The 109,013-nt window shown below is 64.2% G+C and carries 96 protein-coding genes, 1 tRNA gene and 1 pseudogene; 47 read left to right on the top strand and 51 right to left on the bottom strand.

Annotated elements, in window-relative coordinates; genetic code table 11:
• Positions 1-26: 26 nt before the first annotated feature.
• Positions 27-1,964, bottom strand: a complete 1,938-nt coding sequence (locus WCE05_RS10135; RefSeq protein WP_253080210.1) for a DUF294 nucleotidyltransferase-like domain-containing protein — start codon at positions 1,962-1,964, stop codon at positions 27-29.
• A 216-nt stretch (positions 1,965-2,180) separates the two neighbouring features.
• On the opposite strand from WCE05_RS10135, the gene WCE05_RS10130 reads away from it, so the two are divergent.
• Positions 2,181-2,630: a response regulator gene (locus tag WCE05_RS10130; RefSeq protein WP_225786491.1), complete on the top strand. Its 450-nt coding sequence runs from the start codon at positions 2,181-2,183 to the stop codon at positions 2,628-2,630.
• 48 nt (positions 2,631-2,678) lie between these two features.
• On the opposite strand, the gene WCE05_RS10125 is transcribed toward WCE05_RS10130, so the two are convergent.
• The gene (locus tag WCE05_RS10125) at positions 2,679-4,856 is read right to left on the bottom strand and encodes a malate synthase G (protein WP_225786490.1); all 2,178 of its coding nucleotides are present in this window, start codon (positions 4,854-4,856) and stop codon (positions 2,679-2,681) included.
• Positions 4,857-5,321: 465 nt separating this feature from the next.
• On the opposite strand from WCE05_RS10125, the gene WCE05_RS10120 reads away from it, so the two are divergent.
• Positions 5,322-5,840: a glycine cleavage system protein R gene (locus WCE05_RS10120; RefSeq protein ID WP_225786489.1), complete on the top strand. Its 519-nt coding sequence runs from the start codon at positions 5,322-5,324 to the stop codon at positions 5,838-5,840.
• A 265-nt stretch (positions 5,841-6,105) separates the two neighbouring features.
• Here the strand turns inward: WCE05_RS10120 and rarD are convergent, their stop codons facing one another.
• From rarD to WCE05_RS10100, 4 genes are all read right to left on the bottom strand, one after another.
• Positions 6,106-6,993: an EamA family transporter RarD gene (rarD, locus tag WCE05_RS10115; protein WP_225786488.1), complete on the bottom strand. Its 888-nt coding sequence runs from the start codon at positions 6,991-6,993 to the stop codon at positions 6,106-6,108.
• Positions 6,994-7,056: 63 nt separating this feature from the next.
• Positions 7,057-8,031, bottom strand: coding sequence for a serine/threonine protein kinase (locus tag WCE05_RS10110; protein ID WP_225786487.1), 975 nt, complete (start codon positions 8,029-8,031; stop codon positions 7,057-7,059).
• A 146-nt stretch (positions 8,032-8,177) separates the two neighbouring features.
• Entirely contained in the window at positions 8,178-8,942 is a 765-nt protein-coding gene (locus tag WCE05_RS10105; protein WP_225786486.1) for a TOBE domain-containing protein, read from the bottom strand.
• A gap of 85 nt (positions 8,943-9,027) precedes the next feature.
• Positions 9,028-9,765, bottom strand: coding sequence for a ComF family protein (locus WCE05_RS10100; protein ID WP_253080208.1), 738 nt, complete (start codon positions 9,763-9,765; stop codon positions 9,028-9,030).
• 77 nt (positions 9,766-9,842) lie between these two features.
• Here WCE05_RS10100 and bioB point away from each other — a divergent pair, with 77 nt between their 5' ends.
• The 9 genes from bioB to WCE05_RS10055 all read left to right on the top strand — a co-directional run bounded on the left by bioB (position 9,843) and on the right by WCE05_RS10055 (position 20,302).
• The gene (bioB, locus tag WCE05_RS10095) at positions 9,843-10,901 is read left to right on the top strand and encodes a biotin synthase BioB (protein ID WP_225786484.1); all 1,059 of its coding nucleotides are present in this window, start codon (positions 9,843-9,845) and stop codon (positions 10,899-10,901) included.
• Between the two features lie 2 nt (positions 10,902-10,903).
• Positions 10,904-12,076 carry an 8-amino-7-oxononanoate synthase gene (gene bioF / locus WCE05_RS10090; RefSeq protein WP_253090715.1) on the top strand — a complete coding sequence of 391 codons (1,173 nt, stop codon included), beginning with the start codon at positions 10,904-10,906 and terminating at the stop codon, positions 12,074-12,076.
• Positions 12,069-12,800, top strand: a complete 732-nt coding sequence (locus tag WCE05_RS10085) for an alpha/beta fold hydrolase (protein ID WP_368815839.1) — start codon at positions 12,069-12,071, stop codon at positions 12,798-12,800. Before bioF ends, WCE05_RS10085 begins: the two co-directional genes overlap by 8 nt.
• A complete protein-coding gene (bioC, locus tag WCE05_RS10080) occupies positions 12,793-13,617 on the top strand; it encodes a malonyl-ACP O-methyltransferase BioC (RefSeq protein ID WP_368815838.1) in 825 nt (274 codons plus the stop codon). Before WCE05_RS10085 ends, bioC begins: the two co-directional genes overlap by 8 nt.
• Before the next feature lies 1 nt (position 13,618).
• Complete coding sequence (bioD, locus tag WCE05_RS10075; protein ID WP_368815837.1) at positions 13,619-14,299, top strand: dethiobiotin synthase; 681 nt, start codon at positions 13,619-13,621, stop codon at positions 14,297-14,299.
• Positions 14,300-14,470: 171 nt separating this feature from the next.
• Positions 14,471-14,767 (top strand): pyrroloquinoline quinone biosynthesis protein PqqE, encoded by a 297-nt coding sequence (locus WCE05_RS10070; RefSeq protein ID WP_225786479.1) that lies wholly within the window; start codon positions 14,471-14,473, stop codon positions 14,765-14,767.
• Positions 14,768-15,108: 341 nt separating this feature from the next.
• The gene (locus tag WCE05_RS10065; RefSeq protein WP_225786478.1) at positions 15,109-16,914 is read left to right on the top strand and encodes a phenylacyl-CoA dehydrogenase; all 1,806 of its coding nucleotides are present in this window, start codon (positions 15,109-15,111) and stop codon (positions 16,912-16,914) included.
• Positions 16,915-17,116: 202 nt separating this feature from the next.
• Positions 17,117-18,400 (top strand): diguanylate cyclase, encoded by a 1,284-nt coding sequence (locus tag WCE05_RS10060; protein ID WP_368815836.1) that lies wholly within the window; start codon positions 17,117-17,119, stop codon positions 18,398-18,400.
• A 123-nt stretch (positions 18,401-18,523) separates the two neighbouring features.
• A complete protein-coding gene (locus WCE05_RS10055) occupies positions 18,524-20,302 on the top strand; it encodes an acyl-CoA dehydrogenase C-terminal domain-containing protein (RefSeq protein ID WP_368815835.1) in 1,779 nt (592 codons plus the stop codon).
• Between the two features lie 260 nt (positions 20,303-20,562).
• Here the strand turns inward: WCE05_RS10055 and WCE05_RS10050 are convergent, their stop codons facing one another.
• Positions 20,563-21,486 (bottom strand): LysR family transcriptional regulator, encoded by a 924-nt coding sequence (locus WCE05_RS10050; RefSeq protein ID WP_253090719.1) that lies wholly within the window; start codon positions 21,484-21,486, stop codon positions 20,563-20,565.
• A gap of 211 nt (positions 21,487-21,697) precedes the next feature.
• Between WCE05_RS10050 and WCE05_RS10045 the strand changes: the two genes are divergently transcribed.
• Both WCE05_RS10045 and WCE05_RS10040 read left to right on the top strand, forming a co-directional pair.
• Complete coding sequence (locus WCE05_RS10045; RefSeq protein WP_368815834.1) at positions 21,698-22,975, top strand: aspartate aminotransferase family protein; 1,278 nt, start codon at positions 21,698-21,700, stop codon at positions 22,973-22,975.
• 166 nt (positions 22,976-23,141) lie between these two features.
• Complete coding sequence (locus WCE05_RS10040) at positions 23,142-23,300, top strand: YqaE/Pmp3 family membrane protein (protein WP_009681539.1); 159 nt, start codon at positions 23,142-23,144, stop codon at positions 23,298-23,300.
• 97 nt (positions 23,301-23,397) lie between these two features.
• On the opposite strand, the gene WCE05_RS10035 is transcribed toward WCE05_RS10040, so the two are convergent.
• The 12 genes from WCE05_RS10035 to WCE05_RS09980 all read right to left on the bottom strand — a co-directional run bounded on the left by WCE05_RS10035 (position 23,398) and on the right by WCE05_RS09980 (position 35,267).
• The gene (locus WCE05_RS10035; protein ID WP_368815833.1) at positions 23,398-25,233 is read right to left on the bottom strand and encodes an alpha/beta hydrolase family protein; all 1,836 of its coding nucleotides are present in this window, start codon (positions 25,231-25,233) and stop codon (positions 23,398-23,400) included.
• A complete protein-coding gene (pqqE, locus tag WCE05_RS10030) occupies positions 25,199-26,329 on the bottom strand; it encodes a pyrroloquinoline quinone biosynthesis protein PqqE (RefSeq protein ID WP_368815840.1) in 1,131 nt (376 codons plus the stop codon). Before pqqE ends, WCE05_RS10035 begins: the two co-directional genes overlap by 35 nt.
• A gap of 1 nt (position 26,330) precedes the next feature.
• Entirely contained in the window at positions 26,331-26,606 is a 276-nt protein-coding gene (gene pqqD / locus WCE05_RS10025; RefSeq protein WP_225786472.1) for a pyrroloquinoline quinone biosynthesis peptide chaperone PqqD, read from the bottom strand.
• Positions 26,603-27,358, bottom strand: coding sequence for a pyrroloquinoline-quinone synthase PqqC (gene pqqC / locus WCE05_RS10020; protein WP_253102115.1), 756 nt, complete (start codon positions 27,356-27,358; stop codon positions 26,603-26,605). Before pqqC ends, pqqD begins: the two co-directional genes overlap by 4 nt.
• Positions 27,359-27,366: 8 nt before the next feature.
• A complete protein-coding gene (gene pqqB, locus WCE05_RS10015; RefSeq protein WP_225786470.1) occupies positions 27,367-28,278 on the bottom strand; it encodes a pyrroloquinoline quinone biosynthesis protein PqqB in 912 nt (303 codons plus the stop codon).
• 78 nt (positions 28,279-28,356) lie between these two features.
• A complete protein-coding gene (pqqA, locus tag WCE05_RS10010; RefSeq protein WP_003243383.1) occupies positions 28,357-28,428 on the bottom strand; it encodes a pyrroloquinoline quinone precursor peptide PqqA in 72 nt (23 codons plus the stop codon).
• Positions 28,429-28,598: 170 nt separating this feature from the next.
• Complete coding sequence (gene pqqF / locus WCE05_RS10005) at positions 28,599-30,920, bottom strand: pyrroloquinoline quinone biosynthesis protein PqqF (protein ID WP_368815832.1); 2,322 nt, start codon at positions 30,918-30,920, stop codon at positions 28,599-28,601.
• 88 nt (positions 30,921-31,008) lie between these two features.
• Entirely contained in the window at positions 31,009-31,806 is a 798-nt protein-coding gene (locus WCE05_RS10000) for a carbon-nitrogen hydrolase family protein (RefSeq protein ID WP_225786468.1), read from the bottom strand.
• Between the two features lie 14 nt (positions 31,807-31,820).
• Complete coding sequence (locus WCE05_RS09995; protein ID WP_225786467.1) at positions 31,821-33,503, bottom strand: NAD(P)/FAD-dependent oxidoreductase; 1,683 nt, start codon at positions 33,501-33,503, stop codon at positions 31,821-31,823.
• 163 nt (positions 33,504-33,666) lie between these two features.
• Entirely contained in the window at positions 33,667-33,981 is a 315-nt protein-coding gene (locus tag WCE05_RS09990; protein WP_368815831.1) for a helix-turn-helix domain-containing protein, read from the bottom strand.
• Positions 33,959-34,321 carry a toxin gene (locus tag WCE05_RS09985; protein WP_368815830.1) on the bottom strand — a complete coding sequence of 121 codons (363 nt, stop codon included), beginning with the start codon at positions 34,319-34,321 and terminating at the stop codon, positions 33,959-33,961. The genes WCE05_RS09990 and WCE05_RS09985 overlap by 23 nt, the downstream gene beginning before the upstream one ends.
• 484 nt (positions 34,322-34,805) lie before the next feature.
• Entirely contained in the window at positions 34,806-35,267 is a 462-nt protein-coding gene (locus WCE05_RS09980; RefSeq protein WP_253090726.1) for an Lrp/AsnC family transcriptional regulator, read from the bottom strand.
• A gap of 179 nt (positions 35,268-35,446) precedes the next feature.
• Here WCE05_RS09980 and WCE05_RS09975 point away from each other — a divergent pair, with 179 nt between their 5' ends.
• A complete protein-coding gene (locus WCE05_RS09975) occupies positions 35,447-35,995 on the top strand; it encodes a serine acetyltransferase (protein ID WP_253090744.1) in 549 nt (182 codons plus the stop codon).
• A gap of 7 nt (positions 35,996-36,002) precedes the next feature.
• Here the strand turns inward: WCE05_RS09975 and WCE05_RS09970 are convergent, their stop codons facing one another.
• The gene (locus WCE05_RS09970) at positions 36,003-36,785 is read right to left on the bottom strand and encodes a lipopolysaccharide biosynthesis protein (protein WP_253102121.1); all 783 of its coding nucleotides are present in this window, start codon (positions 36,783-36,785) and stop codon (positions 36,003-36,005) included.
• A 330-nt stretch (positions 36,786-37,115) separates the two neighbouring features.
• On the opposite strand from WCE05_RS09970, the gene WCE05_RS09965 reads away from it, so the two are divergent.
• The 9 genes from WCE05_RS09965 to WCE05_RS09925 all read left to right on the top strand — a co-directional run bounded on the left by WCE05_RS09965 (position 37,116) and on the right by WCE05_RS09925 (position 46,999).
• Entirely contained in the window at positions 37,116-37,997 is an 882-nt protein-coding gene (locus WCE05_RS09965; protein ID WP_368815829.1) for an amidohydrolase, read from the top strand.
• 25 nt (positions 37,998-38,022) lie between these two features.
• The gene (locus tag WCE05_RS09960) at positions 38,023-38,988 is read left to right on the top strand and encodes an alpha/beta hydrolase (protein ID WP_225786461.1); all 966 of its coding nucleotides are present in this window, start codon (positions 38,023-38,025) and stop codon (positions 38,986-38,988) included.
• Between the two features lie 254 nt (positions 38,989-39,242).
• The gene (locus WCE05_RS09955) at positions 39,243-40,232 is read left to right on the top strand and encodes a GlxA family transcriptional regulator (protein ID WP_368815828.1); all 990 of its coding nucleotides are present in this window, start codon (positions 39,243-39,245) and stop codon (positions 40,230-40,232) included.
• A 369-nt stretch (positions 40,233-40,601) separates the two neighbouring features.
• Positions 40,602-41,285 (top strand): ABC transporter permease, encoded by a 684-nt coding sequence (locus WCE05_RS09950; RefSeq protein ID WP_225786459.1) that lies wholly within the window; start codon positions 40,602-40,604, stop codon positions 41,283-41,285.
• Positions 41,282-42,277 carry an ABC transporter ATP-binding protein gene (locus WCE05_RS09945; protein WP_253080198.1) on the top strand — a complete coding sequence of 332 codons (996 nt, stop codon included), beginning with the start codon at positions 41,282-41,284 and terminating at the stop codon, positions 42,275-42,277. The genes WCE05_RS09950 and WCE05_RS09945 overlap by 4 nt, the downstream gene beginning before the upstream one ends.
• The gene (locus WCE05_RS09940; RefSeq protein WP_225786457.1) at positions 42,277-42,939 is read left to right on the top strand and encodes an ABC transporter permease; all 663 of its coding nucleotides are present in this window, start codon (positions 42,277-42,279) and stop codon (positions 42,937-42,939) included. The genes WCE05_RS09945 and WCE05_RS09940 overlap by 1 nt, the downstream gene beginning before the upstream one ends.
• A gap of 33 nt (positions 42,940-42,972) precedes the next feature.
• On the top strand, positions 42,973-43,881 hold the full coding sequence (locus tag WCE05_RS09935; RefSeq protein WP_225786456.1) for a glycine betaine ABC transporter substrate-binding protein: 909 nt from the start codon (positions 42,973-42,975) through the stop codon (positions 43,879-43,881).
• A gap of 64 nt (positions 43,882-43,945) precedes the next feature.
• Positions 43,946-45,493, top strand: a complete 1,548-nt coding sequence (locus WCE05_RS09930; protein WP_368815827.1) for an amidase — start codon at positions 43,946-43,948, stop codon at positions 45,491-45,493.
• A 252-nt stretch (positions 45,494-45,745) separates the two neighbouring features.
• Positions 45,746-46,999 carry an OprD family porin gene (locus WCE05_RS09925; protein ID WP_368815826.1) on the top strand — a complete coding sequence of 418 codons (1,254 nt, stop codon included), beginning with the start codon at positions 45,746-45,748 and terminating at the stop codon, positions 46,997-46,999.
• Positions 47,000-47,143: 144 nt separating this feature from the next.
• Here the strand turns inward: WCE05_RS09925 and gudD are convergent, their stop codons facing one another.
• The 3 genes and pseudogenes from gudD to WCE05_RS09910 form a co-directional block, all read right to left on the bottom strand.
• On the bottom strand, positions 47,144-48,523 hold the full coding sequence (gene gudD, locus WCE05_RS09920) for a glucarate dehydratase (RefSeq protein ID WP_225786453.1): 1,380 nt from the start codon (positions 48,521-48,523) through the stop codon (positions 47,144-47,146).
• 22 nt (positions 48,524-48,545) lie between these two features.
• Complete coding sequence (locus WCE05_RS09915) at positions 48,546-49,892, bottom strand: MFS transporter (RefSeq protein ID WP_225786452.1); 1,347 nt, start codon at positions 49,890-49,892, stop codon at positions 48,546-48,548.
• Positions 49,893-50,029: 137 nt separating this feature from the next.
• Positions 50,030-50,122, bottom strand: a pseudogene (locus WCE05_RS09910) (5-dehydro-4-deoxyglucarate dehydratase); the annotation flags it as partial.
• Between the two features lie 313 nt (positions 50,123-50,435).
• Between WCE05_RS09910 and WCE05_RS09905 the strand changes: the two are divergent.
• The gene (locus tag WCE05_RS09905) at positions 50,436-51,170 is read left to right on the top strand and encodes a FadR/GntR family transcriptional regulator (protein ID WP_225786451.1); all 735 of its coding nucleotides are present in this window, start codon (positions 50,436-50,438) and stop codon (positions 51,168-51,170) included.
• A gap of 184 nt (positions 51,171-51,354) precedes the next feature.
• On the opposite strand, the gene WCE05_RS09900 is transcribed toward WCE05_RS09905, so the two are convergent.
• From WCE05_RS09900 to rpsU, 5 genes are all read right to left on the bottom strand, one after another.
• A tRNA-Ile gene (locus WCE05_RS09900) sits at positions 51,355-51,431 on the bottom strand.
• 15 nt (positions 51,432-51,446) lie between these two features.
• Positions 51,447-55,190 carry a bifunctional diguanylate cyclase/phosphodiesterase gene (locus WCE05_RS09895; RefSeq protein ID WP_253102130.1) on the bottom strand — a complete coding sequence of 1,248 codons (3,744 nt, stop codon included), beginning with the start codon at positions 55,188-55,190 and terminating at the stop codon, positions 51,447-51,449.
• A 193-nt stretch (positions 55,191-55,383) separates the two neighbouring features.
• Complete coding sequence (gene rpoD / locus WCE05_RS09890) at positions 55,384-57,237, bottom strand: RNA polymerase sigma factor RpoD (RefSeq protein ID WP_253091236.1); 1,854 nt, start codon at positions 57,235-57,237, stop codon at positions 55,384-55,386.
• Positions 57,238-57,304: 67 nt separating this feature from the next.
• The gene (gene dnaG, locus WCE05_RS09885; protein WP_253167858.1) at positions 57,305-59,290 is read right to left on the bottom strand and encodes a DNA primase; all 1,986 of its coding nucleotides are present in this window, start codon (positions 59,288-59,290) and stop codon (positions 57,305-57,307) included.
• Between the two features lie 286 nt (positions 59,291-59,576).
• Positions 59,577-59,792, bottom strand: coding sequence for a 30S ribosomal protein S21 (gene rpsU / locus WCE05_RS09880; protein WP_003255575.1), 216 nt, complete (start codon positions 59,790-59,792; stop codon positions 59,577-59,579).
• Between the two features lie 204 nt (positions 59,793-59,996).
• Between rpsU and tsaD the strand changes: the two genes are divergently transcribed.
• Positions 59,997-61,022, top strand: coding sequence for a tRNA (adenosine(37)-N6)-threonylcarbamoyltransferase complex transferase subunit TsaD (gene tsaD, locus WCE05_RS09875; RefSeq protein ID WP_225786447.1), 1,026 nt, complete (start codon positions 59,997-59,999; stop codon positions 61,020-61,022).
• Between the two features lie 26 nt (positions 61,023-61,048).
• Here the strand turns inward: tsaD and plsY are convergent, their stop codons facing one another.
• Positions 61,049-61,618, bottom strand: a complete 570-nt coding sequence (gene plsY / locus WCE05_RS09870) for a glycerol-3-phosphate 1-O-acyltransferase PlsY (protein WP_225786446.1) — start codon at positions 61,616-61,618, stop codon at positions 61,049-61,051.
• A gap of 74 nt (positions 61,619-61,692) precedes the next feature.
• Between plsY and folB the strand changes: the two genes are divergently transcribed.
• Positions 61,693-62,049, top strand: a complete 357-nt coding sequence (folB, locus tag WCE05_RS09865; protein WP_225786445.1) for a dihydroneopterin aldolase — start codon at positions 61,693-61,695, stop codon at positions 62,047-62,049.
• Positions 62,040-62,549 carry a 2-amino-4-hydroxy-6-hydroxymethyldihydropteridine diphosphokinase gene (folK, locus tag WCE05_RS09860; RefSeq protein ID WP_225786444.1) on the top strand — a complete coding sequence of 170 codons (510 nt, stop codon included), beginning with the start codon at positions 62,040-62,042 and terminating at the stop codon, positions 62,547-62,549. The genes folB and folK overlap by 10 nt, the downstream gene beginning before the upstream one ends.
• A 141-nt stretch (positions 62,550-62,690) precedes the next feature.
• Here folK and WCE05_RS09855 read toward each other — a convergent pair whose 3' ends face one another.
• The 11 genes from WCE05_RS09855 to WCE05_RS09805 form a co-directional block, all read right to left on the bottom strand.
• Positions 62,691-63,845, bottom strand: coding sequence for a multifunctional CCA addition/repair protein (locus WCE05_RS09855; protein ID WP_368815825.1), 1,155 nt, complete (start codon positions 63,843-63,845; stop codon positions 62,691-62,693).
• 58 nt (positions 63,846-63,903) lie between these two features.
• Positions 63,904-65,472 (bottom strand): SpoVR family protein, encoded by a 1,569-nt coding sequence (locus WCE05_RS09850; RefSeq protein WP_368815824.1) that lies wholly within the window; start codon positions 65,470-65,472, stop codon positions 63,904-63,906.
• Positions 65,469-66,740, bottom strand: coding sequence for a YeaH/YhbH family protein (locus WCE05_RS09845; protein WP_225786441.1), 1,272 nt, complete (start codon positions 66,738-66,740; stop codon positions 65,469-65,471). Before WCE05_RS09845 ends, WCE05_RS09850 begins: the two co-directional genes overlap by 4 nt.
• A 141-nt stretch (positions 66,741-66,881) precedes the next feature.
• On the bottom strand, positions 66,882-68,804 hold the full coding sequence (locus tag WCE05_RS09840; RefSeq protein WP_225786440.1) for a PrkA family serine protein kinase: 1,923 nt from the start codon (positions 68,802-68,804) through the stop codon (positions 66,882-66,884).
• Between the two features lie 284 nt (positions 68,805-69,088).
• Positions 69,089-69,418 (bottom strand): thiosulfate sulfurtransferase GlpE, encoded by a 330-nt coding sequence (gene glpE / locus WCE05_RS09835; RefSeq protein ID WP_225786439.1) that lies wholly within the window; start codon positions 69,416-69,418, stop codon positions 69,089-69,091.
• Between the two features lie 13 nt (positions 69,419-69,431).
• The gene (locus WCE05_RS09830; RefSeq protein ID WP_368815823.1) at positions 69,432-70,298 is read right to left on the bottom strand and encodes a symmetrical bis(5'-nucleosyl)-tetraphosphatase; all 867 of its coding nucleotides are present in this window, start codon (positions 70,296-70,298) and stop codon (positions 69,432-69,434) included.
• On the bottom strand, positions 70,298-70,678 hold the full coding sequence (apaG, locus tag WCE05_RS09825; RefSeq protein ID WP_225786437.1) for a Co2+/Mg2+ efflux protein ApaG: 381 nt from the start codon (positions 70,676-70,678) through the stop codon (positions 70,298-70,300). The genes WCE05_RS09830 and apaG overlap by 1 nt, the downstream gene beginning before the upstream one ends.
• 213 nt (positions 70,679-70,891) lie before the next feature.
• A complete protein-coding gene (rsmA, locus tag WCE05_RS09820) occupies positions 70,892-71,701 on the bottom strand; it encodes a 16S rRNA (adenine(1518)-N(6)/adenine(1519)-N(6))-dimethyltransferase RsmA (protein WP_253080182.1) in 810 nt (269 codons plus the stop codon).
• Positions 71,698-72,687 carry a 4-hydroxythreonine-4-phosphate dehydrogenase PdxA gene (pdxA, locus tag WCE05_RS09815; RefSeq protein WP_225786435.1) on the bottom strand — a complete coding sequence of 330 codons (990 nt, stop codon included), beginning with the start codon at positions 72,685-72,687 and terminating at the stop codon, positions 71,698-71,700. Before pdxA ends, rsmA begins: the two co-directional genes overlap by 4 nt.
• The gene (surA, locus tag WCE05_RS09810; protein WP_225786434.1) at positions 72,684-74,000 is read right to left on the bottom strand and encodes a peptidylprolyl isomerase SurA; all 1,317 of its coding nucleotides are present in this window, start codon (positions 73,998-74,000) and stop codon (positions 72,684-72,686) included. The genes pdxA and surA overlap by 4 nt, the downstream gene beginning before the upstream one ends.
• Entirely contained in the window at positions 73,981-76,800 is a 2,820-nt protein-coding gene (locus WCE05_RS09805) for an LPS-assembly protein LptD (RefSeq protein ID WP_368815822.1), read from the bottom strand. The genes surA and WCE05_RS09805 overlap by 20 nt, the downstream gene beginning before the upstream one ends.
• Positions 76,801-76,930: 130 nt before the next feature.
• On the opposite strand from WCE05_RS09805, the gene WCE05_RS09800 reads away from it, so the two are divergent.
• The 3 genes from WCE05_RS09800 to WCE05_RS09790 are packed head-to-tail and all read left to right on the top strand — an operon-like array spanning position 76,931 to position 79,384.
• Positions 76,931-77,950: an aminoglycoside phosphotransferase family protein gene (locus WCE05_RS09800; RefSeq protein ID WP_253102138.1), complete on the top strand. Its 1,020-nt coding sequence runs from the start codon at positions 76,931-76,933 to the stop codon at positions 77,948-77,950.
• Positions 77,947-78,618, top strand: coding sequence for an N-acetylmuramate alpha-1-phosphate uridylyltransferase MurU (murU, locus tag WCE05_RS09795; RefSeq protein WP_225786431.1), 672 nt, complete (start codon positions 77,947-77,949; stop codon positions 78,616-78,618). Before WCE05_RS09800 ends, murU begins: the two co-directional genes overlap by 4 nt.
• 1 nt (position 78,619) lies before the next feature.
• The gene (locus WCE05_RS09790) at positions 78,620-79,384 is read left to right on the top strand and encodes a TerB family tellurite resistance protein (RefSeq protein WP_368815821.1); all 765 of its coding nucleotides are present in this window, start codon (positions 78,620-78,622) and stop codon (positions 79,382-79,384) included.
• A 173-nt stretch (positions 79,385-79,557) separates the two neighbouring features.
• Here WCE05_RS09790 and WCE05_RS09785 read toward each other — a convergent pair whose 3' ends face one another.
• Entirely contained in the window at positions 79,558-80,556 is a 999-nt protein-coding gene (locus WCE05_RS09785) for an alpha/beta hydrolase family protein (RefSeq protein WP_368815820.1), read from the bottom strand.
• A gap of 94 nt (positions 80,557-80,650) precedes the next feature.
• On the opposite strand from WCE05_RS09785, the gene WCE05_RS09780 reads away from it, so the two are divergent.
• From WCE05_RS09780 to trpE, 9 genes are all read left to right on the top strand, one after another.
• Positions 80,651-83,038: a transporter substrate-binding domain-containing protein gene (locus WCE05_RS09780; protein WP_368815819.1), complete on the top strand. Its 2,388-nt coding sequence runs from the start codon at positions 80,651-80,653 to the stop codon at positions 83,036-83,038.
• 10 nt (positions 83,039-83,048) lie between these two features.
• The gene (locus tag WCE05_RS09775) at positions 83,049-83,678 is read left to right on the top strand and encodes a response regulator transcription factor (RefSeq protein WP_225786427.1); all 630 of its coding nucleotides are present in this window, start codon (positions 83,049-83,051) and stop codon (positions 83,676-83,678) included.
• 281 nt (positions 83,679-83,959) lie between these two features.
• Positions 83,960-85,084 carry an ABC transporter ATP-binding protein gene (locus tag WCE05_RS09770; protein ID WP_225786426.1) on the top strand — a complete coding sequence of 375 codons (1,125 nt, stop codon included), beginning with the start codon at positions 83,960-83,962 and terminating at the stop codon, positions 85,082-85,084.
• A gap of 40 nt (positions 85,085-85,124) precedes the next feature.
• Positions 85,125-86,159 carry an ABC transporter substrate-binding protein gene (locus WCE05_RS09765; protein ID WP_225786425.1) on the top strand — a complete coding sequence of 345 codons (1,035 nt, stop codon included), beginning with the start codon at positions 85,125-85,127 and terminating at the stop codon, positions 86,157-86,159.
• A 67-nt stretch (positions 86,160-86,226) separates the two neighbouring features.
• Positions 86,227-87,474, top strand: a complete 1,248-nt coding sequence (locus WCE05_RS09760) for an ABC transporter permease (protein ID WP_253080175.1) — start codon at positions 86,227-86,229, stop codon at positions 87,472-87,474.
• Between the two features lie 11 nt (positions 87,475-87,485).
• Positions 87,486-88,313, top strand: coding sequence for an ABC transporter permease (locus tag WCE05_RS09755; RefSeq protein ID WP_225786423.1), 828 nt, complete (start codon positions 87,486-87,488; stop codon positions 88,311-88,313).
• Positions 88,314-88,494: 181 nt separating this feature from the next.
• A complete protein-coding gene (gene rpe, locus WCE05_RS09750; protein WP_225786422.1) occupies positions 88,495-89,169 on the top strand; it encodes a ribulose-phosphate 3-epimerase in 675 nt (224 codons plus the stop codon).
• Complete coding sequence (locus WCE05_RS09745) at positions 89,166-89,984, top strand: phosphoglycolate phosphatase (RefSeq protein WP_225786421.1); 819 nt, start codon at positions 89,166-89,168, stop codon at positions 89,982-89,984. Before rpe ends, WCE05_RS09745 begins: the two co-directional genes overlap by 4 nt.
• A gap of 70 nt (positions 89,985-90,054) precedes the next feature.
• Positions 90,055-91,536, top strand: coding sequence for an anthranilate synthase component I (gene trpE, locus WCE05_RS09740; RefSeq protein WP_225786420.1), 1,482 nt, complete (start codon positions 90,055-90,057; stop codon positions 91,534-91,536).
• A 78-nt stretch (positions 91,537-91,614) separates the two neighbouring features.
• On the opposite strand, the gene estP is transcribed toward trpE, so the two are convergent.
• Complete coding sequence (gene estP / locus WCE05_RS09735) at positions 91,615-93,504, bottom strand: esterase EstP (RefSeq protein WP_368815818.1); 1,890 nt, start codon at positions 93,502-93,504, stop codon at positions 91,615-91,617.
• Positions 93,505-93,878: 374 nt separating this feature from the next.
• Between estP and WCE05_RS09730 the strand changes: the two genes are divergently transcribed.
• The 4 genes from WCE05_RS09730 to WCE05_RS09715 are packed head-to-tail and all read left to right on the top strand — an operon-like array spanning position 93,879 to position 97,124.
• Positions 93,879-94,472: an aminodeoxychorismate/anthranilate synthase component II gene (locus WCE05_RS09730; RefSeq protein WP_225786418.1), complete on the top strand. Its 594-nt coding sequence runs from the start codon at positions 93,879-93,881 to the stop codon at positions 94,470-94,472.
• 9 nt (positions 94,473-94,481) lie between these two features.
• Positions 94,482-95,531 (top strand): anthranilate phosphoribosyltransferase, encoded by a 1,050-nt coding sequence (trpD, locus tag WCE05_RS09725; RefSeq protein WP_225786417.1) that lies wholly within the window; start codon positions 94,482-94,484, stop codon positions 95,529-95,531.
• Positions 95,528-96,364 (top strand): indole-3-glycerol phosphate synthase TrpC, encoded by an 837-nt coding sequence (trpC, locus tag WCE05_RS09720; protein WP_225786416.1) that lies wholly within the window; start codon positions 95,528-95,530, stop codon positions 96,362-96,364. Before trpD ends, trpC begins: the two co-directional genes overlap by 4 nt.
• 55 nt (positions 96,365-96,419) lie before the next feature.
• Complete coding sequence (locus WCE05_RS09715) at positions 96,420-97,124, top strand: lipoate--protein ligase family protein (protein WP_225786415.1); 705 nt, start codon at positions 96,420-96,422, stop codon at positions 97,122-97,124.
• On the opposite strand, the gene crp is transcribed toward WCE05_RS09715, so the two are convergent.
• Positions 97,121-97,765: a cAMP-activated global transcriptional regulator CRP gene (gene crp, locus WCE05_RS09710; protein ID WP_225786414.1), complete on the bottom strand. Its 645-nt coding sequence runs from the start codon at positions 97,763-97,765 to the stop codon at positions 97,121-97,123. The genes WCE05_RS09715 and crp overlap by 4 nt on opposite strands.
• 189 nt (positions 97,766-97,954) lie before the next feature.
• Between crp and WCE05_RS09705 the strand changes: the two genes are divergently transcribed.
• Complete coding sequence (locus WCE05_RS09705) at positions 97,955-98,377, top strand: OsmC family protein (protein WP_253080172.1); 423 nt, start codon at positions 97,955-97,957, stop codon at positions 98,375-98,377.
• A gap of 40 nt (positions 98,378-98,417) precedes the next feature.
• Here WCE05_RS09705 and WCE05_RS09700 read toward each other — a convergent pair whose 3' ends face one another.
• The 6 genes from WCE05_RS09700 to hemJ all read right to left on the bottom strand — a co-directional run bounded on the left by WCE05_RS09700 (position 98,418) and on the right by hemJ (position 102,848).
• Positions 98,418-99,458, bottom strand: coding sequence for a DUF2157 domain-containing protein (locus WCE05_RS09700; protein WP_368815817.1), 1,041 nt, complete (start codon positions 99,456-99,458; stop codon positions 98,418-98,420).
• Positions 99,459-99,468: 10 nt separating this feature from the next.
• A complete protein-coding gene (gene coq7 / locus WCE05_RS09695) occupies positions 99,469-100,116 on the bottom strand; it encodes a 2-polyprenyl-3-methyl-6-methoxy-1,4-benzoquinone monooxygenase (RefSeq protein ID WP_225786411.1) in 648 nt (215 codons plus the stop codon).
• A 65-nt stretch (positions 100,117-100,181) separates the two neighbouring features.
• Entirely contained in the window at positions 100,182-100,520 is a 339-nt protein-coding gene (locus WCE05_RS09690) for a histidine triad nucleotide-binding protein (protein WP_045180357.1), read from the bottom strand.
• A 64-nt stretch (positions 100,521-100,584) separates the two neighbouring features.
• Positions 100,585-101,367 carry an SDR family oxidoreductase gene (locus tag WCE05_RS09685; RefSeq protein WP_253080170.1) on the bottom strand — a complete coding sequence of 261 codons (783 nt, stop codon included), beginning with the start codon at positions 101,365-101,367 and terminating at the stop codon, positions 100,585-100,587.
• 68 nt (positions 101,368-101,435) lie between these two features.
• Positions 101,436-102,392 (bottom strand): NAD(P)H-dependent flavin oxidoreductase, encoded by a 957-nt coding sequence (locus tag WCE05_RS09680; RefSeq protein WP_368815816.1) that lies wholly within the window; start codon positions 102,390-102,392, stop codon positions 101,436-101,438.
• Between the two features lie 30 nt (positions 102,393-102,422).
• Positions 102,423-102,848 carry a protoporphyrinogen oxidase HemJ gene (hemJ, locus tag WCE05_RS09675; RefSeq protein WP_368815815.1) on the bottom strand — a complete coding sequence of 142 codons (426 nt, stop codon included), beginning with the start codon at positions 102,846-102,848 and terminating at the stop codon, positions 102,423-102,425.
• A 142-nt stretch (positions 102,849-102,990) separates the two neighbouring features.
• On the opposite strand from hemJ, the gene argC reads away from it, so the two are divergent.
• Together argC and erpA are read left to right on the top strand one after the other, a co-directional pair.
• Complete coding sequence (gene argC, locus WCE05_RS09670) at positions 102,991-104,025, top strand: N-acetyl-gamma-glutamyl-phosphate reductase (protein ID WP_225786407.1); 1,035 nt, start codon at positions 102,991-102,993, stop codon at positions 104,023-104,025.
• Between the two features lie 138 nt (positions 104,026-104,163).
• On the top strand, positions 104,164-104,514 hold the full coding sequence (erpA, locus tag WCE05_RS09665; protein ID WP_225786406.1) for an iron-sulfur cluster insertion protein ErpA: 351 nt from the start codon (positions 104,164-104,166) through the stop codon (positions 104,512-104,514).
• Between the two features lie 60 nt (positions 104,515-104,574).
• Here the strand turns inward: erpA and WCE05_RS09660 are convergent, their stop codons facing one another.
• Entirely contained in the window at positions 104,575-105,666 is a 1,092-nt protein-coding gene (locus WCE05_RS09660; RefSeq protein ID WP_368815814.1) for an anhydro-N-acetylmuramic acid kinase, read from the bottom strand.
• A gap of 4 nt (positions 105,667-105,670) precedes the next feature.
• On the bottom strand, positions 105,671-107,077 hold the full coding sequence (locus WCE05_RS09655; RefSeq protein ID WP_368815813.1) for a peptidoglycan DD-metalloendopeptidase family protein: 1,407 nt from the start codon (positions 107,075-107,077) through the stop codon (positions 105,671-105,673).
• A gap of 214 nt (positions 107,078-107,291) precedes the next feature.
• Here WCE05_RS09655 and tyrS point away from each other — a divergent pair, with 214 nt between their 5' ends.
• Positions 107,292-108,491: a tyrosine--tRNA ligase gene (gene tyrS, locus WCE05_RS09650; protein WP_253080165.1), complete on the top strand. Its 1,200-nt coding sequence runs from the start codon at positions 107,292-107,294 to the stop codon at positions 108,489-108,491.
• The last annotated feature ends 522 nt before the right edge of the window (positions 108,492-109,013 follow it).

Below are 109,013 nucleotides of genomic sequence, written 5' to 3'. Positions count from 1 at the left end.
GGGCGGGCGCAGCCAGGCGAACAGGTTCATAGCTGGTACCGCAGGGCCAGGCTGCTCTGCAGGCGCTGGGCCTGGCGCAGGGACTCGCGCAGGATGCGCCGGTCCAGGTGGTTGAGGCTGTCCGGGTCGAGCCGGTTGGAGTAGGGCAGGTTGTCGCGGGTCTGGCGCTGGTGCTGTTGCATGCGGGTCTGCTGGATGAAGTGGTAGGCCTCCTCGTAGGCGGCGCCATCGAGCGGGTCGATGACACCCCGGGCCACCAGCTGGCGCAGGCGCTCCAGGGTGTTGCAAGCCTCGATGCCGTTGGCCAGGGCCAGCAGCCGCGCGCTATCGACGAAGGGCGTCAGGCCCTGGACCTTGAGGTCGAGGGTGGCGGTCTTGTCGTTGCCCTGGCGGGTCAGCACGAATTCGCGCAGGCGCCCCACGGGCGGGCGCTGGCGCAGGGCGTTGTCGGCCATCATGCGCTGGAAGAGGCGGTTGCCCTGGACCTGCTCGAGGATCCCCTGGCGCAACTGCGCGCAGCCCTGTTCGTCGCCCCAGACCACCCGCAGGTCGAAGTAGATGCTCGAGCCGAGCAGGTTCTCGGGGCTGGCCTCGCGGATGAAGCCGGCGAAGCGCCGCGCCCATTCGCTGCGAGACAGGCACAGCTCGGGGTTGCCGGCCATGACGTTGCCCTTGCACAGGCTGAACCCGCACTGGGCCAGGCACTGGTTGATGTATTGGGCCAACGGCAGCAGGCGTGCGCGGATCGCGTCGGCCTCGGCGCTGTCGCGGGCGTCGAAGAGAATGCCGTTGTCCTGGTCGGTGTGCAGGGTCTGCTCGCGCCGCCCTTCGCTGCCGAAGCACAACCAGCTGAACGGCACGCCAGGGTCGCCGCGCTCGGCCAGGGCCAGCTCGATCACCCGGCACACGGTGTGGTCGTTGAGCAGGGTGATGATCTGGGTGATCTGGGTCGAGGAGGCGCCGTGGGCCAGCATGCGCTCGACCAGTTGGCCGATCTCGCCGCGCAGCGACACCAGGGTGTCCAGGCGTGGTGCGTGGCGGATGGTGCGGGCCAGGTGAACCAGATCGACCCGCTGCAGGGAGAACAGGTCGCGCTCGGAAATCACGCCGCACAGGCGCAGGTTTTCCACCAGGCAGACGTGGGCGATGTGCCGCTCGGTCATGGCCATGGCGGCATCGAAGGCGCTGGCCTGGGGGCTCAGGTAGAACGGCTTGGCCGTCATGTAGCGATCGATCGGCGCGGACAGCTCGGCGCTGGCATCGGCCACCACCTGGCGCAGGTCGCGCAGGGTGAAGATGCCGATCGGGAAACGCTGCGGATCGACGATGACGATGCTGCCGACCTGCTGTTCATGCATCAGGTGCACGGCCTCGCGCAGGGGCATGTCCGGGGCGCAGACCACCGGGTGGCGCATGGCCAGTTCGCCCAAAGGCGTGTTCAGCGAATACTGGTTGCCCAGGGTTTCCACGGCGCGCTGGCGAACCTGCTGGTTGACCTGGTCGAGCAGGCTGCTGACGCCGCGCAGGGCGAAGTCGCGAAAGGCCTCCGAGAGGGAGAACACGCGGATGAAGGCGGCCTTGTCCAGTTGCAGGCAGAAGGTGTCCTCGCCGGCCAGGTGTTCGGTGCGGGTGGCCCGCTCGCCGAGCAGGGCGGCCAGGGGGAAGCATTCGCCACTGGCGATCTCGAAGGTGGTCTCCACACCAGGCTTGGTGACGTGCTGGCGTTCGCCGATCACACGGCCCTGCTTGACGATGTAGAAGTGCTCCACCGGGCCGTCGGCGGGCTTGATGATGCTTTCGCCGCTGGCGTAGAAGCGCAGTTGGCATTGCTCCACCAGGTAGGCCAGGTGGCTGTGCTCCATCTGGTTGAAGGGCGGAAAACGCTGGAGGAACTGCAGGGTACCTTGAATGTTCTGCAGCACCGCCGTTCTGCCGGCCTGGCTGTAGGCGTCCTTTTTGCTCATGGAACTACCGCATAGGTGTGTCGGCGTAAGTAACGCCGACCTTGTTGTTCTAAGGCTCCATGGTCGGCCGGCAGCCCTGTGGTGCCCATTGGACGTAAGTCTATAGGACGCGGTGCGACCTGCCGGAATGTGTCGGGTGTCAAATAGCCGACAAAAGGCAGCTTGCATAGCGTTGTTTTGCGGTCTGAACTGGGTAAGTGGGATTTTTTTGACGAGATGGACATGGTCGAGCATGAAGACATCCTGAGTGACGCCGAGCGCGAAGCATTGGCCGTGGTGACTGCCCCTCCTGCACCGGCCCAGCAGGTGCTGGTGGTGGACGACAACGCGCTCAGTCGCGAGGCATTGTGCCTTTACCTGAAGAGCAAGGGGATCGAGTGTGTCGACGCCGAGGGTGTCGCGGCGGCGCTCCGGCAACTCAAGCGCAACCCCCGTATCGGCCTGGTGATCACCGATTTGCGCATGGCGCCCACGGATGGCCTGGAACTGATCCGGCGAATTCGTGAGTCGGAGCGAGCGGCGCTGTCGATCATCGTGGTGTCGGGCGACACCGATGTGAAGGAGGCGGTGGACGTGATGCACCTGGGAGTGGTGGATTTTTTGCTCAAGCCGGTGGACTTGGGGAGGGTGCTGGAACTGGTGAGGAAGGAGCTGGGGATCGAGTAGATTCATCCAAGTGGGGCCGCAACGCGGCCCCCGGTACGAAGATGTTGCTTACAGCCCATTACGCGCCTTGAACTCGCGGCGACGACGGTGCAGCACCGGCTCGGTATAGCCATTCGGCTGCTTGGCACCCTCGACCACCAGCTCGACTGCCGCCTGGAACGCGACGTTGTCGTCGAAGTTCGGCGCCATCGGGCGGTACTGGGCGTCACCGGCGTTCTGCTTGTCCACCACCGCGGCCATGCGCTTGAGGCTTTCCATGACCTGCTCCTGGCTGACGATGCCATGGCGCAGCCAGTTGGCCAGCAACTGGGCGGAAATCCGCAGGGTGGCGCGGTCTTCCATCAGGCCGACGTCGTTGATGTCCGGCACCTTGGAGCAACCCACGCCCTGGTCGATCCAGCGCACCACGTAGCCGAGGATGCCCTGGGCATTGTTGTCCAGCTCGTTGCGGATCTCCTCGGCCGACCAGTTGGTGTCGGCGGCCAGCGGGATGGTCAGGATATCGTCCACCGATGCCGGGGTACGCTTGGCCAGTTCCGCCTGGCGCGCCTGCACGTCGACCTTGTGATAGTGCAGGGCATGCAGGGTGGCGGCGGTTGGCGATGGTACCCAGGCGGTGTTGGCTCCGGCCAGCGGGTGAGCGATCTTCTGCTCGAGCATGGCGGCCATCAGGTCGGGCATGGCCCACATGCCCTTGCCGATCTGCGCGCGACCTTGCAGGCCGGTGGCCAGGCCGATGTCGACGTTGTTGTTCTCGTAGGCGCCGATCCACTTCTCGTTCTTCATGGCGCCCTTGCGCACCACGGCGCCGGCTTCCATGGAGGTGTGGATCTCGTCGCCGGTGCGGTCGAGGAAGCCGGTGTTGATGAACACCACGCGCTCGGCGGCGGCCTTGATACAGGCCTTGAGGTTGACCGTGGTGCGGCGCTCCTCGTCCATGATGCCGACCTTCAGGGTGTTGCGTGGCATGCCCAGCAGGTCTTCGACACGGCTGAAGATCTCGGCGGCGAAGGCCACTTCCTCGGGGCCGTGCATCTTCGGTTTGACGATGTAGACACTGCCGGTGCGGCTGTTCTTGCGGCTGGTGTTGCCCTTGAGGTTGTGCAGGGCGATCAGGCTGGTGAACAGGCCGTCCTGGATGCCTTCGGGGATCTCGTTGCCCTGGGCGTCGAGGATCGCCGGGTTGGTCATCAGGTGGCCAACGTTACGCACGAACAGCAGCGAGCGGCCGTGCAGGGTGACGCTGCCGCCGTTTGGCGCGGTGTATTCGCGGTCCGGGTTCATGGTACGGGTGAAGGTCTTGCCACCCTTGGTCACGTTCTCGGCCAGGTCGCCCTTCATCAGGCCCAGCCAGTTGCGATAGACCAGGACCTTGTCGTCGGCATCGACGGCGGCGACCGAGTCTTCGCAGTCCATGATGGTGGTCAGCGCCGATTCCATCAGGATGTCCTTGACGCCCGCGGCATCGGTGCTGCCGACCGGCGTGCTGGCATCGACCTGGATCTCGAAGTGCAGGCCGTTGTGCTTGAGCAGGATGGCGGTCGGAGCCGCGGCGTCGCCGTGGTAGCCGATCAGTTGGGCGTCGTCGCGCAGGCCGCTGTTGCTGCCGCCCTTGAGGGCGACGACCAGCTTGCCGCCTTCGATGCGGTAGCCGGTGGAGTCGACGTGGGAGCCGGCGGCCAGGGGCGCGGCTTCGTCGAGGAAGGCGCGGCCGAAGGCGATGACCTTGTCGCCACGGACCTTGTTGTAGCCCGGGCCTTTCTCGGCGCCGCCTTCTTCGCTGATGGCATCGGTGCCGTACAGCGCGTCATACAGCGAACCCCAGCGGGCGTTGGCGGCGTTGAGGGCGAAGCGGGCGTTCATCACCGGCACCACCAGCTGTGGGCCGGCCATGCGGGCGATCTCTTCGTCCACGTTCTGGGTGGTGGCCTGGAAGTCGTCGACCGGGGGCAGCAGGTAGCCGATTTCCTGGAGGAAGCTCTTGTAGGCCGCGGCATCGTGGGCCTGGCCTTTGCGCGCTTGGTGCCAGGCGTCGATCTTGGCTTGCAGTTCGTCGCGCTTGGCGAGCAGGGCTTTGTTCTTTGCAGCGAGGTCGTTGATGATCTTTTCCGCACCGGCCCAGAACTGCTCGGCGACGATGCCGGTCCCTGGAATGGCTTCGTCGTTGACGAAGTCGTACAGGACCTTGGCGACCTGAAGGCCACCGACTTGAACGTGTTCAGTCATTGCTTGCCTCACTCTGCTCAGCTATTTCGCTCTTCTGTATTAAGCCTGTAGCGCTTCTCTAAACACGGCACCAGTACTTGCCCTCGTCGTATAACCCCGAGCGCGGCTGGGTGCGGCCTGCCAGACGGGCCGGCGGGCGGTTGCGTATTTTCACAGGCGCCTTGGCAGACATCCAAACGACGTTTTGTAGTCCGCGCCGGCGCATACTACATGAAGCAGCAGGCAGGTGAAAATCAGACTAAAAGCGTCGCTGTGCGACCAAGAGGCCGCATCGGGTCACGCTGGGAGGCATTATGTTCGCAAAAAACAGGTGGATTGTTCCAGATAAATCTTGAAACAGTACACGATTATCTGTGCGAACCGCCCTGCGGCAGGTTGCCGCGCCTTGCCTATACTGATTCGATCCCCCGTATTTCGCCGCGCGCGGCGGCGCCGGCGATTGAAAACAGCGTAGAGGAGCGGCCCGTGGACCATCTCGTACTGACAGTGATCGCCCCCGACAAGGCCGGGCAGGTCGAACGCATCGCTCAATGTATCGCCGAGCATAATGGCAACTGGCTGGAGAGTCGCATGTCGCGGATGGCCGGGCAGTTCGCCGGGATCCTGCGGGTGGCGGTGCCGGCTGAATCCTATGACGACCTGGTGGAAGCCCTGCATGGGCTGGCCAGCCATGATATCCGCGTGCTGATCGCCGAAAGTGGCATCGAGCCGTCCTGCACCTGGAAGCCGATCGCCATGGAGCTGGTGGGCAACGACCGGCCGGGCATCGTGCGCGATATTACCCGCTTGCTGGCCGAGCAGGGGGTCAACCTTGAGCGTTTCACCACCGAGGTACGGCCTGCGCCGATGAGCAGCGAGCCGTTGTTCCATGCCGATGCGCTGCTGGCGCTGCCCCTGACGCTGTCGCTGGATGAACTGCAGCAGCGGCTGGAGAGCCTGGCGGATGACCTGATGGTCGAACTGAAGCTGCGGCCGGAGGAATAGTGCATTGTCATCAGGGCCGCTTCGCGTCCCATCGCCGGAAAGCCGGGGAATGGGTTATCCCGGTTTCGCGGGGACGGCGCTGTGGATAACCTGGGGGCGTTCGCCTGCAGCCCAGAAGCGGCGCGGTCTCCCCGGTTTTGAGCAAAAAACGTCCAGAAATCATCCGCTTGTGCACAAAGCACGGGGACGAGGGTGTGGATAACCTTTGGAGACCTTGCTGCAGGCCAAGTATTCCGTGGCCTGCAGAGTTTTGATCGTTTCTTGATCAAGCCCGCTTGCGCAGGCTCAACCAGGCATCGACGCTGTAGATCGCCAGGCCCGCCCAGATGAACATGAAGGCCAGCAAGGTGCTGGACGACAGGTGCTCGCCGAACAGCAACACCGCCTGCAGCAGCACCAGGGTCGGTGCCAGGTATTGCAGGAAGCCCAGGGTGGTATAGGGCAGGTGACGGGCGGCGGCGTTGAAGCACACCAGCGGCACCAGGGTGACCGGGCCGGCAGCCATCAGCCAGAGGGCTTCGCTGCTGGTGTAGAAGTCGCCCTGGGCGCTGCTCGCGGCCGGGTGCAGGAGCAGCCAGCCGGCGGCCAGGGGCACCAGCATCCAGGTTTCCACCACCAGGCCGGGCAGGGCCGCCACCGGCGCCTGCTTGCGGATCAGGCCATAGAAGCCAAACGACAGCGCCAGCACCAGCGATACCCAGGGCAGGCTGCCGACCTGCCAGACCTGCTGGGCCACGCCTACCGCCGCCAGCCCCACCGCCAGCCATTGCAGGCGGCGCAGGCGTTCGCCGAGCAAGAGCATGCCCAGCAGCACGTTGACCAGCGGATTGATGTAGTAGCCCAGGCTGGCTTCGAGCATGCGGCCATTGTTCACGGCCCACACGTAGGTCAGCCAGTTGCCGGCGATCAAGGCGCCGCTCAGGGCCAGGACCGCCAGGCGACGTGGGTTGTCACGCAGTTCGCGCCACCAGCCGGGGTGCTTCCACACCAGCAGCAGGAGCGAGCCGAACAGCGCCGACCAGAGCACCCGATGGACGATGATTTCCACCGCCGGGACGTTCTGGATGGCTTTGAAGTACAAGGGGAACAAACCCCAGATGATATAGGCGCCAAGGCCCAGGATGTACCCGCGACGCGGGTTTGCAGCGTGCATGCAGATTCCTTGCTTAGGTAGCTAAATACAGCATGCCTATTGTAGACAGACCGGCTTGGGGTTCTAGAACAATTTCAGGGGTTCTTCATCCAGGGCGGCGATCTGCTCGCGCAGGGCGAGGATCTGGTCGCCCCAATAGCGTGGCTGGCCGAACCAGGGGAAGCTCGGCGGAAACGCCGGATCGTCCCAGCGCCGGGCCAGCCAGGCGCTGTAGTGCAACTGACGCAGGGCACGCAGCGGCTCGATCAGGGCCAGCTCGCGCGGGTCGAAGTCGTGGAACTCGTTGTAGCCGTCGATCAGCTCGGCCAACTGGCCCAGGCGCTCCTCGCGGCTGCCGGCGAGCATCATCCACAGGTCCTGCACGGCCGGGCCCATGCGGCAGTCGTCCAGGTCGACGATGTGGAAGGTTTCGTCGCGGTACATCAGGTTGCCGGGGTGGCAGTCGCCATGCAGGCGGATGACCTGGTGCGGGGTTCGCGCATAGAGGGCCTCGACCCGTTGCAGCAGGTCGCGGGCCACGGACTCGAAGGCCGGCAGCAGGTCTTTTGGGATGAAGTCGCCGGCCAGCAAGGTCTCGAGCGAGGCATGGCCGAAGTTGTCCACCGTCAGGCTTTCGCGGTGCTCGAACGGGCGTGCGGCGCCCACGGCATGCAGACGGCCGAGCAACTGGCCGAGCCGGTAGAGCTGGTCGAGGTTACCGGGCTCTGGCGCGTAGCCGCCCCGGCGTGGGAACAGGGCGAAACGAAAGCCTCGATGTTCGAACAGGCTGCGGCCCTGGTGTTGCAGCGGTGCGACCACGGGGACTTCGCACTCGGCCAGCTCGCTGCTGAAGCGGTGTTCCTCGAGGATCGCGGCATCATCCCAGCGGCCTGGGCGGTAGAACTTGGCGACCAGCGGTTGCTCCCCTTCGATGCCCACCTGGTAGACGCGGTTTTCGTAGCTGTTGAGCGCCAGGACCCGGGCATCGCTGAGAAAGCCCAGGCTTTCCACGGCATCCAGGACCAGGTCGGGGGTGAGGGTATCGAAGGGGTGGGACATGAAGGCTCCAGGGCGCGGACGGCATGGGCGCATGGTAGCGCATTCCAGGCAGGCCATTCGCGGGACAAGCCCAGTGATCTCGAGAGTGGTGCGGTCCCTGTGGGAGCGGGCTTGCCCGCGAACCGGGCGCGCAGCGCACGGCCAGGCTACACGGGCACCCCAAGCAGCACATGGGACGGATGGAACTGCACCCTCACTCCACAACCCTGGCCAACCTTCCTTTGTGCCAGCCAATCCACTTCGGCGAAGGCACACAAGGTCTGCCCATTGCCCAGCGCCAGGCGCACCTCGCTGGGCCCGCCTTGATCCGCCAGCACTTCCTCGACCGTGGCCTTCAGGCAATTGCTGCCAGCCTCGACCTCGTCGGCATCACCGAGCAACTGCACCCAACCGGCCTTGAGCAAGGCCACCACCGTGGTCCCCAGCCCAAGCTCCAGGCGTTCGGTGCTGCCCCGGGTGATCAACGCCTCGATTTCCAGGCCAGCGCCCAGGTCGAGGCTGACGCGGTCATGCCGCCCCTCGCGACGCAGGCCGCTGATCTTCCCCTGCAACTGGTTGCGCGCGCTGGTGCGCAGCATCAGGCGGCCGAGCAGGTCGAGGTCGCTGCTCTCCTCGGCGGCCTCGAGGATTTCCGCTTGCAGGGCCTGCAGGCGCTGGTACAGGCGCAGTACCCGCTCACCTTCGACCGACAGCCGCGCCCCACCGCCGCCGCGGCCCCCGGTGCTGCGCTCCACCAGGGGGCGGCTGGCCAGGTTGTTGAGTTCGTCGATGGCATCCCAGGCGGCCTTGTAGCTGATGCCGGCAGCCTTGGCGGCGCGGGTGATCGAGCCTTGCTCGGCAACGTGCTGCAACAGGGCGATGCGTTGTGGGCGGCGGGCGATGTGCTGGGTGAGCAGGGCGGGTAGGGACATGGGCAGTGCCGGGAACGGATGGCGATGCAGCGACGGTGCCTCCCGCTCCTGGGCAAGTCAAGTTCCGTGCTGCCGGGCAACCCGCTCATGCCTGCCCCGGCTTGGGCGTGCGCGCCAGGCAGTACACATCCACCCGCCGCGCACCGGCCTTGCGCAGCAGGCTCGCCAAGGCCTGGACGGTGGCGCCGGTGGTCAGCACATCGTCGACCAGGGCCAGGTGCTGGCCCTCCACAGCGGCATCTGGGGCGAGTGTGAAGGCTTGGCGCAAGTTGCGCTGGCGTGCCTTGGCGTCCAGGGTCTGCTGTGCAGGTGTCTCGCGCACCCTTCGCAGCAGCTGGTCATCGCTGGGGATGGCCAGTTGCGTGGACAGCCAGCGGGCCAGCATGCCGGCCTGGTTGAAGCCGCGTTGGCGCAGTCGACGCATGCCCAGGGGGACGGGCAACAGCTGGTCAGGCCTTGGCAGGCCCTGGGCGAAGCGGTGCTGCAAAGCATGGCCCAACAATTGGGCCATCAGCCGGCCCAGCGGCCATTGGCTGTGGTGCTTGAAGCGCGCGATCAGGGTGTCGACCGGGAAGCCATAATGCCAGGCCGCCACGGCCTGTTCGAACGCCGGGGGCCTGCGGCTGCATTGGCCGCAGGTCAGGTCGTCCATCGGCAAGGGCAGGGCGCACCGGGTGCAGTGCTCGTCCAGCCAGGGGAGTTCCAGCTCGCAAGCCATGCACAGGGGGTAGGCCTGTGCGGCGGGCTCGTCGCAGAGCAAGCAGTATTGGTTGATATTTGTACACTTGTAAACCAGTGTTTTGAGTGGTGGTTGACAGTCCATGGGCCTTCCGTGACTATGCGGGCTATCCGTGATGCGCCTGTCCCGGCGCCAGTCAGAGCCTAAACAAGGAAACGCCGATGAGCGCCAGCACAACTGCAACAACACGTCACGACTGGACCCTGGCCGAGGTCAAGGCGCTGTTCCAGCAACCGTTCAACGACCTGCTGTTCCAGGCGCAGACCGTGCACCGCGCGCACTTCGACCCCAACCGCGTGCAGGTTTCCACCCTGCTGTCGATCAAGACCGGCGCCTGCCCGGAAGATTGCAAATATTGTCCGCAGTCCGGCCACTACAACACCGGGCTGGAAAAACAGAAGCTGATGGAAGTGCAGAAAGTGCTGGAGGAGGCCGCCCGGGCCAAGGCCATCGGTTCGACCCGCTTCTGCATGGGCGCGGCCTGGAAGCACCCCTCGGCCAAGGACATGCCCTACGTGCTGGAGATGGTCAAAGGGGTCAAGGCCATGGGCCTGGAGACCTGCATGACCCTCGGCCGCCTCGACCGCGAGCAGACCCAGGCCCTGGCCGAGGCCGGGCTGGACTACTACAACCACAACCTCGACACCTCGCCGGAGTTCTACGGCAACATCATCACCACCCGCACCTACGGCGAGCGCCTGCAGACCCTGGCCTATGTGCGCGATGCCGGCATGAAAATCTGCTCCGGCGGCATCCTCGGCATGGGCGAGTCGCTCGATGACCGTGCCGGCCTGCTGATCCAGCTGGCCAACCTGCCCGAGCACCCCGAGTCGGTGCCGATCAACATGCTGGTCAAGGTCGCCGGCACGCCGTTGGCCGACGAGGAAGACGTGGACCCGTTCGACTTCATCCGCATGCTGGCGGTGGCGCGGATCCTCATGCCCAAGTCCCATGTGCGCCTGTCCGCCGGCCGCGAGCAGATGAACGAGCAGATGCAGGCCCTGGCCTTCATGGCCGGCGCCAATTCGATCTTCTACGGCGAGAAGCTGCTGACCACCGCCAACCCCCAGGCCGACAAGGACATGCAACTGTTCGCCCGCCTCGGTATCCAGCCGCAGGCGCGCGAAGAGCACGCCGACGAAGTGCACCAGGCGGCCATCGAGCAGGCGCTGGTCGAGCAGCGTAGCAGCGAGCTCTTCTACAACGCCGCGTCGGCCTGAACATGGCCTTCGACCTGGCGGCGCGCCTGGCCGAACGGCGCGCCGCGGACCTGTACCGGCAGCGGCCGCTACTGCAAAGCCCCCAGGGGCCGGAGGTGGTGGTCGATGGGCAGCGGCTGCTGGCCTTCTGCAGTAACGACTACCTGGGCCTGGCCAACCACCCGCAGGTTATCGCCGCCTGGCGCGCCGGAGCCGAGCGCTGGGGCGTCGGTGGCGGTGCCTCGCACCTGGTGATCGGCCACAGCGCGCCGCACCATGCGCTGGAAGAGGCGCTCGCCGAGTTGACCGGGCGTCCACGGGCGTTGCTGTTTTCCACAGGCTACATGGCCAACCTCGGCGCCATCACCGCGCTGGTGGGGCAGGGCGACAGCGTGCTGCAGGACCGCCTCAACCATGCCTCGCTGCTCGACGGTGGGCTGCTCAGTGGTGCGCGCTTCAGCCGTTACCTGCACAACGACCCGGCCAGCTTGGCCAGCCGCCTGGACAAGGCCAGCGGCGATACCCTGGTGGTCACCGACGGGGTCTTCAGCATGGATGGCGACCTGGCCGACCTGCCGGCCCTGGCCGCGGTCGCCCGGGCCCGTGGCGCCTGGCTGATGGTCGATGACGCCCATGGCCTGGGCACCCTTGGCGCCAACGGTGGCGGAGTCGTCGAGCATTTCGGCCTGGGGCTGGACGACGTGCCGGTATTGATCGGCACCCTCGGCAAGGCCTGCGGCACCGCAGGTGCCTTCGTGGCCGGCAGCGAGGCGCTGATCGAGGCCCTGGTGCAGTTCGCCAGACCGTACATCTACACCACCAGCCAGCCACCGGCGCTGGCCTGTGCCACGCTCAAGAGCCTGGAGCTGTTGCGCCGTGAAACCTGGCGGCGCGAGCACCTGGCTGCCCTGGTCAGCCAGTTCCGCCGGGGCGCCGAGCAGATCGGCCTCGAATTGATGGACAGCCAGACGCCGATCCAGCCCATCCTGGTTGGCGACAGTGCACGGGCCCTGCGCCTGTCGCAGATGTTGCGCGAGCGAGGGCTGTTGGTCACCGCGATCCGTCCGCCGACCGTGCCGGCCGGTGCCGCCCGTCTGCGCGTGACCCTGAGCGCGGCGCACAGTGAGGCTCAGGTCCAGCTATTGTTGAATGCATTGGCAGAATGCTATCCATCGTTGGAGTCCGCCGATGCGTAACCGACTGATCCTCCTGCCCGGCTGGGGGCTGGGCACTGCCTCGCTGGAACCGCTGGCCGCAAGCCTGCGGGCCCAGGACTCGCGCCTGCAGGTCGAGCTGATGCCGCTGCCGGAGCTGGCCGAGGCCAATGTCCAGGCCTGGGTCGAGTACCTCGACCGCAAGCTGCCCAACGACACCTGGCTGGGCGGCTGGTCGCTCGGCGGCATGCTCGCCAGCTTGCTTGCGCACAAGCGCGGCGACCACTGTTGCGGCCTGCTGACCTTGGCCAGCAACCCCAGCTTCGTCTGTCGGCCGGACTGGCCCCACGGCATGGCGGTGGACACCTTCGGTACCTTTCTCGACGGTTGCCGCAGCCATCCCCAGGTGACCCTCAAGCGCTTTCGTACCCTATGCAGCGAAGGCGCACAGATGCCGCGCACCCTGCTGCGCCAGTTGGGTGTCGGTGTGCCGGACACCGACCCGCTGTACCTGGCCACTGGCCTGGAGGTCTTGGCCAGCCTCGATACACGCGCTGCCCTGGAGCACTACGGCGGGCCCCAGTTGCACCTGTTCGCCGGCAGCGATGCGCTGGTCCCGGCGGAGGTGGCCAAGGCCCTGAGCGAACTGCTGCCGGACGTGGAAGTCGGCCTGGTCGAAGACAGTTCCCACGCCTTCCTGCTGGAATACCCACAGGAGCTGGCGACGGGCATCAAGAGTTTCCTGCATGAGAGTGGCGATGACTGACCTTTCCCGTCCGAACCTGCCCGGCACGCTGCCGGACAAGCGCCAGGTGGCGGCCTCGTTCTCCCGCGCGGCGGCCAGCTATGACAGCGTGGCGGCCCTGCAGCGGGCTGTGGGCCTGGCCCTGCTCGACCGGTTGCCGGACGACCTGGCACCGTCGCACTGGCTCGACCTGGGCAGTGGCACGGGCCACTTCAGCCGTGCCCTGGCCGAGCGCTTCGACACGGCGACCGGCGTGGCGGTGGACATTGCCGAAGGCATGTTGCGCCATGCCCGTGAGCAGGGCGGCGCCGGCTATCACGTGGCAGGCGACGCCGAGCGCCTGCCGTTGCGCGATGAAAGCGTCGACCTGGTGTTCTCCAGCCTGGCGGTGCAATGGTGCGGCCAGTTCGCCAGTGTGCTGGGTGAGGCGCGGCGGGTGCTGCGCCCGGGTGGCGTGCTGGCCTTCAGTAGCTTGTGCGTCGGTACCCTCGACGAGCTGCGCGCCAGTTGGCTGGCCGTGGATGGCCTGGTCCACGTCAATCGCTTCCGGCGTTTCGAGGACTACCAGCGGCTGTGTGACGAGAGCGGGTTGCGGGTGCTTGGCCTGGAGCGGCGCCCTCAGGTACTGCACTACCCGGACGTGCGCAGCCTGACCCACGAACTCAAGGCCCTGGGGGCGCACAACCTCAATCCCGGCCGGCCGTCCGGGCTGACCGGGCGGGCGCGGATGCAGGGCCTGCTGCAGGCCTATGAGCGCTTCCGCCAGCCCGAAGGCCTGCCAGCCACCTACCAGGTGGTCTATGGCGTGTTGCGCAAACCCATGGCAGACGAGGCGTGAGATGAGCCAGGCCTATTTCATCGCGGGCACCGACACCGATGTAGGCAAGACCACCATCGCCGCTGGATTGCTCCACGCGGCGCGGTCGCAGGGCCTGAGCACCCTGGGCGCCAAGCCGGTGGCCTCCGGCTGCACCTTGGGCGCCAAAGGCTTGCGCAATGCCGATGCCCTGGCGCTGATCGCGGAAAGTTCGGTGAAGCTGCCCTACGAGCAGGTCAATCCATTCGCCTTCGAGCCGGCGATCGCCCCGCACGTGGCGGCGCGGGAGGCCGGGGTGAGCCTGGACGTGTCGACGCTGCTGGCCGCCATGCAGCAGGTGTTGGCCCTGGGCGCCGACTTCACCTTGGTGGAAGGCGCGGGGGGCTGGCGGGTGCCCTTGTCGGGCCAGGCCAACCTGTCGGACCTGGCGATCGCCTTGAAGCTGCCGGTGATCCTGGTGGTGGGGGTGCGCCTGGGGTGCATCAACCATGCCCTGCTCAGCGCCGAGGCCATTGCGCGCGATGGGCTGCAGTTGGCCGGCTGGGTGGCCAACATCGTCGATCCGCGTACCTCGCGGCTGGAGGAGAACCTCGCCAGCTTGGCCGAGCGGCTGCCAGCACCTTGCCTGGGGCGGGTGCCGAGGCTGAAGGTGGCCAGTGCCGACGCAGTGGCGGCGCATCTGCAGCTGGATTTGCTGGATTAGCCCTATTGGGGCCGCGCAGCGGCCCCAGCGTGTGTCAACCCCACTGGAGGGCCAGAAATATTGCCGGTCTATTGGATGGCACTAGGCTATTAGTCATTTAAACGGGCCTTTTTACCCCTCAACTGCTTTAATGAGGCCTGTTTCATCATCCCGCGTCCTCGGAGTCCTGACATGGAAATCACCGGTAGCTCTGCCTATTACGCAGGCCTTGGCGCCATCCAGGCCGGCCAGCAGCGCATCGACCCGGCCGCCAGCCAGATCGCCAACGGCACCGTAGAGCGTGCCGCCACCAGTCAGACCAGCGACTACCAGGCCGAACGCCTGCGTGCGGTTGACCGCAGCCAGCAGATGGACCTGGCCACCAGCACCGTGCAACTGGCGCTGGGCAAGCATGAAGTCGAACTGGGCGTGAAAGTCGCCAAGGCTTCGGACGAAATGCTCGGTCGGTTCATCGACACCTACGCCTGACTTGCCTTTCCCTGGGCTGCCGCCCATCGCCGGCAAGCCGGCTCCCCAAAGCCTTGGCATGACACAGGATGCGTGCCCCTGTCGGGGCGCCGAACCGCCGCGAATGCGCCCGCCCAGACAACGCCGTTGCCAAGTCGCTCTCCCCGCAGCGGGAAACACAAGGCGCTCGTGCAGCCGCTTGGCGTGTATGCCATGTTTCGCGGCATGAATGGCACCATAGTCCATCCTTGACATTGCCCGGAGCTAAACGTAAGTTTCAAACAACTGTTTGACCGAAAGCCGGCAAGAGCTGGTCGGTACCAGCGGTCTCCCCACCGGACTCATCACAGAGGTTCATCGCTATGCCTGATTACAAAGCCCCCTTGCGTGATATTCGCTTCGTTCGCGACGAGCTGCTCGGCTTTGAAGCGCACTATCAGAGCCTGCCGGGCTGCCAGGACGCCACGCCCGACATGGTCGACGCGATCCTCGAGGAAGGCGCGAAGTTCTGTGAGCAGGTACTGGCTCCGCTGAACCGTGTCGGCGACCAGGAAGGCTGCACCTGGAGCGAGTCGGGCGTGAAGACCCCTACTGGCTTCAAGGAAGCCTACAAGCAGTTCGTCGAAGGCGGCTGGCCGAGCCTGGCCCATGACGTCGAGCACGGCGGCCAGGGCCTGCCGGAGTCCCTGGGCCTGGCCATCAGCGAGATGGTCGGCGAGGCGAACTGGTCCTGGGGCATGTACCCGGGCCTGTCCCACGGCGCCATGAACACCCTGTCGGCCCACGGCACCGCCGAGCAGCAGCACACCTACCTGAGCAAGCTGGTGACTGGCGAGTGGACCGGCACCATGTGCCTGACCGAGCCACACTGCGGCACCGACCTGGGCATGCTGCGCACCAAGGCCGAGCCCCAGGCCGATGGTTCCTACAAGGTTTCCGGCACCAAGATCTTCATCTCCGCCGGCGAGCACGACATGGCCGACAACATCGTCCATATCGTCCTGGCCCGCCTGCCCGATGCCCCGGCCGGCACCAAGGGCATCTCGCTGTTCATCGTGCCCAAGTTCCTGCCCAACGCCGAAGGTGGCGTGGGTGAGCGCAACGCCGTGTCCTGCGGCTCCATCGAGCACAAGATGGGCATCCACGGCAACGCCACCTGCGTGATGAACTTCGACGGCGCCACCGGCTTCTTGATCGGCCCTGCCAACAAGGGCCTGAACTGCATGTTCACCTTCATGAACACCGCCCGCCTGGGCACCGCGCTGCAGGGCCTGGCCCATGCCGAGGTGGCCTTCCAGGGTGGCCTGAAGTATGCCCGCGAGCGCCTGCAGATGCGTTCCCTGACCGGCCCGAAGGCGCCGGACAAGGCCGCCGACCCGATCATCGTGCACCCGGACGTGCGGCGCATGCTGCTGACCATGAAGGCCTTCGCCGAAGGCAACCGCGCCATGGTCTATTTCACCGCCAAGCAGGTGGACATCGTCAAGTACAGCCAGGACGAAGAGGCTCGTAAGAAGGCCGACGCCCTGCTGGCCTTCATGACCCCGATCGCCAAGGCCTTCATGACCGAGGTCGGCTTCGAGGCCGCCAACCATGGCGTGCAGATCTACGGCGGCCATGGCTTCATCGCCGAGTGGGGCATGGAGCAGAACGTGCGCGACAGCCGTATCTCCATGCTGTACGAAGGCACCACCGGCATCCAGGCCCTGGACCTGCTCGGCCGCAAGGTGCTGATGACCCAGGGCGAGGCGCTCAAGGGCTTCACCAAGATCGTCCACAAGTTCTGCCAGGCCCAGGAAGGCAACGAGGCCATCAAGGCGTTCGTCGAGCCGTTGGCTGCGCTGAACAAGGAGTGGGGCGAGCTGACCATGAAGATCGGCATGGCGGCGATGAAGGACCGCGAGGAAGTCGGTGCCGCCTCGGTGGACTACCTGATGTACTCCGGTTACGCCTGCCTGGCCTACTTCTGGGCCGACATCGCCCGCCTGGCCGCCGAGAAACTGGCCGCCGGCACCAGCGAGGAGGCGTTCTACACCGCCAAGCTGCAGACTGCACGCTTCTACTACCAGCGCATCCTGCCGCGCACCCGCGCCCATGTGGCGGCGATCCTGTCCGGTGCCGACAACCTGATGGCCATGAAGGAAGAAGACTTCGGTCTGTCCTGCTAAGCCAACCGGCTGTAGAGAAAAACCGCCTGCCTTCACCGGCAGGCGGTTTTTTTCGTCTGGAATTCGCCCGGTTGAGCCTTGGGCTGTCATTTGGGGCCGCTTCGCGCTCCAGCCGGCACTCAATGCATTCATCTATTCATGTGCGCTGCCGATGAACTAGAGGCACAATGCCATTATCGATCTGCCGGGTCGGAGATTTCTCTTGTTTCGTCTATCCGCTGTCCGCGCGAGCCACTTCCTGCCTTCACTGATCCTGTTGCTGTCGGGGCTCGCGGCGGCTTACGTAAGAGACCTCAACGTCTTCTTCACTTCGCTGTTCAATGTCCTGCCCACCCTGGTCCTGTTGCTGGGTGGCGCCTACTGCGCGGTGTATCGCCGTCAGCGCGAACTGTTCCTGATGGTCACGGTGTATATCGCTTATTTCCTGCTCGATACCCAGACCGACTTCTACCGCGACCATGGCCGGGTTCGTGAGGACGCGGCAGTGGTCTTTCACCTGGTCTGCCTGTTGCTGCCCGCCTTGTTCGGCCTGTTCGGCGCCTGGCAAGAGCGCACCCATCTGGCCCAGGACATGCTCGCCCGCTTCGCCGTGCTGTTCGCCGTCGGCAGCGTGGCGCTGGCGCTGGAGCAGCGTTACCCCGAGGCATTGCTGGCGTGGTTGGCGGAGATCCGCTGGCCGTCGCTGCACGGTCAGTGGATGAGCCTGATCCAGATGGCCTATCCGCTGTTCCTGGGCATTTTCATCCTCCTGGTGGTGCAGTACCTGCGCCAGCCCAGGCCCCTGCATGCGGCGCAGATCATCGGCCTGGTCGGCATCTTCTGGATGCTGCCCAAGACCTTCATCCTGCCTTTCACCCTGAACATCATGTGCAGCCAGGTGATGCTGATGATCGCCGCGGCGGTAGCCCACGAGGCCTACCAGATGGCGTTTCGCGACGAGCTGACCGGGCTGCCGGGCCGCCGTGCGCTGAACGAGCGGATGCAACGCCTGGGGCGCAACTACGTGATCGCCATGACCGACGTGGACCACTTCAAGAAATTCAACGACACCCATGGCCACGATGTCGGCGACCAAGTGCTGCGCCTGGTCGCCAGCCGGCTGGCGCGGGTGACGGGTGGTGGGCGGGCCTATCGCTACGGTGGCGAGGAATTCGCCCTGGTGTTCGCAGGCAAGAGTGCCGAGGAGTGCGTACCGCACCTGGAGGCGGTGCGGGAGGTGATCGCCAATTATGCGATCCAGTTGCGCGACCCGCAGAACCGGCCCCAGGATGACTCGGCGGGGCGCCAGCGCCGTGGCGCGGCTGCTGGCAGCACGGTCTCGGTGACCATCAGTATCGGCGTCGCCGAACGCCAGGCCGATCACCGTAATCCGGATGCCGTGCTCAAGTCGGCCGACCAGGCGCTCTACAGCGCCAAGGGCGCGGGGCGTAACTGCGTCATGGTTTGCGGCCAGCAGTCGAAGCGTGGGGCGGTGCGCATGGCGTGACTGAATGAGACCGTGTGGTCTGTTGATGACCCTATGTCTCGCAAAAGTTGTTCGGTTACACTCCTTCCAACCCCGTGCCGCGGTCCTCCAGGATCGCCCCGCCCCTGATAGCGAGAGGTTGTGATGGCTGACTATAAAGCGCCCCTGCGCGATATGCGCTTCGTCCTGAATGAAGTCTTCGAGGTGGCCAGGCTCTGGTCGCAACTGCCTGGCCTGGCCGAGGCGGTCGACGAAGAAACCGCCATGGCCGTGCTGGAGGAGGCGGGCAAGGTGACCGGCAAGACCATCGCTCCGCTGAGCCGTGCCGGCGACGAGGAAGGCTGCCATTGGGACAACGGTGCCGTGCGTACCCCAGCCGGTTTCATCGAGGCCTACAAGACCTACGCCGAAGGCGGCTGGGTCGGCGTGGGTGGCGACCCGCTGTTCGGCGGCATGGGCATGCCCAAGGCGATTTCCGCCCAGGTCGAGGAGATGGTCAACGCCTCCAGCCTGGCCTTCGGCCTGTACCCGATGCTGACCGCCGGGGCCTGCCTGTCGATCAACGCCCATGCCAGCGAGGCGCTGAAGGAAAAGTACCTGCCCAACCTGTACGCCGGCATCTGGGCTGGCTCCATGTGCCTGACCGAGCCCCACGCCGGCACCGACCTGGGCATCATCCGCACCAAGGCCGAGCCCCAGGCCGATGGCAGCTACAAGGTCAGCGGCACCAAGATCTTCATCACCGGCGGCGAACACGACCTGACCGAGAACATCATCCACCTGGTGCTGGCCAAGCTGCCGGACGCACCGGCAGGGCCCAAGGGCATCTCGCTGTTCCTGGTGCCGAAGTTCCTGGTCAACGAAGACGGCAGCCTGGGTGCGCGCAACCCGGCCACCTGCGGTTCGATCGAACACAAGATGGGCATCCAGGCCTCGGCCACCTGCGTGATGAACTTCGACGGCGCCACCGGTTACCTGGTGGGTGAGCCGAACAAGGGCCTGGCGGCCATGTTCACCATGATGAACTACGAGCGCCTGGGGGTTGGCATCCAGGGCCTGGCGTCGGCCGAGCGCTCCTACCAGAACGCCGTCGAGTACGCCCGCGAGCGCCTGCAGAGCCGCGCGCCCACGGGCCCGCAGGCCAAGGACAAGCAGGCCGACCCGATCATCGTCCACCCAGACGTGCGTCGTATGTTGCTGACCATGAAGGCGCTGATCGAAGGTGGTCGTGCGTTCTCCACCTATGTGGCCATGCAACTGGACAGCGCCAAGTACAGCGAAGATGCCACCACCCGCAAGCGCAGCGAGGAGATGGTGGCGCTGCTGACGCCAGTGGCCAAGGCGTTTCTCACCGACCTGGGCCTGGAGTGCGCGGTGCATGGCCAGCAGGTGTTCGGCGGCCACGGCTACATCCGCGAGTGGGGCCAGGAGCAACTAGTGCGTGACGTGCGCATCACCCAGATCTACGAGGGCACCAACGGTATCCAGGCCCTGGACCTGATGGGCCGCAAGGTGGTCGGCAGCGGTGGGGCGTTCTACCGCCTGTTTTCCGACGAGATCCGCCAGTTCATCGCCGGTGCCGGCAGTGACCTGGAAGCGTTCGCCAAGCCGCTGGCGGCTTCCCTGGACCAGCTCGATGAGCTGACCGCCTGGGTGCTGGAGCGGGCCAAGGGCAATCCCAACGAGATCGGTGCCGCCTCGGTGGAATACCTGCACGCCTTCGGCTACGTGGCCTATGCCTACATGTGGGCGCTGATGGCCCGGGCGGCGTTGGCTGGCGAAGGTGACGAGGCGTTCTATGCTGGCAAGCTGGGGACTGCGCGTTTCTACTTCGCTCGCCTGCTGCCGCGTGTGCATTCGCTGGTGGCCTCGGTGAAGGCGGGGAGCGAAACGCTGTACCTGCTGGATGCGGGGCAGTTCTGAGATAACGCGGGGCTGCAAGGCAGCCCTAATACCGGATGTTTTTTTGTAAGCTTTTTCCTACATCGCGTGGTGACTTTTCTCCCCTTTCCTAGGATTGGATCCACTGTTAATCTTTCTCACATGGACGTAGCGCAGGATGCGCAATGGACAGAACAGGGACAACGTAGGATTTCCTGCCAGGGTGGCGGGGCGATAAGGATGTCAAGGGAAACAGTCTGGAAAACCCCGCTTAGGCGGGGTTTTCTTCGTCTGCAGATTGTTCAACCGAGTACGTCCAGGGGCGAAACGCCCAACTGGCGGGCATCGGTCTCTTCCTCCAGCAGCGTGCGCAGCAACTCCACCGAGGCTTGCTGGCGCTGCACATCGCGAAACACCAGGCCGACCTTCAGCGGCACCCGCGGTTCACTCAGAGGCTTCCACAGCAAGGGCTGGTCGTCCTCGGCAGCATCTTTGGCGCGCCCAGGCAGGATGGTCGCCAGCGCCGTATGGGCGAGGCTGTCGAGAATCCCGCCCATGTTGTTCATCTCCGCTTGCACCTGCGGCCTGCGGCCGAGGTTGGCCAGTTGCGCCTGCCAGATCTGGCGGATCTGGAACTCCTCACCAAGCATCAGCATCGGCAGTTCGGCTGCCTGGCGGATCGAGACCTTCTTGAAGTCCTTCAGGGGGTGAGTGTCGGGGATGACAAGCTGCAGCTCATCTTCGTACAGCAGCAAGCCATGCAACCCCGGTTGGCGCGGCGGCAGGTAGCTGATGCCGATGTCCAGGCTGCCGTTGAGCAGGCGCCGCTCGATCTCCAGCCCCGACAACTCGTAGATCTGCACCACCAGGTGCGGCTGGGCTCGGCGCACGCGCTCCAGCAGTTGCGGTACCAGGCTCGGCCGTACCGTCTGCAGCACGCCGATGGCCAGGGTACGCAGGGACTGGCCCTTGAAGCTGCGCATGGCGTCGTGGGCCCGCTGCAGGCCGTCGAGCAGCGGCAGGGCGTGGTTGTACAGGGTATGGGCGGCAAGGGTCGGCAGCAGCCGCTTGTTGCTGCGTTCGAACAGGCTCAGGTCGAGGCTGTGCTCGAGCTGGCGGATCTGCTGCGACAGCGCCGGCTGGGACAGGGACAGGCGTTCGGCGGCACGGCCTACGTGGCCTTCTTCGTACACCGCGACGAAATAACGCAACTGACGAAAATCCATAAGCAATACTTATCGAAAAAGCTGAAAAAACGGAATGGTCGCAACGCGCCGTGACGCCTAGTCTATCCCCGTATTCCAGCGGCTTACAGCGATCATTACAGTGATTGTTACCCTGGATGAAAAAGACTTTTGATAGGCAAGGCAGAATATAAACCCTCCGGCACATCGACCGGGGCCTTGACCACCCTGACCGTGATTGGCTGGAGCCCCGATGAACCTGTTCAACCTGCGCCGCTCGCCCCCGGTGGCCGCCGAGCCCAAGCGTGCCCCAGTGGCCGAGCCGGCGGTGCCGCAACTGGCTCGCGAGCACCTGATGGCGAGCGCGCAACGGGCTGAGCAGGTCTTCGTGCGGGGGCAGGGCTCGTGGCTGTGGGACAGCGAAGGGCATGCCTACCTGGATTTCACCCAGGGTTGTGCGGTCAACAGCCTCGGTCACAGCCCAGGCGTGCTGGCCAAGGCGCTGGGTAACCAGGCCCAGGCGCTGATCAACCCGGGTGCGGGTTTTCACAGCCGGAGCCTGCTGGAGCTGGTCGAGCGGCTGTGCCAGAGCACCGGCAGCGACCAGGCGTACCTGCTCAACAGCGGCGCCGAAGCCTGCGAAGGGGCGATCAAGCTGGCCCGCAAGTGGGGCCAGCTGCATCGCAATGGTGCCTATCACATCATCACTGCCAGCCAGGGCTGCCATGGGCGGAGCCTGGGGGCGCTGTCGGCCTCCGACCCGTTGCCGTGCAACCGCTGCGAACCTGGCCTGCCGGGCTTCAGCAAGGTGCCGTTCAACGACCTGGCTGCCCTGCACGCGGCGGTGGACTCGCGCACCGTGGCGATCATGCTCGAACCGATCCAGGGGGAGGCGGGGGTGGTCCCGGCGACCCGCGAATACCTCAAGGGTGTCGAGCAACTGTGCCGTGAACTGGGCATCCTGCTGATTCTCGACGAAGTCCAGACCGGCATTGGCCGCTGCGGTGCCCTGTTGGCCGAGCGGACCTACGGTGTGCGCGCCGACATCGTCACCCTGGGCAAGGGCCTGGGCGGTGGCGTGCCATTGGCCGCCTTGCTGGCCCGTGGCAGCGCCTGCTGCGCCGAGCCCGGCGAGCTGGAGGGCAGCCACCACGGCAATGCCTTGATGAGCGCCGCTGGCCTGGCAGTGCTGGATACCGTGCTGGAGCCGGGTTTCTTCGAGCATGTGCAGGACAGCGGCCGCCACCTGCGCGATGGTCTCTGCCGCCTGGCTGGCCGCTATGGCCAGGGCGAGGTGCGTGGCCAGGGGCTGCTCTGGGCCTTGCAGTTGCGCGAAGACCTGGCCCGTGATCTGGTCGAGGCCGCGCTGCGCGAGGGGCTGCTGCTCAATGCCCCACAGGCGGACGTGGTGCGCTTCTCACCGGCGCTGACGGTGAGCAAGGGCAACATCGACGAGATGCTCCTGCGCCTGGCCCGCGCTTTCGCCCGCTTGCATGCCCAGCAGCACAGCCGCCGCGAGGTATCGGCCTGACCGGCCTGGCGGTCGCAAAAATTTCAACGAACCGTCTCGCGTTCCTGCGCATCGCCCTTGGCCTGTAGTCTTTGGCCCGGGGCGTTTTTTTTGCCTGGCGCCTGGCTGTGGAACCATAGGGCCATGCCGCTAGTCTCTCTTGTGAACCTTCCAAGGAGAGATCTGCATGGACTTCATTCGCATCATCATCGCCATCATTCTTCCGCCGCTGGGGGTGTTCCTGCAGGTCGGGTTCGGTGGCGCGTTCTGGCTGAACATCCTGTTGACGCTGCTGGGTTATATCCCGGGGATCGTGCATGCGGTGTACATCATCGCCAAGCGTTGAGGGTTGCTAGAGCTGGCCTGTCGCATAGGGCTGCCTTGCAGCCCATCGCCGGCAAGCTGACTTTCACAGGGCTCTGGAGAGTACAAAGCCCAGGAATCTACCTGCCTAGCACCCGGCAGTAGAATTTCCACTCTTCCTCCAGCGCATGGGCCAGGTTTTGTGCCTGGCGCAAACCATGCCGCTCCCCCGCATAGAAATGCCCCTCGGCCTCGATGCCGTTGGCCTTGAGCGCCTCGAGCATGGCCCGGGTCTGCGCCGGCACCACCACGGCATCCAGCTCGCCCTGGAAGAAGATCACGGGGGCCTTGATCCGCCCGGCATGCAGCAGCGGCGTGCGCTGGCGGTAGCGCTCGGCATCCCGCAGCGGGTCGCCGATCAGCCAGTCCAGATAGTCACCCTCGAACTTGTGCGTTGCCCGGCCCAACGCCACGGGGTCGCTAACGCCGTACAGGCTGGCGCCGGCACGGAACACGTCGTGGAAGGTGAGGGCGCACAGGGTGGTGTAGCCGCCTGCACTGCCGCCACGGATGAAAGCCTTGCGCGAGTCGACCAGGCCCAGCCCGGCGAGGTGGGCGACCGCGGCGCAGGCGTCCTCCACATCGATCTCGCCCCAACGCAGGTGCAGGGCCTGGCGGTAGGCACGGCCATAGCCGCTGCTGCCCCGGTAGTTGAGGTCGGCCACGGCGAAACCCCGTTGCGTCCAATACTGGATGCGTGGGTCGAATACCGGATAGCAGGCCGAGGTCGGGCCACCATGGATGAACACCACCAGCGGCGCAGGCGCTGCGCTGCCATCCATGGCCGGGTAGAAGAAACCATGGGCCGTGTCGCCGCCGCTGGGGTAGTGGATCGGCTGCGGGCGGCTGACCCGTTCGGCCGGCAAGGGCAGGCCGCCACCGGCCAGTACCTGTACCTGCCTGGTATGCCGGTCGATGGCGATGACCGCTGGCGGGTTCAGTGGCGAGCCAGCAATGGCGTAGATGTGCCCGGCATCCATGGCCAGGCTGCGAAAGCGCGTGTAGTCGCTGCCAAGGTGCTGCACCTGCCCGCCGTGGCTGCGCAGGCCCAGGTGCCCGAAACCTTCCTCGAACCAACTGGCCAGGTAGGTGTCGGGGCCGAGCGCCAGCCAGGTGCTGGCCCCCAGTTGCCAGGGGGCTGCGGCATGGTCGGCGGTCGCCGCAAGCAGTGCCTGCCACTGGCCGTCGACTTCCCCCCAGGGCTGCCAGAAGCCATTGCGATCGCTCAGGCAGTACAGCCGTCCGTCGGCGTCGAAGCGGGGTTGCTGCAGCGATTCTTCGTCTGCCGCGTCACCTGCCAGGCAACGGGCCGGCCCCCAATCACCTCGGCTGTCGCGTTCACGGCACATCAGGCGGGTGCGGGTCCAGGGTTGCTCCGGTCGGTCCCACTCGACCCAGGCCAGGCGCTGGCTGTCGTCGCTCAGGGTGGGCGAGGCATAGAAGTCGGCGCCTTCGGCCAGCACCACGCGGCCTTCGCCGGAGAGGGCCACCAGACGATGCTCGACCCGCTCGACATGCTGTTCTTCCACCGCCAGGACCTGGCCCGCCTGCCACAGCACATCGCCATAGCGGCAATGTTCGGCCTGGGTCAGGGCGCGTGGCGGGGAACCGTCGAGCGCCTGGGTGTAGACCTGCTGGTCGGCCTCGTTGACGAACACCAGGCCGTCACCGCCCAGGCAGAAGCTGCCACCGCCGTACTCGTAGACGCGGCTGCGCACGCTGTAGCCGTCCGGGGTCAGGCAATGGGCCTGGGCGTTGCGCCAGTGCCAGATGCGGCAGGCACCGTCGGCGGGGCGGAACTCGTTCCAGAACAGCCCGGCGGCGCCGACCTTGAGTTCGGCGAAATCGGTGCCGGCTGCCACTGCCTGGGCAGCGCTGAAGTCAGCCACGGGCGATGACACGGGAGTTGCGCTCATTGCGGAAGGTCATCTCTTCGATGCCCGGCTGGGCGGTTTCGGCTTCCTCGCGGGCCTTGAGGATGATGCCGTGGTCGGCGGACTTGGCGCACACCGGGTCGGCGTTGCTGGCATCGCCGGTGAGCATGAAGGCCTGGCAGCGGCAGCCGCCGAAGTCCTTTTCCTTCTCGTCGCACGAGCGGCAGGGCTCGGGCATCCAGTCGTAGCCGCGGAAACGGTTGAAGCCGAACGAGTCGTACCAGATGTGCCGCAGGTCGTGGTCGCGCACGTTGGGGAACTGCACCGGCAGTTGGCGCGCGCCATGGCAGGGCAAGGCGGTGCCATCCGGCGTGATGGTCAGGAACAGGCTGCCCCAGCCGTTCATGCAGGCCTTGGGGCGTTCCTCGTAGTAATCCGGGGTGACGAAGATCAGCTTGCAGGGGTTGCCGGCGGCCTTGAGTGTTTCCCGGTACGCGTTGGTGATGCGTTCGGCCCGCTCCAGCTGGGCGCGGGTCGGCAGCAGGCCCAGGCGGTTGAGGTGCGCCCAGCCGTAGAACTGGCAGGTGGCGAGTTCGACGAAGTCGGCTTCCAGGGCCAGGCACAGCTCGATGATGCGGTCGATCTTGTCGATATTGTGCCGATGGGTGACGAAATTGAGCACCATCGGATAGCCATGGGCCTTCACTGCCCGGGCCATCTCCAGCTTCTGCGCGAAGGCTTTCTTCGAGCCGGCCAGCAGGTTGTTGACCTGCTCGTCGCTGGCTTGGAAGCTGATCTGGATATGGTCCAGCCCAGCCTGGCGGAACGCCGCGATCTTTCGTTCGGTCAGGCCGATGCCGGAGGTGATCAGGTTGGTGTAGTAGCCCAAGCGCCGGGCTTCGCCGATCAGTTCGGCCAGGTCCTGGCGCACCAGCGGCTCGCCACCGGAGAAGCCCAGTTGCGCCGCGCCCAGCTCACGGGCCTCGGCCATCACCCGGAACCACTGCTCGGTGGAGAGCTCCTGGCCCTGCGCGGCGAAGTCCAGTGGGTTGGAGCAGTACGGGCACTGCAACGGGCAACGGTAGGTCAGCTCGGCCAGCAACCACAGCGGCAGGCCGACCTCCGGTTTGGCCGGCATTTCAGGCGAGGACGATCCAGTGTTCGGCACGGGCCACCTCCATGAACTGCTCGATGTCGTCGGCCACTTCCGGGACACCGGGGAACTGACGCTCGAGCTCGGCGATGATCGCCGCCACGTCGCGTTGGCCATCGATCAGGCCGCCGATCAGCGCGGCGCTTTCGTTGAGCTTGATCATGCCCTCGGGGTACAGCAGGACATGGCCCTTCTGCGCCGGTTCGTACTGGAAACGATAGCCCGGGCGCCACTGCGGGACTTGCTGACGATCGAAACTCATAGGGCGATCCCCTTGTGCCAGACCCGCTCGCCGGTGACGGTGTGGTAGGGCGGGCGGTCCAGTTCGTAGGCCATGCTCATGGCATCGAGCATGCTCCAGAGAATATCCAGTTTGAACTGCAGGATCTCCAGCATGCGCTCCTGGCCGGCGCGGGTGGTGTAGTGCTGCAGGGTGATCGCCAGGCCATGCTCGACATCGCGCCGGGCCTGGCCCAGGCGGGTGCGGAAGTACTCGTAGCCGGCCGGGTCGATCCACGGGTAGTGCTGCGGCCAACTGTCCAGGCGCGACTGGTGGATCTGTGGGGCGAACAGCTCGGTCAGCGAGCTGCTGGCGGCCTCCTGCCAACTGGCGCGGCGGGCGAAGTTGACATAGGCGTCCACGGCGAAGCGCACGCCGGGCAGGACCAGTTCCTGGGAACGCAACTGATCCGGATCCAGGCCCACCGCCTGGCCCAGGCGCAGCCAGGCCTCGATGCCACCGTCCTCGCCAGGGGCGCCGTCATGGTCGAGCAGGCGCTGGATCCACTCGCGGCGCACCTCGCGGTCCGGGCAGTTGGCCAGGATCGCGGCATCCTTCATCGGGATGTTGACCTGGTAGTAGAAGCGGTTGGCCACCCAGCCCTGGATCTGCTCGCGGGTGGCGCGGCCTTCGTACATCGCCACGTGGTAGGGGTGATGGATGTGGTAGTAGGCGCCCTTGGCGCGCAAGGCCTGCTCGAATTCGGCAGGGGACATCGGTGTTGCGTCGCTCATCAGGCCTCCTACAGCTCGATGCTCATGCCGTCGTAGGCGACTTCCACGCCCCGGCGTTGTACCTCGGCGCGTTCCGGGGAGTCTTCATCGAGAATCGGGTTGGTGTTGTTGATGTGGATAAGCACCTTGCGCTGGCGCGGGAAGCCCTCCAGCACCTCGAGCATGCCGCCCGGGCCGTTCTGCGCCAGGTGGCCCATCTCGCGGCCGGTGCGGGTACCGACACCGCGCCGTTGCATTTCATCATCCTCCCACAGGGTGCCGTCGACCAGCAGGCAGTCGGCGCCGTGCATCATCTCCAGCAACTGGCCGTCGACCTGGCCGAGGCCCGGGGCATAGAACAGCTTGCCGCCGGTGCGCAGGTCTTCGACCAGCAGGCCCAGGTTGTCGCCCGGGTGCGGGTCGAAGCGATGCGGCGAATAAGGCGGTGCGGCGCTGCGCAGGGGGAAGGGGGTGAACCTGAGGTTTGGGCAGGCTTCGATGACGAAGCTGCCGTCCAGCTCGATGCGGTTCCATTTCAGGCCGCCATTCCAGTGGCTGAGCATGTTGAACAGCGGAAAGCCGGTGGTCAGGTCCTGGTGGACCATGTCGGTGCACCAGACCTGGTGCGGGCAGCCTTCGCGCAGGCTGAGCAGGCCGGTGGTGTGGTCGATCTGGCTGTCGAGCAAAACGATCGCATCGATGCCGGTGTCACGCAGGGCGCGGGCCGGTTGCATCGGCGCGAAGGCCTGGAGTTGGGCGCGGATGTCCGGTGAGGCGTTGCACAGGATCCAGTGCTCGCCGTCGTCGGACAGGGCGATGGACGACTGGGTCCGCGCCGTGGCGCGCAGCGTGCCGTCGCGAAAGCCCTTGCAGTTGGCGCAGTTGCAGTTCCACTGGGGAAAACCGCCGCCAGCGGCGGAACCGAGAATCTGGATGTACATGGCTGCTCTCTATCCGAAGATGCGTATCCGAAAAACGAAAACGCCCCGGCGGACCGAGGCGTCGAACCGCAGGCTGGCTTAGCGGTTGGCGAAGTACATGGTCACTTCGAAGCCGATACGCAGGTCAGTGTATGCAGGTTTGGTCCACATGGGCTTGCTCCTTCCGGATAGGGGTTGGGGTTGTCAGTCACTTGTTTGGGTACCGCCTCGCGGAGGAGGTTCCATTGGCTGAGATTGCGCTATCTTACAAGAAAAATTTGTACCGAAAGGTTAATTATTCGAAAAGTGCCCTTGCACTTACCGTAACAATCGACCTTCGCTCATTGCCATCGCTCATCTGGCGCCGGTGCATTGGCCAAGCATAGCCAGCCATCTTCGGCCGCCAGCAGGCGCTGCATTAACAGATCCAGGTGCGTCTGGTCTGTATTCAGAATAGACCGCTGCATGTAGGAAAGGTCGCTGGCTTGTGTGGCCAGTTGTGTCTGCCATGCCCATTCCGCCACGTCGGTGTTGGCCATGGCGGACTCCGCGAACTGCTCGGCCAGGGCTTGGCGCACGCCGCTGTCGAGCTGCACACCTTCCTGGAGCAGGGCCAGCAGGTGGGTGAGGATTTGCGTGGGGCTGGCATGGGGCGATTGCACGCCGAAGAGCAGGCCGCCGACGCCCTCGACCTGACGAAAGGCGCTGAACACCGCATAGCCCAGTTGCAACTCCACTCGCATGCGCTGGTAGTACGGACCCTGCAGCAGTTGCGCCAGCAGCCGGCCTGCGGCTTGCTGTTCAGCCGGTAGCGGGCAGAACAGCAGCAGGGCGCTCTCGCTGCCCTCGGCCTGGGCGTGATGCCAGTGCAGCCCGTGGAAGGGCGCGGGCCGCTGCAGGTGGGCGGGTTGGCCCATCAGCTTGTCCAGGGTCACGCCCAGGGCTGCCTGCCCGGCCTGGTCGAAGCCCATGGCCAGGCCCTGCCAGCGCGCCGTTTGCCAGAGCCGGTCGAGCAAGGCCTGGTCCAACGGGGCGGCCGAAGTGGGTTGGGCTTCGCCGTTTCGCAGGACGTCGGGCAGTGCCTTGAGCAATGCCCGAAGTGGAATCAGCGCCGGCCCCTGGGTGGGCGGTGACTGCCAGTTATCCAGCGTGGGTGCACGTAGCAGGGCGAGCGACTCCTCGACCGCGCGCAACACCGCTTCTGGACGCCCCGTGCAACGCAGTTGCCAGTATTCGCCGACGGCATCGAAGGCCAGTTGTATCGAAGCGCGTTCGGCGCGCTCCATCAGCGGGCGCAGTGCCTGTTCGAGTAGCGGATGGAAACGTTGACGCAAGCAGGAGGTTATCTGCCAGCGCAGGTAGAGCGCGGCGAAGCGGCGTGTGTCCGGCAGGAGGTCGCTGATCGCCAGGCCTGCTGGAGGCGCGGCCGTGGAGTGCCGGGGAAGGCCGGCTTGCAGCAACGGATCGGGTGGCGCTAGCCGCCAGTGGTCGTGGGCACTGTCACTGCTGGGGAGGCTGCCCAGCAGTATTCGCAAGGCCTCCAGGCCTTGTGCATCGAGGGCCCGGAAAGGGTGGCCTGCGCTGTCTCGGCGGGCCAGGTCGAGGGCGCTGGCGGCTTGCTCGCGGCTGTGCTGCAGGCGGGCGAACGCCTCGTTCAAGGTCGCCCTATCGGCGTGGCGCATGAAGCCGAGCCAGCTGTGCAGCGACGTGCGAATGTCGGCTTGCGATGCCTCTTCGCTCAGTTGCAGGCGAACGCTCCAGAGCAGTTGCCCGGCGAAGGCGTGCAGTGGCTCGGCCTGGAAGCCTTGTAGCCATCCACGTTGGCGCAGGTGTGCCAGCCAGCCACCCTTTCGGCTGTCACCCAGGTAGGCGAGCAGCAGTTCCAGTGCCTGTTCGGCGCCTTGCGGCAGGTTTTCATGGGCGAACAGCAGGTCCAACCTTCGTCCGGCTGGGGGGAGGTGACGCAGGGCGCCTTGCAGCAGGGCCGGGGGCATCGCCTGGGGGATGCGCTGGCCGTCAGCGAACAGGCCGCCGAGGCGCTGGCCCACGGCTTGCAGCGCGTCCAATGGCTGTGGCCCGCACAGGGCCAGGGTCATCTGCCCGCCTTGGTAGAACTGTTGGTGAAACTGCCGCAGAGCCTGCTGGAACGCCGGATCGCGCAACACCAGGCTGTGCCGGTTGCCCGCCTGGAAACCGCTCAGCGGATGGCGGGCGGACACGCACTGGAGCAGGGCGAAGTGCCGCTGGGCCTCGGGGTTGCGCGACCAGGCGATGAATTCGGCATGGATCACTTCGCGCTCGCGGACCTGGCGTTCGATGCCCAGGTCCGGCTCGGCGAGCATCTGGCATAGGCGCTCCAGGCCGCCTGGCAGCGCAGTGGGCGGGACCTCGAAGAAGAAGTCGGTGGTGCGCTCGCGGGTGCTGGCGTTGACCTGGCCGCCCAGGCTTTGCACATAGCGCATCAGGCCGTCTTCCAGGGGAAAACGGTCGGTACCCAGGAAGAACAGGTGCTCGAGGAAATGGGCCAGGCCAGGCCATTTCGCTGGGGCGTCATGGCTGCCGGCATGCACCCGCAGCGCCGCGGCGGCGCGCTTGAGGTGTGGGGCGTGGCGCAGGACGAGCTGCAGGCCATTGGCGAGGGTGAGGTGGCGAGTGGCGTACATGCGCTCATGCTAGCGCATTTGTGGGGGCTGGCTGGGAGCAATTAGGGCCGCTTTGCGCCCCATCGCCGGCAAGCCAGCCCCCGGGGGCTCAGTCCTGGCGAGCCTGGTGCAGCTCGCGCCGCAGATCGGTCAGGTAGGGAAACGCCGCCCGCCCTTGCACCACGCATTCATGCTCCAGCTCGGCCAGCAACTGGCACTCGCTGCGCCCTGCCATGGCCAGCAAGCTCCCATCCGGACCGATGATGCTGCTCTGGCCGCAATACTGGATCTCGCCTTCCGCACCACAGTAGTTGGCATACACCAGGTAGCACTGGTTCTCCTGTGCCCGTGCGCGCACGGTGACCTGGCAGATGAAGTCGTAGGGCGTCATGTTCGCCGTCGGCACCAGGATCAGCTCGGCGCCGGCCAGGGCCAGGCGACGGGCGTTTTCCGGGAACTCGATGTCGTAGCAGATCAGCATGCCCAGCTTCCAGCCGTCCAGCTCGACCACCGGGAAGTGATCGGCGCCCGGGCTGAACATGGCGCGGTCCAGCTCGCCGAACAGATGAGTCTTGCGGTAGTTGCACAAGCTGCGACCATGGGCGTCGATCAACTGCACGCTGTTGTATACCGCGCCGTCTTCGGCGCGCTCCGGATAGCCATAGACGATGGCGATGCGGTGGGCCTGGGCGATTTCCACCACGCTCATGGCCGAAGGGCCGTCATCGGGCTCGGCGAGGCGCTGCACTGCCTCTGCACCGATGTTGTAGCCGCTCAGGTACATCTCCGGGCAGACCAGCAGTTGCGCGCCGCGGGCTGCCGCCAGTTGCGCCTGCTGTTGCAGGCGCTCGAGATTGCCGGGTACGTCCAGTGGCCTGGGCGTACCCTGGAACAGGGCGATGCGCATGGCGCCTCCTTGTTTCAGTCGGCCAGGGCGATCGGCCCGATCTCATGGAACACGTCGCCCGGGCCGGGATTGTCCGGGTGGGTCTTGCCACCGAAGTGATTCATGATACCCCACACCGCGTTCAGCGAGGTCTGCACCGCGCCTTCCACCCAGGCTGGCGTCCACGACACATCGTCGCCGGCGATGAAGATGCCGCGTTGCTCGGCCGGCATGTCATCCTGCATGAAGTGTGCGTACATGCGCTGGTTGTAGCGATAGTGGCCCGGCAGCGCACCCTTGAAGGCGCCGAGGAAGTGCGGATCGGCCTCCCACGACACGGTGATCGGGTCGCCGATGATATGGCCGGCGATGTCGGTCTTCGGGTAGATCTTCTTCAGTGCGTCGAGGGCCAGCTGCACGCGTTTTTCCACCGGGTGCGGCAGCATCTTCAGGGCGTCGCTCATCCAGGCGTAGGACAGGCAGATCACCCCCGGCTTGTCGTCGCCGTTGTCGAACAGGTAGGTACCACGGGTCAGGCGATCGGTGAGGGTCATGCTCATCAGGTCGCGGCCGGTTTCCGGGTCCTTGTCCTTCCAGAACGGCCGGTCGACCATGACGAAGGTCTTCGACGACTGCATGTAGCGCGTGCGGTCCAAGGCCATCCACATCTTCTGCGAGAACAGCGATTCTTCGCAGTCGATCTGGGTGGTCAGCAGCCAGCTCTGGCAGGTGGCGAGCACCGCGGCATAGTGGCGGGTATCGCCCCAGTTGTCGGTAACTGCCAGGCGACCATCGGCAGCGCGGGCGATGCGCTTGACGCCGGTGCGTGGCGCGCCGCCGTGCAGCGAGCTGAGGCTGGTGCCGGTCGGCCAGTGGGCGCAACGCTCCGGCACATGGCGCCAGATGCCCTGGGGCACCTGCTCGACGCCACCGACGACCAGGTGCTGGTGATCGTCGCAGTTGGTCATCACCACGCGGAAGATCTCCAGCATCGAGTTGGGGAAGTCCGAGTCCCAGCCGCCTGTGCCGAAGCCGACCTGGCCGAACACCTCGCGGTGCTGGAAGCTGAGCTTGGCGAAGGCGCGCGAGGTGGCGACGAAGTCATAGAAGGTGCGGTCGTCCCACAGTGGCACCAGGGTGTTCCACAGTTCCTTGAGGCGTGGCACGTCGCGATCGCGGATGGCCTGCTGGATCTCGCTGAAGCGGGCACCGCTCTCCAGGGCGTCGGCCCAGGCATCGGCCACCTCATGGAACAGCGCCGGCAGGTCGGCGGGTTTCTCGGCGTAGTAGGTCTGGCCTTCCAGGTCGATCACCGTGCTGCCCGAGGCTGGGGTCAGCGGGTTGGGGAAGGGCCGGGTCTCGAGGCCGAGCTTGTCGACATAGTGGTAGAAGGCTGTCGACGATACCGGGAAACGCATGCCGCCGAGCTCGGCGATGATCCCGTCGGTGCCGTTGAACGCTTGGGAGCGCAGGCGCCCACCCAGTTTGGAGGCCTCGTACACCACTGGCTTGAGCCCCAGCTTCATCAGTTCGTAGGCCGCCACCAGCCCGGCGATACCGGCACCGACGATCGCCACTTCCTCGCCATGTCGCTCGGCTGGAATGCTGCCCAGGCCAGCGGGGTGCTCCAGCCAATCGTCGAACGCGAAGGGGAAGTCCGGGCCGAAGATGGTGATGGGTTTCTTGCCGTCGGCGGGATGGCGGTTTTTCTTGTTCATGTGAGGACCTTGCCAGGGAGGCTGCGCAGGGGCGGAGCCTGAGTATAGGAAATGCCTGGTGGCCATTTTATGAAGCGGGGTGTTCGTAATTAAGATGCAGAGTGGCGTCGTTATGCTGTGTTAATCGTCTTAATGACATTCATTGATTGCATGATGACGACATTCAGTCCAGCGCGGCCAGGTGCTCGAGCGTTTCTGGGTACTTCTGCACCAGGCGGATCAGCGCCACCGCCTGGGCGTTGGGTCTGGAGCGGCCCTGCTCCCAGTTCTCCAGGGTGCGGGCATTGGTGCGCAGGTAGCTGGCGAATACGGCTCGGGACATATTCAGGCGTTGGCGCAGCTCGATCAGTTCGTTGGCGGCCAGTGGCGCCAGTTCCTGAAACGCCATTTTGTGGGTGCGCAGGGTCAGCTTCCCGGCGCGCTCCTCGGCGAGGGCGTCGAAGCCTTCGGTGAGTTCAGTGAAAATGTTGCGTGGCATGGGTTGTCCTCGTCAGGTATTCGCGTTCCAGCAGATGCTTGATTGCCTGCCGTTGGAGAGGGCTTAGGTCGTCCTGCAGGTCTTTTCCATAGAGCGTGAACAACCAGAACTGGTAATCCGCTTCCCACCCGTAGTAGATCACCCTGATACCCCCTCGCTTGCCCTTGTGGCGTTGGGGAGCGGCAAAGCGCATCTTGCGCAGCCCTCCGGTACCCGGGATGACATTGCCGACATAGGGATATGTCAGGAGTGTCTGCTGCAAGGTGCGAAAGCCCTCGTCATAGAGGTGTTCCGCGCGGTGCCGCTCGAAAGCCGGCAGTTCGATAAAGATCGCTTCCATGATCTGTACGCTACCTGCGTATAGCTTGGGGTGGTGTGGCCGCTCGTCAAGGGGCGACCTCTGGCAGCCTATCCGGGGGGAGGCACAGAAGTTGGGCTTGAGGTTTTCGAGGTGTTTCGGGGAACGTTTGCCTGGCGCTAGCCTCCGGCGAATGGCTCGCCAGTTGCCATGTTCGATGTAAAGGCAGCAATACCAAGCTTGGCGGCCGTGCTGGGAGAAGGACTTGTTGAAGTCTGGATCCGGAGCGGACGAGCCATTTCCTACAGACCTGCTTGTATTCAGGAACTATCCTACGAGCGTTGTCCACGCTAGCCTTCTGGCGCGCGGCATCGATGAAATCGCCAGTGACTGCGCCCAGCACCATGCCCGGAGAATGGGCGCGGGATGATTTGGTCGATCCAGCACTCGGCAGAAACGCTCAAGGCCCTGCTGGAGGGTGTGCTCGACGGCCAGGGCGCTTGATGCCCATCCAGGCAGCCGGCCCTCAGCCCGGCTGCCCCCGATCCACCTTGCTACTGAGGATGATGGAAGTGGTGGTCTTTTCCACGCCATCGAGGCTGCCGATCTGGTCGAGCAGTTGGTCCAGTTGCTCCGGTGAGTCGCTGTTCAGCCAGGCCACATAGTCGAATTCGCCGCTCACCGCGCACAGTTGCTGGACCTGGCCCATGGCGCTGAGGCGGCGCACGATGTCCTTGCCCGAGCGCGGCTGCACCTTGATCCCCACGTACGCTTGCAGGCCGCCACCGATCAGGCGCTGGCCCAGGCGTACGCCGTAACCGGTGATGACCTTGGCCTTTTCCAGCCGCGCCAGGCGCGAGTTCACCGTGGTCCGGGCGATACCCAGGTGGCGAGCGAGGGTGGCGACGCTTTCGCGGGCGTTGATCTGCAGCAGGGCGATCAGCTGGCGGTCGATTTCGTCGAGAGCGATGGGGCGGTAGTCGGACATGCAGGCTTCCTGTCTATATGGCCGCTTAGCCTAGATGGGACGTCAAGCGTGTACAAGAAAGCGGGCAACAGGGTTTCGTCTGTCACCATGGAAATACCGCGGTTATCATGCCTGGACGCGGCGATGTTGCCATCGCCAATCACACGAGTGACTTGGCCCAGGCCAGTGTGGGATGCATCTTGAATTTCGAACAGTTGCTTGAATGTTGGCGCATGGAGGTCTCCAACAAGAAAAAGCCCGGACGCAAAATCAGCTTGTTGCTCAACGTTCTCCGGCGGGCACGCAAGGACAACAAACTCCGCTACCTGTTCTGGTTTCGTATTGCGCAATACTTGTGCGCAAAGGGAGGTCTGCGTGCCGGCTATGCTCGGCGGCTCAACCAACGCCTGAATCTGCGGTACGCCGTCGACATAGACGTGGGGGCATCGATCGGGCCTGGGCTGCGCATCGCTCATCTCCCGGGCATTGTCATCAGTGGGCATGCGCGCATCGGCCGCAATCTGTTCATCCGCCAGAACAGTACGATTGGCATCAAGACGTTGGGGCGTGAAAGCTACAGCCTGGTAATCGGCGACAATGTGAGCGTGGGCGCGAACAGTTGCATCATCGCCGACCAAGTGCGAGTGGGGAACAATGTGACGATCGGGGCGATGTCTTTTGTCAACAAGAGCATTTCCGATAATTGTGTTTTCTATAACCAGCGCAATGCGGTGATCATCGAGAAATGAACAGCCGTCAGGGTTGCGGCGGCAACTCCACCATGGCGCGGAACCTGTCCAGCGTGATCTTGGGGATGACGTCGTCCGGAATCCTGGAGGTCGCGGACAGGTTATATATCCTGAAGCGATCCCCTACGACCTGGCGAGCCGTCAGTTCGAAGGATGGCAGGATCCTGCCTTGGAAGTGCTGGTCGAGTCCGCAAGGAGACTTGTCTGAACCCTCCTGCTCGTAGAAGCGGCCAGCCGACTGCTGCAGATCGACACCCACGAGAAACACTTGGGTGAAGCCGACATGGTAGGCGATCTGCAATGCCACGTAAGCGACCGTGCGAGCATCGAAGAAACCCTGTTGAAGGTCCTTGCTGAAGCCCAGCGAGCGGGCTCTCTTGTCGAAGCTATTGCGGCTGCGCACCAGAGCCTGTTCGTTGCTGAGCAGTCGCTGGAGGAATGAAAGATCCCTGACTTTCCTGAGCAGGAAAACCTCCCCCTTTGGTGGCGGCTGAAGGTTTTCGTACTGGTCCTTCCACAGCGCTATCCGTTGGCTCTTTTCCATGGCCAGCGAGAACAACTCGGGTTGTTGGCGGGCAAAATCCCTATCAGTGCAGGCATAGAAGAACGGCGCTATTCCTGCTTCCAGCAACAGTGAGATCGAGCCATTCATGGCAATCACCGGGACATGGGCGAACTCAGCGATCGGAAAGTTTTTCGCCGATGTGCCGGATGCCAGAAGGATGACGGGGCCATTTGTGATATCCCGACAATCCGCGAATGCCCGAGGAGACGGAAGGACTGAGGACATTGACGCGCTCCATAGTGGGGTTGTGTAGGATCAAGTGCCTAATAATGCTGGAAGTGGTGCTTTCTACAAAGTCTGGATCAGCTGCATCTTGTAGGAGAAATCTGGGTGGTTCGCAGCTTTAAAGGACGCAGCCCGTCTTGCCTGTGAAAAAGGTAGGAGCACTCTCGCAAAGACCTAACCACCGGCTGGCCCATCATCCACCATCAGAAAGCCGCCCCGATGGCGAAAAAATGATACGACACGTCGGGTTCGCGGGAGTGGTCGCCTGACATTTGCGTTTATCGTTTTGCCCAACACAGCGGGAAGTTGGCCATGCATAACGAAAGAGCAATGATCGATAGCCATGTTCATTTCTATACAGGAGCGGACCTTGAAAAAGTCGCCGGAAAACTTCCCTATACGCTGCCGAAGCCTCATTCGCTAACGGACTACTTGGCGCAGCTTTCAAAAAACAATGTGCTCCCGCGATTCTTGAACAATGTTCACCTGAGCATTCTTCCCGATTCGGAAAACGTCTTCGCTTCGTTCGAAGAACTCAAGGATTTACAGGCCCGTGACCCGGCCACGTATTCCGGCATACGCCTGGTCGGCACGATCAAGGCCGATCCTGCCTATGCGACGCAAGTCCGCCTGGCTCATCCGCAAGTGGCGGGAATCAGGATCGTGCTGCATGACGCGAAACCCGGCTCGGTTCGGGACGGTGCCTACAGCGATGCGGCCTGGAATGCATTGTACGACCGTCTGCGCGATCACCAGCACGTCCATGTCTATGCCCAGGAAGCCGAGACCAACCTTCGCGTCCTCAGGCAGATACCGCGGCATGTGCGGGTGATGATTGACCACCTCGGCAGTTGCCATGCTTCACGGGGCGCGGAAGAAGAAGCCTATGTTTCCCTGCTGCGAGAAGCGCGGGAAAGAGGAAATGTCTGGTTCAAGGGCCCCGGCTATCGAACGTCTACCGACGTTGAAAAAGTGCTGCCGTTTGCAAGTCGCCTGATTTCGGAACTGGGGGCAGGCAAGTTGATTCTCGAAGCCACGGATGCGCCGCATGTTGGTGCTGATAGCGATGGGATTGATTTTGCGCGCAGTTTCGATACCGCCGGGGCGTTCGGGTTTGTTCAGGATCTGGCCGAGCGGCTGTCGGTTAAATGCGCAATACCGGCCGGACAGATTCTCAGTGGTGCAGCAGCAGAAATATTCAACTTTGATTAAGCCAGAGTGCTAGGCAGGACGAAATATGAACAATAAAGTCTCGATGCAGGAAATTGAATTCGACGTTGACTACGCTGGCCACAGCGTGCGCCTGAAAGGGGCGGTATTCCAGCCCGAACAGGCAAGCGATCTTCCGCCCGTCGTCTTCAACTCTGGCTTCACCGGCGGTGTCTCGATGTACGGCCAGCTGTTCGGCCGCGCATTGGCTGCCCGTGGCTACCGTGTCATGACCTACGATGTTGCCGGATTCTTCTCCAACAAGCAGGTCCGTAACACCCATCAGGTCGGCGACATCACCGTGACCAACGTGAGCCTGGAAGACCAGAAGGACGAGGTGCTGGGCGCCGTGGCCTGGGCGCGTGAGGCCTTCGGCGAGATGCCGGTGGTCGCTTCCTGGGCAATGGGCTCGGTGGCCAGCCTTGCCGCGGTGGCCGAGCTGGCCAAGGCTGGCAAGGAGCAGATCAAGTTCTGGGTGCCGATGAGCTACACCCGCATCCAGGACCTGCAATCGCTGCGCGCCGATGCCAAGGCCGCTGATGCCGCGATTCGCGAACTCGATGGCGACGCGCCCATCCCGCCGTTCGACACCGGCACCGAGGCGACCCGCCTGGGTTACTACCCGCTCGATCCGGCCACCCAGCAATACGTGGATGAACAACTGGGCGCCTACACCGAAGCCGGTGGCGCCGACCGTTGGCCGGGCTGCAGCCACGTAACCGCCAAGTCGTACACCTCCTATGTGGCGTTCGATCCAGAGCAGGCCATCGAAGGGGCAACGGGCTTCCCGCCGGCCTTGATCATCCACGGTGCCAAGAACAGCCTGCACATGCCGGCCGAGTCCGAGCGTCTGTTCCGCCTGTACCCGGGGGACGCCGGTGAAGGCGTGTTCTTGCTGGCTGACATGCAACATGGCCAGCAGAACCAGGCGGACCACCCGGTGTTCCAGGCCATCATCGAGAAGATCGACGAGGCGGTCCGTCGGTACGCCTGAGTCGCAGCATGCAAGCTGGCGGGCCCGCACGTCGGGCCTTCCAGTCGCAGACCTTGTCTCGCCACCCCCCTCGCTGTACCCTCCCGACGCGCTTGGCCACCGATGGCCGGGACGCCAGATCGGTCGCCGCTTGTGTCGCGCTGCGATCGTCGTCGCAGAGTCTGCGCGCGGGCCCCGCCTGCTCCGCCAGCATGTCGTAATGTGGTATGCCTATGACTCGTGTCTCTCGCCCCTGAGAAATATCGAGGAAAGGTATGCTCAGCTCATCCACCGCCAACGTGCAAGGTGAAGCCCCCAAGCGAATCGGGCTGCTCATCCTTCCCCAGTTCTCCATGATGGCCCTGGCTGGCGCCAGCGAGCCGCTGCGGGCTGCCAATCGCCTCGCCGGAAAAACGCTCTATCAATGGAGCTTGTTATCGGAGGCCGGCGGTACCGTCAGCTCCAGCAGTGGCGTGGAGATCAATACCCAGTCGCTCGAAGAGGCGCCTGAGCTCGATCGGGTATTCGTGCTGGCGAGCCTGGATATCGAGCATCAGCGCCCACCGAAGATAATCAGGTTCCTGCACCGCTCCGTCGCCAAGGGCAAGACCGTGGGAGCCTTCAGCACCGGCACGTTCATCCTTGCACGGGCGGGCTTGCTGGAAGGGAAGAAGTGCACGCTGCACTGGGAGTCGATCAACCAGTTCGCCGAAGAGTTTCCCACCATCGAGGTGACGCGCGAACTCTACGTCAACCATGACAATCGCTGGACCTGTGCCGGCGGCACGGCGGCCATCGACCTGATGCTGGCGCAGATCTCCGTCGACTATGGTGGCAAGCTTGCCGCCGCGGTGGCTGAGCAGTTCCTGCATGCCAGGATCCGAGGGCCGGAAGAACAACAGCGGATGTCCATCCAATGGCGATTCGGTGTGCACGATAGACGCATCACAGCGGCCATCGCGCAGATGGAGGACAACTTCGAGCACGTCATCAGCATCGAGCAAGTGGCGCAGGTGTGCAATCTCTCCCAGCGTCAGCTCGAACGCTTGTGGCACCAGCATTTCGGCATGACGCCCCAGCGATTCTACCTGGAGCTGCGCTTGGCCGAGGCGCGGCGGATGCTGAGGGAAAGCACCAAGTCCATTGCCTCGATCGCCTACTCGTGCGGGTTCGTCTCTGCCTCTCATTTGGGCAGTGCCTATCGCAAGGCGTGGGGCTGCAGCCCGGGTGAGGAGCGGCGAAAGTTTGATATGGGCCAGGCATAGGCGCCGGCAGGATGTACCGCGATGGGATATGTCCACGCCCGGCTTTTGGCGGCCTCGGGGACACGGCATGGCCCGACATAAATAGGTGGCTTAGTAACTAACCGACCTGGGCTTCGGGTGCTGTTTCCTTATATATGGCCGGCCTTTCGAAACGCGCTTTTAGAAGATTTGTACGGTGGCCTGCCGAGTATCAGCCCGTGGCTTTCGCAAGGGATATGCGCGGCATGGGTCATGTCGATTTTTTGATAAAGGTCGTCGAACCTGAAGCTCAGCCGGGAGAAGGGAGCGGGGTAAGGTCGTCATAAATCCGGCATCCGCTCCCGATGACCCGGAAATCACAAGAACCTTGCGGAGATAGGCATAACAAAAATGGAAACGCTAAGTTTCATTCTTTCCAATTCAGGGCTTGTCGCCCAGTTGTTGGGGCAACATCTCTTCATTGTGTTCGTCGCTGTCGGGCTGGCTATCTTGACGGGTGTGCCGGTGGGTATCTTCATCTCCCAGCATCCTCGTGCAAGCCGTTGGGTCTTGTCGTTTGCCGCCATGCTCATGACGATCCCCTCCGCCGCACTGTTTGGCCTCATGATCCCCGTCCTTTCCTTGATTGGCCAGGGGATCGGCGTCGTTCCGGCAATCATTGCGCTCTTTCTTTATTCGCAACTTCCGATCATCCGCAATACCCATACGGCGATCTCCAACGTCGACCCGGCCCTGCGCGAGGCGGCCCGGGGCATGGGCATGTCTTCCTGGCAGCGGCTCTGGAAAGTCGAACTGCCGTTGGCAACGCCCTTGATCATGGCCGGGGTGCGTGTGGCGACCGTGATCAATATCGGCATCGCGGCCATCGCCGCCTATATCGGCGCAGGCGGGTTGGGCAGCCTGATCGTGCGCGGCATCTCCCAGACCGATACGCGCCAACTGCTGGCCGGGGCCATCTTGATCAGCATCATCGCGGTGGCCGCTGATTATGCCCTGTCCGTCCTGCAGCGTGCGTTGACCCCAAAAGGGGTTATCAAGATGAATAACCCCAGCATGAAGGAAGCTACAACGTGATCCAGATTAATAATTTGAATAAAAAGTTCGGCTCTATCACGGCTGTGGAAGATGTTTCCTTTACCGTGGAAGAGGGCAAGATCTGCGTGCTTCTCGGTCCTTCGGGGTGTGGAAAGACCACCACGCTGAAGATGATCAACCGCTTGATCCCGCCGACTTCCGGGCGAATCCTCATTGGCGGGCGTGACACGGCAGAGCTGGATACCGTGACCCTGCGTCGATCGATCGGCTATGTGATCCAGCAAGTGGGCCTGTTCCCCAACATGACTGTCGAGGACAACATCTGCGTAGTGCCCGATCTGCTCGGCTGGGACAAGGCCAAGAGCCGCAAGCGTGCCGCGGAGTTGCTGGAGGTGGTGGCGCTGGAGCCTTCGAAGTTTTCCAAACGCTTCCCTTGCGAACTGTCCGGCGGGCAGCAGCAGCGTGTCGGTGTCGCCCGTGCGCTGGCCGCCGACCCACCCGTGATGCTGATGGACGAGCCTTTCGGTGCGATCGACCCGATCAACCGGGACATCATCCAGGACGAGTTCATGCGCATCCAGCGCCAGGTCGGCAAGACCGTCCTGTTCGTCAGCCATGACATCGACGAAGCGGTGAAGATGGCCGACTGCGTGGCGCTGTTCAATGCGGGCAAGGTGGAGCAGTTCGGCACGCCCGATGATCTGCTGGCCCGCCCCGCCAGCGAATTCGTCGCCAACTTCATGGGCGGCGATCGCATCATGAAACGCCTGAGGCTCTTGCGTGCCGGCGATATCGCGCGGCAGACGCCGCCCCAGGAGCAGATGCAGATCGTCGGGGGCAATGGCGCGGCCTCGTTCGCGCCCCTGGTCGTGCAGCACACGGACGATCTGCGCCAGGTGCTGTCGCAATTGCTGGGGCAGGGGCGTGACTGGGCTGTGTGCAACGACAAGAACGGCAAGCTGGTCGGGTTCGTGCACCAGCAAGACATCCTTGCCCGCCTGGTCGAGAACACGACGACGGTGGTGCACTGATGAACGGCGTGGCCAACCTCTGGGAATGGCTCCAGGGCTACTGGAGCGAAATCATCTACCTCTCCTTCCAGCACATGCACATCGTCGCAGTGAGCAGTGCACTGGCGTTGATCGTGGCGCTGCCGGTGGGCATCTGGATGAGTCGCACGGGCAACCAGAAGTATGCCCTGGCTGTCATGCAGGTGCTCAACGTCGGCCAGGCGATCCCGAAGCTCGCGCTGCTTGCCTTGGCCATGAGCTTCGTGGGGGTTGGCGGGCCTGCCGCCATCTTTGCGCTGTGGGTGGCGACGCTGCTGCCGATCACCGTGAACACCTACGAGGGCCTGCGCTCGGTGCCGCGTCACCTGGTCGAAGCCGCCGAAGCCATGGGCATGACGCCGCGCGAGACGTTGTTCAAGGTCGAGATCCCGAATGCGCTCAACGTGATCTTCGCCGGTATCCGCACCGCGCTGGCGATCAACGTCGGTACCGCGCCGCTTGCCTTTCTGGTCGGCGGGGGAGGCCTGGGCGAGCTGATCTTCACCGGCATCGACCTGAACGACTACCCCATGATGATCGCGGGTGCCGTGGCGACGGCGGGCCTGGCCATCGCAGTGGACCTGGCCTGCGGCTTCGTCCAGTACGCGACGGTCTCCCGTGGCTTGCGACTTGCGGCGCGATAGTCCTGATAACAACTCAAAACACATAGGTGCTGTATGTTCGCACGAGGCATTGTCGCACTGCTCACGATGGCGCTGCTGGGGGCCGCCCAGGCTGCCCAGCCGAGTGTCGTCGTCGGGGGCAAGAAATTCACCGAGCAACAGTTGATTGCCGAGATGACCGCCCAACTGCTGCGCAGCGAAGGGTACAAGGTGGACAAGCGTCCCGACCTGGGGTCGTCCGTGCTGCGTTCTGCACAGGAGAATGGCCAGGTCGACATTTACTGGGAATACACCGGTACGTCGCTGATCATCTACAACAAGGTCAAGGAGCGGCTCGATGCCCAGCAGACCTACGCGCGCGTCAAGCGTCTGGACGCTGCCAAGGGGCTGACCTGGCTGCAGCCGTCCGAGGCCAACAATACCTATGCCTTCGCCATGCGGGAGGAGGAGGCGAAGGCGAAAGGCATTGCCACGCTCAGCGACCTGGCCACCAAGGTCAACGATGGCGAACACCTGAAGTTCGCCTCCAACGCGGAGTTCTATTCGCGGCCTGATGGTCTGCGACCGCTTCAGGATCTCTATGCGTTCACGTTCGAGCGTGACGACATCATCCGCATGGACGGCGGGTTGACCTACCAGGCCCTGCGTGAGGGGCAGGCCGATGTGGCCTTGGTGTTGTCCACCGATGGTCGCGTTCCGGCGTTCGGCTTCGTGATCCTTGAGGACGACAAGGGATTCTTCCCAAGTTATGCCTTGACCCCGGTCGTCCGCACCCAATTCCTGGAAGCCCATCCTGGCGTCGCCGAGCTGCTCAACACGTTATCCGCGAGCCTCACCAGCGATACCATGGCGACGCTCAACTCGCGCGTCGATGTCGGCAGGGAGTCCATCGAGAAAGTGGCCAGCGAATATTTGTCGAAGAACAATATGCTCGCACCCGCTGTCGCAGGCCCTGCTGACTGATCATTCGACAGGTGCCCGCTGTTCGGGCGCTCCTAATCTATTCGCACCACCAGTAGGATTCGTCATGGTTTCCATAACAAGAACCGTGGGCGCGGTATTGCTGTTCGCCACGATAAGTTCACGCGTGATGGCGGCAGACATAGATTCAATGAATCTTCTCCAACTTCGTGAAGCGCTCGATAGGGGAGAGGTGACATCGGAACAGTTGGTACGCCATTTCCAGGCGAACATCCAGAAAGACAATCGCCAGGGCCGGCATATCAATGCGGTGATCGCGGTGAACGGCAAGGCGCTCGAACAGGCCCGTGCCTGGGATGTCGAGCGAGCCCGGCCCCCCCAGGACCACAGCGGCCCGCTTGCGGGGATACCGTTTTTGGCGAAGGACAACTTCGACACGCGCGACCAGGTGACCAGCGGTGGCGCCTATGTGCTGCGCGCTTCGATTCCTTCCCGGAACGCCTTCGCTGTCCAGCGCCTGCTGGACAGCGGGGCGATCCTGCTGGGCAAGGCGAACATGTCCGAACTGGCCGCCTCCTTCGGCTGGTTCGGCTACAGCTCGCTGGGCGGCCAGACGCTCAACCCGCTGAACACCAAGCGCGATGCCTCTGGCTCCAGCAGCGGCTCCGCTGCCGCGGTCGCGGCCCGGTTCGCCCCTTTTGCGCTGGGGTCGGATACCAGCGGGTCGATCCGTGGTCCGGCAAGCGTGACCGGCACCGTTGGGCTGCGGCCCTCCATGGGCCTGATCGGCCGCAGCGGCGTCATCCCCTTGTCCCTGACCTTCGACACCGTCGGGGTGGTCACCCGAAGCGTGGCTGACCAGGCGATCGTGCTCGATGTGCTCAAGGGCCAGGACGACAACGATGCGGCCACCCAGGGCATCGCAGCAGAGCGCATCGGGTTCGTCGAAGCGCTTCGCCCCAACGCGCTGGATGGCAAGACCATCGGTGTGGTGACCAACTTCGAAGGCGCGAATGCACAGGTCGACCAGGTTTTCCACCAGGCCCAGCAGCGGCTCGAAGGCAAAGGCGCGAACGTTGTGAGCATCACCTTGCCGAAAGCCTATGAAACCCTCTGGGCAGATGTACTGGGGCCTGTGGGGGATAGTGAGTTCAAGCCGCAGTTCGAGCGCTATCTCTCGACGCTTTCGGCCGATCAGCCGAAAACGCTGGAGCAATTCCTGGCGCGGGCAAAGCCTGAGCAGTCGAAGCGCGATGGGCATCCGATGAACCCCAAGCGTTTCGAGGCGCTGGAGGCGCTCGCTGGGCATTCGCAGGCTGACACGCCCCTGTACATCTCGATCCTGTCCAACCGGATCCCAGGCCTGCGTCGGGATCTTGAAAACCTGATGCAAGCCTCAGGCATCGATGGCCTGATGTTCGCGACCATCAACTGCCCGGCTTCGGTGGTGCATGGGCAGAAGGACGATAGCTTCGAGTGCCAGTCGGACGATACCTATGCGGCGGCCTATATCGCATCCGCCACCGGGTTTCCGGAGATCACGGTGCCGGCTGGAACCATCACGGGTGGGGTGTCGGTGGGGGTGTCCTTCCTCGGGCGCCATGGCGATGACGCGAAGCTCGTCGGCTACGGCTATTCATTCCTGGGTAGGTAAGTTTCTTTCAATATCTTGAATTGAACCCGGCTGGAACAATTGGTGGGCGGTGATTGTTTTTGTTCCAGCGCCTGGGGGCAAGTTCTCTCGGTATCGAATTCTCTTGGCGTAAGCGCTCCGGGTATTCCCTGCCTGGCGTTCAATAATAATTAAAGCGTGAAAGAGGTGGTCATGGTGTTGGCTAACAGGTTTGCACGTTCGCTTGCAGGCTCCAGGCAGTCTATTGGTTTATATATATCGCTGGGCGCGCTCATGCTCGCACCCTCCGTCAATGCGGCGGGGCAGGCAGGGGAAGTTGGGGAGAAGATGGGGCGCCTGAATGTCTTGGCAAAGAACTATTACTACAACACCAGCCGAGACGAGCAGCGTTCGGATCAGGTGGACTGGACCCAGGCATTCCTTGCCAACTTCCAGTCGGCATTCACGCCGGGGCCGGTAGGGTTCGGTGTCGACCTGTTCGGCTATTGGGGCCTCAAACTCGATGGCGGTAGTGGCCGAACCGGCACCGGCAATCTGCCGGTCGGCGATGATGGGCGGCCGGACGACGAATACGGACGAGCCGGCGGTGCCGTGAAAGCCCGCTTCAAATCAACGGTGCTTCGCTATGGCGAGATGAGCCCGTCGGCCCCTGTCTTCGCCCAGAGCACCAGCCGACTGTTCCCCCAGACCGCCACGGGCTTCCAGCTCACGAGTAACGATTTCGCTCCGTTGCTGGTCGATGCCGGGCACTTCACGGCGGGGACCGATCAGGTCAATACCAACAGCGACGGTGAGCTCTGGGCCACCTATGCCCTGGTCACCACACCTTCGGTCAGCTATGCCGGCGGCAAGTACAGGTTTGCCGAAGGCGTGGTGGCCAGCCTTTACGTCAGCCGTTTCAAGGATGTTTGGGACCAATACTACGGGAACGTCAACTACGCGCTACCTCTGGGGCAGAACCAAGGCCTGACCTTTGACTTCAATGTCTATCGAACCCTCGACAGTGGCCAGGCCAAGGCCGGCACCATCAACACGACAGCTGTCGGCATGCAGGTGGCCTACAAGTACTCAGGCCATACCCTGACGCTTGCGCGTCAGAGCATCCATGGCGACCAGCCTTTCGACTACGTGGGCTTCGGGGATACCGGGCGGGCTGGAGGGTCGATCTTCCTGCCGAACTCGGTGCAGTACTCGGACTTCAATGGCCCGGGCGAGAAATCGTGGCAACTGCGCTATGACCTCGACATGGTGGTCTATGGCGTGCCTGGGTTGTCGTTCATGGTCCGCTACCTCAACGGCCAGGACATAGACGGCACGAAGGTGTCTTCGGGGGCTTACTTCAACAAGTACGGCTCTGACGACAGCGAGTTCGAAACCGATGCCGAGGCCAGGTATGTGGTCCAGTCGGGGCCGGCGAAGGATCTTTCGGTGCGCCTGCGCCTGGCGTGGCACCGAGGGGATGCGAGTACGGGGGGCACCCAGGACCAGGTCAGGGTGATCACTGAGTATCCCATCGATGTGTTTTGAGAGGCCAAGGCGCTGCGGTTCGTCTCGAGCGAGTATCCCGGATCAAGCCCTGCGCCGGTCAGCCAAGACATGCAACCGCCATTGGGGCCGCTACGCAGCCCCAAAATGACAACTCAACGGCATTGAAGACAGGCCGCCAGACGCCTAGCGCACCAGGCACGGACGCTTGTTGTCGAACTGCCAGCCGGGAACCAGGAACTGCATGGCGATGCTGTCATCCCGCGCGCCCAGGCCCTTCTGGAAATAGAGTTCGTTCGCCTTGGCCAACTGGTCCTCGTCGATGTCGACACCCAGGCCTGGACGCTCCGGTACCTTGACGAAGCCGTCGACGATCCGCAGCGGGTCGCGTGTCAGGCGTTGGCCGTCCTGCCAGATCCAGTGGGTATCGATGGCCGTGATCTCGCCCGGCGCCGCGGCTGCCACCTGGGTGAACATGGCCAGGGAAATGTCGAAGTGGTTGTTGGAATGGGAGCCCCAGGTCAGGCCCCAGTCATGGCACATCTGGGCCACCCGGACCGAGCCCTGCAGTGTCCAGAAGTGCGGGTCGGCAAGCGGGATATCCACCGACTGCAACTGGATCGCATGCCCCATTTCGCGCCAGTCGGTGGCGATCATGTTGGTGGCCGTCGCAAGGCCGGTCGCGCGGCGGAACTCGGCCATCACCTCGCGGCCGGAGTAGCCGTTTTCAGCGCCACAGGGATCTTCGGCGTAAGCCAGCACGTGGTGCTGGTCACGGCACAGCCTGATGGCCTCCTTGAGCGACCAGGCACCATTGGGGTCGAGGGTGATTCGAGCTTCAGGGAAACGCTCGGCGAGCGCGGTAACCGCTTCGATCTCTTCTTCGCCACGCAGTACGCCGCCCTTGAGCTTGAAGTCGGTGAAGCCGTAGCGTGCCTTGGCAGCTTCTGCCAGGCGTACCACCGCTTCAGGTGTCAGCGCCTTTTCATGACGGATGCGGAACCAGTCATTGTCGGCGTCAGGCTCGCTGCGGTATTCCAGGTTGGTGTCGTTGCGGTCACCGACATAGAAGAGGTAGCCGAGCATCTTCACTGCGTCGCGCTGCTGGCCTTCGCCGAGCAAGGCGGCCATCGGCACACCGAGGTGTTGGCCAAGCAGGTCGAGCAGTGCCGACTCCATGGCGGTGACAGCGTGCACGGTGATGCGCAGGTCGAAGGTCTGCAAGCCGCGCCCGTCGGCATCCCGGCTGGCGAACGTCTGGCGCATGGCGTTGAGCACGCGCTGGTAGTGCCCGATCGGCTGGCCCACGACCAGGCTACGGGCATCTTCCAGGGTCTGGCGGATACGCTCGCCCCCTGGCACCTCGCCGGCACCCGTGTTGCCCGCACTGTCGCGCAGGATTACGACATTGCGGGTGAAGTACGGGCCATGGGCACCGCTGAGATTCAGCAGCATCGCATCGTGCCCTGCAACCGGGATTACCCGTAGCTCGGTGACCACGGGCGTGCCATTGGACACTTGGGTGGAGGGGGTGAAAAAGGGCTGGGTTGGGCTGTGAAGGTTCATGGTCGTCAATTCCTGCAGGAAGTCAGTGAGGCTGGCTCAGCGCCGAGGGATGTTTGGCGTTGTCGTCACCCGCGCCCTTCGGGGCCGTGCGGATGAAGAAGACGAGCAGGGCAGCGAGCAGCGAGGTGCAGGCCAGGCCGTAGAGGCCGCCTTGGATCGAACCGGTCTGCTCTTCGAGAATGCCGAAGGTCGCTGGGGCGACGAAGCCGCCGAGGTTGCCCAGGGAGTTGATCAGGGCAATGACCGCTGCGGCGATGCGTGCATCCAGGTAGGCCTGGGGGATTGGCCAGAACAGCGCAGAAGCCGACTTGAAGCCGATAGCCGCGAAGCACACCGCCACGAACGCGAAGACCGGGCCGCCGGTGGTGGAGAGGAACATCCCCAGGCCGGCGATCAGCAGCGCAGCTGCAACCCACGCCTGCTGGAACCTCCAGCGACCGGCGCAGGCGGCAAAGGCATACATGGCGACGATGGAGATCAGCCAGGGGATCGAGTTGAAGAAACCGACCTGGATATCGCTGAGCCCACCCATGTTCTTGATGATGCTTGGCAGCCAGAAGGTCGCCGCGTAGATGGTCAGCTGGATGCAGAAGTACAGCACGCAGAACAGGATGATCTGGGGATCGCGTAGCAGGCGCCATACGGTAAGCCTTGGCCCCTTCAGCGCTTCACGCTCGCGCTGCTCGCGTTCGATGGCGCTGTTGAGCGCGTTCTTCTCGTCCGCGGTCAACCATTTGGCGTCGTTGGGCGTGGAGTCCAGCCAGAACCAGACGGCGAAGCACAGCACGACGGAGACCATCCCTTCGATGAACAGCATCCACTGCCAGCCGTGCATGCCCAGGCCCTCGATCTGCATCAGGGCGCCCGCCAGAGGGCCTGAAATCAGCGAGGCTGCTGCTGAGCCACTGAGAAAGATGGCGATGGCTTTGCCGCGTTCATCCTTGGGCAGCCAGCGGGTGAAGTAGTAGATGACGCCAGGGAAGAAACCGGCCTCGGCGACGCCCAGGAGGAATCGCAGGATGTAGAAGTGCGTTTCGTTCTGCATGAACGCCGTGGCACTGGCGACCAGGCCCCAGGTGAGCATGATGCGAGTGAGCCACACCCGTGCGCCGACGCGTTGCAGCAGCATGTTCGACGGCACTTCGAAAAGCGCATAGCCGATGAAGAACAGACCGGCACCCAGGCCGAAGGCGGCAGCGCCGATGCCCAGGTCCGTTTCAATGTGCGTGCGAACGAAGCCGATGTTCACCCGGTCGATGTAGTTGACGATGAACATGATGACGAACAGCGGTAGCACATGGCGTTTGACCTTGCCTACCGCGCGGCCGAGGACATCGCCGTCGGCGGCTGAATCTGCGATCTGGTTCATGACCTGATCTCCCACTAATTGTTTTTGTGCGGGCTGTACCGGCCAGGTGGCGTCCCTGGTTGGTGGTTCTTTGTCGCAATGGGCAGGCGGCGTGAGCCGCCAGGCCATCCGCTCTATTGCGGGCGGACTGCGTCGCGGGCAGCGTTCAAATCACCGTTGGCAGTGAAGTCGGTGACAGGGAAGGGCGAAAGCCCAGGAGGAAGGATCGATTTCAACTCTTGAGGATTCATGACGGGTCACAACCTGCTTGGATGTTGTTGTGGAGGAGGCAGCGTGGCTTGTCTGACATGTCGAGGCCGATGGTAGGACCGAAAATGTTGTACGACAAGTGTTTTTCGAGAAAGAATTCACAGGATACAACCTGCTTTTAGTGGCTAACATGCTGGAATATGCTCACAATTCCGGCTATTTCATGTTGCTGTCGGGTTGCTCTGACACGTCGTAAATTAGATATAAAAATTAGTTGTCATACAACTTGGCGCTGCTAAAATCTCCCGAAAACGGCTTGGGTTGTCTGTCAACTGCCACCAGAGGTGAGGAAGCATGGCGTTTCAAGAGTCCCCTGCGCCGATCCCGCGCAAGAAAAGCCATACACGTGCTCATGACCTCGTGTCCGACCTGACGCGCCGCATACTGATGGGTACTTTCCAGCCGGGAGACAAGTTGCCTTCCGAGGGAGCTGTCGCACGCGAGCATGGCGTGAGCCGGACAGTGGTGCGCGAAGCGCTGTCGAAGCTCCAGGCTTCAGGCCTTGTTGAAACGCGGCATGGCATCGGTACGTTCGTGATCGAGCGACAACCGCAAAGCGGCTTCCATGTGGGGGTGGAGACAGCGGCGGGTGTACGCCAGGTGCTGGAATTACGCATTGGGCTGGAGGGGCAGGCCGCCGCCCTGGCAGCCCTGAGGCGCACTGACGATCATTTGCGACGCATGCGCCAGGCCCTGGATGACTATCAGGACCTGGCGGCAGCCGGGGATAGCTGCATCGAGCCTGACCGGCGTTTTCACCTGCTGATTGCGGAGGCCACGGGCAATGTCTACTTCACCGAGCTCATGAGCCACCTGGGAAGCGCCCTGATTCCCCGCAACAGGCTCGACCTGGTCGAGCGCTCCGGCGCGAACCTGGCCCGTCATGCATACCTGGCCAACCTGGAGCATGAGGCCATCCTCAATGCAATCCGCCGACAGGATCCGGATGCCGCGCGTGCGGCCATATGCTTGCACTTCACCAATAGCCGGGATCGGCTGGTGCCTGGTGTCGAGGGGGTGGATGGTTAGTCTGGGCAGATGGGCAGGGCGCTTACGTCTTGTGATGTTTCTTTGCTAGCCGAGCTGCGGCGATATCCCGCATTTGATGCCGGTGTGGACGCATTGTGGACGCAAAGGGGCTTGCAGGAGGGGGAGGCGAGGTGGATCGCTGGCATTGAAAAGACGAAAGCCGCGCAGTGCGCGGCTTCTGGACTGGTGGGCCCACACGGACTCGAACCGTGGACCAAAGGATTATGAGTCCTCTGCTCTAACCAACTGAGCTATAGGCCCCAGGAGGTGGCCGGATTATAACGAGGGTTTCGAGACGGTGCCATCTGAAAGATCCGATAGTGCTATGCGCAGGCAGGTAGCGGCGAACTCCTCGGGCGGTAGAGGCAGGCTGACGATGTAGCCCTGGATCTGCTCGCAGCCTTCGGCGGCGAGGAAGCGTTGTTGTGCCTGGTTCTCCACGCCCTCGGCGATGATGGTCAGCTGCATGCTGCGGCCAAGGGCGATGATGGCGCGGGTGATGGCGGCGTCGTGGGGGTCGTCGGGGAGGCCGCGGATGAAGGACTGGTCGATCTTGAGGATGTCCAGGGGCAGGCGCTTGAGGTAGCTCAGGGACGAATAGCCGGTGCCGAAGTCGTCGATGGCCAGCTGTACGCCAAGGGCCTTGAGCTGGTGAAGAATGGCCAGAGCCTCTTCGGCCTGGCTCATGATGAAGTTCTCGGTGATTTCCAACTGCAAGTCGCCCGCCTTGAGCTGGTAGGCCTTGAGCAGGTGCTCGATGCGCCTGGCCAGGTTGGGTTGGCGCAGTTGGGCGCCGGCGAGGTTGATCGACAAGGGGCCGAACGGTTGATGGGTGCGCTTCCAGGCGTGCATCTGCCGGCAGGCCTGCTCCAGTACCCAGTCGCCCAGTTGGAGAATGGTGCCGTTCTCCTCGGCGAGGTGAATGAAGTGCTCCGGCGGGACTTCACCGAAGGTCGGGTGGCGCCAGCGGATCAGGGCTTCGGCGCCGACCAGGCTCTGGGTCTTGAGGCTGAACTTGGGCTGGTAGCACAGGCTCATCTCGTTGCGCTCGATGGCGCGGCGCAGTTCATGCTCCAGGGCGATGCGTTCGCTGGCCTGGGCGGTGAGGTCGCGGGTGTAGGCTTCGACACGGTTGCGGCCCTTGGCCTTGGAGCGGTACATGGCGGCGTCGGCGTTGCGGATCAGGCTGGCAACGTCGCTGCCATCCTGTGGATAAAGGCTGATGCCGATGCTGGCGCTGGTGAAGAACTCGTGTTCACCGGCCTGGAATGGGGCGTGGAAGCAGGCCAGCAGCTTGTTGGCGATGGCGCTGGCGTCGCTGGGCCTGTGCAGGCCGGGCAGGAGGATGATGAATTCGTCGCCGCCCAGGCGGGCCACGGTGTCGACGTCGCGCACCTGCTCCTTGAGGCGCTGGGCGATGCCTTTGAGCAGCAGGTCGCCGACCGGGTGGCCGAGGCTGTCGTTGATGTGCTTGAAGCGGTCCAGGTCAAGGAACAGCACCGCGCCCTGGCGATTGGAGATCTGTGCGCAGGTGAGGGCGGCTTGCAGGCGGTTCTCGAACAGCGCGCGATTGGGCAGGCCGGTGAGCGGGTCGTGGTGAGCCTGGTAGTCGAGCTTGGCCTGGGCGTGCTTGAGGCTGGAAATGTCGGCGAACACGGCGACGAAGTGGGTGATGCCACGCTCGCTGTTGCGCACGGTGCTGATAGTCAGCCAGCCGGGGTAGAGTTCGCCGTTCTTGCGCTTGTTGTAGATTTCGCCTTGCCAGTGGCCCTCAGCGGTCAGTTGGTGCCACATGGCGGCGTAGAAGGCGCTGTCGTGCTGGCCGGAGGCGAGCAGGCGCGGGGTCTGGCCGAGGGCCTCGATCTCGCTGTAGCCGGTGATCTCGCTGAAGGCGCGGTTGACCGCGCTGATGCGCTGGTCGGGGTCGGTGATCAGTACGCCTTCGGCGGTATTCTCGAACACCGTGGCGGCCAGCTGCAGTTTTTCCTGCATCAGGTGGCGTTCGGTGATGTCGCGGGCGATCGTCAGCATGCAGTCGACCCCGGCGATCGGCAGTGGCCGAGCGGACAGTTCGCACAGGCGGATCTGCCCGTCGCTGCGGCGGATGTGGCAGCTGAAGTCGCGCACGAAACCGTCGCGCTTGAGTTGCTCGACCAGGCGACTGCGCTCGTTGAGGTCGACCCAGATGCCCAGGTCCAGGGAAGTCTGGTCGATAGCTGGGTTGATGTCGTAGCCGGTCAGGCGGCAGAAGCCTTCGTTGACCTCGATGAGCAGGCCATCGCTCTGGCGTGACAGCAGCAGGCCGTCGGGAGAGGCGTGGAAGGCCTTGGCGAACTTCTCCTCGGAGGTCTGCAACTGCTGTTGCGTTTCCTTGAGCTGGCTGATGTCGCGCACGGCGACCACCAGGGCCGGGATGCCGTCCAGGTCGAAGGTCTCGGCCGAGGTCAGGCCGGTGAACAGCTGGCCATTGCTGCGCCGGAAGCTCATTTCCAGGTTGCGGATGCCGCCGCTGTGCAGGCGTTCGAGCAAGGCCGGGCCGGCACCGGCGACGGCCCACAGGTCCAGCTCGGTGGCGGTGCGGCCGATCACCTGGGCCGGGCTCAGGCCGATCTGCTCCTCGAAGGCCTCGTTGACTTCCAGCAGGCAGCCGTCGCTGTGCCTGGCGATCAACAGGATGTCCGGGCATTGCTGGAACACCGAGGCGAACTTCTGCTCCGACAGGCGCAGGGCGTCTTCGGTGCGTTTGGTCTCGCTGATGTCGATCATCAGGCCGCGCATCAGCGGACGGTGGCCGTGCTCGATCATGCTGACGATATTGCGTACCCACAGGGTGTGGCCATCGGCGCGGATCACCCGGTAGTCGAGGTTGTGGTCACGCCCGGCGGCGGTTTCGCTGTCGCAGTAGGCCTGGGCCCAGAGCGCATCTTCGGGGTGCAGGATGCTGCGCCAGAAGCCTGGCTTGAGCCACTCGTTGAGCGGGTAGCCGAGCAGGTCCTCGGCATGGGGCGAGACGTAGCTGTAGGTGAAGTCGTTGGCGTCGGCTTCCCAGGCGATGGCAGACAGGCTTTCGACCAGGCTGCGGTAGTGGTACTCGCTGCTGCGCAGTTCCTGTTCGAGGGCGATGCGCCGGGATATTTCCGAGCTCAGGCGCCGGTTGATGCGGATCACCACGGCGAGAATGGCCACCAGCAGCAGGACGGCGGGCAGGCCGTAGAGCAGCATGTCGTGCCAGAAGGTTCGTTGATCCACGACGTTGCCGACCCAGCGTTGCTGGATCTGGTTGATTTCGCCACTGCTCATGTCGGCCATGACTTTGTCGAGGATGCCGACCAGCAGCTTGTTCTCCCGTGGGGCAGCCATGGCCAGTTGATAGCGGTAGGGCGTCTCGCCGCTCACGTAGAGGCCTTCGAGCTTGAGCTGGCGCAGGCTCCAGATGCTCGAGGCGAGGTCGCCGACCACGGCATCCACCTCGTCGATGGCCAGTGCCTGGAGGGCTGAGCTGACATTGGGCAGGGCCACCAGGTTGAGGTCGGGGTGGTGGCTGCGCAGTAGTTCGTGGGGGGCGTAGTTTTCCACCACGGCGATCTTGAGGCCGTACAGGTCTTTCAGTGTGCGTGGTTGCGGGCCGCCTTCGTGGGCGAGGATAACGATGGGGAAATCGAGGTAGGGGCGGGTGAAGGCCAGGTAGGTCTGGCGCTCCGGCGTCGACATGATGCCTGGCAGCAGGTCGATGCGGTTCTGCCGGGCCTGTTCCAGCACCTGGGTCCAATTGCTGGGCTCGACGGGTTTGAGCGTGACGCCCAGGCGTTCCTGGATCAGGGTGATGTAGTCGGCGGCCAATCCCTGGTAGCGGCCTTCCTGGTCGCGGAACTCGAAAGGGGGCCAGGACGCGTCGATGCCCAGGCGCAGCTGTGGATGGGCGCTGAGCCAGGCTTTCTCCTCGTCGGTCAGGGTCAGGGCGCCGGCCGTTGTGTTCCAGATGAGCAGGATCAGCAACAGAAGGGCCGGCATAAAGGGCATAGCGGCCTCTCGTTCAGGGGGTCTGAATTCGAGTGTAGACGGGCATTGGGTGGGCGGTGGGAGATTGTCCGGCCTGCCGGGGCCCGTGGGAGCGGGCTTGCCCGCGAATCGGCTGGCTCGCCGGTGCGGGCAAGAGCCTACCCCAATGCCATTGCCCCAAAAGAAAAACCCCGGCCTGGGCCGGGGTTCGTCATCACTCGTCGAGGAACGATCGCAGGTGTTCGCTGCGAGTCGGGTGGCGCAGCTTGCGCAGCGCCTTGGCTTCGATCTGACGGATCCGCTCGCGGGTCACGTCGAACTGCTTGCCCACTTCTTCGAGGGTGTGGTCGGTGTTCATGTCGATGCCGAAACGCATGCGCAGCACCTTGGCTTCGCGTGCGGTCAGGCCCGAGAGCACGTCACGGGTGGCTTCCTTGAGGCTTTCGACCGTGGCTACGTCGATCGGGGACTGCATGGTCGAGTCCTCGATGAAGTCGCCCAGGTGCGAATCTTCGTCGTCACCGATCGGGGTCTCCATGGAGATCGGTTCCTTGGCGATCTTCAGCACCTTGCGGATCTTGTCCTCTGGCATCTCCATGCGCTCGCCGAGCTCTTCCGGCGTCGGTTCGCGACCCATCTCCTGCAGCATCTGCCGGGAAATACGGTTGAGCTTGTTGATCGTCTCGATCATGTGCACCGGAATACGGATGGTGCGCGCCTGGTCGGCGATCGAGCGGGTGATCGCCTGGCGAATCCACCAGGTGGCGTAGGTCGAGAACTTGTAGCCGCGACGGTATTCGAACTTGTCCACCGCCTTCATCAGGCCGATGTTGCCTTCCTGGATCAGGTCGAGGAACTGCAGGCCGCGGTTGGTGTACTTCTTGGCGATGGAAATCACCAGGCGCAGGTTCGCCTCGACCATTTCCTTCTTGGCACGGCGGGCCTTGGCCTCGCCAATGGACATGCGGCGGTTGATTTCCTTGATTTCGGCGACGGTCAGGCCGGTCTCGTTCTCGAGGTCGATCAGTTTCTGCTGGCAGGCGACGATGGCAGCGTTCTTCTCACCCAGGGCGGCAGCCCACTTGGTGTTGCGCTTGGACAGGTCGCCGCTCCAGGTCTGGTCGGTTTCGTTGCTTGGGAACAGGCGCAGGAAGTCGGCACGTGGCATGCGCGCATCACGTACGCACAGCTGCATGATGGCCCGCTCCTGGGCGCGCAGACGCTCCAGGGCGCTGCGTACGCGCTCGACCAGGACGTCGAACTGCTTGGGCACCAGCTTGATCGGCATGAACAGGTCGGCCAGGGCCTGCAGGGCGGCGATCCCTTCATCGCTGCCGCGACCGTGCTTCTTCAGCGCCTTGACGGTGACGTCCAACTGGTCGGACACCGCGCCGAAACGCTGGCGAGCGACTTCCGGATCCGGGCCGCTTTCGCCTTCGTCCTCGCTGTCGTCAGCGTTTTCTTCGCTTTCTTCGTCCTCTTCTTCCTCTTCCTTGGCGGCCGCGGCCTTGGCGCCGAGCTGAGGGGTTTCCTCGGAAGGCGTGGCGATGCTGTCATCGGGGTCGATGTAGCCGCTGAGGACGTCGGACAGGCGGCCACCTTCGGTGGTGACGCGGTCGTATTCGCCGAGGATGTAGTCGACGGTACCCGGGAAGTGGGCGATGGCGCCCATCACTTCACGAATGCCTTCCTCGATGCGCTTGGCGATTTCGATCTCGCCTTCGCGGGTCAGCAGCTCGACGGTACCCATCTCACGCATGTACATGCGCACCGGGTCGGTCGTGCGGCCGATATCGGTTTCAACCGCCGCCAACGCGGCGGCGGCTTCTTCGGCTGCGGCTTCGTCGGTGTCGGCTTCCGCCAACAGCAGGGCATCCGCATCCGGAGCACTCTCGAATACGTTGATCCCCATGTCGTTGATCATGCGGATGATGTCTTCCACCTGTTCAGGATCTGAAATATCCTCAGGCAGGTGGTCGTTGACCTCCGCGTAAGTCAGGTAGCCCTGCTCACGACCGCGGGTGATCAACTCTTTGATACGAGACTGCTGTTGCGCTTTTCCGGACATAACACCCTATCCACTGAAGGTCTTGGCGGGCAAAAAACAAGCCGAGGATTATACCCGAGCATGGACCTCACGCGCCAGATGAGGTCGGGGTTTGTGCGGGAACATTGCGGCTCAGCAGTGCGAGCAGCTGAGATTTTTCCTCGGCGCTCAACTCACTTTGACGTGCTTTCCTGAGCAGATGTTCCAGGCTGCGCTCGCGTTGGCGGGCGGACAAGCTAGTTATAGTGTCGAAAAACTGTTGTTCAAGGTTGTCGGCATCGATCAACCATTCCTTTTCCGCCAGGGCGCGCAGCAGGCGGCCTTGTTCAGTGCCGTGCCAGCGTGCGATCAACTGCATTGAGCTTAGCCCAGGATTCTTCTGTGCGGCCTCGATCAGGGCCACCAGCAGTTGGCTGTAGAGATGCTCTTCGTCGGCGAAGTGGCTGGCGTCCTCGACCTTGCCGGCCAGCAAGGGGTGGTGCAGCAGGGTGCGCAAGGCCGACAGCGTCGGCGGCTCCACCGGGGCCGGCACGCGGGGTGGCGCTTCGCCGCGCTGGCCGTCGCGCTGCCAGGGCTTGCCGCCTTTCTTGTCCCAGGGCTTGCCGTCCCATTGCTTCTTACCGCCGCCTTTGTTTTGCGTCCAAGGGCGCTGCTCCTGGTGGACGGGGGCGTAGTCGGGCTGGTGCGTATCGCCATAGTCGGGCGTGTAGCTGGCCATGGCGTCGTAGTCGTAGCCAGGGTCGTAGTCCGGCGTGCTGGTCGCGGGCGCGCTCTGTGCCAGTTGTTCCACCTGCTGGGGGTCCAGTCCGGTGATTTCCTTCAGGCGATTGCGCATCAGCTGACGAAGGTTGGCGCCGGGGATCTTTTCGATCAACGGCGCGGCCAGGGTCGCCATGTGCGCCTTGCCTTCCAGCGAGCGTGGATCGGCCTCGTTGCCCAGTTGCTCGAAGAAATAGTCGGCCAGGGGCTGGGCGTGCTGATTGATGCGCGCCAGGAAAGCGTCGGTGCCCTCGGCGCGGACCAGGCTGTCCGGGTCTTCGCCTTCGGGCAGGAACAGGAAGCGCGCGCGGCGGCCGTCCTGCAGGCTCGCCAACGTCGACTCCAGGGCGCGCCAGGCGGCCTTGCGGCCGGCCTGGTCGCCGTCGAAGCAGAACAGCACGCTGGGGACTACGCGGAACAGGCGCTTGAGGTGCTCCTCGCTGGTGGCCGTGCCCAGGGTCGCCACCGCATTGCGCAGGCCCTGCTGGGCCAGGGCGATGACGTCCATGTAGCCCTCGACGACGATGATCTCGTCGAGGTTGCGGTTGTGCTTGCGCGCCTCGAACAGGCCGTAGAGCTCCTGGCCCTTGTGGAACACCGGGGTTTCCGGGGAGTTCAGGTACTTGGGCTTGTCGTCGCCCAGGACTCGTCCGCCGAAGGCGATGACCCGGCCACGGCTGTCGCGGATCGGGAACATCACCCGGTCGCGGAAGCGGTCGTAGCGCTTGCCGGTCTCGGCGTTCTCGATCAGCAGGCCTGCGTCGATCATGACCTTCTGCTGCAGGGTGTCGGCGCCCAGGTGCTTGAGCAGGTTGTCCCAGCCCGGCGGGGCGAAACCCAGGCCGAAATCGCGGGCGATCTCGCCGGACAGCCCGCGGCCCTTGAGGTAGCCCACCGCCGCCTTGCGGGTCGGGTGGCTGCGCAGGGCCTGGCGGTAGAACTCGGCGGCGGCTTCGAGCAGCGGGTAGAGCGGCGAGTCGGTGGGCTGGCGGGGTTTCTGCCCGCGCCGGCCCTCCTCCCGCGGGACTTCCATGCCTGCGGCCCTGGCCAGCTCTTCGACGGCCTGGGGGAAGTCCAGGTTGTCGTGGTCCATGATGAAGCCGAGCGCGTTGCCACCGGCGCCACAGCCGAAGCAGTAGTAGAACTGCTTGTCGGGGCTGACGGTGAAGGACGGGGTCTTTTCCTTATGGAACGGGCAGCAGGCAGAGAGGTTCTTGCCGGTCTTCTTCAGCTGGACGCGCGAGCTCACCACGTCGACGATGTCGGTGCGGTTGAGAAGGTCGTCGATGAAGCTCTGGGGAATCAGCCCGGCCATGGCAGTCTCGTCATCTGGCAACTGGCAAGTCTAATCGCTACGCGCGGGTTCGGGGCGAGTGGTGCTATTGGAGGGTGCGAGGAAAAAATGTGCTCGTCAGCCACGGAGGGCTCGTCAGTCACGACGTGCACGACTGGCCATTGACTAGCTCTGACGTGTTCAGGCGGATTGCCCGCAAGCTGCTGCAAGGGGCACCTCAGGCTTGGCGCCAAAGGTTTGAAGCTACCGCTGCCATCAACCCGGCACAAGGCCGGGCGGGGCAGAAGCTTTGCGTAGAACGCCTGTATCAGTACAGACGAACGGCGCGGCGCTGTTCGCGCTGGACCTTCTTGGCGTGACGCTTGACAGCGGCAGCGGCCTTGCGCTTGCGCTCGGCAGTCGGCTTCTCGTAAAACTCGCGGCTACGAACTTCAGCCAGTACACCGGCTTTTTCGCAGGAGCGCTTGAAACGACGCAGAGCTACGTCGAAGGGTTCGTTCTCTTTAACTTTGACGGCTGGCATCCAGGGCTACCTTCATTCATTACCGGGGTGGACGCGCTCCTGGCAAAACAAGGGTGTGCTGGAGAACGTCGGTTTTCAAGGGCTGCGGATGTTAACCCTTAGACGGCCGGAATGCAAAGCCTCTGATCGAAAACCGCTGGTCGGCATCGGGTACGGGGACTATCATGCGCGCCTTCGAATTCAGCCTCGACAAGGCACAGACCCATGCTAGTACTGGGATTGGAAACATCCTGCGACGAAACTGGCGTCGCATTATACGACAGCGAGCGCGGCCTGCTGGCCGATGCCCTGTTCAGCCAGATCGACCTGCACCGCATCTATGGCGGGGTGGTACCGGAGCTGGCTTCGCGTGACCACGTCAAGCGCATGCTGCCGCTGATCCGCCAGGTGCTGGGCGAAGCCGGCTGCGTCGCCACCGAGATCGATGCGATCGCCTATACCGCCGGCCCCGGCCTGGTGGGGGCCCTGCTGGTCGGTGCCTCGTGCGCCCAGGCACTGGCGTTCGCCTGGGACATTCCGGCGATCGGCGTGCACCACATGGAGGGCCACCTGCTGGCGCCCATGCTCGAAGAACAGCCCCCTGAGTTTCCGTTCGTCGCCCTGCTGGTCTCCGGTGGCCATACCCAGTTGGTGCGGGTCGATGGCGTCGGCCAGTACCAGTTGCTTGGCGAGAGCCTGGACGACGCGGCGGGTGAGGCCTTCGACAAGACCGCCAAGCTGATTGGCCTGAATTATCCCGGCGGGCCTGAAATCGCCCGCCTGGCCGAGCGCGGTGTACCCGGGCGCTTCGTCTTCCCCCGGCCGATGACCGATCGGCCTGGCCTGGAGTTCAGCTTCAGCGGCCTCAAGACGTTCGCCCTGAATACCTGGCAGCAATGCCGCGATGCCGGGGACGACAGCGAGCAGACCCGGTGCGACCTGTCCCTGGCATTCCAGCAGGCGGTGGTGGAGACTTTGACCATCAAGTGCAAGCGTGCCCTCAAGCAGACCGGGCTCAAGCGCCTGGTGATCGCCGGGGGGGTGAGCGCCAACAAGGCCCTGCGGGCCTCGCTGGAGGCCATGCTGTCCAGCATCAAGGGCAATGTGTATTACGCCCGGCCCCGGTTCTGCACCGACAACGGCGCCATGATCGCCTATGCCGGCTGCCAGCGCCTGCTCGCCGGGCAGCGCCAGGACCTGGCGATCAGCGTGCAGGCACGCTGGCCGATGGAGCAGCTACCGGCGGTATGAATGTGAATGCCGTTCAGGCTGGCGATTCAGAAATGTCGTTCGCGCCCGGCGAACAGGTCGCGTAGATTGCTGCGGTGGCGCCAGACGATCAGCAGGGTGAGCGCGGCCATCGGCAGCAGTGCCTCGGGCTCGCGCCAGGCCAGCAATGGCAGGGTCAGCGGTGTGGCGATCAGCGCCGCCAGGGAGCTGGTGCGGGTGAGGTAGAAGGTCAGCAGCCAGGCAACGATGGCCAGCAGCGCGGCCGGCAGGTACAGGCCCATGAGCATGCCGGCGGCCGTCGCCACGCCCTTGCCACCCTGGAAGCGGAAGTACAGGGGGAACATATGGCCGACCACCGCACAGAGGCCGATCCAGGCCTGCTCCTGCAGGCCGAGCCCGAGCAGTTGGGCCAGCAGCACGGGCAACAGGCCCTTGCACAGGTCGCCCAGGAGGGTCAGGATCGCCAGCTTGCGGCCCGCCAGGCGCAGCATGTTGGTGGCGCCGGCGTTGCCCGAGCCACTGGAGCGCGGGTCGGGGCTGCCGCTGAGGCGGCTGAGGACGATGGCGAAGGACAGAGAGCCAAGCAGGTAGGCGAGCAGCGCCAATAACCAAAACATGCTAACTATTCCGGGCGGGGATGCCCTGATTCTAACGGCGCCAGTCGCCCTTGTCGTGCTGTGGAGAGAAGTGCTTGGACAGAGTGTTCATCGAAGGCCTGGAAGTCGATACCGTCATCGGTGCCTATGACTGGGAGCGGGATATTCGCCAGTGCCTGCGCCTGGACCTGAGTTTCGCCTGGGACAACCGTCCGGCCGCCGCCGGTGACGATCTGCGCCTGGCGCTGGATTACGCCAGCGTTTCGGCGCGTGTCCAGGCGTTCGCCGAGCAGGCCCGCTTCGAATTGGTCGAAACCTTTGCCGAGCGCCTGGTGGCGGAGCTGATGGAGACGTTCGGCATTCCCTGGATGCGTCTGAAACTGACCAAGCCGGGCGCCGTACCAGCGGCCCGTGGCGGCGTTGGCGTGGAGATCGAGCGCGGATGTCTCTGAGCACGGTATACCTGGGGCTGGGCAGCAACATCGAGCGCGAGGCGCACCTGTGCGCCGGGCTCGACGCCCTGGCCGGCTTTCTGCGCGACATGCGTTGTTCGCCGGTGTTCGAGAGCCAGGCGGTGGGCATCAAGAGCGGGCCTTTCTTCAACCTGGTGGTGACCGGGCAGACCGATCTGCCGCTGCTCGAGCTGGATCGCCGGCTGAAGTTCATCGAGGCGGACAATGGCCGTTATGCCCCTGAGCGCAAGGGGTTGCCGCTGGACATCGATGTGCTGATGTTCGATGACTTGCTGGGCACCTTCAATGGTCTGGTGCTGCCGCGGGCGGAAATCCTGAAGAATGCGTTCGTGCTCTGGCCCTTGTCGTTGCTGGCGCCGGAGCTGGTGCATCCGGGCGTGGGCAAGCGCATGGCGCAACTGTGGCAGGAGGCGGATATCGAGCAGGTGCTGGCGCCGGTGTCGTTCGAGTGGCGTGGGTTGCAGCTGACCCGGATGTGAGACGGGAGAGCCTCGGTGCTGGTCAGTCAAGGCATTGAGCGGCCCAATGCAGGCTGGCATCGAGGCACGTCCCACAAGGCGTGCAGGGCCCTGTGGCAGCGGGCTTGCCCGTGCATGGGCAAGCATGAGTGCCTAGGGTTTCTACGCTTCGTATTGTCGTTTGTAGGCTTCCAGCGCCTTCAGTCGCTCTCCCTTGAGCGCCTCGCCCAGCGCTTGCCCGGTCAGGCCTCGCTCCACCAGGCACTTCACATCGACCTCCTTGGCCACCGCCGCGGCGCCACGCAGGTAACCGGCCTGTGGATAATCCCCGCTTTCCAGCCCCAGGCGTGCACCTGCATCCATCTCGCAGGCCGCGATGAAGTCCTCGAAGCGTTGCGGGCGGCGGTATACGTCGAACGTGTGCAGCAGTTCCAACAGCGCCCCAGCGGGTAATTCAAGGGCTCGTTGGAAAGAGGTGTGGCACTTGCCAACCAACTGCGCCAGTTCCTGGCATTCCCGGGGGGCCTTGAAGCGCTGATTCATCGCTTCGATCTGCGCCAGGCCCAGAGCGTGCAACAGGCAAGCCCAGCGTACATTCAGCGGTTGCCGGTGCCGAGCGGCCTGTTGCAGGACCGCGAGGGTATGGCTGCCGCTGTCGAGCCCGGTTGGTTGTTCGAACAGCGCATCGACCTCGGGCATCAGTTCCGCCAGGGCGTCACACGCACGCAATACCTGGATGAACACCTGTGGCTGGTCTTCCATCAGCGCTCGCTCGATTTCCTTCCAGCTACGCTCGGCGGTCAGCGCCTGCAGCTCGCCCGAGGCGCTGATCTGGCGCATCAGCTCGAGGGTTTCCTCGGCCACGCGAAAACCCAGCGGGGCATAGCGCGCGGCAAAGCGGGCCACCCGCAGAACGCGCAAGGGATCTTCGGCGAACGCCGGGGAAACGTGGCGTAATATGCGCCGTTCCAGGTCTTCCTTACCATGGTAGGGGTCGCACAGCGTGCCCTGCTCGTCCTCGGCCATGGCGTTGATGGTCAGGTCGCGGCGGATCAGGTCCTCTTCGAGAGTCACCTCGGGGCTGGCATGGAAGGTGAATCCGCCATAGCCACGTCCGCTCTTGCGTTCGGTGCGCGCCAGGGCGTACTCCTCGCCGGTCCTGGGATGGATGAATACCGGGAAATCAGCACCGACCGGGCGAAAGCCCAGGGCCTGCATCTGTTCGACCGTGGCGCCGACCACCAGCCAGTCGATATCGCTGACCGGGCGACCGAGCAAGCGGTCGCGCACCGCGCCACCGACTTTGTAGATCTGCATGAGAAACCTCCATTACTGCCCACAGGATACCCTGTCGACAGCAATGGAGGTGCGCCTGCTAGAGGTGATGCACCACGGCCAGGTCCAGGCGGCCGTATTCGCTCGCTTCGCCTTGTTCGCCACGCGGCGGCATGTGGTGGGTCTTCATCACCTGGTCGCCCTGAACGGTTTCCAGGTGGATGTCGAAGCCCCAGAGGCGATGCAGGTGCTTGAGCACTTCCTCGGTGGAGTCGCCCAGCGGCTTGCGGTTGTGCTGTTGATGGCGCAGGGTCAGGGAGCGGTCGCCGCGACGGTCGATGCTCCAGATCTGCACGTTGGGCTCGCGGTTGCCTAGGTTGTACTGGGCGGCCAGTTGTTCGCGGATCAGCCGGTAGCCGGCCTCGTCGTGGATCGCTGGGACCAGCAGGTCGTCGCGTTGGTCGTCGTCGAGGATGCTGAACAGCTTGAGGTCGCGGATCACCTTGGGTGACAGGTATTGCAGGATGAAGCTCTCGTCCTTGAAGCTGCTCATGGCGAACTTGAGGGTAGAAAGCCAATCGCTGCCGGCAATGTCGGGGAACCAGCGGCGATCTTCCTCGGTGGGGTTCTCGCACATACGACGGATGTCGGTGTACATGGCAAAACCCAGGGCATAAGGGTTGATACCGCTGTAGTAGGGGCTGTCGAAGCCTGGCTGGAACACCACGCTGGTGTGTGACTGCAGGAACTCCATGATGAACCCGTCGGTCACCAGCCCTTCGTCGTACAGGTCGTTCATCAGGGTGTAGTGCCAGAACGTGGCCCAGCCTTCGTTCATCACCTGGGTCTGGCGCTGTGGGTAGAAGTACTGGGCGATCTTGCGCACGATGCGCACCACTTCACGTTGCCAGGGTTCGAGCAGCGGGGCGTGCTTTTCGATGAAGTAGAGGATGTTTTCCTGTGGTTCGGCGGGGAAGCGTACATCATCCCGTTCGCCGCCCTTTTCCGCACCCTTGGGAATGGTGCGCCACAGGTCATTGATCTGTCGTTGCAGGTGTTCCTCACGCTCTTTCTGTCGACGGCGCTCTTCCTCGGCCGAGATCGGGTAGGGGCGCTTGTAGCGGTCGACCCCGTAGTTCATCAGGGCATGGCAGGAGTCGATCAGGTCCTCGACGGCATCGATGCCGTGGCGCTCCTCGCATTGGGCGATGTACTGCTTGGCGAAGACTAGGTAATCGATGATCGAGCTGGCGTCGGTCCAGGTGCGGAACAGGTAGTTGCCCTTGAAGAAACTGTTGTGGCCATAGCAGGCATGGGCGATCACCAGCGCCTGCATGCACATGGTGTTCTCTTCCATGAGGTAGGCGATGCAGGGGTCGGAGTTGATCACGATCTCGTACGCCAGGCCCATCTGGCCGCGGCTATAGGACTTTTCCGTGCTGAGGAACTGCTTGCCATAGGACCAATGGTGATAACCGAGGGGCATGCCGACGGAGGCATAGGCGTCCATCATCTGCTCGGCGGTGATCACCTCGATCTGGTTGGGGTAGGTGTCCAGGGCGTAACGCTCGGCCAGGCGGCTGATTTCCCGGTCGTAGGCCTGGATCAACTCGAACGTCCACTCCGATCCGGTGGAAATGGGTTGGCGTCTCTGTGCTCTGGCGGTCATGTGGCTAACCTGCGCTGGAAGAGTTCACGGAAGACCGGGTAGATGTCGCCGGCCGATACCAACTGCTGCTGGGCGAACGTGTCGGGATAGGCCTCGCCGATGCGCTCGTATTCGTACCATAGCGCCTGATGCTCGCGAGGGGTGATCTCGACATAAGTGTAGTACTGCACATGCGGCATGATCTGGTTGGCGAGGATGTCGCGGCAGATCGGCGAGTCATCGTTCCAGTTATCGCCGTCCGAGGCCTGGGCGGCATAGATGTTCCATTCATTGGCCGGGTAGCGGTCGGCCATGATTTCCTGCATCAGCTTGAGCGCGCTGGAAACGATGGTGCCGCCGGTCTCCCGAGAGTAGAAGAATTCTTCCTCGTCGACCTCGCGGGCGCTGGTGTGGTGGCGGATGAATACCACCTCGATGCGATCGTAGTTTCGCTTGAGGAACAGGTAGAGCAGGATGAAGAAGCGCTTGGCGATGTCCTTGGTGGCCTGGGTCATGGAGCCGGAGACGTCCATCAGGCAGAACATCACCGCCTTGGAGCTGGGGTTGGGCTGCTTGACCAGCAGGTTGTACTTGAGGTCGAAGGTGTCGAGAAAGGGCAGGCGGTTGATGCGCGCCTTGAGGCGTTCGATTTCCGCTTCGGTTGCCTGGATATCGGTGAAGTTGTCGGGCTCCTCGACCTTCAGGCGGGCCAGCTCGGCCTGGGCCTCGCGCAACAGGGCGCGGCTGCTGCCGGTCAGGGCGATGCGCCGGGCATGGGCCGAGCGCAGGGTGCGCACGATGTTGATGCGCGACGGGTTGCCTTCGTTGGCGATGCCTGCGCGCACGGTCTTGAAGGTGTCGGCGCCGGTCAGGTGGCGCTTGACCAAGTTGGGCAGCTCCAGGTCCTCGAACATGAACTCGAGGAATTCCTCCTGGGTGATCTGGAAGACGAAGTCGTCCATGCCTTCGCCGGAGTTGCCGGCCTTGCCACGCCCGCCGCCACCTCCGCCACCCTGGGGGCGCGGGATGTGTTCGCCGGCGGTGAATTCCTTGTTGCCCGGGTGGACGATGGTCTGCTTGCCGCCACGACCATGGTGCAGCACCGGCTCGTCGATATCCCGCGCCGGGATGCTGATCTGCTCGCCATGCTCCATGTCCATGATGGAACGGCGGCTTACGGCCTCTTCGACGGCTTTCTTGATGTGCTCACGGTAACGCCGCAGGAAACGCTGGCGGTTGACCGTGCTCTTGTTCTTGCCGTTCAGGCGTCGGTCGATTACGTAGCTCATGGGCCCTCCGGTAGCTGGAAGCAGCTGCGAGCTTCAAGCGACAAGCTGCAAGACAAAGCAGCCCCCGCTGCCGCAAGCTGTCGCGCCTGTAGCAGGTTCGGCGCTGGACAGCTTGCAGCCCGCGGCTTGTAGCTTGCCGCTTTATTGCGATTTCCTGACCCGCAGATACCATTCCGACAGCAGGCGTACCTGTTTGTCGGTGTAGCCACGCTCCACCATCCGGGTGACGAAGTCGTTGTGTTTCTGTTGGTCCTCCTTGCTGGCCTTGGCGTTGAAGCTGATGACCGGCAGCAGGTCCTCGGTGTTGGAGAACATTTTCTTCTCGATCACCACCCGCAGCTTCTCATAGCTCAGCCAGCTCGGGTTCTTGCCATTGTTGTTGGCACGGGCACGCAGCACGAAGTTGACGATCTCGTTGCGGAAGTCCTTCGGGTTGCTGATGCCGGCCGGTTTCTCGATCTTCTCCAGCTCCTCGTTGAGGGCGATGCGGTTGAGGATCTCGCCGGTTTCCGGGTCGCGGTATTCCTGGTCCTGGATCCAGAAGTCGGCGTACAGCACGTAGCGGTCGAAGATGTTCTGGCCGTATTCGCTGTAGGACTCCAGGTAGGCGGTCTGGATCTCCTTGCCGATGAACTCGATGTAGCGCGGTGCCAGGTATTCCTTGAGATAGCGCAGGTAGCGCTCACGCACTTCGGCAGGGAACTGCTCCTGTTCGATCTGCTGTTCCAGCACGTAGAGCAAGTGCACCGGGTTGGCTGCCACTTCGTGGGGGTCGAAGTTGAAGACCTTGGAGAGGATCTTGAAGGCGAAACGGGTCGACAGGCCGTTCATGCCTTCGTCGACGCCCGCGGCATCGCGGTATTCCTGGATCGACTTGGCCTTCGGATCGGTGTCCTTGAGGTTCTCGCCGTCGTACACGCGCATCTTCGAGTAGATGTTGGAGTTCTCCGGCTCCTTGAGGCGCGACAGTACGGTGAACTGGGCGAGCATCTTGAGGGTGTCCGGTGCGCAGTGGGCCTTGGCCAGCGAGCTGTTGACCAGCAGTTTGTCGTAGATCTTGACCTCGTCGCTGACGCGCAGGCAGTACGGCACCTTGACGATGTAGATCCGGTCGATGAATGCCTCGTTGTTCTTGTTGTTACGGAAGGTGTGCCACTCCGACTCGTTGGAGTGGGCCAGCAGGATCCCGGAGTAGGGGATCGCGCCCAGGCCTTCGGTGCTGTTGTAGTTGCCCTCTTGCGTGGCGGTCAGCAGCGGGTGCAGGACCTTGATCGGCGCCTTGAACATCTCGACGAATTCCATCAGGCCCTGGTTGGCCCGGCACAGGGCGCCCGAATAGCTGTAGGCGTCGGCGTCGTTCTGCGGGAATTCCTCGAGCTTGCGGATATCCACCTTGCCCACCAGCGCGGAGATGTCCTGGTTGTTCTCGTCGCCTGGTTCGGTCTTGGCGATGGCGATCTGGTTAAGGATGGAAGGGTAGAGCTTGACCACCCGGAACTTGGAGATGTCGCCGCCGAACTCCTGCAGGCGCTTGGTGGCCCAAGGCGACATGATGGTATTCAGGTAGCGCCGTGGGATGCCGAACTCTTCCTCGAGAATGGCGCCGTCTTCGGCCGCATTGAACAGGCCCAGGGGGGATTCGAACACCGGCGAGCCCTTGATGGCATAGAAGGGCACCTTTTCCATCAGTTGCTTGAGCTTCTCGGCCAGGGACGATTTACCGCCACCCACCGGGCCCAGCAGGTACAGGATCTGTTTCTTCTCCTCCAGGCCCTGTGCGGCGTGGCGGAAGTAGGACACGATCTGGTCGATGCACTCTTCCATGCCATGGAAGTCGGCAAAGGCCGGATAGCGACGGATCACCTTGTTGGAGAAGATTCTCGACAGCCTGGAGTTCGTTGAGGTATCGACCAGCTCCGGTTCGCCGATGGCCAGCAACAGCCGTTCGGCCGCCGAAGCGTAGGCGCTGCGATCCTCTTTGCACAGCTCGAGGTACTCCTGCAGCGAGAGTTCTTCCTGGCGGGTTGACTCGAAACGTTGTTGGAAGTGGCTAAAAATGCTCATGACGTCACCTCGCTCGATACGTGGAGCCGACGCCGGATCAGTCAGCTGATGCTGGCATGCAACCGGGCTGGCCGATTGCTGTATACCCCCCAGAACACCCGTAGAAACGCTACCGATGACCCGCACGCCGGTGTACCGGCTCTCCCCTTTTTTGGATGGCCTGGGCTTAAGGATAGTTGGTTATACGCAAGGTCAAGGGCACGAGGTCGAGAAGATGCCCACGACCGTTCGTCAGCTGATGCCCGAGCCCGCATGGGGCGCGGGCTGCAGGAAAAATAAAAAAATTATTCGGCAGTGCCCTGGGCCGTTTCGGCCGGGTAGGTGCTGCGCCACAGCTCGAAGCCGCCATCGAGGCTGTAGACATCGGAGAAGCCCTGGCCGACCAGATAGGCGGCGGCGCTCTGGCTGGAATTGCCGTGGTAGCAGACCACCAGGGTCGGTGCATCGAGGTCGGCATTGCGAATGAACTCGGCGACCGAATGGTTATCCAGATGTGTGGCGCCGGCGATGTGCCCGGCGGCGAAAGACTGCGGGTCGCGGATGTCGACGACCACCGCACCTTGCTCACGCAGGGCCTGGGCCTGCTCGGGAGGGATGCGCTTGAATTCGCTCATGGGACGGTTTCCTTCAGGACTGGTCATTGATTCTAGCCGGTTGTGCCGGCGGGCGCGGGGTGCCGTCGTCGGCGCAGTCGCAGCGGTGGAATTCGCCGCTGTCGACGTTGTACAGGGTCATCGCGCCGCCCCACACGCAGCCGGTGTCCAGGCCGATGACGTCGGGCACGTCGACACGCCCCTCGAGGGCGGCCCAATGGCCGAAGATGATCTTCACGTGGCGTGAACGGCGATCCTTGTGGGCGAACCAGGGCTTGTAGCCCTTGGGCGCGCTGCCTGGGCCTTCCTTGCTCTTGAGGTCGAGCTTGCCTTCGGCGGTGCAGAAGCGCATGCGGGTGAAGTAGTTGGTGATGACCCGCAGGCGTTCTATGCCGGTCAGGCTCTTGCTCCACTTGTTCGGCTCGTTGCCGTACATGCCATCCAGGTACAGTTTCAGGCGGCTGTCGTCGTGCAGGACTTCCTCCACCTCGGCGGCCAGCTCCAGCGCCTTGCCCAAGGTCCACTGGGGCGGGATGCCGGCATGAACCATGGCGATGCCTCGGGGCTCGTCGTAGTGCAGCAGTTTCTGCCGGCGCAGCCAGTCGAACAATTGGTCGGCGTCCGGTGCCTCGATGATTTCGCGCAGGGTATCGCTTTTCTTCAGGCGTTCGACGTTGTGCCAGGCGGCCAGCAGGTGCAGGTCATGGTTGCCGAGCACGCAGACCAGCGAATCGCGGATGCCATAGAGAAAGCGCAAGGTTTCCAGCGACTCGGGGCCACGGTTGACCAGGTCGCCGACCAGCCAGAGACGATCGACCGTTGGGTCGAAGCGTACCCGTTCGAGCAGGCACTTCAGTGGCTGCAGGCAGCCTTGCAGGTCGCCGACCGCATACACCGCCATCAGTGCAAGGCTCCCGGTACGGCCAGGCGGAAGGGGGCGATGAGGGCATCGAAGTGCTGACCGTCCTCGGCGAGCATCTGGTAGCTGCCCTGCATGGTGCCGACGCGGGTGGTGATCACCGCGCCGCTGCTGTAGGTGTGGCTCTGGCCCGGCTCGATGAGTGGCTGCTGGCCGACCACGCCGGCGCCGCGTACTTCCTCGACCTCGCCGTCGCCGTTGGTGATCAGCCAATGGCGTGACATCAATCGGGCCTTGACCGAGCCGTTGTTCTGCACCGTGATGGTGTAGGCGAAGGCGAAACGGTCGTTGTCGGGGTCGGATTGTTCTGTGAGATAGCGGGTGACGACGCTGACGTCGATCTGGTAGCGGGGGTCGGACATGCAAAGGCCTTGGACGAACGGACGCAAATACGGCAATGGGTGCAGTCTAGGCCATTGGCGGGGGTGTAGGCCAGTTGTGCGGGCGGTCGGTGACTGCCGGGGCCCATTTGCAGGCAAGCCCGCTCTCACAGGTGGCAGCGGTGTTCACGTGCCATGTGCCGTGCAGGGCACCTGTGGGGCTTGCCGGCGATGGGCTGCAACGCAGCCCCATGATTACAAGGCGCTGCCCTGCTGCTCTGCCAGCTGGTCAGCCAGGCGCACGAAGGCGGCCAGGTCGAGTTGCTCCGGTCGCAGGCTGCCATCGACGCCCGCCGCTTCGATGGCCTGGCTGTCGAGCAGCCCCTTGAGGGTATTGCGCAGCGTCTTGCGGCGCTGGTTGAAGGCTTCGCGGACGATACGCTCGAGCAGGCGCGGGTCCTTGGCAGGATGGGGCAGGGTCTCGTGGGGGACCAGGCGCACGATGGCCGAATCCACCTTCGGCGGCGGGTTGAAGGCGCCCGGGCCGACATTGAACAGGTGCTCGACCCGGCAGTGGTACTGCACCATGATCGACAGGCGGCCCCAGTCTCCACCGCCGGGGCCCGCAGCCAGGCGCTCGACCACTTCCTTCTGCAGCATGAAATGCATGTCGCGGATCAGCCCGGCATGCTCCAGCAAGTGGAAGATCAGCGGCGTGGAGATGTTGTAGGGCAGGTTGCCCACGACCTTGAGGCTGCGTGGCGGCACGCCCAACTGGTTGAAGTCGAACTTCAGGGCGTCGCCCTGGTGCAGGCGGAAGTTGGGGTTGCCTGCGAACTTGTGCTGGAGGATCGGCACCAAGTCCTTGTCCAGCTCCACGACGTCCAGCTGTGCGCCGCTGCCCAGCAGGCCCTCGGTGAGGGCGCCCTGGCCTGGGCCGATCTCCAGCAGGTGCTCGCCGGCCTTGGCGTTGATCGCCCGCAGGATGCGGTCGATGATCCCGGCGTCATGCAGGAAGTTCTGGCCGAAGCGCTTGCGCGCCCGGTGTTGGTATTGCTCGTTCATGGTCGGTTCTCGGCCATCTGGTAGGCGGTTTCCAGGGCGACGCGCAGGCTGCCGGTGTCGACCTTGCCGGTGCCGGCCAGGTCCAGGGCGGTGCCGTGATCGACCGACGTGCGGATGATCGGCAGGCCCAGGGTTACGTTGACGGCGGCGCCGAAGCCTTTGTACTTGAGTACGGGCAGGCCCTGGTCGTGGTACATCGCCAGCACTGCGTCGCAGTGCTCCAGGTATTTGGGGGTGAACAGGGTATCGGCCGGCAGCGGGCCGCGCAGGTCCATGCCTTCGTTGCGCAGGCGCTGCAGTGTGGGCTCGATGATGTCGATTTCTTCGCGGCCCAGATGGCCGCCCTCACCGGCATGCGGGTTGAGGCCGCAGACCAGGATGCGCGGATTGGCGATGCCGAACTTGTCGCGCAGGTCGGCATGCAGGATGCGCGTGACACGCTCCAGGCGCTCGGCGCTGATGGCGTCGGCGATCTCGCGCAGGGGCAGGTGGGTGGTCACCAGGGCCACGCGCAAGCCGTGGGTGGCGAGCATCATCACCACCTGGGCGGTGTGGGTCAGGTCGGCAAGGAATTCGGTGTGGCCGGAGAAGGCGATGCCGCTTTCGTTGATCACGCCCTTGTGCACGGGGGCGGTGATCATGCCGGCGAAATGCCCGTCCAGGCAGCCTTGGCCGGCCCGGGTCAGGGTTTCCAGGACGAAGGCAGCGTTGGCCTTGTCCAGTTGCCCCGGCACCACCTTTGCGGCCAGCGGCGTATCCCAGACGTACAGGCTGCCGGCGGGAGCCGGCTGGTCGGGCCAGGCGTCTACCGAGACGGGCAGCAGGTTGACGGCCAGCCCCAGTTGAGTGGCCCGCTCGGCGAGCAGGTCACGGCTGGTGATGGCGATCAGGGGGTGGGGCTGGGCCTCGGCGGCGAGCAGCAGGCACAGGTCTGGACCTATGCCGGCCGGCTCGCCGGGCGTGACGGCGAAGCGCAGGGGCTTCACTGGGCGGCCTGGTCGGCGCCAGGCAGCTTGATTTCAACGTAGGCTTCGTCGCGGATCTGGCGCAGCCAGGTCTGCAGCTCTTCGTCGTACTTGCGGTTGCGCAGGACGTTCATGGCCTGCTGCTCGCGGGCCTGTTCGGTGCTGTCGGTGGCGCGGCGGCCCAGTACTTCGAGCACATGCCAGCCGTATTGGCTGCGGAACGGACGGGACACCTCGCCCTGGGGGGCGCTGGTCATCACTTCGCGGAACTCCGGCACCAGGCTGTTGGGGTCGACCCAGTTGAGGTCGCCGCCGTTGAGCGCCGAACCCGGGTCTTCCGAGAAGCTCTTCGCCAGCTCGGCGAAGTCTTCGCCGTTCCTGATGCGCTCGTACAGGCGTTCGGCCAGCTGTTGGGTAGCCGCTTCGCTACGGATCTCACTGGGCTTGATCAGGATGTGACGGACATGCACCTCGTCACGCAGGACGTTGCCACCGCCACGCTTCTCCTCGAGCTTGAGGATGATGAAGCCGTTGGGGATGCGGATCGGCTGGGTGATGTCACCCACGGCCATGCTGCTGAGCAGGCCGGCGAAGTCTGGCGGCAACTGGCCGGCCTTGCGCCAGCCCATCTCGCCGCCTTCCAGGGCGTTCTCGCTGGCCGAGCGGGCGATGGCCATCTGGCCGAAGTCGGCACCCTGCTTGAGCTGCTGGTAGACCTCGCCAGCCTGCTGGGCAGCCGCCTGGATGGCGCTGGAATTGGCGCTTTCCGGGGTGGGGATGAGGATGTTGGCCAGGCGGTATTCCTCGGACAGCTGCATCTTGCCCAGGTCGGAGTTGAGGAAGTTCTTCACTTCCTGCTCCGAGACCTGGATGCGCTCGGCCACGCGGCGCTGGCGCACGCGGCTGATGATCATCTCGCGCTTGACCTGGTCGCGGGCGTCGTCGAACGACAGGCCGTCCTGGGCCAGGGCGGCGCGGAACTGCTCCAGGGTCATGCCGTTGCGCTGGGCAATGGTGGCGATGGCCTGGTTGAGTTCCTCGTCGGTGATGCGGATGCCCGAGCGTTCGCCGATCTGCAGTTGCAGGTTCTCGACGATCAGGCGCTCCAGGACCTGCTGCTCCAGGGCTCCGGGCGGTGGCGTGCCACCGCCGCGCTTGGCGATGGTCTGCTGCACTTCACGGATACGCTGGTCCAGCTGGCTCTGCATGACTACGTCGTTGTCGACGATAGCCACGACCCGGTCCAGGGGTTGCACCGCGGCATGCACCGCGCCACTCAGCAATACAGCGCCCAGCATCAGCGGGCGCAGTCGATCAATAAGCTTGCTCTTCACGTGTACGGTAACCTTGAATGCCTTCGTCGAGGAACGACTCGACCTTGTTGCCCACTACGCCACCGAGGCCTTTGAGCACGATTTGCAGGAAGACGCCGTGGTCGCCTTTTTCATTCTGCGGAACGGCCTGGCTGAAGTCGTCGTAGTCGAGCCAGTAGCGGTTGATCAAGCGCAGTTTCCAGCAGCAGTTGTCGTACTCGAAGCCACCCATGGCTTCCAGGGTACGGTTGCGGTTGTAATCGTGCTGCCAGCGACCGATCACGCTCCACTGCGGCACGATTGGCCAGATGACCGAGAAGTCGTGTTGCTCGATCTTGTAGTAGTCCTTGATGTAGTTCGGGCTGCCTGGAGTGCCGTAGTCGCCGCCGCCCACCTGCCAACGTCCGGTCAGCGAGTCGTAGCGGACCAGGTCGTTGCGGTAGCGGTAGCCCAGGTTGACGATCTTGTTCGGATTGTCCTCAGGCTGGTAGTGGAACATGGCGCTGCCCGAGCGAGGGCTGCGGCTGTCCGGGTCCCAGTTGTAGTCGGAGTTGAAGCGCCAGTCGCGGTTGAAGGCGTACTGGTACTCCAGGGCGTAAGGTGACACGTCCGATTGCGAGTCGTCGCGGGTACGCCAGTCGATGCCTGGCAGCTGGACCTTGCGGTCTTTGAAATAGAACGCTTGGCCAATGCTGAAACGCTGACGCTCGAAGCCATTTTCCTCGATCCAGCGGTTGGTCACACCCAGCGACAGTTTATTCTCGTCACCGATACGGTCAGAGCCGCTGAAGCGGTTGTCGCGGAACAGCGACGAGTAGTTGAAGTAGGTTTCGCCAGTATCGAAGACGGGAATATCCTTCTGATCCTCATACGGAACGTAGAGGTAGAACAACCGCGGTTCCAGGGTTTGGCGATAGTTCTTGCCGAACCACTGGGTGCTGCGATCGAAGTACAGGCCGCTGTCGACGCTGAAGACTGGAACGCTGCGGTTCTGGCTGCTGGAGAAGTCGCCTCGCAGGTCGCGGACTTCGTCAGTGGCAATGGCCAAGTCGTTCTTGCCCTTGCTGTCCAAGTCGAGGTCGTAGTGGGTGTATACATACTTAAGCTTCGGCGTGATGAAGCCGTAGCTGGCCTCCATGGGCAAGCTGATTGCCGGGGCCACGTTCAGGCGGGTGCCATTGGCACGGGCCAAACCGAAGATGTTCTCGTCAAGGCGCTTACCTGGTGCGCCTGCCGAACTATCCGGGTTGCCATCCTCATCGCGAACGAAGTCATCCTTCAGATCACGGTCGAAGCGAACCGCTTCGGTTTGGTAACTGAAGTCGAACCCGCCCGGATGGTACGGCAGCATGCCATTGAAGGTGATCTGCGGCAGCCTGTCGTATGGCGTGATGCGGGAGATGGTCGCCATTTCGTAGGCATGGGCGTTCAGCCGAGCGACATAGCCCTCTCCGCGATAGGTTAGTGTACCGCGCTGGTCGACGACATCCTTACTCTCGACCCCAATCTGATCCGACTCCAGATCCTGGAAGTAGAACGGATCGCTGATGTCGGTGTAGTCCACCTCGGTCATCAACCGCGAATCCAGGCCGCCCTTGTGCTGCCAGTTGACCATCCAGCGTTGGTCCTTGTAGTCGGTCTGGTCCTTGCGGTCATCGTCCTGGTCGTTCAGGTACGCGCCGCCGAACTGGCCTTCGCTGGACTTGGTCAGGTAGCGGAACTCGCCTTCCATCAGCAGGCCACGCTTGGTCATGTAGCGTGGGTACAACGTGGCGTCGTAGTTCGGCGCCAGGTTGAAGTAGTACGGCGTGACCAGCATGAAGCCGGTGTCGCTGCTGGTGCTGAACGACGGCGGCAGGAAGCCGGACTGGCGACGATCGTCGATCGGGAAGTAGATGTACGGTGTATAGAACACCGGGAAATCCTTGACCCGCAGGGTGACGTTGGTCGCGGTACCGAAGCCGGTGGCCGGGTTCAGGGTGATGTTGTTGCCCTTGAGCTGCCAGGCGTTGCTGTTCGGCTCACAGGTGGTGTAGGTGCCGTCCTTGAGGCGAATGATGGCATTCTCGCCACGCTTGGCGTACAGGGCATTACCGCGGATGCGCGATTTGTGCATCACGTACTCGGCGTTGTCGACCTGGGCTTCGCCGGTGTCCAGCTGGATTTCTGCCTGGTCGCCAACGACCAGCGAGCCGTTGTCGCGCAGCTTGACGTTACCCTTGAGCTCGCCCCGGTTTTCGGCCTGGTACAGGTTGGCCTCGTCGGCCTCGACCTGCATGCTGCCCTGGCGCATGACCACGTCGCCGGCGAGCGTGGCGATCTGCTGTTCCTGCTGGTAGCGGGACACCTTGGCGTTCAGGTAGGTCGGCGACTCGTCCTTGGGCGTGGTGTCGTTCATGCCCGGGCGTTCCGGCTCGATGTACGCACCGGCGCAGTACGGGCCGGTCTCGGCCAACTGGGCAGGGGTGAGCTTCTCGCGCGGGACCCAGTCCAGGTGGCTGTAGTCTTCGCTGCGCGACTTCAGGCCACGGCCCTTGCTCTCGGTGACCAGGACCGGCTTGGGTTCGGCGCTGGCCTCGGCGACCTGCGCCTCGGTACCCTCGCTGCTGGAGCTGGGGGCGGCGCCTTCGTGCACCGGACGCGGTGGCAGGTTGCTGGCAGCGGTCTTGGGCTTGCAGTCCCAGCCACCGGAGGCGGACACTTGGCAGTCGAACTGCTCGGCTGCCACCACATAGGGGGTGGCCAGAGGTTGCAGGGCCAGCAAGCCGCCAGTCACCAGCAGCGGGAACTTTCTACGAAACGCGGGGGATTTCAATGCCATCTTATTAGTCCGGGCTTCCTTCGTGCCATCTGCCCGCGTGTGGGGCCGCACGCCTCTCGATGGTCTGGAAAAGATGCTGGATAATAAAGCATGACCCGCTTGACGGCTAGGGCCGTCGGAGACCCTTGTAATGCCCGATCACGATGTACGCCTGCAGCAACTGACCGCCTGGCTCGATGAGCAGCTCCACCCTCTTTTCCATGACAACGCCTGGGGCGAAGTGCCCGAAGGCACCTTGACCGCTGCCAGTAGCGATGCGAGTTTCCGTCGCTATTTCCGCTGGCAGGGCGGCGATCATAGCTTCGTGATCATGGACGCGCCTCCACCTCAGGAGAACTGCCGCCCCTTCGTCGATATCGACCACCTGCTGGCCAGCGCCGGTGTGCACGTGCCGATCATCCATGCCCAGGACCTGGAGCGTGGCTTCCTGCTGCTGGGGGATCTTGGCCGCCAGACCTACCTGGATATCATCGACGCCGACAACGCCGATGCACTGTTCGCCGATGCCATCGACGCCTTGCTGGCATTCCAGCGCCTGCCGATGACAGCACCGCTGCCGAGCTACGATGTTGCCTTGCTGCGTCGCGAACTGGAGCTGTTCCCGCAGTGGTACGTCGGCCATGCCCTGGGCCTGGCGCTTTCCGAGGCCCAGCAGGCGGCCTGGGAGCGGGTCAGCCAACTGCTGATCGACAGCGCCCTGGCCCAGCCCAAGGTGTTGGTGCACCGCGACTATATGCCGCGCAACCTGATGCGCAGCGAGCCCAACCCAGGCGTGCTGGACTTCCAGGACGCGGTCTACGGCCCGGTGACCTATGACATCACCTGCCTGTTCAAGGATGCCTTCGTCAGTTGGCCCCAAACCCGTGTCGAGGGCTGGCTGCGCGACTACTGGCAGAAGGCGCGCGAGGCGGGTATCCCGGTGCAGGACGACTTCGAGGCATTCCACTGCGCCAGCGATCTGATGGGCGTGCAGCGCCACCTCAAGGTGATCGGCATCTTCGCCCGTATCTGCCACCGTGATGGCAAGCCCCGCTACCTTGCCGACGTGCCACGCTTCTTCGCCTACATCGAAGAGGTCATCGGTCGTCGGCCCGAGCTGGCCGAGTTGGGCCAACTGATCGCTGAGCTGCAGACCGGGGCGCGCCCATGAAGGCGATGATCCTGGCGGCGGGCAAGGGCGAGCGCATGCGCCCCCTGACCCTGCACACCCCCAAGCCACTGGTGCCTGTCGCTGGCCAGCCCTTGATCGAGTACCACCTGCGCGCACTGGCCAGGGCAGGTTTCACCGAGGTGGTGATCAACCATGCCTGGCTCGGCCAGCAGATCGAGGACCACCTGGGCGATGGTTCACGCTTCGGCCTGAGCATCCGTTATTCGCCCGAGGGCGAGCCGCTCGAGACCGGTGGCGGGATCTTCAAGGCGCTGCCGTTGCTGGGCACGGCGCCGTTCCTGCTGGTCAATGGCGATATCTGGACCGACTACGACTTCACCCGCCTGCGCACTCCGCTGGAGGGGCTCGCGCACCTGGTGCTGGTGGACAACCCCGGGCATCACGGGCGCGGTGACTTCCGCCTGGAAGGCGAGCGAGTCCTCGACGGTGACGAGGCCGCCGATACCCTGACGTTCAGCGGCATCTCGGTGCTCGCCCCGGCACTGTTCGAAGGCTGCCAGCCCGGTGCCTTCAAGCTGGCGCCACTGCTGCGCAAGGCCATGGGCGAGGGGCGGGTGAGCGGCGAGCACTACCGTGGCCGCTGGGTCGATGTCGGGACCCTGGAGCGCCTGGCCGAGGCCGAGCGCCTGATCGTCGGGTGCGACTGACATGTGGTGGCCGAGCACGGTGATAGGCGCCGGCGCCGGCTTTGCCCTGGCCAGCATCCCAGGTGCCCTGCTGGGTGCCCTGCTAGGCCAGGCCATGGACCGTCGCCTGCGCCTGCAGGGCTGGGAGGATGTGCGAGAGCGCCTGGGCGGGCGCCCGGCGCTGCGGGACGAAGAACTGCTGTTCGTGTTGCTCGGGCGCTTGGCCAAGAGCGATGGCCGGGTTGGCGAAGGGCATATCCAGCAGGCGCGTCAAGAGATGGCGCGCCTGCACATGGCCGAGCCTGCGCGGCTCCGGGCGATTGCCGCCTTCAACCGTGGCAAGTCGGGCAAGGATTCTCTGGCGCGTCACCTGCAACGGATCAGCCAGCAGCCCCATGCCGCGGAAGGGACGGTGCGCGCCTGTTGGCGGATGGTCTGGGCCGACGGCAAGGCAGGCCTGCGCGAGCGTGAGCTGTTGCTGGAGTGGGGGCGGGCGATGGGGCTGACGCGACCCCAGGTGCAGGCCCTGTCCCTTGAATACGAACCCCGCAGGGGCGCACCGGAAGGTGGCGCGATGACCTATGCGGCGGCCTTGCGCCTGCTTGGCGTCGAGGTCGACACCGATGTCGACGCGGTGAAGCAGGCCTACCGCCGTCTGCTCAGCCGGCATCACCCGGACAAGCTGGTCGGTAGTGGCGCGAGCGACGCGCGGGTGCGTGAGGCGACCGAGCGTACTCGTGAGTTGCACCAAGCCTATGCCCTGGTGCGCAAGCGGCGGGGGCTTTGAGCAGCTGCAAGCTTTAGCGGCACGCTGCAAGATGAGCCGGGTAGATAGCTCCACTCTATACGACTGAAAAGCCGCAAGTAGGCGCCTTGACACAGGACCTGCTTGCGGCTTGGAGCTTGCGGCTTATTGACGGGACAAGCGCCATGAGCCTGCTGGTCGACTCGAAACGGCAATCACTCCTGCGGCATCAACCACCCTCGAACCCGGCGGAACAGTTGCTCTTGCTCCGCCGCCGCGTTACCCGGCATGGCGATCAGCGACAGTTGCCGGTACTGGCTGTCCTTCTGCCGCTTGCTGGCCTGCAGGCGCAGCTCGGCGGCCTGGCGGTCGCGGGGGCGCGTGGCGTAGTAGAGGTCGGCGGTGGGCAGCTTGAGGGGCGGCGCCAGGCTCTGCAGGTCGTGCTCCACCCGTGCTGGCGTCTGCGCCGCGATCATCACCAGCTTCTGTACCTGGGGCGGTTGCCGCTCACCCAGGTAGCGCGCTGCCCAGTAGGCGCCGCTGCCATGGCCGAGCAGGACGATGCTGCGAGGGTTGTGTTGCTGGGCATAGGCCAGCGCTGCGTCGAGGCGGGCGAAGATGCGCTCGGCATCGGCTTGGTCGCCTTGCTCCCCGGCTTCACTGGCGTCAGTGCCTTGTGCACTGTCGGCCTCGGCAGCGGTGGCTTGGGCGACGTTGGCGTTGGCGTCGGCCGGGGTGTCCTGGGCTGGCGCGGTCTCGCCCTGGTTGTCTGTCGGCTCTGCTTCCGGCGTGCGCTCGGCGCGTGCCTGCGGGCTGTCGACGACCAGGTCGGGAAGGCTGACGCTCAGGCTATGCCAGCCGACATCGGGAAACTTGTGGCGCAGCGGGCCGACCACCTTGGGCCAGTCAGCATTTTCTCCCGCACCCGGGACGATGATTACCGCCCCCTTCGGATCACTGTCGTTGGCCGGTTTCCACAAGGCCAGGAAGCTCTCGCCGCCGGCCTGCAAGGTCTGCTGTTCGGCTTTGGGCACCAGGCGCTCGAGCGCCTGGGCGTCTTCTTCGCTGCGTTCGGCCAGGGGCGGGCGTGGCGCGGGGGCGGTTGCTGCCTTGGCGGCAGCGTCTGGTTGCTCGGCCTCGGCGGCCTGTGCGCCGAGCGGTAGGATCGAAGCCAGGCAGAACAGGGCCAGCGTCGTGCGATAAAGTGTGAACATGAATCAACCCAAGGCCAGAATGATACCGGCAGCCTAATAGTATTTGTCCGTGACGACCAAGCAGATGGCCGTCCTTGCCAAGACGAGCGTATAGATGAAGCGAGTGCGTCGCCTGTTGGTTATCGGCTGTTTGTGGCTGCCCTTGATCGCCCTGGCCAGGCCTGAGCCTGCGCCGTCGGTGGTGCTGGAGCCGGCCCAGCAGCAATGGCTGGACGACCACCGCAGCCTGCGGGTCGGTGTGGTGCTGCAGGCGCCCTATGCCCAGTTCGATCGCCGCCTGCAGCAGTTGTATGGCGCCAACGTCGAGTTGGTGAACTGGCTGGCGAGGGCACTCCGGCTGGACCTCACCTGGCGCAACTTCAGCGATCAGGCGGCCCTCGAGCATGCCTTGCAGGCCGGCGAGATCGATTTCGCGCCAGGGCTGATGCAAACGCCGGCCAGCCTGCGCCTGTGGCTGTTCAGCGACCCCTACATGCGCATACCACAGCTGGTGGTCGGTGCCCGCACCGGCGCGGTGGCGGTCGAGTTGGAGAAACTGGGTGCCAATGACCGGGTCGCGGTGCGCATGCCCAGTGCCCTGGCCGATTACCTGCGAAGCAACTATGGCAACCTGAACCTGCAAGGCGTTCCCGATGAGCGCGAGGCCTTGCAGCTGGTGTTGGGGGCGCAGGCAAGCTACGCAGTGCTCGACGAAGCCCAGCTCAGCCGGCTGTCCCGGGAGGGAGAGTTCGGTGACCTGGCGGTGGTCGGCGACATTGGCCTGCCACAGTTGCTGCGGGTCGGCTCGCGGCGCGACTGGCCCTTGCTGGCCGATGTCCTGGAGCGCGGCCTGCAGGCCATGCCGGCCAAGGAGTTGGAGCAGCTGCACCAGCGCTGGCTGCAACCCAAGTACCCGCGCCTGAGCGAGACCACTGGTTTTTGGCAGAACCTCGCCCTGCTGTTCGGTCTGTTGTTGCTCTGTGCCATGGCCACGCTGGTCTGGCAGCGCCGCCAGCAGCGTCAGCTGGAGCGCAACCTGCTGGCGGCACGGGAAAACCTGGCCGAACGGCAGATGCGCGAAGAGGCGCTGCGCCTGAGCCAGTTCTCCATCGACCAGAGCACCGTGGGTATCCTCTGGGTCAACTGGGACAGCCATATCCGCTACGCCAACCATGCCGCCGAACGCATGCTCGGCTGTGGCGAGGGCGAGCTGCTGGAGCGGCCGCTGATCGACTTCGAGCCGGCCTTGCACATGGACCGCTGGCTGGAGCTGTGGAGGCGCGTGCGCACCGGCGAGGGTGGCGTCGAACAGTTCGAGACCCATTGCCTGCGTGCCGATGGCAACCTGCTGCCGGTGGACCTGTCGCTGAGTTTCCTGCGCTTTCGTGATGCCGAATACCTGGTGGTGTTCATCACCGATGTCACCGAGCGCCGCCGCGCCCTGGCTGCTCTGCGCGAGAGCGAGGCGCGGCTCAAGGGGATCGCCGGCAACGTGCCGGGGCTGGTGTTCCGCCTGGAGCGCGACCCCGCCGAGGGCGACCTGGAGTTCCCCTACATCAGCGAAGGCAGCGAGGCGTTGGTCGGCTACGCGCCCGCCGACATCCAGCACCCCGACATGGGGTTGCGCAATCTGGTCCACCCGCAGGACCGCGCCGACTACCATCGCGTCCAGGACTTGGCCCTGGCCAGCGATCAGGACTGGTCCTGGCAAGGGCGCATCCTCACGCGCCAGGGCGAGGAGCGCTGGGCCGACATCAAGGCCAGTACCCGACGCCTGCCCGATGGCCGAGTGGTGTGGGATGGCATTGTCTGGGACATTACCCAGAGCAAGCGGGTCGAGCATGCGCTGGCGCGCTCGCAGGAACAGTTGCGCGAGCTGTCGGCGCACCTGGAAAGCGTGCGCGAGGAAGAGAAGGCGCGTATCGCCCGGGAGGTGCATGACGAACTGGGGCAGATGCTCACGGTGCTCAAGCTCGAAGTCTCCATGTGCGAACTGGCCTACGCCGAACTCGACCCAGGCCTGAACGAACGCCTGGCCAGCATGAAACGCCTGATCGCCCAGTTGTTCCAGCTGGTGCGCGATGTGGCGAGCGCCTTGCGTCCGCCGATTCTCGATGCGGGCATTGCCTCGGCCGTCGAATGGCAGGCACGGCGTTTCGAGGCACGCACGCAGATCCCCTGCCTGGTACAGGTGCCGGAGAATCTGCCACCATTGAGCGATGCCAAGGCCACCGGGCTGTTTCGCATCCTGCAGGAGGCGCTGACCAACGTCATGCGCCATGCCCAGGCGCATACCGTGCAGATCGAGCTGGCGCGCGAAAACGGCTCGCTGCGGATGACCGTCATCGATGATGGCGTGGGGTTTCGCACCGACCAGTCCCGGCCGGCGTCGTTCGGCCTGGTGGGCGTACGCGAGCGGGTGCTGATGCTGGGCGGCAGCATGACCCTGGACAGCGAGCCGGGCGAGGGCAGCAGCCTGAGCGTGGCCATACCATTGGATTAGGAGAGCGACCGTGATTCGAGTGCTGGTGGCCGAAGACCACACCATCGTCCGCGAGGGCATCAAGCAGTTGATCGGCCTGGCCAAGGACATGCAGGTGGTGGGGGAGGCCGGCAACGGTGAGCAATTGCTCGAGACCCTGCGCCATACGCCCTGCGAGGTGGTGTTGCTGGATATCTCCATGCCGGGGGTGAACGGCCTGGAGGCGATTGCGCGGATCCGGGCGCAGGGCAATCCGCCGGCAATCCTGGTGCTGTCGATGCACGACGAGGCGCAGATGGCCGCTCGTGCCCTGAAGGCTGGCGCCGCTGGCTACGCCACCAAGGACAGCGATCCTGCCCTGCTGCTGACGGCCATCCGCCGCGTGGCAGGCGGTGGGCGCTACATCGACCCGGCACTGGCCGACCGCATGGTCTTCGAGGTCGGCCTGACCGAGACGCGACCCCTGCATACCCTGCTCTCGGAGCGTGAGTTCTCGGTGTTCGAGCGCCTGGCCCAGGGCGCCAACGTCAACGACATCGCCCAGCAACTGGCGCTCTCCAGCAAGACCATCAGCACCCACAAGGCGCGCCTGATGCAGAAGCTCAAGGTCAACTCACTGGCGGAACTGGTGAAGTACGCCATGGAGCACAAGCTGGTGTGAGTGTCCCGTTTGCGACATGGGGTGAGCCCGGGGGGCTCCCGGCCTGTGCGAGCAAGCCCGGCCTTCGATTGGGGCTGGGCTGCGGCGCAGAGCACCTTCGGTTGGCGCAAGCTCTATGGGGGCGGGCCGCTGGAATGTCTGAAACCGTCACGCTTGTAGGGCAATCCCTACAGCAAATCTTCCATCCGGATGATGGCATTCTCTCAGCACCCCCGATTTCCGGGGGCTTGCCGCTTCTCTAGTCTTGGCTCACGCAGTCATTCCAAGAAGAAGGTGCAGGCATGAGCGAGGTGAATTCGAACGCTGCCGGTGGCGAGACGCTGGTAGCTTTCCGGGGTGTACAGAAGAGCTACGACGGCGAATCGCTGATCGTCAAGGACCTCAACCTGGACATCCGCAAGGGCGAGTTCCTCACCTTGCTCGGCCCGTCCGGCTCGGGCAAGACCACCAGCCTGATGATGCTGGCCGGCTTCGAGACCCCCACCGCCGGCGAGATCCAGCTGGCCGGGCGTTCGATCAACAACGTGCCGCCGCACAAACGCGACATCGGCATGGTGTTCCAGAACTACGCGCTGTTCCCGCACATGACCGTGGAAGAGAACCTGGCCTTCCCCTTGAGCGTGCGCAACCTGAGCAAGACCGACATCAGCGAGCGGGTCAAGCGGGTACTGGCCATGGTCCAGCTCGATGCCTTCGCCAAGCGCTACCCGGGCCAGCTCTCCGGTGGCCAGCAGCAGCGGGTGGCCCTGGCCCGCGCCCTGGTGTTCGAGCCGCAGCTGGTGCTGATGGACGAGCCGCTCGGCGCGCTCGACAAGCAGTTGCGCGAGCACATGCAGATGGAGATCAAGCACATCCACCAGCGCCTGGGCGTGACCGTGGTCTACGTGACCCACGACCAGGGCGAGGCGCTGACCATGTCCGACCGGGTGGCGGTGTTCCACCAGGGCGAGATCCAGCAGATCGCCGACCCGCGCACCCTCTATGAAGAGCCGCGCAACACCTTCGTCGCCAACTTCATCGGCGAGAACAACCGCCTCAACGGCACCTTGCTGTCGCACGATGGCGACCGCTGTCAGGTGCAGCTGCCCCGCGGCGAGCGGGTCGAGGCGCTGGCGGTGAACGTGGGGGCGGCGGGCGAGCCGGTGACCCTGTCGATCCGCCCGGAGCGGGTGCGCCTCAACGGCCACAGCGAGCGCTGCGTCAACCGTTTCTCCGGCCGGGTGGCCGAGTTCATCTACCTGGGCGACCACGTGCGGGTGCGCCTGGAAGTCTGCGGCAAGGCCGACTTCTTCGTGAAGCAGCCGATTGCCGAGCTCGACCCGGCCCTGGCCGTGGGCGATGTGGTACCGCTTGGCTGGGAGGTGGAGCACGCCCGCGCGCTCGATCCGATTGCCGAAGCCCACTGATGGTTTGCTTCACCAACCCTGTACTGTGGAGAGAATAATAATGCGCAAGCAGTTGAAACTGACCGCCCTGGCCCTTGGCCTGTTCGCCGCCGGCCAGGCCCTGGCCGCCGACCTGACCGTGGTGTCTTTCGGCGGTGCGAACAAGGCCGCCCAGGTCAAGGCGTTCTACGAGCCATGGGAGAAGGCGGGCAAGGGCAAGATCATCGCCGGTGAGTACAACGGCGAAATGGCCAAGGTCAAGGCCATGGTCGACACCAAGAGCGTGTCCTGGAACCTGGTGGAGGTGGAGTCGCCAGAGTTGGCCCGTGGTTGCGACGAGGGCATGTTCGAGGAGCTCGACCCGGCCCTGTTCGGCGATGAGGCCGACTACGTGCCTGGCGCCATCCAACCCTGTGGCGTGGGCTTCTTCGTCTGGTCCACCGTGCTGGCCTACAACGCCGACAAGCTCAAGACCGCGCCCACCAGCTGGGCTGATTTCTGGGACACCAAGCAGTTCCCGGGCAAGCGCGGCCTGCGCAAGGGGGCCAAGTACACCCTGGAGTTCGCCCTGATGGCCGACGGTGTGGCGCCGAAGGATGTGTACAAGGTGCTGGCCACCAAGGAAGGCCAGGACCGTGCCTTCAAGAAGCTCGACGAGATCAAGCCGAGCATCCAGTGGTGGGAGGCCGGTGCCCAGCCGCCCCAGTACCTGGCCTCGGGTGACGTGGTCATGAGCTCGGCCTACAACGGCCGCATCGCCGCGGTGCAGAAGGAGAGCAACCTCAAGGTGGTGTGGAACGGCGGCATCTACGACTTCGACGCCTGGGCCATTCCGAGGGGCGCCAAGGATACCGACGAAGCGAAGAAGTTCATCGCCTTCAGCGTGCAGCCCGAGCAGCAGAAGATCTACTCCGAGAACATCGCCTATGGCCCGGCCAACGCCAAGGCGGTCAGCCTGCTCTCGGACGAGGTGAAGAAGGACATGCCGACCACGCCTGAGAACATCGCCAACCAGGTGCAGATCGACGTGGCCTTCTGGGCCGACAACAGCGAGCAGCTGGAACAACGCTTCAACGCTTGGGCGGCGAGGAAGTAAGCCGCACCGAGGGAGCGCCGGGGAACGGCCCGGCGCTCCTCGTTCCCCAGATTTTTCGGAGTTCGCCATGGCCATTGCAGTGCCCCTGAACGAAGGCGCAGGTAAAAGCCTCAAGCAGCGTCTCAAGCATGCCGAGCGGGTCAACCGCTGGAAAGCGCAGGCGTTGATCGCGCCGCTGGCGCTGTTCCTGTTGCTGGTGTTCCTGGTGCCGATCGCGGCACTGCTGTACAAGAGCGTCGGCAACCCGGAGGTGGTCGCCGGCCTGCCACGTACCGTCGAGGCCGTGTCGCAGTGGGACGGCAAGGGCCTGCCGGGCGAAGAAGTGTACAAGGCGCTCAGTCAGGACCTGGCCGAATCGCGTCGCAACCAGACCTTGGGCGACCTTTCCAAGCGCCTGAACATGGAGCTGGCCGGCTACCGCAGCCTGCTGGCCAAGACCGCCAGGGCGCTGCCGTTCAAGACCGAGCCGAGCGCCTACAAGGATGCCTTGCAGACGCTCGACGAGCGTTGGGGCGATCCGGCCTATTGGCAGGCGATCCGCCGCAACACCAGCACGGTCACGCCGTTCTACCTGCTGGCCGCACTGGACCACCGCATCGACGACCTGGGCGAGCTGGCCAAGGCCACGCCCGACCAGGCGATCTACCTGGACATCTTCGCCCGCACCCTGTGGATGGGCGTGGTGATCACCGTGATCTGCCTGCTGCTGGCCTATCCGCTGGCCTACCTGCTGGCCAACCTGCCGACCCGGCAGAGCAACCTGCTGATGATCCTGGTGCTGCTGCCGTTCTGGACCTCGATCCTGGTGCGGGTGGCGGCCTGGATCGTGCTGTTGCAGTCGGGCGGCCTGATCAACAGTGCGCTGATGGCGGTGGGCATCATCGATGAGCCGCTGGAGTTGGTGTTCAACCGCACCGGCGTGTACATCTCGATGGTCCATATCCTCCTGCCGTTCATGATCTTGCCGCTGTACAGCGTGATGAAGGGCATCTCGCCCAGCTACATGCGCGCGGCGATCTCCCTGGGTTGCCATCCGTTCGCCAGTTTCTGGCGGGTGTACTTCCCGCAGACCTATGCCGGTGTCGGCGCCGGTTGCCTGCTGGTGTTCATCATCTCCATCGGCTACTACATCACCCCGGCGCTGCTCGGCAGCCCCAACGACCAGATGGTCAGCTACTTCGTCGCCTTCTACACCAACACCAGCATCAACTGGGGCATGGCCACCGCGCTGGGCGGGTTGCTGCTGCTGGCCACCGTGTTGCTGTACCTGATCTATAGCTGGCTGGTCGGCGCCAGCCGCCTGCGCCTGAGCTGAGGAGCCTTGCCATGCTGAGCCCTTACATGTCGCCCGTGGAGCGGGTCTGGTTCTACAGCCTGCGAATCCTCTGCGGCCTGATCCTGCTGTTCCTGGTATTGCCGGTGCTGGTGATCGTGCCGTTGTCGTTCAACAGCGGCAGTTTCCTGGTCTACCCGCTGCAGGGTTTTTCGCTGCAGTGGTACGAGGACTTCTTTTCGTCCGCTGAATGGATGCGTTCGTTGAAGAACAGCATCATCGTCGCCCCGGCGGCCACCGTGCTGGCCATGGTGTTCGGCACCCTGGCCGCCATCGGCCTGACCCGCAGCGACTTTCCTGGCAAGTCGCTGGTGATGGCCCTGGTGATTTCGCCGATGGTGGTGCCTGTGGTGATCATCGGCGTGGCCAGCTATCTGTTCTTCGCCCCGCTGGGCCTGGGCAACAGCTTCATCTCGCTGATCCTGGTGCATGCGGTACTGGGCGTGCCGTTCGTCATCATCACCGTGTCGGCGACCTTGCAGGGCTTCAACTACAACCTGGTGCGGGCGGCGGCCAGCCTGGGAGCCTCGCCGCTGCTGGCCTTCCGCCGGGTGACTTTGCCGCTGATCGCGCCCGGGGTGATCTCCGGGGCGTTGTTCGCCTTCGCCACGTCGTTCGACGAGGTGGTGGTGACCCTGTTCCTCGCCGGGCCCGAGCAGGCGACGTTGCCACGACAGATGTTCAGCGGCATCCGCGAGAACCTGAGCCCGACCATTGCCGCGGCGGCGACCTTGCTGATCGCCTTTTCGGTGGTTCTGCTGCTGACCCTGGAGTGGTTGCGCGGGCGGAGCGAGAAGATGCGAACCCAGCAGCCGACCTGATTGGCAGGTTGTGCCGGCCCTTTCAAGGGGTATTTGGGGCTGCAAGGCAGCCCCAAAGATGACAAAGCGCTGCCAACCGAATGATTTTGTGTCGCCATCGGCACCGCTTGACGCCAATCAGCCCCGATTCGCTCGCCTGGGTTACAATGCGCGCCACCGTGATTCTGCCAACAGGTGCGCCATGCAGCCCTACGCTATTGCCCCCTCCATCCTCTCCGCCGATTTCGCCCGCCTGGGCGAGGACGTCGACAAGGTGCTCGCCGCTGGCGCCGATATCGTCCACTTCGATGTGATGGACAACCACTACGTACCCAACCTGACCATCGGCCCGATGGTCTGCAGCGCCCTGCGCAAGTATGGCGTGACCGCGCCGATCGACGTGCACCTGATGGTCAGCCCGGTCGACCGCATCATCGGCGACTTCATCGAAGCCGGCGCCACCTACATCACGTTCCATCCGGAAGCCTCCCAGCACATCGACCGCTCCCTGCAACTGATCCGCGACGGTGGCTGCAAGGCTGGCCTAGTGTTCAACCCGGCCACCGGCCTGGACGTGCTGAAGTACGTGATGGACAAGGTCGACATGGTCCTGCTGATGAGCGTCAACCCAGGCTTCGGTGGCCAGAAGTTCATCCCCGGCACCCTCGACAAGCTGCGCGAGGCGCGCGCCTTGATCGATGCCAGCGGCCGTGACATCCGCCTGGAGATCGATGGCGGCGTCAACGTCGGCAATATCCGCGAGATCGCGGCCGCAGGTGCCGACACCTTCGTGGCGGGCTCGGCGATCTTCAATGCGCCGGATTACCAGGACGTCATCGCCAGCATGCGCGCCGAACTGGCCCAGGCCCACCCATGAGCGGCTTCGAGCAGCTGTTCCCAGGGACGCTGCCCAGGCTGGTGATGTTCGATCTGGATGGCACCCTGATCGATTCGGTCCCCGACCTGGCTGCCGCCGTGGATCGCATGCTGCTCCAGATGGGGCGCCCGCCCGCTGGCCTGGAGGCCGTGCGCCAATGGGTCGGCAATGGTGCCCAGGTCCTCGTGCGCCGCGCCCTGGCCGGCGGCCTGGATCACGCAGGCGTCGACGATGCACTGGCCGAGCAGGGCCTGGCCCTGTTCATGGAGGCCTACGCCGAAAGCCACGACCTGACGGTGATCTACCCCGGGGTGCGCGACACCCTGCGCTGGCTGCGCAAGCAAGGCGTGGAGATGGCGCTGATCACCAACAAGCCTGAGCGTTTCGTCGGCCCGCTGCTCGATCAGATGAAGATCGGTCGTTACTTCCGCTGGATCATTGGCGGCGACACCCTGGCGCAGAAGAAGCCTGACCCGGCGGCCTTGCTGTTCGTCATGAAGATGGCCGGCGTCGCCCCCGCCGAGTCGCTGTTCGTCGGCGATTCGCGCAGCGATGTGCTGGCGGCCAGGGCGGCGGGTGTGCAATGCGTCGGCCTGACCTATGGCTACAACCATGGGCGGCCCATCGATGAGGAATCCCCCAGCCTGGTCATCGACGACCTGCGCGCCCTGCTGCCCGGTTGCTTAGTCCCGGCCACTGGGATAACGTTGGCGGACCTTCAAGCCTCACAAGACAGAGAGTCCACCGTGGCGGTTACCGGCAAATTCTGGATGAAAGTCATCAAGGCCCTGGCCCGTTGGCGCTGGCGCGCCTGACTTCCGCCCGCCGGCGCTTGCCGGCCCGTCCGCTTGCCCGACCCCATTGCTGCTTGCCACGAGGCTACCCATGACCCGCGAAGAATTCCTGCGCCTGGCCGCTGCCGGCTACAACCGCATTCCCCTGGCCTGTGAAACCCTGGCCGACTTCGACACGCCGCTGTCGATCTACCTGAAGCTCGCCGACCAACCCAACTCCTACCTGCTCGAGTCCGTACAGGGCGGCGAGAAGTGGGGGCGCTACTCGATGATCGGCTTGCCCTCGCGCACTGTGCTGCGGGTACATGGCTACCACGTGAGCATCTTGCAGGACGGCGAAGAAGTGGAAAGCCATGACGTCGAGGACCCGCTGGCGTTCGTCGAGGCCTTCAAGGATCGCTACAAGGTCGCCGACATTCCGGGTTTGCCGCGCTTCAATGGCGGCCTGGTCGGCTACTTCGGCTATGACTGCGTCCGTTATGTGGAAAAGCGCCTGGGCGCCTGCCCGAACCCGGATCCGCTGGGTGTGCCGGACATCCTGTTGATGGTCTCCGATGCCGTGGTGGTGTTCGACAACTTGGCGGGCAAGATGCACGCGATCGTGCTGGTCGACCCGGCTCAGGAGCAGGCCTACGAAGAGGGGCAGGCACGGCTCGAGGGCCTGCTGGACACGCTGCGCCAGCCGATCACCCCGCGCCGCGGCCTGGACCTGAGCGGCCCGCTCGCCGCCGAGCCGGAATTCCGCTCCAGCTACACCCGCGAGGACTACGAGAACGCGGTGGCCCGCATCAAGGAGTACATCCTGGCCGGGGATTGCATGCAGGTGGTGCCGTCCCAGCGCATGTCCATCGACTTCAAGGCCGCGCCCATCGACCTGTACCGGGCGCTGCGCTGCTTCAACCCGACGCCGTACATGTACTTCTTCAACTTCGGCGATTTCCATGTGGTCGGCAGTTCGCCCGAGGTGCTGGTGCGGGTCGAAGACAACCTGGTGACCGTGCGCCCGATCGCCGGCACCCGCCCGCGTGGCGTCACCGAGGAGGCCGACCGGGCACTGGAGGACGACCTGCTGTCCGACGAGAAGGAAATCGCCGAGCACCTGATGCTCATCGACCTGGGGCGCAACGACGTGGGCCGGGTGTCCTCGACGGGCAGCGTACGCCTGACCGAGAAGATGGTGATCGAGCGCTATTCCAACGTGATGCACATCGTCTCCAACGTCACCGGGCAGTTGCGCCAGGGCCTGACTGCCATGGATGCGCTGCGTGCCATCCTGCCGGCTGGCACCCTGTCGGGGGCGCCGAAGATCCGCGCGATGGAGATCATCGACGAGCTGGAGCCGGTCAAGCGCGGTGTCTATGGGGGGGCGGTGGGCTACTTCGCCTGGAACGGCAACATGGACACGGCCATTGCTATCCGTACTGCGGTGATCAAGGATGGCGAGCTGCATGTCCAGGCCGGTGGCGGTATCGTCGCCGACTCGGTGCCGGCGCTGGAGTGGGAAGAGACCATCAACAAGCGCCGCGCCATGTTCCGTGCGGTGGGCCTGGCGGAGCAGACGCCCAAGGCCTGATGGCTGGCATGAAGAAACGGCGCCCCTGGTGGGCGCCGTTTTTGTATCGGTTGGGGACGCAAAGCGACCCCAGGGGCTTCAAAAGTCCAGGCTCAGGGCCAGGCTCACTCCCTGCTGGGTCAGCTCATCGCTCTTGCGCCAGTTGTAGTTGCCACGCAGGTGCAGCCCCGGCGTCAGTTCATGGGTAAGCCCCAGGCTGGCACGGGTCAGGTTGCTGTGAGGGGTATAGCCGGTGAGTGTGAAATCATTGGCTGGCAGGGTGGCCAGACGCATCGTCAGGTCCTGGCGATCATCCTCGAACTCATGCTCGCGGGCGACCTCGGCGAACAGCCGGGTGCCCGGGGCGAATAGGTAGCTGCCCTGCAGCCCCACTCCCAGGCGTCGCGAGGTACGGTCCTGATCGTCGAAGCCCAGCGCAGTGGAGCGCCCGCTCTTCTCGTCATAGCCATCCACCTTGACCCGGGCATAGTCGGCGCTGACGAACGGTGACAACTGCCAGTCGCTGCCCTCTGTCGCTAGGTTGTAACCCAGGCGACCCGACAGTGCCCAGGTTTCGCCGTCCGTGTCGCCTTTCTCGCTGCGCTCGCCCACGCCCAGGGCGAAGGTGCGCTCGAGGTCGTGGTAATCCAGGTGCCCCGCGGTCAAGGCGGCGTCCGCCCACCAGCGCTGCTGGCGGAACTGGGCGAACAGCGTGGCCAGGTAACTGTCGAGCTTGTAGTCCGAGTCCTGTTCGCCGGCCTCCAGTTTCTGCCGATAGACGCCTGCGGCCAGGCCGATGCGCCAGGCCTCGTCGAGCCGGTAGCTGCCGCCGAGGGTCAGGTTGTAGCCCCGCCCGTCGCCACTGGCGGCGCTGCGCTGGTCGTCGAAGTCCAGGTCCTGGGCGCCAGTGGCGAGAATGGCCTGCCATTGGCCGACGGCTTGCCAGGGTGTCTGCCACTGGTTGCGCAGTTCGTCCTGGTGGGCGCGCAGGCTGGCGTGGGCCATTTCTGGAAGCAAGGTCAGCTCCCAGGGAGCGGCGATGATCGAGTAGGCGTAGTCGGCGATCAGCCGCTGGCCGGCGATGGTCGGGTGCACCGAGTCGTTGAACAGCAGCCGGCTCGGGTCCGGTGTGGGGCCATTGATGCCGTAAACCGGGTTCTCCACGCAACTGCCGCCGCTGTAGCAGGTGCCGACCAGGTCCTGGTCGGCCGCAAGGCCGAACTGCGCCGGGCTGGCGAGGGCCTCTTGGAGCAGGACGGGGATGTTCAGCGGGATGATCTCGGCGTCGACGCGGTCCAGTTGTTCCACCAAGGACTGGTTGAATACGCCGGACAACTGGGAGAGCGGGCCTTGCTGCGGTGTACCGCTGAAGTTCGGCGTCTGGCCCAGGTCGGGCAGTAGCCAGACCATGATGTAGCGGGCGCCGCCCTGCTGCAGCGCCTGGGCGCTGGCCGCCAGGCGCGCGCCAGCGGCTGCGGCATCGGCGGGGCTGTTGACCAGGCCCTGGAGGAAATCGTTGCCACCACCGGTCAGGTAGTAGAGCGCGTTCGGGTCGGCGCCCAGGCCGCTGGCCAGGTAGCCGGGGCGCTCGCGCAGTACGGCGCCGGCCCCAGGGTTGCCCGGCGGAATGACCGTCCGCGAGGTATCGGTGATCGAATCGAGGATCTGCTGGGTGGTGTAGCCGCCGACCGCCCAGTTGTTGCCGTCGGGGCGGACAGCCAGCGAGGTGGACGGGTTGAGGTCGGCCGGTGCCACGCCCAGGCGGCCGCCGAGCAGCATCGGCGAGACGGGCGCATAGTTGCCGTCGGTGTCACGGTTGGTGAAGCGCATGGCGGCGGTGCCACCGGCCAGGTCGGGGAACTGGCCGGCATCGCTGAGGCTGTCACCGAAGACGATGAGCGTCGAGTAGGGCGAGGGCGCCGCCATGGCCTGGCTGCAGGCCAGGGCCAGCAGGCCGAGCAGGGAACGCAGGAAGGGCGGTTTGCGCATGTCTGAATATCCTTTTCGTTGTTTTTATGAGGACAAGCCGACTGACCTTAGCAAATCGCAGGTCATGCTTTCCAAGTCCATTCGTTTCCCGGTATTTACGGGCATATTGCACCTGCCGCCCCGGTAGGCTACTGTGCCGTGACGTATGAACGAGACCTACCCCGTGTTGATCGTCAGCAGACTCCTGATGCGCGTTATCAAGGCCCACGCCCGTTGGCGTTGGCGCGCCTGACTTTATCTCCTGCCGGCTTGCCCGGCCCGTCCCCGTTTGCCTTCCATTCGCTGCACCTGCCGCCCCTTGCGGGATCGTCCGCACCCGTGGCTGGCATGGGAAGGTTCGAATCCAAAGTCAGTATTCAAGAGGTTCGCTCCAGATGTTACTGATGATCGACAACTACGACTCCTTCACCTACAACGTCGTTCAATACCTCGGCGAGCTGGGTGCCGAGGTCAAGGTCATTCGCAACGACGAAATGACCATCGCCCAGATCGAAGCCCTCGAGCCGGAGCGCATCGTCGTCTCCCCGGGCCCTTGCACGCCGAGCGAGGCGGGCGTGTCCATCGAAGCCATCCTGCACTTTGCCGGCAAGTTGCCGATCCTGGGCGTGTGCCTGGGCCACCAGTCCATCGGCCAGGCCTTCGGCGGTGACGTGGTGCGGGCCCGCCAGGTGATGCATGGCAAGACCAGCCCGGTGCATCACCGCGACCTGGGCGTGTTCGCCGGCCTCAACAACCCGCTCACCGTGACCCGCTACCATTCCCTGGTGGTCAAGCGCGAAACCCTGCCGGATTGCCTGGAGGTCACCGCCTGGACCGCGCATGACGATGGTTCGGTCGACGAGATCATGGGCCTGCGCCACAAGGCCCTGAACATCGAAGGAGTGCAGTTCCACCCCGAGTCGATCCTCACCGAGCAAGGGCATGAGTTGTTCGCCAATTTCCTCAAGCAGACCGGCGGCCGCCGCTAAGGAACGAACATGGATATCAAGAGCGCGTTGAGCCGTATCGTCGGCCATCTGGACCTGTCCACCGAGGAAATGCGCGGCGTCATGCGCCAGATCATGACCGGCCAGTGCACGGAGGCGCAGATCGGTGCCTTCCTGATGGGCATGCGCATGAAGAGCGAGAGCATCGACGAGATCGTCGGCGCCGTGTCGGTGATGCGCGAGCTGGCCGACAAGGTCGAGCTGCAGAGCCTGGATGGTGTCGTCGACATCGTCGGCACCGGTGGTGATGGCGCCAACATCTTCAACGTGTCCACCGCCTCGGCCTTCGTTCTCGCCGCGGCCGGTTGCACCGTGGCCAAGCATGGCAACCGGGCGGTGTCCGGCAAGAGCGGCAGCGCCGACCTGCTGGAGGCCGCCGGCATCTACCTGAACCTGACTCCGGTGCAGGTCGCTCGCTGCATCGACAGCCTGGGGATCGGTTTCATGTTCGCCCAGACCCACCACAGCGCCATGAAGCACGCCGCCGGGCCTCGCCGCGAGCTGGGGCTGCGCACCCTGTTCAACATGCTCGGCCCGCTTACGAATCCGGCCGGTGTGAAACACCAGGTGGTCGGGGTCTTCACCCAGGCCCTGTGCCGCCCACTGGCTCAGGTGCTGCAGCGTCTGGGCAGCAAGCATGTGTTGGTGGTGCACTCGAAGGATGGCCTGGACGAGTTCAGCCTGGCCGCGCCGACCTTCGTCGCCGAGCTGAAGAATGACCAGATCAGCGAGTACTGGGTCGAGCCGGAAGACCTCGGCATGAAGAGCCAGAGCCTGCATGGCCTGGCGGTCGAGGGCCCGCAGGCCTCGCTGGAGCTGATCCGCGATGCCCTGGGCCGGCGCAAGACCGAGAACGGCCAGAAGGCTGCCGAGATGATCGTGCTCAACGCCGGTGCCGCGCTGTATGCCGCCGATCACGCGATGAGCCTCAAAGCAGGGGTGGAGCTGGCCCATGACGTGCTGCACACCGGCCTTGCCTGGGAGAAGTTGCAGGAGCTGGGTGCCTTCACCGCGGTATTCAAGCAGGAGAACGAAGCATGAGCGTACCGACGGTGCTGGAGAAAATCCTCGCCCGCAAGGTCGAGGAAGTGGCCGAGCGCAGTGCCCGGGTCAGCCTGGCCGAGCTGGAGCGCCTGGCCAAGGCAGCCGATGCCCCGCGTGGCTTTGCCAATGCGTTGATCGAGCAGGCCGGGCGCAAGCAGCCGGCGGTGATCGCCGAAATCAAGAAGGCCTCGCCGAGCAAGGGGGTGATCCGCGAACACTTCGTGCCGGCGGAGATCGCCGCCAGCTACGAGAAGGGTGGGGCGACCTGCCTGTCGGTACTGACCGATGTGGACTACTTCCAGGGCGGCGATGCCTACCTGCAGCAGGCCCGCGCGGCCTGTGCGCTGCCGGTGATCCGCAAGGACTTCCTGATCGACCCTTACCAGGTCGTCGAGGCCCGTGCCCTGGGCGCCGACTGCGTATTGCTGATCGTCGCCGCGCTGGATGACGTGCGCATGGCCGAGCTGGCTGCCACCGCCAAGGACGTCGGGCTCGACGTGCTGGTGGAGGTGCACGACGGCGATGAACTGGAGCGTGCCCTGCAGACCCTCGACACCCCGCTGGTCGGCGTCAACAACCGCAACCTGCACACCTTCGAGGTCAGCCTGGAAACCACTCTCGACCTGCTGCCGCGCATCCCGCGCGATCGTCTGGCCATCACCGAGAGCGGCATCCTCAACCGTGCCGACGTGGAACTGATGGAAATCAACGAGGTGTATTCCTTCCTGGTCGGCGAGGCGTTCATGCGCGCCGAGCAGCCGGGGCTGGAGCTGCAGCGTCTGTTCTTCCCCGAGCGGCCCGTGCACAACGTGGTCCAGCAACTGGACTGAGCGACCCTGAAGCCGGCACATGCCGGCTTCTTTGCATGGACAAGGTGGAAAACTGATGAGCGATCAACCTCTGGCCCTTACCGTCGAACAGGGCCTGCACGCCGAACAGGAGCTGCTGGCCGCAGTCTGCCGTGGCGAGCGCGAAGCTGGTGTGCTGTTCTGGCGCCCGACCGACCGCGCCCTGGTGATGCCACGGCGCATGAGCCGCCTGGAGAACTTCGAGGCTGCCTGCACGGAACTGGCGATCAGTGGCTGGCCGGTGTTGTTGCGCGAGACCGGCGGGGAGCCGGTGCCGCAGTCGCATGCCACGGTGAACGTGGCACTGGTCTATGTGGCGCCGCGTAGCGAAGGGGACCAGGGGCGCATCGAGAATGCCTACGAGCGCCTGTGCCTGCCCTTGTGCGATGTGCTGCGCGAATGGGGCGGTGTGGCATCGGTCGGCGAGATCGATGGCGCTTTCTGCGATGGCCGGTACAACGTCAATCTCGATGGCCGCAAACTGGTCGGCACGGCCCAGCGCTGGCGCCAGGGGCTGGGCGGCAAACGCCCGGTGGTGCTGGTGCATGGCGCGCTGTTGCTGGACAACGAGCGTGAGTCGATGGTCGCGGCGGTCAACCGCTTCAACGAATGTTGTGAGCTGGAGCAACGCTGCCGGGCCGATGCCCATGTCGCCCTGCATGAGGTCGTGCCCGAGGCGCCCTGGTTCGAGCGCCTGAGCCAGGCTTACGACGAGGTGATCGCGGCGCTTCCCCGGGACTAGCGGGTGCCGTAGACCACCATGGTCTTGCCCTTGACCTGGACCAGGCTGCGTTCCTCGAGGTCCTTGAGCACACGACCGACCATTTCCCGTGAGCACCCGACGATACGGCCGATCTCCTGGCGGGTGATCTTGATCTGCATACCGTCCGGGTGGGTCATCGCGTCGGGCTGCTTGCACAGGTCCAGCAGGCAGCGGGCCACGCGGCCGGTGACGTCGAAGAAGGCGAGGTCGCCGACCTTGCGGGTGGTGTTGCGCAGACGCTGGGCCATCTGGCTGCCAAGCGCATAGAGGATTTCCGGATCCTGGCGAGCCAGTTCGCGGAACTTGTCGTAGCCGATCTCGGCCACTTCGCATTCGGTCTTGGCGCGGACCCAGGCACTACGTTGCTGTTCCTGGCCGCTAGGTTCGAACAGGCCCAACTCGCCGAAAAAATCGCCGCTGTTGAGGTAGGCGATGATCATCTCATGACCGTCGTCGTCCTCGATCAGGATGGTCACCGAGCCTTTGACGATGAACGACAGCGTGTCTGCCCGGTCGCCCGCACAGATGATATTGCTCTTGGCGGCATAGCGGCGGCGCTGGCAGTGGGTGAGCAGCTTGTCGATGTTCTTGATCTTGGCGGGTAGGGCTGAGGCAACCATCACGAAATCCTGTTCGATATGACGCATAGGCTTTTTATAGGGGTTTGGCGGAAAGTGCCAGTCATTTGGCGCCAGCTTATCAGACACTGCCTCTGGTATTGGTATGAAAGCGACTCGTCTTGAGCTTTTCCGACAGCTCCACAAGGTCTAAGCTGACGGCCTTTTCCGAACATTAGGGAGTCCAGATACATGAAGGCACGCATCCAGTGGGCCGGTGAAGCGATGTTCCTCGGCGAATCGGGGAGCGGCCACGTCGTGGTGATGGATGGCCCGCCCGAGGCTGGCGGTCGCAACCTGGGCGTGCGCCCGATGGAGATGCTCCTGCTCGGCCTGGGCGGTTGCAGCAGCTTCGATGTCGTGAGCATCCTGAAGAAGTCGCGCCAGGCCGTGGAAAACTGCGAGGCCTTCCTGGAGGCCGAGCGCGCCGACGAGGATCCCAAGGTGTTCACCAAGATCCACTTGAAGTTCGTGGTCAAGGGGCGTGGCCTGAAGGAGGCCCAGGTCAAGCGTGCGGTGGAGCTGTCGGCGGAGAAGTACTGCTCGGCCTCGATCATGCTCGATCGCGCCGGTGTCGAGATTACCCACGGCTACGAGATCGTCGAACTGGGCTGAGGCAGGGTATTCGACTTGATAGGGCCGCTTGCCCGGCCCATCAATCGCGCAGCGCTGGCAGTGCTTGTTGCAACCAACTCGGCAGACGGGCGCGCAGCGACTGGCTGAGCTGCTCGCGGCGCTTCTGGTAAAGCAGCCCCAGGCCGATCACGCCAAGGCCGATCAAGGTCAGCACCAGCGGGAACAGCAGCGAGTCGGCGAACACCTCGTAGGAGAGGTAGCCGAGGTAAGCCGCCACGCCCATGGCGCCGAACACCATGAACACCGGCCGGCGCAGTAGCACCGCCAGCCCCATCAAGCCAAGGTTGACCAGGCAGTAGAGGGCCTTGCCCAGCTCGCTGTCGCTGTTCATCAGCGTCAGGCCTCCCCAGAATGCCGCCAGCCCGGCCAGGTAGCCCCAGAAGGCATAGTCCCTACGGGGGCGGCCATCCACCACGACGAACACCAGCAGCAGGGCCAGGCCGAACCATAGCGATACCGTGCGCCGCTGCTCCCAACTGAATGGCGAGCCAAAGAACCATTCGCTCAGGTCCATGGACATGAACCACAGGGCCACGGCGATCGGCATCACGATGAACGGGAAGGGCACCAGGCGCAGCATCAGCAGCCCGGCGAGCACCGTGGCCGCTTCCATCAGCAACCAGCCACCTTGGACGTAGGTGTAGTACTGGTGGTAGTCGGCTTGGGTGTCGTCCAGCGGCCACCAGCCCAACATGCGCTCGATGGCGAACACTGCCAGTGGCACGATGCTTACCGCGACCGCAGCCAGCACCCCGGCAGCGATGGGTTGCTGGCGCCGCTGCAATGCCATGGCGAAGCCTGTCAGCAGGACGATATACAACAGTGCAATGGCCAGCAGGGCCGAGTCGCCGATGCGCATCCAGGCTTCGGTGAGCAGCCAGCCCATGGCGCCCATGATCAGCAGCGCGCCGAAATAGAAGGCCACATGGGCCAATTGAAAGGTGCCACGGTTTTCCGGCTGCTGGCGCAAGAACGCCAGCAGCGCCTGCTCCTGGCCCGGCTGGAGAATGCCGGCGTCCACGGCACGCGCCAGGTCCTTGGCGTCGAAACGTTCCGTCATGGCCGTGCCCCTAGATGCGATAGGTGCTCTTGGTCATCACCTTGGCCATCAGGCTCATGCCCAGGCGCACCGGTGCGGGGAAGCGGTAGCCGCCGGCCTCGAGGGCGGATTCGGCGTGCTGCTCCTCGTCCACGCGCATCTGCTCGAGGATGGCGCGGGATTTCTCGTCTTGCGGGGGGATCTGCTCCAGGTGTTCGTCCAGGTGCTTGCAGACTTGGTGCTCGGTGGCCGCGACGAAGCCCAGGCTGACCTTGTCGCTGACCAGGCCGGCGAGGGCGCCGATGCCGAACGACATACCGTAGAACAGCGGGTTGAGCACGCTCGGGTGGCTGCCCAGCTGGCGGATGCGCTGCTCGCACCAGGCCAGGTGGTCGACCTCTTCCTCGGCGGCATGCTCCATGGCCTTGCGTACCTGCGGCAGTTTGGCGGTCAACGCCTGGCCCTGGTAGAGCGCCTGGGCACATACCTCGCCGGTATGGTTGATGCGCATCAGGCCGGCGATATGGCGGGTCTGGGCTTCGTCCAGCTCGGCGTCCGGTTGCACGATGGCCGGGGAGGGACGAGAAGGTTGGCCGCTGAAGGGCAGCAAGGTGCGCATGGCGGTATCGGCCTGCAGCAACAAGCGGTCGAGCGGCGAGTAGTGACGTTCGGTAGCCATCGGGCACCTCCGCTAGAGTGTGCCCGACAGTTTACCGCAATCGGCGGGGAGGGGGTTGCCCTGGATCAGCCCGGCGGCCAGTGCATCTGGCGTTGGCCGAGCACATGCATGTGGATGTGGTAGACGGTCTGGCCGCCCAGCTCGTTGCAGTTCATGACCACCCGGAAGCCTTCCTCGCAACCTAGCTCCTTGGCCAGGCGCTGGGCAGTGAACAGGATGTGGCCGGCCAGGCCCTTGTCCTCTTCGGTCAGGTCGTTGAGGGTGCGGATGGGCTTTTTCGGGATGACCAGAAAATGCACAGGCGCCTGGGGGGCGATATCGTGGAAGGCCAGAACCTGGTCGTCCTCGTAGATGATCTTCGCCGGGATCTCCCGGTTGATGATCTTGGTGAAGAGAGTCTCCACAGCACTTGCTCCATGGTGAGGGTCCGGGCCGAGTGTAACCAGCGCGCCGCCGCTCGCCCAGTGGCTATTCGGCGCCGAGCGGGCAGTAGCGACGATGGATCATCCCGGCCAGCTTGCGCGTCAGCCAGTGCGGCAGCAGGCGTGGCAGGAAGGCCAGCCAGCGGTTGCGCCGTCCGGGTACGATCAGGGCACGATTCTTGTCCAGGGCGCGCACGGCATGCAGCGCCACCTCTTCCGGGCTCAGGCAGCGGCTGGAGCCTTCCAGCCTGGGGATGCGTCGCCGTGGCGAACGCACCGGGCCAGGGCACAGCACCGACACCTTGATCCCGGTGCGCCCGAGCTCTTCGCGCAGGGCTTGGGAGAAACTCACCACGTAGGCCTTGCTCGCCGCATAGCTGGCCATCCAGGGGCCGGGGGCGAAGCTGGCGAGGGATGCGACATTGAGGATCTGACCGCCGCCCTGCACGGCCATCAGGTTGCCGATGGCGTGGCACAGGCGGGTCAGGGCGAGAATGTTGACCTCCAGCAGGTCCTGCTCATCCGCCCATTCGTGGGCCAGGAACGGCCCGTAGGCGCGCTGGCCGGCGCAGTTGACCAACAGGTCGATGCGCCGTTCGCCTTCTTCCAGTTCGAGCACGAAGCCGGACAAGCGCAAAGGCTGGCTCAGGTCGCAGGCGCGGAACAGCACCTCGACACCGAAACGCTGGGTCAGCTCGATGGCCACCGGCTCGAGGGTCTCGCGATGGCGTGCCACCAGGATCAGGTTGCGCCCGCGCCGCGCCAGGGCTTCCGCCAGGGCCAGGCCCAGGCCGCTGGAAGCACCGGTGATCATGGCGTAACGGGTCATGCAAGGCTCCTGGAGCGGCGGACGGGGCGCCTAGTGTACAGCGTGGCCCGGCAAGGTGTTGCCTTTTGCTACAGGGCCCGGCCGTGCAGTCGATGGCTGTGTGCCAGGGCCTCGCGGTATTCGCCCTGCAGGCGTTCGATCAGTGCGCCAGCGCTGGGCAGGTCGTGGATATCGCCGACCCCCTGGCCAGCGGACCAGACCGTTTTCCAGGCTTTCGCTTCATCATCCAGCGGTTTGAGACGAGCCTGCTCATGGCTGGCCTTCAGCGCGTCCATGTCGTAGCCGGCCTGCTCCAGGCTCTGGCGCAGGAAACTGGCGGGCACGCCGGACACGGCAGGAGTATGGATGATGTCGGCAGCGCGGGCCTCCAGCAGCATCTGCTTGTAGGCATCCTGGGCCTGGCTCTCGGTGGTGGCGATGAAACGGGTGCCCATGTACGCCAGGTCGGCTCCCAGCAGTTGGGCGGCGAGGACCTGATGGCCATGGTTGATGCAGCCCGCCAGCAGCAGCGTCTTGTCGAAGAACTGGCGGATCTCGGCCACCAGGGCGAGTGGGCTCCAGGTCCCGGCGTGCCCCCCGGCGCCTGCTGCCACGGCGATCAGGCCGTCTACCCCGGCCTCGGCGGCTTTCTCCGCATGGCGGCGGGTCGTGACGTCATGGAATACCAGGCCGCCATAGCCATGCACCGCATCCACCACCTCCTTCACGGCGCCCAGGCTGGTGATGACGATGGGCACGCGGTGTTCGACGCACAGGGCCAGGTCGGCCTGCAGGCGCGGGTTGCTGGGGTGGACGATCAGGTTGACCGCGTAGGGTGCCGCTGTCGGCAAGCTGGCGAGGCCGTCCTCGATCTCTTCCAGCCACGCTTTGAAACCGCTGCTGTCGCGCTGGTTCAAGGCAGGAAAGCTGCCCACCACGCCACTGCCGCAGCAGGCCAGTACCAGCCGGGGATTGGAAATCAGGAACATCGGTGCGGCGACCACCGGCAGGCGCAGGCGTTGTTCGAGCGAGGCGGGCAAGGGCATGGCGGGGCTCCTGTCAGGGGATGGTTGGGCTCAGAACGGTTTGACCACCACGAGAATCACGATGCCCAGCAGCAACAGCACCGGCACTTCGTTGAACCAGCGGTAGTACACATGGCTGCGGGTGTTGTTGCCGGCGGCGAAGCGCTTGCGCTGGGCGCCGCACATGTGATGGTAGACGGTCAGCAGGATGACCAGGGTGAGCTTGGCATGCAGCCAGCCCTGACTGAGCCAGCCCGGGGTGAGGTAGAGCATCCAGATGCCGAAGACATAGGTGGCGATCATCGCCGGGTTCATGATGCCGCGAAAGAGCTTGCGCTCCATCGTGACGAAGCGCTCCTGGCTGATGTTGTCCTGGCTTTGCGCGTGGTAGACGAACAGCCGGGGCAGGTAGAACAGTCCGGCGAACCAGCAGACCACGCTGACGATGTGCAGCGCCTTGATCCATAGATAGAGCATGGAGGGAGTTCCTTCAGGTTTTCACGGTCGTCAGATAGTAGAGGCCAAGCGCCCGAAGGGTCACCCCAAGAGTTGTTACAGGCGGCTCGCACCCCTATTATCGTGCGTTTTCCAGTCGGCTCGTTGATAAGGGGCAAGCGTTATGATCAAGGTCGGTATCGTCGGCGGCACGGGTTACACCGGCGTCGAACTGTTGCGTCTGCTGGCACAGCATCCACAGGCCGAGGTGGCGGTCATCACGTCGCGCTCCGAGGCCGGTGTGGCGGTAGCCGACATGTACCCGAACCTGCGTGGCCACTATGACGGCCTGGCCTTCAGCGTGCCGGACAGCAAGGCCCTGGGCGCCTGCGACGTGGTGTTCTTCGCCACGCCCCACGGTGTTGCCCACGCCTTGGCCGGCGAGCTGCTGGCGGCCGGGACCAAGGTCATCGACCTGTCCGCCGACTTCCGCCTGCAGGACGCCGTGGAGTGGGGCAAGTGGTACGGCCAGCCCCACGGTGCGCCGGAGCTGCTCAAGGATGCGGTATACGGCCTGCCCGAGGTCAATCGCGAGAAGATCCGCCAGGCCCGTCTGATCGCCGTGCCTGGCTGCTATCCGACGGCCGCCCAGCTGGGCTTCCTGCCGCTGCTCGAAGCCGGCCTGGCTGACCCGTCACGCCTGATCGCCGACTGCAAGTCGGGTGTCAGCGGCGCCGGCCGGGGTGCTTCGGTGGGCTCGCTGTTCTGCGAGGCGGGCGAGAGCATGAAGGCCTACGCGGTCAAGGGCCACCGCCACCTGCCGGAAATCAGCCAGGGCCTGCGCCAAGCCGCGGGCAAGGACGTCGGCCTGACCTTCGTGCCGCACCTGACCCCGATGATCCGTGGCATTCACGCCACGCTCTATGCGACCGTCGCCGACACCTCGGTCGACCTGCAGGCCCTGTTCGAGAAGCGCTACGCGGACGAGCCGTTCGTCGACGTGATGCCGGCCGGTAGCCACCCAGAGACCCGTAGCGTGCGTGGCGCCAATGTCTGCCGCATCGCCGTGCATCGTCCCCAGGGCAGTGACCTGGTGGTGGTGTTGTCGGTGATCGACAACCTGGTCAAGGGCGCTTCCGGCCAGGCGGTGCAGAACCTGAACATCCTGTTCGGCCTGGACGAACGCATGGGCCTGTCGCACGCCGGCCTGCTGCCCTGACAGCAGCCACAAGCTGCAAGTGAGTGTTCCGCGTTCAGCTTGAAGCTTGCGGCTTACGTATTGTTGACCGATTTTCTCGGAGAAGCGGATAATGCGCGTCATCGAGTTTTATGGCGGCACTGCGCCGGGAGAATCAACATGAGCGTCGAAACCTTCACCCCCACCGCTTTGGAATTCACCCAAGGGGCTGCGCAAAAGGTGAAGACCCTGGTCACCGAAGAGGGCAATGATCGTCTGAAGTTGCGCGTGTTCGTGACGGGCGGTGGTTGCTCCGGTTTCCAGTACGGCTTCACCTTCGATGAGGAAGTGGCCGAGGACGACACCGTGGTCGAGCGCGAAGGCGTGTCCCTGGTGGTCGATCCGATGAGCTTCCAGTACCTGGCAGGCGCCGAAGTGGACTACCAGGAAGGCCTGGAAGGTTCGCGCTTCGTGATCAAGAACCCCAACGCCGCCACCACCTGCGGCTGTGGTTCCTCGTTCTCGATCTGAGCCTTGCCGTTGGCATGAAAACGCCGCGCGGTTGCGCGGCGTTTTGCTTTGTGGGGTGGGTCAGGCCGGATAGATGGCGCCGAGTATGCGCAGGCCCTGGGCGCCGGTGACACTGGGGCGGTTGCCGGGGATTCGCTCGAGGCAGCAATGGGCCAGCCAGGCGAAGGCCATGGCCTCGACCCAGTCGGGATCGACCCCATGGGCGGCGGTGCTGTCGACCTTGGCGGCCGGCAGCAGCTCGGCCAGGCGGCGCATCAACGCGCCATTGCGAGCCCCGCCACCGCAGACCAGCAGTGCTTCGGTGTTCGCCTGGGCGCCGCTCAGCGAGTCGACGATGCTGCGTGCAGTGAGCTCCAGCAGGGTGGCCTGGACATCTTCGTCCCGACAAGGCGGCAGTGCCGACAGATGGGCATCCAGCCACGGCAGGTTGAAGACTTCGCGGCCGGTGCTCTTGGGGCCGGTGCCGGCAAAGAACGGGTCCGCCAGCAGGCTGGCGAGCAGGCCAGGGTTCGGCGTGCCGCTGGCCGCCCAGGCGCCATCGGCGTCATAGGCCTGGCCACGCTTGCGTTCGATCCAGGCATCGAGCAGCACATTGCCCGGCCCGCAGTCGAAGCCGCGGACCGGTTTGTCATGCTCGATCAGGCTGAGGTTGCTGAAACCGCCCACGTTGAGTATCGCCACGCGCTGGCCCAGATGGGCGAACAGCGCCTCATGGTAGGCAGGCACCAGCGGCGCGCCCTGGCCACCGGCGGCAACGTCGCGGCGGCGGAAGTCGCCGACCACGCAGATCCCGGTGAGCTCGGCCAGCAGGGCGGGGTTGCCGATCTGCACGGTGAAGCCGCGTGCCGGTTCATGACGGATGGTCTGCCCATGGCTGCCGATCGCACGGATGGCATCGGCCTGCAGGCCCTGGCTGAGCAAGAGATGGCGCACGCCTTCGGCTGCCAGCCTGGCCCAGCGGTTTTCTGCCAGTGCGGCGCGGGCGATCTCGTCGGGGCCGCTGGCGCAAAGGGCCAGCAGGTCCTGGCGCAGGTCCGAGGGCATGGGGGTGTAGTGGGTGGCGAGCAGTTGGTGCTGCTCGCCCTGTTCGATCAGGGCGATGTCCAGGCCGTCGAGGCTGGTACCGGACATCACTCCCAGGTAGAGCGCCATGGGCTCAGCGCTTGTTCGCGGCGAGCAGGGTGGCCTTTTCCTGGTCCATGCGGGCGATCAGGGGCTGGCTCTGCTGCAGGAAGCGCTGGCGCTCGGACTTGGCGATCGGGTCGGCCATGGGCACTTTCTGGCTCAGAGGATCGACGTGCACGCCATTGACCTGGAACTCATAGTGCAGGTGCGGCCCGGTGGACAGGCCGGTGGTGCCGATGTAGCCGATGACCTGGCCTTGCTTGACCGAACTGCCGGTCCTGATGCCCTTGGCGAAGCCCTGCATGTGGCCGTAGAGGGTCTTGTAGGTATTGCCATGGGCGATGATCACGGTGTTGCCGTAGCCGCCGCGGCGCCCCGCCAGGAGCACTTTGCCGTCGCCGGCGGCCTTGATCGGCGTGCCTCGCGGTGCGGCGTAGTCGACGCCTTTGTGGGCGCGGATCTTGTTCAGGATCGGGTGCTTGCGCCCATTGGAGAAGCGTGAGCTGATGCGGGCGAAGTCCACCGGGGTGCGGATGAAGGCCTTGCGCAGGCTCTTGCCGTCGGCGGTGTAGTAGCTGGTGTTGCCCTGCTTGTTGGTGTAGCGCACGGCGGTGTAGGTCTTGCCGCGGTTGGTGAAGCGGGCGGACAGGATGTTGCCGGTGCCGATCACCTTGCCGTCCATGATCTTCTGCTCGTAGACCACGTCGAATTCGTCGCCCTGGCGGATGTCCTGGGCGAAGTCGATGTCGTAGCCGAGGATGCGTGCCATGTCCATGGTCATGCTGTGGGACAGGCCTGCGCGTTGCGCGGAAGCCGACAGGGAACTCTTGATGACCCCATGGGCGTAGGCGGTGCGTACCACTGGTTTGCTGACTTCGCGAGCGAAGCTGTAGCCCTTGGCGGTGCGAGTCAGGCGAATGCTCTCGAGGCTGCTGACCTTGCTGTGCAGGCTGGCCAACTGGCCGTCCTTGTCGAACTCGAACTGCAGCACCTGACCATGCTTGAGCTGGCTGAACTGCTTGGCCTGCTTGCTGCTGGCCAGTACGTCATGGACCACGTTGGCGGGCAGGCCGACCTTGGCGAACAGGGTGGACAGGGTATCGCCACGGGCGACCGTGACTTCACGGTGGCCGGGCTCCTTCTCCTCGACCGCAGGGGCCTGCTCGGCGGTCTGCTCGGCCGGTGGTTCGGCGGTGTCGATCTGGGCGAAGGGCGAATCCTGGCTGCCCTCGGCCTGTACCAGTGGGGCTGCCTTGGACGCGTCCTGCAGCTGCTCGGCCGGGCTTTCCAGCTCCAGGCTCAGCGTGGTTTTCTTGGCTTCGACCTCGCTGGAGGGGAATACCAGCAAGGCCAGGCTGAGGAGGGCGGCGATGCCGCTGGCGGCCAACAAATGGCTTTTCGGATAAAGCGGGGGCGCTTTAGGCGTTTCGTTGGTCATAGGTGAAGTGACTTTGAAAAAGGTGAAAAGGAAAAGATGAATGACATGATGAAGATGAAATAACTGTATAAAATATAACCAAATCCATTTTCACGCAAGGGCGCGTAGACGCCGCGACACGCCGTTCGGGTCACATTCCTTTGCAAAACTTGTATTTGATGGCCGATCTTGTATGGTTGGCTCCCCTTGAATCTGAGCCTTGCGGGTCTGTCATATGAAGTCGGTTGAAGAGCAGCTGGCGCTTATCAAGCGCGGTGCGGAAGAGGTGTTGGTCGAGTCGGAACTGGCGGAGAAGCTCAAGCGCGGCCAGCCTCTGCGTATCAAGGCGGGCTTCGATCCGACCGCTCCAGACTTGCACCTGGGCCACACGGTGCTGATCAACAAGCTGCGCCAGTTCCAGGACCTTGGCCATCAGGTCATCTTCCTGATCGGTGACTTCACCGGCATGATCGGTGACCCGAGCGGCAAGAGCGCCACCCGCCCACCGCTGACCCGCGAGCAGGTCCTGGAGAATGCCGAGACCTACAAGCAGCAGGTGTTCAAGATCCTCGACCCGGCCAAGACCGAGGTCGCGTTCAATTCCACCTGGATGGACAAGCTGACGCCGGCCGACTTCATTCGCCTGGCTTCGCAGTACACGGTTGCCCGCATGCTCGAGCGCGACGACTTCGACAAGCGCTACAGCAGCAATCAGCCCATCGCGATCCACGAGTTCCTCTACCCGCTGGTGCAAGGCTATGACTCGGTCGCGCTCAAGGCCGACGTCGAGCTGGGTGGCACCGACCAGAAGTTCAACCTGCTGATGGGACGAGAGCTGCAGCGGGCTTATGGCCAGGAAGCGCAGAACATCGTGACCATGCCGCTGCTCGAGGGGCTCGACGGCGTGAAGAAGATGTCCAAGTCGCTGGGTAACTATGTGGGTATCCAGGAGGCGCCTGGGGTGATGTACAGCAAGCTGGTGTCGATCCCGGACACGCTGATGTGGCGTTACTTCGAGCTGCTGAGCTTCCGTTCGATGGAAGAGATCGACCAGTTCCGCGCCGATGTCGAGAACGGCGCCAACCCGCGCGATATCAAGATCAAGCTGGCGGAGGAGATCGTCGCCCGCTTCCATGGTGAAGAGGCAGCGGCCAGCGCTCATCGTGCGGCAGGCAACCGTATGAAGGATGGCGAACTGCCTGAGGATCTGCCGCAGGTCGAGGTGGCGGCGGCCGAAGACATGCCGATCGCTGCGGTCCTGAACAAGGCAGGGCTGGTGAAGAACTCGGCTGCTGCTCGTGACCTGCTTAATGCAGGGAGTGTGAAGGTCGATGGCGCTGTGGTCGATCGTGGCTTCGTCTTTGCCCTGGGGGCGACCCATGTGTGCCAGGCGGGCAAGAAGGCTTTTGCGCGCATTACCTTGAAGGCAGAGTAAGGGTAGCTTTATCTCTGAAGACGGGGAGGCCAGTAGGCCTCCCCGTTTTGTTTGTGCTGTGCTCTTTATTTAAAGATTTATGAAAATAACGGTTGACGGGGTTTCGAATCCCCTTATAATGCGCCCCACTTCCGACGTAGTCGAAACGAAAAACTCCTTGAGATTCAACGAGTTGAACGCTTCAGGTAGTGTCGGAAGAGCTTCGGTCCCTAGATCGGCAGCGGTGCAAAAGGCAGTTGACAGCAGGCGGTAACGCTGTATGATTCGCCTCCCGCTACGAGTGATCGCAGCGAGTCAAGTGGTTGAAGTGAAACGAAAAACTTCAAAACAAACGCTTGACAGACTCTGAGGAAAGCGTAGAGTGCGCGGCCTCGGTTGAGACGAAACGCTCTTGGCCAAACGCTCTTTAACAATCGAATCAAGCAATTCGTGTGGGTGCTTGTGAGTACGGACTGATAGTCGCCAAGATTATCAGCATCACAAGTGGCCATATGAGAAATCACATAGTCATTTGAGATTGCT

Source organism: Pseudomonas sp. I2 (genome assembly GCF_040984075.1).
Classification (GTDB): domain Bacteria; phylum Pseudomonadota; class Gammaproteobacteria; order Pseudomonadales; family Pseudomonadaceae; genus Aquipseudomonas; species Aquipseudomonas guariconensis_B.
Note: the sequence above shows the minus strand (reverse complement) of the source record. Positions and strands in the feature narration are given on the sequence as shown.

Bases quoted from the DNA above. Each gene is read 5' to 3' on its own strand.
- WCE05_RS10135 (WP_253080210.1), bottom strand. From the start codon at position 1,964: ATGAGCAAAAAGGACGCCTACAGCCAGGCCGGCAGAACGGCGGTGCTG.
- WCE05_RS10130 (WP_225786491.1), top strand. From the start codon at position 2,181: ATGGACATGGTCGAGCATGAAGACATCCTGAGTGACGCCGAGCGCGAA.
- WCE05_RS10125 (WP_225786490.1), bottom strand. From the start codon at position 4,856: ATGACTGAACACGTTCAAGTCGGTGGCCTTCAGGTCGCCAAGGTCCTG.
- rarD (WP_225786488.1), bottom strand. From the start codon at position 6,993: ATGCACGCTGCAAACCCGCGTCGCGGGTACATCCTGGGCCTTGGCGCC.
- WCE05_RS10110 (WP_225786487.1), bottom strand. From the start codon at position 8,031: ATGTCCCACCCCTTCGATACCCTCACCCCCGACCTGGTCCTGGATGCC.
- WCE05_RS10105 (WP_225786486.1), bottom strand. From the start codon at position 8,942: ATGTCCCTACCCGCCCTGCTCACCCAGCACATCGCCCGCCGCCCACAA.
- WCE05_RS10100 (WP_253080208.1), bottom strand. From the start codon at position 9,765: ATGGACTGTCAACCACCACTCAAAACACTGGTTTACAAGTGTACAAAT.
- bioB (WP_225786484.1), top strand. From the start codon at position 9,843: ATGAGCGCCAGCACAACTGCAACAACACGTCACGACTGGACCCTGGCC.
- bioF (WP_253090715.1), top strand. From the start codon at position 10,904: ATGGCCTTCGACCTGGCGGCGCGCCTGGCCGAACGGCGCGCCGCGGAC.
- WCE05_RS10085 (WP_368815839.1), top strand. From the start codon at position 12,069: ATGCGTAACCGACTGATCCTCCTGCCCGGCTGGGGGCTGGGCACTGCC.
- bioC (WP_368815838.1), top strand. From the start codon at position 12,793: ATGACTGACCTTTCCCGTCCGAACCTGCCCGGCACGCTGCCGGACAAG.
- bioD (WP_368815837.1), top strand. From the start codon at position 13,619: ATGAGCCAGGCCTATTTCATCGCGGGCACCGACACCGATGTAGGCAAG.
- WCE05_RS10070 (WP_225786479.1), top strand. From the start codon at position 14,471: ATGGAAATCACCGGTAGCTCTGCCTATTACGCAGGCCTTGGCGCCATC.
- WCE05_RS10065 (WP_225786478.1), top strand. From the start codon at position 15,109: ATGCCTGATTACAAAGCCCCCTTGCGTGATATTCGCTTCGTTCGCGAC.
- WCE05_RS10055 (WP_368815835.1), top strand. From the start codon at position 18,524: ATGGCTGACTATAAAGCGCCCCTGCGCGATATGCGCTTCGTCCTGAAT.
- WCE05_RS10050 (WP_253090719.1), bottom strand. From the start codon at position 21,486: ATGGATTTTCGTCAGTTGCGTTATTTCGTCGCGGTGTACGAAGAAGGC.
- WCE05_RS10045 (WP_368815834.1), top strand. From the start codon at position 21,698: ATGAACCTGTTCAACCTGCGCCGCTCGCCCCCGGTGGCCGCCGAGCCC.
- WCE05_RS10040 (WP_009681539.1), top strand. From the start codon at position 23,142: ATGGACTTCATTCGCATCATCATCGCCATCATTCTTCCGCCGCTGGGG.
- WCE05_RS10035 (WP_368815833.1), bottom strand. From the start codon at position 25,233: ATGAGCGCAACTCCCGTGTCATCGCCCGTGGCTGACTTCAGCGCTGCC.
- pqqE (WP_368815840.1), bottom strand. From the start codon at position 26,329: ATGCCGGCCAAACCGGAGGTCGGCCTGCCGCTGTGGTTGCTGGCCGAG.
- pqqD (WP_225786472.1), bottom strand. From the start codon at position 26,606: ATGAGTTTCGATCGTCAGCAAGTCCCGCAGTGGCGCCCGGGCTATCGT.
- pqqC (WP_253102115.1), bottom strand. From the start codon at position 27,358: ATGAGCGACGCAACACCGATGTCCCCTGCCGAATTCGAGCAGGCCTTG.
- pqqB (WP_225786470.1), bottom strand. From the start codon at position 28,278: ATGTACATCCAGATTCTCGGTTCCGCCGCTGGCGGCGGTTTTCCCCAG.
- pqqF (WP_368815832.1), bottom strand. From the start codon at position 30,920: ATGTACGCCACTCGCCACCTCACCCTCGCCAATGGCCTGCAGCTCGTC.
- WCE05_RS10000 (WP_225786468.1), bottom strand. From the start codon at position 31,806: ATGCGCATCGCCCTGTTCCAGGGTACGCCCAGGCCACTGGACGTACCC.
- WCE05_RS09995 (WP_225786467.1), bottom strand. From the start codon at position 33,503: ATGAACAAGAAAAACCGCCATCCCGCCGACGGCAAGAAACCCATCACC.
- WCE05_RS09990 (WP_368815831.1), bottom strand. From the start codon at position 33,981: ATGCCACGCAACATTTTCACTGAACTCACCGAAGGCTTCGACGCCCTC.
- WCE05_RS09985 (WP_368815830.1), bottom strand. From the start codon at position 34,321: ATGGAAGCGATCTTTATCGAACTGCCGGCTTTCGAGCGGCACCGCGCG.
- WCE05_RS09980 (WP_253090726.1), bottom strand. From the start codon at position 35,267: ATGTCCGACTACCGCCCCATCGCTCTCGACGAAATCGACCGCCAGCTG.
- WCE05_RS09970 (WP_253102121.1), bottom strand. From the start codon at position 36,785: ATGTCCTCAGTCCTTCCGTCTCCTCGGGCATTCGCGGATTGTCGGGAT.
- WCE05_RS09965 (WP_368815829.1), top strand. From the start codon at position 37,116: ATGATCGATAGCCATGTTCATTTCTATACAGGAGCGGACCTTGAAAAA.
- WCE05_RS09960 (WP_225786461.1), top strand. From the start codon at position 38,023: ATGAACAATAAAGTCTCGATGCAGGAAATTGAATTCGACGTTGACTAC.
- WCE05_RS09955 (WP_368815828.1), top strand. From the start codon at position 39,243: ATGCTCAGCTCATCCACCGCCAACGTGCAAGGTGAAGCCCCCAAGCGA.
- WCE05_RS09950 (WP_225786459.1), top strand. From the start codon at position 40,602: ATGGAAACGCTAAGTTTCATTCTTTCCAATTCAGGGCTTGTCGCCCAG.
- WCE05_RS09940 (WP_225786457.1), top strand. From the start codon at position 42,277: ATGAACGGCGTGGCCAACCTCTGGGAATGGCTCCAGGGCTACTGGAGC.
- WCE05_RS09935 (WP_225786456.1), top strand. From the start codon at position 42,973: ATGTTCGCACGAGGCATTGTCGCACTGCTCACGATGGCGCTGCTGGGG.
- WCE05_RS09930 (WP_368815827.1), top strand. From the start codon at position 43,946: ATGGTTTCCATAACAAGAACCGTGGGCGCGGTATTGCTGTTCGCCACG.
- WCE05_RS09925 (WP_368815826.1), top strand. From the start codon at position 45,746: ATGCTCGCACCCTCCGTCAATGCGGCGGGGCAGGCAGGGGAAGTTGGG.
- gudD (WP_225786453.1), bottom strand. From the start codon at position 48,523: ATGAACCTTCACAGCCCAACCCAGCCCTTTTTCACCCCCTCCACCCAA.
- WCE05_RS09915 (WP_225786452.1), bottom strand. From the start codon at position 49,892: ATGAACCAGATCGCAGATTCAGCCGCCGACGGCGATGTCCTCGGCCGC.
- WCE05_RS09905 (WP_225786451.1), top strand. From the start codon at position 50,436: ATGGCGTTTCAAGAGTCCCCTGCGCCGATCCCGCGCAAGAAAAGCCAT.
- WCE05_RS09895 (WP_253102130.1), bottom strand. From the start codon at position 55,190: ATGCCCTTTATGCCGGCCCTTCTGTTGCTGATCCTGCTCATCTGGAAC.
- rpoD (WP_253091236.1), bottom strand. From the start codon at position 57,237: ATGTCCGGAAAAGCGCAACAGCAGTCTCGTATCAAAGAGTTGATCACC.
- dnaG (WP_253167858.1), bottom strand. From the start codon at position 59,290: ATGGCCGGGCTGATTCCCCAGAGCTTCATCGACGACCTTCTCAACCGC.
- rpsU (WP_003255575.1), bottom strand. From the start codon at position 59,792: ATGCCAGCCGTCAAAGTTAAAGAGAACGAACCCTTCGACGTAGCTCTG.
- tsaD (WP_225786447.1), top strand. From the start codon at position 59,997: ATGCTAGTACTGGGATTGGAAACATCCTGCGACGAAACTGGCGTCGCA.
- plsY (WP_225786446.1), bottom strand. From the start codon at position 61,618: ATGTTTTGGTTATTGGCGCTGCTCGCCTACCTGCTTGGCTCTCTGTCC.
- folK (WP_225786444.1), top strand. From the start codon at position 62,040: ATGTCTCTGAGCACGGTATACCTGGGGCTGGGCAGCAACATCGAGCGC.
- WCE05_RS09855 (WP_368815825.1), bottom strand. From the start codon at position 63,845: ATGCAGATCTACAAAGTCGGTGGCGCGGTGCGCGACCGCTTGCTCGGT.
- WCE05_RS09850 (WP_368815824.1), bottom strand. From the start codon at position 65,472: ATGACCGCCAGAGCACAGAGACGCCAACCCATTTCCACCGGATCGGAG.
- WCE05_RS09845 (WP_225786441.1), bottom strand. From the start codon at position 66,740: ATGAGCTACGTAATCGACCGACGCCTGAACGGCAAGAACAAGAGCACG.
- WCE05_RS09840 (WP_225786440.1), bottom strand. From the start codon at position 68,804: ATGAGCATTTTTAGCCACTTCCAACAACGTTTCGAGTCAACCCGCCAG.
- glpE (WP_225786439.1), bottom strand. From the start codon at position 69,418: ATGAGCGAATTCAAGCGCATCCCTCCCGAGCAGGCCCAGGCCCTGCGT.
- WCE05_RS09830 (WP_368815823.1), bottom strand. From the start codon at position 70,298: ATGGCGGTGTATGCGGTCGGCGACCTGCAAGGCTGCCTGCAGCCACTG.
- apaG (WP_225786437.1), bottom strand. From the start codon at position 70,678: ATGTCCGACCCCCGCTACCAGATCGACGTCAGCGTCGTCACCCGCTAT.
- rsmA (WP_253080182.1), bottom strand. From the start codon at position 71,701: ATGAACGAGCAATACCAACACCGGGCGCGCAAGCGCTTCGGCCAGAAC.
- WCE05_RS09805 (WP_368815822.1), bottom strand. From the start codon at position 76,800: ATGGCATTGAAATCCCCCGCGTTTCGTAGAAAGTTCCCGCTGCTGGTG.
- WCE05_RS09800 (WP_253102138.1), top strand. From the start codon at position 76,931: ATGCCCGATCACGATGTACGCCTGCAGCAACTGACCGCCTGGCTCGAT.
- murU (WP_225786431.1), top strand. From the start codon at position 77,947: ATGAAGGCGATGATCCTGGCGGCGGGCAAGGGCGAGCGCATGCGCCCC.
- WCE05_RS09790 (WP_368815821.1), top strand. From the start codon at position 78,620: ATGTGGTGGCCGAGCACGGTGATAGGCGCCGGCGCCGGCTTTGCCCTG.
- WCE05_RS09785 (WP_368815820.1), bottom strand. From the start codon at position 80,556: ATGTTCACACTTTATCGCACGACGCTGGCCCTGTTCTGCCTGGCTTCG.
- WCE05_RS09780 (WP_368815819.1), top strand. From the start codon at position 80,651: ATGAAGCGAGTGCGTCGCCTGTTGGTTATCGGCTGTTTGTGGCTGCCC.
- WCE05_RS09770 (WP_225786426.1), top strand. From the start codon at position 83,960: ATGAGCGAGGTGAATTCGAACGCTGCCGGTGGCGAGACGCTGGTAGCT.
- WCE05_RS09765 (WP_225786425.1), top strand. From the start codon at position 85,125: ATGCGCAAGCAGTTGAAACTGACCGCCCTGGCCCTTGGCCTGTTCGCC.
- WCE05_RS09760 (WP_253080175.1), top strand. From the start codon at position 86,227: ATGGCCATTGCAGTGCCCCTGAACGAAGGCGCAGGTAAAAGCCTCAAG.
- WCE05_RS09755 (WP_225786423.1), top strand. From the start codon at position 87,486: ATGCTGAGCCCTTACATGTCGCCCGTGGAGCGGGTCTGGTTCTACAGC.
- rpe (WP_225786422.1), top strand. From the start codon at position 88,495: ATGCAGCCCTACGCTATTGCCCCCTCCATCCTCTCCGCCGATTTCGCC.
- WCE05_RS09745 (WP_225786421.1), top strand. From the start codon at position 89,166: ATGAGCGGCTTCGAGCAGCTGTTCCCAGGGACGCTGCCCAGGCTGGTG.
- trpE (WP_225786420.1), top strand. From the start codon at position 90,055: ATGACCCGCGAAGAATTCCTGCGCCTGGCCGCTGCCGGCTACAACCGC.
- estP (WP_368815818.1), bottom strand. From the start codon at position 93,504: ATGCGCAAACCGCCCTTCCTGCGTTCCCTGCTCGGCCTGCTGGCCCTG.
- WCE05_RS09730 (WP_225786418.1), top strand. From the start codon at position 93,879: ATGTTACTGATGATCGACAACTACGACTCCTTCACCTACAACGTCGTT.
- trpD (WP_225786417.1), top strand. From the start codon at position 94,482: ATGGATATCAAGAGCGCGTTGAGCCGTATCGTCGGCCATCTGGACCTG.
- trpC (WP_225786416.1), top strand. From the start codon at position 95,528: ATGAGCGTACCGACGGTGCTGGAGAAAATCCTCGCCCGCAAGGTCGAG.
- WCE05_RS09715 (WP_225786415.1), top strand. From the start codon at position 96,420: ATGAGCGATCAACCTCTGGCCCTTACCGTCGAACAGGGCCTGCACGCC.
- crp (WP_225786414.1), bottom strand. From the start codon at position 97,765: ATGGTTGCCTCAGCCCTACCCGCCAAGATCAAGAACATCGACAAGCTG.
- WCE05_RS09705 (WP_253080172.1), top strand. From the start codon at position 97,955: ATGAAGGCACGCATCCAGTGGGCCGGTGAAGCGATGTTCCTCGGCGAA.
- WCE05_RS09700 (WP_368815817.1), bottom strand. From the start codon at position 99,458: ATGACGGAACGTTTCGACGCCAAGGACCTGGCGCGTGCCGTGGACGCC.
- coq7 (WP_225786411.1), bottom strand. From the start codon at position 100,116: ATGGCTACCGAACGTCACTACTCGCCGCTCGACCGCTTGTTGCTGCAG.
- WCE05_RS09685 (WP_253080170.1), bottom strand. From the start codon at position 101,367: ATGACCCGTTACGCCATGATCACCGGTGCTTCCAGCGGCCTGGGCCTG.
- WCE05_RS09680 (WP_368815816.1), bottom strand. From the start codon at position 102,392: ATGCCCTTGCCCGCCTCGCTCGAACAACGCCTGCGCCTGCCGGTGGTC.
- hemJ (WP_368815815.1), bottom strand. From the start codon at position 102,848: ATGCTCTATCTATGGATCAAGGCGCTGCACATCGTCAGCGTGGTCTGC.
- argC (WP_225786407.1), top strand. From the start codon at position 102,991: ATGATCAAGGTCGGTATCGTCGGCGGCACGGGTTACACCGGCGTCGAA.
- erpA (WP_225786406.1), top strand. From the start codon at position 104,164: ATGAGCGTCGAAACCTTCACCCCCACCGCTTTGGAATTCACCCAAGGG.
- WCE05_RS09660 (WP_368815814.1), bottom strand. From the start codon at position 105,666: ATGGCGCTCTACCTGGGAGTGATGTCCGGTACCAGCCTCGACGGCCTG.
- WCE05_RS09655 (WP_368815813.1), bottom strand. From the start codon at position 107,077: ATGACCAACGAAACGCCTAAAGCGCCCCCGCTTTATCCGAAAAGCCAT.
- tyrS (WP_253080165.1), top strand. From the start codon at position 107,292: ATGAAGTCGGTTGAAGAGCAGCTGGCGCTTATCAAGCGCGGTGCGGAA.